General features: G+C 57.9%; 114 protein-coding genes and 3 tRNA genes (2 of these 117 running past the window's edge). 51 read left to right on the top strand and 66 right to left on the bottom strand.

The features are described 5' to 3' along the window. Positions 1–555: the 5' portion of a tRNA 2-thiouridine(34) synthase MnmA gene (gene mnmA / locus ACR0C5_RS00590; protein ID WP_170769709.1), read on the bottom strand. 591 nt of this gene lie to the left of the window's left edge; only the first 555 of its 1146 coding nucleotides appear in the window; it begins with the start codon at positions 553–555; the stop codon falls past the left edge of the window. A 128-nt stretch (positions 556–683) separates the two neighbouring features. Between mnmA and sciP the strand changes: the two genes are divergently transcribed. From sciP to ACR0C5_RS00615, 5 genes are all read left to right on the top strand, one after another. Continuing rightward, a complete protein-coding gene (gene sciP / locus ACR0C5_RS00595; RefSeq protein WP_480873770.1) occupies positions 684–977 on the top strand; it encodes a CtrA inhibitor SciP in 294 nt (97 codons plus the stop codon). Positions 978–1059: 82 nt separating this feature from the next. After that, on the top strand, positions 1060–1776 hold the full coding sequence (gene ctrA / locus ACR0C5_RS00600; protein ID WP_170769711.1) for a response regulator transcription factor CtrA: 717 nt from the start codon (positions 1060–1062) through the stop codon (positions 1774–1776). Positions 1777–1892: 116 nt separating this feature from the next. Then, on the top strand, positions 1893–4019 hold the full coding sequence (gene ligA, locus ACR0C5_RS00605; RefSeq protein WP_480873773.1) for an NAD-dependent DNA ligase LigA: 2127 nt from the start codon (positions 1893–1895) through the stop codon (positions 4017–4019). Continuing rightward, entirely contained in the window at positions 4016–6106 is a 2091-nt protein-coding gene (gene recG, locus ACR0C5_RS00610) for an ATP-dependent DNA helicase RecG (RefSeq protein WP_480873776.1), read from the top strand. The genes ligA and recG overlap by 4 nt, the downstream gene beginning before the upstream one ends. A gap of 112 nt (positions 6107–6218) precedes the next feature. Further along, on the top strand, positions 6219–6341 hold the full coding sequence (locus tag ACR0C5_RS00615; RefSeq protein ID WP_269150150.1) for a hypothetical protein: 123 nt from the start codon (positions 6219–6221) through the stop codon (positions 6339–6341). A 188-nt stretch (positions 6342–6529) separates the two neighbouring features. Here the strand turns inward: ACR0C5_RS00615 and ACR0C5_RS00620 are convergent, their stop codons facing one another. Together ACR0C5_RS00620 and ACR0C5_RS00625 are read right to left on the bottom strand one after the other, a co-directional pair. Beyond that, positions 6530–7168 (bottom strand): MarC family protein, encoded by a 639-nt coding sequence (locus ACR0C5_RS00620; protein WP_170769714.1) that lies wholly within the window; start codon positions 7166–7168, stop codon positions 6530–6532. 53 nt (positions 7169–7221) lie between these two features. Beyond that, entirely contained in the window at positions 7222–7674 is a 453-nt protein-coding gene (locus tag ACR0C5_RS00625; protein ID WP_170769715.1) for an iron-sulfur cluster assembly scaffold protein, read from the bottom strand. A 48-nt stretch (positions 7675–7722) separates the two neighbouring features. On the opposite strand from ACR0C5_RS00625, the gene hisI reads away from it, so the two are divergent. Then, positions 7723–8112 (top strand): phosphoribosyl-AMP cyclohydrolase, encoded by a 390-nt coding sequence (gene hisI, locus ACR0C5_RS00630; protein WP_170769716.1) that lies wholly within the window; start codon positions 7723–7725, stop codon positions 8110–8112. On the opposite strand, the gene gluQRS is transcribed toward hisI, so the two are convergent. The 4 genes from gluQRS to ACR0C5_RS00650 all read right to left on the bottom strand — a co-directional run bounded on the left by gluQRS (position 8098) and on the right by ACR0C5_RS00650 (position 12005). Continuing rightward, positions 8098–8976, bottom strand: a complete 879-nt coding sequence (gene gluQRS / locus ACR0C5_RS00635; protein ID WP_170769717.1) for a tRNA glutamyl-Q(34) synthetase GluQRS — start codon at positions 8974–8976, stop codon at positions 8098–8100. The two genes, hisI and gluQRS, sit on opposite strands and share 15 nt — an antisense overlap. After that, positions 8973–9587: a class I SAM-dependent DNA methyltransferase gene (locus ACR0C5_RS00640; RefSeq protein WP_480873781.1), complete on the bottom strand. Its 615-nt coding sequence runs from the start codon at positions 9585–9587 to the stop codon at positions 8973–8975. The genes gluQRS and ACR0C5_RS00640 overlap by 4 nt, the downstream gene beginning before the upstream one ends. A 37-nt stretch (positions 9588–9624) precedes the next feature. Then, complete coding sequence (gene trmFO / locus ACR0C5_RS00645) at positions 9625–10965, bottom strand: methylenetetrahydrofolate--tRNA-(uracil(54)-C(5))-methyltransferase (FADH(2)-oxidizing) TrmFO (RefSeq protein WP_170769719.1); 1341 nt, start codon at positions 10963–10965, stop codon at positions 9625–9627. A gap of 254 nt (positions 10966–11219) precedes the next feature. After that, positions 11220–12005 carry an enoyl-CoA hydratase gene (locus ACR0C5_RS00650; RefSeq protein WP_480504337.1) on the bottom strand — a complete coding sequence of 262 codons (786 nt, stop codon included), beginning with the start codon at positions 12003–12005 and terminating at the stop codon, positions 11220–11222. Between the two features lie 58 nt (positions 12006–12063). On the opposite strand from ACR0C5_RS00650, the gene ACR0C5_RS00655 reads away from it, so the two are divergent. Then, positions 12064–12507: a PaaI family thioesterase gene (locus ACR0C5_RS00655; RefSeq protein ID WP_480504336.1), complete on the top strand. Its 444-nt coding sequence runs from the start codon at positions 12064–12066 to the stop codon at positions 12505–12507. 59 nt (positions 12508–12566) lie between these two features. Here ACR0C5_RS00655 and ACR0C5_RS00660 read toward each other — a convergent pair whose 3' ends face one another. Then, positions 12567–12794: a DUF1127 domain-containing protein gene (locus tag ACR0C5_RS00660; RefSeq protein WP_170769722.1), complete on the bottom strand. Its 228-nt coding sequence runs from the start codon at positions 12792–12794 to the stop codon at positions 12567–12569. Between the two features lie 99 nt (positions 12795–12893). Here ACR0C5_RS00660 and ACR0C5_RS00665 point away from each other — a divergent pair, with 99 nt between their 5' ends. From ACR0C5_RS00665 to rpsI, 3 genes are all read left to right on the top strand, one after another. Further along, positions 12894–14297 carry an aminotransferase-like domain-containing protein gene (locus tag ACR0C5_RS00665; protein ID WP_480873784.1) on the top strand — a complete coding sequence of 468 codons (1404 nt, stop codon included), beginning with the start codon at positions 12894–12896 and terminating at the stop codon, positions 14295–14297. A gap of 162 nt (positions 14298–14459) precedes the next feature. Beyond that, complete coding sequence (rplM, locus tag ACR0C5_RS00670; protein ID WP_170711488.1) at positions 14460–14918, top strand: 50S ribosomal protein L13; 459 nt, start codon at positions 14460–14462, stop codon at positions 14916–14918. Positions 14919–14924: 6 nt separating this feature from the next. Further along, a complete protein-coding gene (rpsI, locus tag ACR0C5_RS00675) occupies positions 14925–15410 on the top strand; it encodes a 30S ribosomal protein S9 (RefSeq protein ID WP_039535473.1) in 486 nt (161 codons plus the stop codon). A 56-nt stretch (positions 15411–15466) separates the two neighbouring features. Here rpsI and ACR0C5_RS00680 read toward each other — a convergent pair whose 3' ends face one another. The 9 genes from ACR0C5_RS00680 to ACR0C5_RS00720 form a co-directional block, all read right to left on the bottom strand. Beyond that, entirely contained in the window at positions 15467–16627 is a 1161-nt protein-coding gene (locus ACR0C5_RS00680) for an ABC transporter substrate-binding protein (protein WP_480873787.1), read from the bottom strand. Between the two features lie 29 nt (positions 16628–16656). Then, complete coding sequence (locus ACR0C5_RS00685; RefSeq protein WP_480873789.1) at positions 16657–18543, bottom strand: AMP-dependent synthetase/ligase; 1887 nt, start codon at positions 18541–18543, stop codon at positions 16657–16659. Between the two features lie 5 nt (positions 18544–18548). Continuing rightward, a complete protein-coding gene (locus tag ACR0C5_RS00690) occupies positions 18549–19322 on the bottom strand; it encodes an ABC transporter ATP-binding protein (protein ID WP_480873792.1) in 774 nt (257 codons plus the stop codon). Continuing rightward, positions 19319–20083 (bottom strand): ABC transporter ATP-binding protein, encoded by a 765-nt coding sequence (locus ACR0C5_RS00695; RefSeq protein ID WP_480873795.1) that lies wholly within the window; start codon positions 20081–20083, stop codon positions 19319–19321. The genes ACR0C5_RS00690 and ACR0C5_RS00695 overlap by 4 nt, the downstream gene beginning before the upstream one ends. Then, a complete protein-coding gene (locus ACR0C5_RS00700; RefSeq protein ID WP_170769728.1) occupies positions 20080–21177 on the bottom strand; it encodes a branched-chain amino acid ABC transporter permease in 1098 nt (365 codons plus the stop codon). The genes ACR0C5_RS00695 and ACR0C5_RS00700 overlap by 4 nt, the downstream gene beginning before the upstream one ends. A gap of 4 nt (positions 21178–21181) precedes the next feature. Next, the gene (locus ACR0C5_RS00705) at positions 21182–22057 is read right to left on the bottom strand and encodes a branched-chain amino acid ABC transporter permease (RefSeq protein WP_170786729.1); all 876 of its coding nucleotides are present in this window, start codon (positions 22055–22057) and stop codon (positions 21182–21184) included. Positions 22058–22131: 74 nt separating this feature from the next. Continuing rightward, positions 22132–23160 carry an alcohol dehydrogenase catalytic domain-containing protein gene (locus ACR0C5_RS00710; RefSeq protein WP_170769730.1) on the bottom strand — a complete coding sequence of 343 codons (1029 nt, stop codon included), beginning with the start codon at positions 23158–23160 and terminating at the stop codon, positions 22132–22134. 160 nt (positions 23161–23320) lie between these two features. After that, positions 23321–23722 carry a hypothetical protein gene (locus tag ACR0C5_RS00715; protein WP_170769731.1) on the bottom strand — a complete coding sequence of 134 codons (402 nt, stop codon included), beginning with the start codon at positions 23720–23722 and terminating at the stop codon, positions 23321–23323. Positions 23723–23905: 183 nt separating this feature from the next. Then, positions 23906–23995, bottom strand: a tRNA-Ser gene (locus ACR0C5_RS00720). Between the two features lie 124 nt (positions 23996–24119). Here ACR0C5_RS00720 and ACR0C5_RS00725 point away from each other — a divergent pair. The 8 genes from ACR0C5_RS00725 (at position 24120) to ACR0C5_RS00760 (ending at position 31103) form a co-directional block, all read left to right on the top strand. Further along, entirely contained in the window at positions 24120–24962 is an 843-nt protein-coding gene (locus ACR0C5_RS00725; RefSeq protein ID WP_170769732.1) for a DUF2059 domain-containing protein, read from the top strand. Further along, positions 24962–25759 (top strand): DUF2059 domain-containing protein, encoded by a 798-nt coding sequence (locus ACR0C5_RS00730; RefSeq protein WP_480873799.1) that lies wholly within the window; start codon positions 24962–24964, stop codon positions 25757–25759. The genes ACR0C5_RS00725 and ACR0C5_RS00730 overlap by 1 nt, the downstream gene beginning before the upstream one ends. Before the next feature lie 208 nt (positions 25760–25967). Next, positions 25968–26585 (top strand): 50S ribosomal protein L21, encoded by a 618-nt coding sequence (locus ACR0C5_RS00735; RefSeq protein WP_480873802.1) that lies wholly within the window; start codon positions 25968–25970, stop codon positions 26583–26585. A gap of 11 nt (positions 26586–26596) precedes the next feature. Beyond that, on the top strand, positions 26597–26866 hold the full coding sequence (gene rpmA, locus ACR0C5_RS00740) for a 50S ribosomal protein L27 (protein WP_010440093.1): 270 nt from the start codon (positions 26597–26599) through the stop codon (positions 26864–26866). 249 nt (positions 26867–27115) lie between these two features. Beyond that, complete coding sequence (locus ACR0C5_RS00745) at positions 27116–27652, top strand: GNAT family N-acetyltransferase (RefSeq protein WP_480873805.1); 537 nt, start codon at positions 27116–27118, stop codon at positions 27650–27652. A 37-nt stretch (positions 27653–27689) separates the two neighbouring features. Continuing rightward, on the top strand, positions 27690–28724 hold the full coding sequence (obgE, locus tag ACR0C5_RS00750; RefSeq protein ID WP_480504327.1) for a GTPase ObgE: 1035 nt from the start codon (positions 27690–27692) through the stop codon (positions 28722–28724). Next, a complete protein-coding gene (proB, locus tag ACR0C5_RS00755; protein ID WP_170786742.1) occupies positions 28712–29818 on the top strand; it encodes a glutamate 5-kinase in 1107 nt (368 codons plus the stop codon). Before obgE ends, proB begins: the two co-directional genes overlap by 13 nt. Before the next feature lie 22 nt (positions 29819–29840). Beyond that, positions 29841–31103: a glutamate-5-semialdehyde dehydrogenase gene (locus ACR0C5_RS00760; RefSeq protein ID WP_480873808.1), complete on the top strand. Its 1263-nt coding sequence runs from the start codon at positions 29841–29843 to the stop codon at positions 31101–31103. On the opposite strand, the gene ACR0C5_RS00765 is transcribed toward ACR0C5_RS00760, so the two are convergent. Next, positions 31100–31696 carry a histidine phosphotransferase family protein gene (locus tag ACR0C5_RS00765; protein ID WP_480873811.1) on the bottom strand — a complete coding sequence of 199 codons (597 nt, stop codon included), beginning with the start codon at positions 31694–31696 and terminating at the stop codon, positions 31100–31102. The genes ACR0C5_RS00760 and ACR0C5_RS00765 overlap by 4 nt on opposite strands. Positions 31697–31739: 43 nt before the next feature. Between ACR0C5_RS00765 and ACR0C5_RS00770 the strand changes: the two genes are divergently transcribed. The 5 genes from ACR0C5_RS00770 (at position 31740) to tsf (ending at position 35518) form a co-directional block, all read left to right on the top strand. Next, entirely contained in the window at positions 31740–31922 is a 183-nt protein-coding gene (locus tag ACR0C5_RS00770; protein ID WP_170769740.1) for a DUF3553 domain-containing protein, read from the top strand. Positions 31923–32019: 97 nt separating this feature from the next. Next, positions 32020–32775 carry an L-ornithine N(alpha)-acyltransferase gene (olsB, locus tag ACR0C5_RS00775; RefSeq protein WP_480873814.1) on the top strand — a complete coding sequence of 252 codons (756 nt, stop codon included), beginning with the start codon at positions 32020–32022 and terminating at the stop codon, positions 32773–32775. Between the two features lie 3 nt (positions 32776–32778). Then, positions 32779–33615 carry a lyso-ornithine lipid O-acyltransferase gene (olsA, locus tag ACR0C5_RS00780; protein WP_480873816.1) on the top strand — a complete coding sequence of 279 codons (837 nt, stop codon included), beginning with the start codon at positions 32779–32781 and terminating at the stop codon, positions 33613–33615. 167 nt (positions 33616–33782) lie between these two features. Then, positions 33783–34565 (top strand): 30S ribosomal protein S2, encoded by a 783-nt coding sequence (gene rpsB, locus ACR0C5_RS00785; RefSeq protein ID WP_170769743.1) that lies wholly within the window; start codon positions 33783–33785, stop codon positions 34563–34565. 77 nt (positions 34566–34642) lie between these two features. Continuing rightward, entirely contained in the window at positions 34643–35518 is an 876-nt protein-coding gene (tsf, locus tag ACR0C5_RS00790; protein ID WP_170354186.1) for a translation elongation factor Ts, read from the top strand. A 369-nt stretch (positions 35519–35887) separates the two neighbouring features. On the opposite strand, the gene ACR0C5_RS00795 is transcribed toward tsf, so the two are convergent. The 3 genes from ACR0C5_RS00795 to ACR0C5_RS00805 form a co-directional block, all read right to left on the bottom strand. Beyond that, positions 35888–36643: a helix-turn-helix transcriptional regulator gene (locus ACR0C5_RS00795; protein WP_170769744.1), complete on the bottom strand. Its 756-nt coding sequence runs from the start codon at positions 36641–36643 to the stop codon at positions 35888–35890. Beyond that, positions 36643–37089: a type II 3-dehydroquinate dehydratase gene (aroQ, locus tag ACR0C5_RS00800; protein ID WP_480860375.1), complete on the bottom strand. Its 447-nt coding sequence runs from the start codon at positions 37087–37089 to the stop codon at positions 36643–36645. The genes ACR0C5_RS00795 and aroQ overlap by 1 nt, the downstream gene beginning before the upstream one ends. A gap of 136 nt (positions 37090–37225) precedes the next feature. Beyond that, positions 37226–38221, bottom strand: a complete 996-nt coding sequence (locus ACR0C5_RS00805; protein ID WP_480873821.1) for an NADPH:quinone oxidoreductase family protein — start codon at positions 38219–38221, stop codon at positions 37226–37228. Between the two features lie 138 nt (positions 38222–38359). On the opposite strand from ACR0C5_RS00805, the gene ACR0C5_RS00810 reads away from it, so the two are divergent. Together ACR0C5_RS00810 and ACR0C5_RS00815 are read left to right on the top strand one after the other, a co-directional pair. Then, on the top strand, positions 38360–39178 hold the full coding sequence (locus ACR0C5_RS00810; protein ID WP_480873824.1) for an SDR family oxidoreductase: 819 nt from the start codon (positions 38360–38362) through the stop codon (positions 39176–39178). A 17-nt stretch (positions 39179–39195) separates the two neighbouring features. Beyond that, a complete protein-coding gene (locus tag ACR0C5_RS00815; RefSeq protein ID WP_480873827.1) occupies positions 39196–40239 on the top strand; it encodes a phosphotransferase in 1044 nt (347 codons plus the stop codon). On the opposite strand, the gene ACR0C5_RS00820 is transcribed toward ACR0C5_RS00815, so the two are convergent. Further along, positions 40225–40830 (bottom strand): DsbA family protein, encoded by a 606-nt coding sequence (locus ACR0C5_RS00820; RefSeq protein ID WP_480552130.1) that lies wholly within the window; start codon positions 40828–40830, stop codon positions 40225–40227. The two genes, ACR0C5_RS00815 and ACR0C5_RS00820, sit on opposite strands and share 15 nt — an antisense overlap. A 143-nt stretch (positions 40831–40973) precedes the next feature. Here ACR0C5_RS00820 and ACR0C5_RS00825 point away from each other — a divergent pair, with 143 nt between their 5' ends. Then, positions 40974–42203 (top strand): serine hydrolase domain-containing protein, encoded by a 1230-nt coding sequence (locus ACR0C5_RS00825; protein ID WP_480873832.1) that lies wholly within the window; start codon positions 40974–40976, stop codon positions 42201–42203. A 49-nt stretch (positions 42204–42252) separates the two neighbouring features. After that, positions 42253–43113, top strand: coding sequence for an acyl-CoA thioesterase (locus ACR0C5_RS00830; RefSeq protein ID WP_480504314.1), 861 nt, complete (start codon positions 42253–42255; stop codon positions 43111–43113). A gap of 5 nt (positions 43114–43118) precedes the next feature. Here the strand turns inward: ACR0C5_RS00830 and ACR0C5_RS00835 are convergent, their stop codons facing one another. The 12 genes from ACR0C5_RS00835 to ACR0C5_RS00890 all read right to left on the bottom strand — a co-directional run bounded on the left by ACR0C5_RS00835 (position 43119) and on the right by ACR0C5_RS00890 (position 54854). Then, complete coding sequence (locus ACR0C5_RS00835; protein WP_480873835.1) at positions 43119–43886, bottom strand: SDR family oxidoreductase; 768 nt, start codon at positions 43884–43886, stop codon at positions 43119–43121. Positions 43887–43996: 110 nt separating this feature from the next. Continuing rightward, entirely contained in the window at positions 43997–45226 is a 1230-nt protein-coding gene (locus ACR0C5_RS00840) for an acyl-CoA dehydrogenase (RefSeq protein ID WP_480873838.1), read from the bottom strand. Between the two features lie 110 nt (positions 45227–45336). Continuing rightward, positions 45337–46026: a phosphate regulon transcriptional regulator PhoB gene (gene phoB, locus ACR0C5_RS00845; protein ID WP_170769754.1), complete on the bottom strand. Its 690-nt coding sequence runs from the start codon at positions 46024–46026 to the stop codon at positions 45337–45339. A gap of 13 nt (positions 46027–46039) precedes the next feature. After that, positions 46040–46741 carry a phosphate signaling complex protein PhoU gene (phoU, locus tag ACR0C5_RS00850; RefSeq protein ID WP_170769755.1) on the bottom strand — a complete coding sequence of 234 codons (702 nt, stop codon included), beginning with the start codon at positions 46739–46741 and terminating at the stop codon, positions 46040–46042. A gap of 16 nt (positions 46742–46757) precedes the next feature. Next, on the bottom strand, positions 46758–47555 hold the full coding sequence (gene pstB / locus ACR0C5_RS00855; RefSeq protein WP_170769756.1) for a phosphate ABC transporter ATP-binding protein PstB: 798 nt from the start codon (positions 47553–47555) through the stop codon (positions 46758–46760). 10 nt (positions 47556–47565) lie between these two features. After that, the gene (gene pstA / locus ACR0C5_RS00860; RefSeq protein ID WP_170790907.1) at positions 47566–48927 is read right to left on the bottom strand and encodes a phosphate ABC transporter permease PstA; all 1362 of its coding nucleotides are present in this window, start codon (positions 48925–48927) and stop codon (positions 47566–47568) included. Further along, complete coding sequence (gene pstC, locus ACR0C5_RS00865; protein ID WP_480873844.1) at positions 48924–50396, bottom strand: phosphate ABC transporter permease subunit PstC; 1473 nt, start codon at positions 50394–50396, stop codon at positions 48924–48926. The genes pstA and pstC overlap by 4 nt, the downstream gene beginning before the upstream one ends. An 83-nt stretch (positions 50397–50479) precedes the next feature. Then, positions 50480–51520: a substrate-binding domain-containing protein gene (locus ACR0C5_RS00870; protein ID WP_480873847.1), complete on the bottom strand. Its 1041-nt coding sequence runs from the start codon at positions 51518–51520 to the stop codon at positions 50480–50482. Between the two features lie 160 nt (positions 51521–51680). Continuing rightward, positions 51681–52754, bottom strand: coding sequence for a sensor histidine kinase (locus tag ACR0C5_RS00875; RefSeq protein WP_480873849.1), 1074 nt, complete (start codon positions 52752–52754; stop codon positions 51681–51683). A gap of 30 nt (positions 52755–52784) precedes the next feature. Further along, positions 52785–53309, bottom strand: a complete 525-nt coding sequence (locus ACR0C5_RS00880) for a gamma carbonic anhydrase family protein (RefSeq protein WP_480873851.1) — start codon at positions 53307–53309, stop codon at positions 52785–52787. Further along, entirely contained in the window at positions 53306–53947 is a 642-nt protein-coding gene (gene gmk / locus ACR0C5_RS00885; protein ID WP_170769762.1) for a guanylate kinase, read from the bottom strand. The genes ACR0C5_RS00880 and gmk overlap by 4 nt, the downstream gene beginning before the upstream one ends. A gap of 16 nt (positions 53948–53963) precedes the next feature. Further along, complete coding sequence (locus ACR0C5_RS00890) at positions 53964–54854, bottom strand: YicC/YloC family endoribonuclease (protein WP_170769763.1); 891 nt, start codon at positions 54852–54854, stop codon at positions 53964–53966. A 243-nt stretch (positions 54855–55097) separates the two neighbouring features. Between ACR0C5_RS00890 and ACR0C5_RS00895 the strand changes: the two genes are divergently transcribed. After that, positions 55098–55772: a PAS domain-containing protein gene (locus ACR0C5_RS00895; protein ID WP_480873855.1), complete on the top strand. Its 675-nt coding sequence runs from the start codon at positions 55098–55100 to the stop codon at positions 55770–55772. Positions 55773–56036: 264 nt separating this feature from the next. On the opposite strand, the gene ACR0C5_RS00900 is transcribed toward ACR0C5_RS00895, so the two are convergent. Then, positions 56037–57407: a class II 3-deoxy-7-phosphoheptulonate synthase gene (locus tag ACR0C5_RS00900; protein ID WP_480873858.1), complete on the bottom strand. Its 1371-nt coding sequence runs from the start codon at positions 57405–57407 to the stop codon at positions 56037–56039. A 170-nt stretch (positions 57408–57577) separates the two neighbouring features. Between ACR0C5_RS00900 and ACR0C5_RS00905 the strand changes: the two genes are divergently transcribed. After that, positions 57578–58582: a GlxA family transcriptional regulator gene (locus ACR0C5_RS00905; protein ID WP_170786786.1), complete on the top strand. Its 1005-nt coding sequence runs from the start codon at positions 57578–57580 to the stop codon at positions 58580–58582. Here ACR0C5_RS00905 and ACR0C5_RS00910 read toward each other — a convergent pair. Then, the gene (locus ACR0C5_RS00910; protein ID WP_480873861.1) at positions 58579–59673 is read right to left on the bottom strand and encodes a PQQ-dependent sugar dehydrogenase; all 1095 of its coding nucleotides are present in this window, start codon (positions 59671–59673) and stop codon (positions 58579–58581) included. The genes ACR0C5_RS00905 and ACR0C5_RS00910 overlap by 4 nt on opposite strands. 151 nt (positions 59674–59824) lie before the next feature. Here ACR0C5_RS00910 and ACR0C5_RS00915 point away from each other — a divergent pair, with 151 nt between their 5' ends. The 7 genes from ACR0C5_RS00915 (at position 59825) to ACR0C5_RS00945 (ending at position 65956) form a co-directional block, all read left to right on the top strand. Beyond that, positions 59825–61006, top strand: a complete 1182-nt coding sequence (locus ACR0C5_RS00915; protein WP_170769768.1) for an ABC transporter substrate-binding protein — start codon at positions 59825–59827, stop codon at positions 61004–61006. 127 nt (positions 61007–61133) lie between these two features. Continuing rightward, complete coding sequence (locus tag ACR0C5_RS00920; protein WP_170769769.1) at positions 61134–61922, top strand: ABC transporter ATP-binding protein; 789 nt, start codon at positions 61134–61136, stop codon at positions 61920–61922. A gap of 8 nt (positions 61923–61930) precedes the next feature. Next, positions 61931–62761: an ABC transporter ATP-binding protein gene (locus tag ACR0C5_RS00925; RefSeq protein ID WP_170769848.1), complete on the top strand. Its 831-nt coding sequence runs from the start codon at positions 61931–61933 to the stop codon at positions 62759–62761. 2 nt (positions 62762–62763) lie between these two features. Then, positions 62764–63198 (top strand): hypothetical protein, encoded by a 435-nt coding sequence (locus tag ACR0C5_RS00930; protein WP_170769770.1) that lies wholly within the window; start codon positions 62764–62766, stop codon positions 63196–63198. Continuing rightward, complete coding sequence (locus tag ACR0C5_RS00935; protein ID WP_170769771.1) at positions 63198–64208, top strand: branched-chain amino acid ABC transporter permease; 1011 nt, start codon at positions 63198–63200, stop codon at positions 64206–64208. The genes ACR0C5_RS00930 and ACR0C5_RS00935 overlap by 1 nt, the downstream gene beginning before the upstream one ends. After that, complete coding sequence (locus ACR0C5_RS00940; protein WP_480873865.1) at positions 64205–65518, top strand: branched-chain amino acid ABC transporter permease; 1314 nt, start codon at positions 64205–64207, stop codon at positions 65516–65518. The genes ACR0C5_RS00935 and ACR0C5_RS00940 overlap by 4 nt, the downstream gene beginning before the upstream one ends. Positions 65519–65698: 180 nt before the next feature. Then, a complete protein-coding gene (locus tag ACR0C5_RS00945; RefSeq protein ID WP_480873867.1) occupies positions 65699–65956 on the top strand; it encodes a hypothetical protein in 258 nt (85 codons plus the stop codon). Between the two features lie 36 nt (positions 65957–65992). Here the strand turns inward: ACR0C5_RS00945 and ACR0C5_RS00950 are convergent, their stop codons facing one another. Continuing rightward, complete coding sequence (locus tag ACR0C5_RS00950) at positions 65993–67534, bottom strand: helicase HerA-like domain-containing protein (protein WP_480873870.1); 1542 nt, start codon at positions 67532–67534, stop codon at positions 65993–65995. A gap of 437 nt (positions 67535–67971) precedes the next feature. On the opposite strand from ACR0C5_RS00950, the gene ACR0C5_RS00955 reads away from it, so the two are divergent. Further along, positions 67972–68571 (top strand): invasion associated locus B family protein, encoded by a 600-nt coding sequence (locus ACR0C5_RS00955; RefSeq protein ID WP_480873873.1) that lies wholly within the window; start codon positions 67972–67974, stop codon positions 68569–68571. A gap of 42 nt (positions 68572–68613) precedes the next feature. Here ACR0C5_RS00955 and ACR0C5_RS00960 read toward each other — a convergent pair whose 3' ends face one another. The 4 genes from ACR0C5_RS00960 to ACR0C5_RS00975 are packed head-to-tail and all read right to left on the bottom strand — an operon-like array spanning position 68614 to position 72846. Continuing rightward, positions 68614–69822 carry a beta-ketoacyl-[acyl-carrier-protein] synthase family protein gene (locus tag ACR0C5_RS00960; protein WP_480873876.1) on the bottom strand — a complete coding sequence of 403 codons (1209 nt, stop codon included), beginning with the start codon at positions 69820–69822 and terminating at the stop codon, positions 68614–68616. 9 nt (positions 69823–69831) lie between these two features. Beyond that, positions 69832–70089 carry an acyl carrier protein gene (locus ACR0C5_RS00965; protein WP_170786803.1) on the bottom strand — a complete coding sequence of 86 codons (258 nt, stop codon included), beginning with the start codon at positions 70087–70089 and terminating at the stop codon, positions 69832–69834. 32 nt (positions 70090–70121) lie between these two features. Continuing rightward, complete coding sequence (gene lpxD, locus ACR0C5_RS00970) at positions 70122–71213, bottom strand: UDP-3-O-(3-hydroxymyristoyl)glucosamine N-acyltransferase (protein ID WP_480873879.1); 1092 nt, start codon at positions 71211–71213, stop codon at positions 70122–70124. 34 nt (positions 71214–71247) lie between these two features. Continuing rightward, on the bottom strand, positions 71248–72846 hold the full coding sequence (locus tag ACR0C5_RS00975) for a L,D-transpeptidase family protein (RefSeq protein ID WP_170769779.1): 1599 nt from the start codon (positions 72844–72846) through the stop codon (positions 71248–71250). A 355-nt stretch (positions 72847–73201) separates the two neighbouring features. Between ACR0C5_RS00975 and mepK the strand changes: the two genes are divergently transcribed. Beyond that, a complete protein-coding gene (mepK, locus tag ACR0C5_RS00980) occupies positions 73202–73771 on the top strand; it encodes a peptidoglycan L,D-endopeptidase MepK (protein WP_170786808.1) in 570 nt (189 codons plus the stop codon). Positions 73772–73899: 128 nt separating this feature from the next. Here mepK and ACR0C5_RS00985 read toward each other — a convergent pair. From ACR0C5_RS00985 to iscR, 10 genes are all read right to left on the bottom strand, one after another. Next, positions 73900–73976 (bottom strand) — tRNA-Arg (locus tag ACR0C5_RS00985). 66 nt (positions 73977–74042) lie between these two features. Then, complete coding sequence (locus ACR0C5_RS00990; RefSeq protein ID WP_480873883.1) at positions 74043–75263, bottom strand: cysteine desulfurase; 1221 nt, start codon at positions 75261–75263, stop codon at positions 74043–74045. Between the two features lie 13 nt (positions 75264–75276). Then, entirely contained in the window at positions 75277–75843 is a 567-nt protein-coding gene (locus ACR0C5_RS00995; RefSeq protein WP_480873886.1) for a YIP1 family protein, read from the bottom strand. After that, positions 75840–76325, bottom strand: a complete 486-nt coding sequence (locus ACR0C5_RS01000; RefSeq protein WP_480873889.1) for a YIP1 family protein — start codon at positions 76323–76325, stop codon at positions 75840–75842. The genes ACR0C5_RS00995 and ACR0C5_RS01000 overlap by 4 nt, the downstream gene beginning before the upstream one ends. Then, entirely contained in the window at positions 76325–77605 is a 1281-nt protein-coding gene (locus ACR0C5_RS01005; RefSeq protein WP_170769784.1) for a SufB/SufD family protein, read from the bottom strand. Before ACR0C5_RS01005 ends, ACR0C5_RS01000 begins: the two co-directional genes overlap by 1 nt. Further along, positions 77605–78360, bottom strand: coding sequence for a Fe-S cluster assembly ATPase SufC (gene sufC / locus ACR0C5_RS01010; RefSeq protein ID WP_170782409.1), 756 nt, complete (start codon positions 78358–78360; stop codon positions 77605–77607). The genes ACR0C5_RS01005 and sufC overlap by 1 nt, the downstream gene beginning before the upstream one ends. After that, positions 78353–79186: a glycosyltransferase family protein gene (locus ACR0C5_RS01015; protein WP_480873892.1), complete on the bottom strand. Its 834-nt coding sequence runs from the start codon at positions 79184–79186 to the stop codon at positions 78353–78355. The genes sufC and ACR0C5_RS01015 overlap by 8 nt, the downstream gene beginning before the upstream one ends. 140 nt (positions 79187–79326) lie before the next feature. Continuing rightward, positions 79327–80847 carry a Fe-S cluster assembly protein SufB gene (gene sufB / locus ACR0C5_RS01020; RefSeq protein WP_480873894.1) on the bottom strand — a complete coding sequence of 507 codons (1521 nt, stop codon included), beginning with the start codon at positions 80845–80847 and terminating at the stop codon, positions 79327–79329. 18 nt (positions 80848–80865) lie between these two features. Then, the gene (locus ACR0C5_RS01025) at positions 80866–81909 is read right to left on the bottom strand and encodes a cysteine desulfurase family protein (protein ID WP_480873897.1); all 1044 of its coding nucleotides are present in this window, start codon (positions 81907–81909) and stop codon (positions 80866–80868) included. 48 nt (positions 81910–81957) lie between these two features. Beyond that, positions 81958–82416, bottom strand: a complete 459-nt coding sequence (iscR, locus tag ACR0C5_RS01030; protein ID WP_170769789.1) for a Fe-S cluster assembly transcriptional regulator IscR — start codon at positions 82414–82416, stop codon at positions 81958–81960. 178 nt (positions 82417–82594) lie between these two features. On the opposite strand from iscR, the gene ACR0C5_RS01035 reads away from it, so the two are divergent. The 5 genes from ACR0C5_RS01035 (at position 82595) to typA (ending at position 87219) form a co-directional block, all read left to right on the top strand. After that, on the top strand, positions 82595–83248 hold the full coding sequence (locus ACR0C5_RS01035) for an alpha/beta hydrolase (protein WP_170324952.1): 654 nt from the start codon (positions 82595–82597) through the stop codon (positions 83246–83248). Beyond that, positions 83248–83493 carry a hypothetical protein gene (locus ACR0C5_RS01040; protein ID WP_170769790.1) on the top strand — a complete coding sequence of 82 codons (246 nt, stop codon included), beginning with the start codon at positions 83248–83250 and terminating at the stop codon, positions 83491–83493. The genes ACR0C5_RS01035 and ACR0C5_RS01040 overlap by 1 nt, the downstream gene beginning before the upstream one ends. Next, entirely contained in the window at positions 83490–84647 is a 1158-nt protein-coding gene (locus tag ACR0C5_RS01045; protein ID WP_480873902.1) for an HD domain-containing protein, read from the top strand. Before ACR0C5_RS01040 ends, ACR0C5_RS01045 begins: the two co-directional genes overlap by 4 nt. A gap of 344 nt (positions 84648–84991) precedes the next feature. Next, the gene (locus tag ACR0C5_RS01050; protein ID WP_170769849.1) at positions 84992–85327 is read left to right on the top strand and encodes a DMT family transporter; all 336 of its coding nucleotides are present in this window, start codon (positions 84992–84994) and stop codon (positions 85325–85327) included. 74 nt (positions 85328–85401) lie between these two features. After that, the gene (typA, locus tag ACR0C5_RS01055; protein WP_170769792.1) at positions 85402–87219 is read left to right on the top strand and encodes a translational GTPase TypA; all 1818 of its coding nucleotides are present in this window, start codon (positions 85402–85404) and stop codon (positions 87217–87219) included. A 549-nt stretch (positions 87220–87768) separates the two neighbouring features. Here the strand turns inward: typA and ACR0C5_RS01060 are convergent. The 5 genes from ACR0C5_RS01060 to recA all read right to left on the bottom strand — a co-directional run bounded on the left by ACR0C5_RS01060 (position 87769) and on the right by recA (position 93627). Further along, positions 87769–88365 (bottom strand): hypothetical protein, encoded by a 597-nt coding sequence (locus ACR0C5_RS01060; protein WP_480873905.1) that lies wholly within the window; start codon positions 88363–88365, stop codon positions 87769–87771. A gap of 109 nt (positions 88366–88474) precedes the next feature. Continuing rightward, positions 88475–89098, bottom strand: coding sequence for a transglutaminase-like cysteine peptidase (locus ACR0C5_RS01065; RefSeq protein WP_480873908.1), 624 nt, complete (start codon positions 89096–89098; stop codon positions 88475–88477). A gap of 364 nt (positions 89099–89462) precedes the next feature. Beyond that, positions 89463–89750 (bottom strand): DUF1330 domain-containing protein, encoded by a 288-nt coding sequence (locus ACR0C5_RS01070; protein ID WP_480873910.1) that lies wholly within the window; start codon positions 89748–89750, stop codon positions 89463–89465. Between the two features lies 1 nt (position 89751). After that, positions 89752–92421, bottom strand: coding sequence for an alanine--tRNA ligase (gene alaS / locus ACR0C5_RS01075; protein ID WP_480873912.1), 2670 nt, complete (start codon positions 92419–92421; stop codon positions 89752–89754). A 138-nt stretch (positions 92422–92559) separates the two neighbouring features. Continuing rightward, the gene (gene recA, locus ACR0C5_RS01080; RefSeq protein WP_170354230.1) at positions 92560–93627 is read right to left on the bottom strand and encodes a recombinase RecA; all 1068 of its coding nucleotides are present in this window, start codon (positions 93625–93627) and stop codon (positions 92560–92562) included. Between the two features lie 192 nt (positions 93628–93819). Between recA and ACR0C5_RS01085 the strand changes: the two genes are divergently transcribed. Next, positions 93820–94413 (top strand): sulfotransferase family 2 domain-containing protein, encoded by a 594-nt coding sequence (locus tag ACR0C5_RS01085; RefSeq protein ID WP_170769797.1) that lies wholly within the window; start codon positions 93820–93822, stop codon positions 94411–94413. A 5-nt stretch (positions 94414–94418) separates the two neighbouring features. Here the strand turns inward: ACR0C5_RS01085 and ACR0C5_RS01090 are convergent, their stop codons facing one another. The 3 genes from ACR0C5_RS01090 to guaB all read right to left on the bottom strand — a co-directional run bounded on the left by ACR0C5_RS01090 (position 94419) and on the right by guaB (position 99495). Next, on the bottom strand, positions 94419–96710 hold the full coding sequence (locus tag ACR0C5_RS01090; protein WP_480873915.1) for an ATP-binding protein: 2292 nt from the start codon (positions 96708–96710) through the stop codon (positions 94419–94421). A gap of 105 nt (positions 96711–96815) precedes the next feature. Beyond that, positions 96816–97973 (bottom strand): RsmB/NOP family class I SAM-dependent RNA methyltransferase, encoded by a 1158-nt coding sequence (locus tag ACR0C5_RS01095; protein WP_170790860.1) that lies wholly within the window; start codon positions 97971–97973, stop codon positions 96816–96818. A 73-nt stretch (positions 97974–98046) separates the two neighbouring features. Then, on the bottom strand, positions 98047–99495 hold the full coding sequence (gene guaB, locus ACR0C5_RS01100) for an IMP dehydrogenase (RefSeq protein WP_170790858.1): 1449 nt from the start codon (positions 99493–99495) through the stop codon (positions 98047–98049). A 217-nt stretch (positions 99496–99712) separates the two neighbouring features. Between guaB and ACR0C5_RS01105 the strand changes: the two genes are divergently transcribed. Then, positions 99713–101758, top strand: a complete 2046-nt coding sequence (locus ACR0C5_RS01105; RefSeq protein WP_480873919.1) for an ASKHA domain-containing protein — start codon at positions 99713–99715, stop codon at positions 101756–101758. Positions 101759–101782: 24 nt separating this feature from the next. Next, a complete protein-coding gene (locus ACR0C5_RS01110) occupies positions 101783–102640 on the top strand; it encodes a class I SAM-dependent methyltransferase (protein ID WP_170790855.1) in 858 nt (285 codons plus the stop codon). A gap of 16 nt (positions 102641–102656) precedes the next feature. Here the strand turns inward: ACR0C5_RS01110 and ACR0C5_RS01115 are convergent. The 4 genes from ACR0C5_RS01115 to ACR0C5_RS01130 form a co-directional block, all read right to left on the bottom strand. After that, positions 102657–102730: transfer RNA gene (locus ACR0C5_RS01115), tRNA-Gly, on the bottom strand. Positions 102731–102857: 127 nt separating this feature from the next. Then, positions 102858–103919: a methyltetrahydrofolate cobalamin methyltransferase gene (locus tag ACR0C5_RS01120; protein WP_170769803.1), complete on the bottom strand. Its 1062-nt coding sequence runs from the start codon at positions 103917–103919 to the stop codon at positions 102858–102860. A 9-nt stretch (positions 103920–103928) separates the two neighbouring features. Further along, positions 103929–104855, bottom strand: coding sequence for a methylenetetrahydrofolate reductase (locus ACR0C5_RS01125; protein ID WP_480873922.1), 927 nt, complete (start codon positions 104853–104855; stop codon positions 103929–103931). A gap of 26 nt (positions 104856–104881) precedes the next feature. After that, a complete protein-coding gene (locus ACR0C5_RS01130; protein WP_480873925.1) occupies positions 104882–105178 on the bottom strand; it encodes a virulence factor in 297 nt (98 codons plus the stop codon). Between the two features lie 240 nt (positions 105179–105418). Between ACR0C5_RS01130 and ACR0C5_RS01135 the strand changes: the two genes are divergently transcribed. Both ACR0C5_RS01135 and ACR0C5_RS01140 read left to right on the top strand, forming a co-directional pair. Next, positions 105419–106531 (top strand): Ppx/GppA phosphatase family protein, encoded by a 1113-nt coding sequence (locus tag ACR0C5_RS01135; RefSeq protein WP_170769806.1) that lies wholly within the window; start codon positions 105419–105421, stop codon positions 106529–106531. Then, positions 106531–107253 carry an RlmE family RNA methyltransferase gene (locus tag ACR0C5_RS01140; RefSeq protein WP_170769807.1) on the top strand — a complete coding sequence of 241 codons (723 nt, stop codon included), beginning with the start codon at positions 106531–106533 and terminating at the stop codon, positions 107251–107253. The genes ACR0C5_RS01135 and ACR0C5_RS01140 overlap by 1 nt, the downstream gene beginning before the upstream one ends. Here ACR0C5_RS01140 and ACR0C5_RS01145 read toward each other — a convergent pair. Then, on the bottom strand, positions 107250–107438 hold the full coding sequence (locus tag ACR0C5_RS01145) for a hypothetical protein (protein ID WP_170769808.1): 189 nt from the start codon (positions 107436–107438) through the stop codon (positions 107250–107252). The genes ACR0C5_RS01140 and ACR0C5_RS01145 overlap by 4 nt on opposite strands. Positions 107439–107547: 109 nt before the next feature. After that, positions 107548–108390: a YihY/virulence factor BrkB family protein gene (locus tag ACR0C5_RS01150; RefSeq protein WP_480873929.1), complete on the bottom strand. Its 843-nt coding sequence runs from the start codon at positions 108388–108390 to the stop codon at positions 107548–107550. Between the two features lie 161 nt (positions 108391–108551). On the opposite strand from ACR0C5_RS01150, the gene ACR0C5_RS01155 reads away from it, so the two are divergent. From ACR0C5_RS01155 to cls, 3 genes are all read left to right on the top strand, one after another. Further along, on the top strand, positions 108552–109646 hold the full coding sequence (locus tag ACR0C5_RS01155; protein ID WP_480504277.1) for an AI-2E family transporter: 1095 nt from the start codon (positions 108552–108554) through the stop codon (positions 109644–109646). Between the two features lie 3 nt (positions 109647–109649). After that, positions 109650–110756, top strand: a complete 1107-nt coding sequence (locus tag ACR0C5_RS01160) for an acetoin utilization protein AcuC (protein ID WP_480873933.1) — start codon at positions 109650–109652, stop codon at positions 110754–110756. 77 nt (positions 110757–110833) lie between these two features. After that, positions 110834–112246 carry a cardiolipin synthase gene (gene cls / locus ACR0C5_RS01165; RefSeq protein ID WP_480873936.1) on the top strand — a complete coding sequence of 471 codons (1413 nt, stop codon included), beginning with the start codon at positions 110834–110836 and terminating at the stop codon, positions 112244–112246. On the opposite strand, the gene ACR0C5_RS01170 is transcribed toward cls, so the two are convergent. After that, on the bottom strand, positions 112243–112461 hold the 3' portion of the coding sequence (locus ACR0C5_RS01170; RefSeq protein ID WP_170769812.1) for an ion channel. It continues 216 nt past the right edge of the window; the window shows 219 of its 435 coding nt (coding positions 217–435); its start codon lies off the right edge, out of view; the stop codon is at positions 112243–112245. The genes cls and ACR0C5_RS01170 overlap by 4 nt on opposite strands.

The following is a 112461-nucleotide window of genomic DNA, read 5'->3' on the forward strand; positions in this document are numbered from 1 at the left end:
AAAGCGCAGGTAGTTCAACTGTTCAGGCGTGGTGGAGAACAGGAAATAGGACTGATCGCGGTTCGCATCCTCGGCGCTGTGCAACTCGGGACCGTTGGGGCCCATCTTGCGCTGAATATAGTGACCGGTGGCCATGCAGTCGGCTTCAAGGTCCTTGGCGGTTTCCAGCAGGTCCTTGAACTTCACCCGCTCATTGCAACGGATGCAGGGCACCGGGGTGGCACCGGCCAAATAACTGTCGGCGAATTCGTCAATCACCGCGTCCTTGAAGATGTTCTCATAGTCCAGGACATAGTGGGGAAAGCCACGTTCTTCCGCCACACGCCGCGCATCGTGGATGTCGATACCCGCACAGCAGGCGCCTTTCTTGGCCAAGGCCGCGCCATGGTCATAGAGCTGCAAGGTCACGCCGACCACGTCATAGCCCTGATCGGCCAGATGCGCTGCCACAACGGAACTGTCCACGCCACCGGACATAGCGACAACCACCCGCGTTTCCGAGGGCGGTTTGGCAAAGCCAAGCGAGTTCAGCGGGGTCTCGGTATCGAGGGCCATGACGATTCCAGTGCGGGTTAAGAAAGACCGGCAGAATATAGGAAAATTCTACACACTCTCAAGAGGCGGTTTCACCGCACATTAAGTAGGCTGGTGTCAGCTTTGTCGCAGCAGAAAAGGTTCGAAAGATGTATTTGCACAAAGTTGAAGGGCCACGGTCCGTAACCCTGCCGGATGGAACGGTTTTATCGCGTGCAGACCTGCCACCGGACGACACGACACGGTGGGTGGCGTCCCGCAAGGCAATTGTGGTGCGCGGGGTAATATATGGTTTGATCACCCTGTCGGATGCCAAGAAACGCTATGGGCTAAGCGATGAGGAGTTCAACTCGTGGGTTTCAGCCGTGGCAGAGCATGGAACGGACGCTCTGAAGGCAACTTCATTAAAAAAATATCGACAACCTAAAGTAGAACGTGAATAAATGATTCAACGGTAACGTCAGATTAACCATTTTTGATCAGGCTCAGTTTGAATTGGTAAATTGAACCGAATTGGAGCAGTAAATGCGTATACTTCTTGTCGAGGATGACCCCACCACGTCGAAAAGCATCGAGCTGATGCTGACGCACGCCAACCTGAACGTCTATGCGACGGATCTGGGTGAGGAAGGGATCGATCTGGCAAAACTCTATGACTACGACCTGATTTTGCTGGACCTGAACCTGCCGGACATGAACGGCCATGAGGTTTTGCGCCAACTGCGCGTTGCGCGCGTTGAAACACCGATTCTGATATTGTCGGGCGCAGATGATACCGAAAGCAAGATCAAGGGCTTCGGCTTTGGCGCAGATGACTATATGACCAAGCCTTTCCACCGCGAAGAGCTGGTGGCCCGCATTCACGCAATCATACGACGCTCCAAGGGGCATTCGCAATCGGTCATTCACACCGGTCAGGTCGCTGTGAACCTTGATGCCAAGACCGTCGAGGTCGAAGGAAAGACCGTGCATTTGACCGGCAAGGAATACCAGATGCTCGAACTTCTGAGCCTGCGAAAAGGCACAACGCTGACCAAAGAGATGTTCCTGAACCATCTCTATGGTGGAATGGATGAGCCCGAGCTGAAGATTATCGACGTATTCATCTGCAAACTGCGTAAGAAACTCAGCAATGCAACGGGTGGTGACAACTACATCGAAACCGTCTGGGGCCGGGGCTATGTGCTGCGCGACCCGCAAAGCAACAGCGTCGATGAACGTCGCATGGCCGTCGGGGCCTAAAACAGATCTGCCGCTTTGGTCCGGGGCGGCTCCCTCACTCACTGAACAGCACATCTGGACCTGACCATGGCCTCGCCCTATCACTGAGGTCCAAGAAGACGTGACAGGGCGGGGCTATGGGCGATTCACTTCCGGTTTCAGAGCTGACAGAAGACAGCGCGCGCGCAGAACTTGCGCGGTTGGCCGAACTGCTGGCGCGGGCCAATACGCAGTATCACACGCAGGACGCGCCCGAGATTTCGGACGCGGAGTATGATGATCTCAAACGTCGCAATACCGAGATCGAGAAGCGCTTTCCCCATCTGAAACGCGCAGACAGCCCATCCGACCAGGTCGGCGCCAAGCCGGGTGATGGGTTTTCAAAAGTGTCCCACGCCGTACGCATGATGTCGCTGGGCAATGCGTTCGATGATGAAGATGTCGGCGACTTCACCCGTTCAATCCGAAAATATTTGGGCCTTGGCGACGATGCTCCGCTAGCGTTTACGGCTGAACCCAAGATTGACGGCCTGTCCCTGTCCTTGCGGTATAAAGACGGCCACTTGGTGCAAGCCGCAACGCGTGGAGATGGCGAGGTTGGCGAAAACGTCACCGCCAATGCACGCACCATCTCGGACATTCCGCACCGATTGGAGAATGCTCCAGCGGTGCTCGAAGTGCGGGGCGAGGTTTACATGTCGCACGCGGATTTCGATCAGTTGAACGCGCGGCAAGCGGAGGCAGGCGAGAAGACATTCGCCAACCCACGAAACGCGGCTGCAGGATCGCTACGGCAACTGGATTCGGCGATTACTCGGGCGCGACCATTGCGCTTTTTCGCTTATGCTTGGGGAGAGCTGTCCGCGCCCTTGGCTGAGACGCAAATGGGCGCCATTGAACGGCTTAAGCAGTACGGCTTTTCGACCAACCCCCTGACGGCCCTGTGTGAGACGACGCATCATATGCTGGACCACTATCGTGGGATCGAAGCCCAGAGGGCAACACTTGGCTATGACATTGATGGTGTCGTCTACAAGGTCAATGATCTTGCGTTGCAAGCGCGATTGGGGTTCCGGTCGACCACGCCACGTTGGGCGATCGCTCATAAATTCCCCGCTGAACTGGCCTGGACCCGGTTGGAGGCCATCGACATCCAGGTCGGTCGTACCGGAGCGCTCAGTCCTGTGGCTCGGCTACACCCAGTGACGGTCGGCGGTGTGGTCGTCTCGAACGCGACCCTGCACAATGAAGACTACATTGCCGGGCGCGACGCCAAAGGCGGGACCATCCGGGACGGCAAAGATATTCGCGTCGGCGACTGGGTGCAGGTCTATCGCGCAGGGGATGTGATCCCAAAAATTGCAGATGTTGATATCTCAAAACGCCCTGATGATGCAGTCGAATTCACCTTTCCGAAAACCTGTCCGGAATGCCAAAGCCAGGCAATCCGCGAGGAAGGTGATGCCGTTCGGCGGTGCACGGGCGGCATCATTTGCCCCGCACAGGCCATTGAAAAACTGAAACATTTCGTCTCACGTAAGGCCTTCGACATTGAAGGCTTGGGGGCTAAGCAGATCGAAATGTTCTATGACGATCCTGATCTGTCCGTCAAAACGCCCGTCGATATCTTCACGCTGCAAACGCGTGACGCGGCAAATCTGAATAAGCTGGCCAATCGCAAGGGATGGGGTGCGCAAAGCGCGGGCAACCTTTGGGCTGCGATTGACGAAAAACGCCTTATCCCGTTTGGGCGGCTGCTGTTTGCCCTTGGGATTCGCCACATGGGCGAGGCGGCCTCGAACCTGGTGGCGACCCATTACGGAGAATGGTCTGAATTTGAGCGGGCGGTGACGGCCGCCTCCGGGTTCGAAGGGCCGGAATGGGATGAATTGCTGAGCATTGACGGCGTCGGCGAGGTGATGGCGCGCGCGCTTGTGTCCGCCTTCGCACAAGAGGCCGAGCGGGCGAGCATCGACGCTCTGGTCGCGCAGCTTGAGGTTCAACCAGCCAAACGGCCCGACACCGATGGCAGTCCGGTGGCCGGAAAAACCGTGGTTTTCACCGGCACACTGGAAAAAATGACGCGGGCGGAGGCGAAAGCACGGGCCGAGGCGCTAGGGGCGAAGGTGTCCGGTTCGGTCAGCAAAAAGACCGACCTTCTGGTGGCGGGTCCCGGTGCAGGGTCTAAGGCCAAGAAGGCCGCTGAATTGGGGATCGAGACACTGGACGAGGATGGCTGGCTACACCTGATAGGCGCGGCATGACCGGACGACCAGAAATCCTGTTTCCCCTGTTTGCCGGGTTGGAAACGCTTGATGGGGTTGGTCCCAAGACGGCGCAGCTTTTGACCCAAAGCGGAACCGAAGCGCCGCGTGATGTCTTGTTCGGTCTGCCTTACGCTGTGATCGACCGGCGACGGCGGGACACGATCCAAGGGGCAGATTTACCCTCGACCCTGACGGTAGAGGTTACGGTCGGCGCGCATCGGCCCGCACGAAACAAGGGCGGAGCCTATCGCGTTCATGTCGAAGATGCGCAGACAGAATTTCAACTGGTGTTTTTCCATGCCCGCGGGGACTACCTGAAAAAGGTATTGCCGCAGGGCGCTCGTCGCGTGGTTTCGGGAAAGTTGGAGCTGTTCGACGGAATGGCGCAGATGGTACACCCCGACCACATGCTGCCGGTCGAAAGCGCGGGGGATATCCCGGAATTCGAACCTGTCTATCATCTGACGCAGGGCGTGACCCAGAAAACGGCCTATAAGGCCGCGCGCAGTGCGCTTGCGCGGGCACCGAAACTGGCAGAGTGGATAGATCCGTCACAGATCGGCAGAGAGCAGTGGCCTAACTGGTTCGATGCGGTTACTGCGGCGCACAACCCTTTGGGGGCGGATGACGTGTCACCTCATGCCCCGGCGCGGGCGCGATTGGCTTATGATGAGTTCTTTGCGCATCAGGTGACTTTGGCCCTCGCGCGTCAACGGGAACGCAAGGCGCGGGGGATTGTCAGTGTGGCGACCGGGCGGTTGCAATCCAGGGTTCTGGCAGATTTGCCCTACAAACCCACCGGCGCGCAGATGCGGGCGATTGATCAGATCACCGAGGATATGGCCTCGGACGCGCGGATGAACCGCTTGCTTCAGGGCGATGTCGGCGCTGGTAAAACGCTGGTGGCTTTCATGGCACTGTTGGTCTCGGTCGAGGCGGGCGGGCAGGGTGTCATGATGGCCCCAACCGAGATTCTGGCGCGCCAGCATCTGGAAGGGTTGCGCCCCTTGGCGGAAAGCGCGGGGATCGTGCTGGAGATCCTGACCGGGCGCGATAAAGGCGCGGAGCGGCGCGCTAAGCTTGAAGCGTTACAACAGGGTAATATCCACATCCTCGTCGGCACTCATGCGGTGTTCCAATCTGATGTCGCCTTCCGGGATTTGCGCCTTGCCATCGTGGATGAACAACACCGGTTCGGTGTGCGGCAACGGATGGAGTTATCGGAAAAGGGGCAGGGCGCGGATGTGCTGGTGATGACGGCGACACCGATCCCACGCAGTCTTGCGCTGGCGCAATATGGGGACATGGACGTTTCGGTTCTTGACGAAAAACCACCGGGGCGAAAGCCTGTGAAAACAGCGGTGATCAGCACGGAACGGATGGACGAAATCGTCGCCCATCTGCGGCGGGCCATCGACGAGGGACGGCAGTGTTATTGGGTTTGCCCGCTGGTCGACGAATCCGAAGTGTCGGATCTGACCGCCGCAGAAGAACGGTTCAAAAGGTTGCGCGCGGTTCTGGGGGAAGGGGTCGTGGGGCTGGTTCACGGTCAGATGCCGCCAGCCGACAAGGACGCCGCGATGAAAGCCTTTCAAGAAGGACAGACAAAGGTTCTGGTCGCGACCACCGTGATTGAGGTTGGTGTAAACGTACCCAACGCGTCGATCATGGTGATCGAACGCGCCGAGATTTTTGGACTGGCGCAGTTGCATCAGCTGCGCGGTCGGGTCGGGCGGGGTGAAGCGGATTCGACTTGTCTACTGATGTATCAACCTCCGCTAACGGACGGCGGTCGGAAACGGCTGGAGATTCTACGCGAAACCGAAGACGGATTTCGCATCTCGGAAACCGATCTTGAGATGCGCGGTGCGGGCGATTTGATCGGGACCGCCCAATCAGGCCTGCCAAAATTCAGAATTGCGGATATCGAGCGACAAGCCGGGTTGATGGCAACGGCCCAGACGGATGCGCGCGCGCTGCTGGCCAAAGACCCCAAGCTGACCTCGGATCGGGGCCGGGCAGTTCGTGTTCTTTTGTGGATGATGCGGCAGGATCAGGCGATCCGTTTAATTTCAGTGGGTTAGTCGAAAAGTTCGCGCAAGTTCACAAATGTTCTTAAAAAGTTCTTTACCGACTCGGTAAAATATGAGAACAAAAGGTCAACAAAGGATTAAAGCTCTGACCGGAGGTGACCTCATGCTGACCCAGATCAAAACCGCTATCAGCCGCTCGCACGCCACTTTGCTGCAAGATGCTGCCGGTGCTGTGTCTTTGGTCGTTATCCTGATGGTTGCCCTGCACCTGCCCGGAGCGTTCTGACCCTTTCTGCCTGCGATCTCATGCCGACAACGCCGCGCTGTCATCCCCATCTCAGTCAAGGGTGACCTGCCTGTCCCAATTCCCTTGAAGGGGCCATGCCTCGGCCCCGTGCGGTATACCGGACCCCACATGAGACACGCACAACCTGCCGCCGCCCTTTCCGCCCGGAAGGTGCGGCGGTTTTTTTCTTAGAGCTGTCCGGTGCGAATAATCTCGAGCACTGCCGACAAAACTGAGTTCACAGCGACCGAAGCCAAGATCATCCCCATGACCCGGCTGATAATCGCAGCGCCCGAGTGGCCAATTAGGCGAATGATCGGCTCAGCCAGCAGCATCAATACAAACGCAATGGCGATGACCGAGATCATAACCAGGGCCGTAATCCCCTGATCCGCAATGCTATATCGGTTGTTGTCGGTCAGAATCACGATGGCCAGCATGGCGCCGGGCGAGGCCAGAGACGGCACCGCCAGTGGGAAGATCGCCGGATTGTGCTGGTGCGACGTATCTTTCTCGTCATCTTCAGCGGCGCGTTGTTCCACATCCTGTTTGCTTTCGCCAAAGATCATAGTCAGCGCAAAAAGAAACAGGATGATCCCACCTGCGACCTGAAAGGAATTGAGACCGATATCCAACGCCTCGATCAACAATTGACCGAAGACGAGGAAGAACAACAAAACTCCGGCACTGATCACCGAGGCTAACAGCGCCATTTTTCGTCGTGCTGCAGCGCCCAGTCCAGCTGTCACCGCTATGAAGACCGGAATGGTGCCAATGGGATCAATGACGACCCACAGCGTTACAAAATGTTCAAGCAGATTGTTCACCGCGCCCCCTGCATTTCCAAAAGGTTAGACCGGATGCGCGAAAAACGCCATGTTCAGGCGCAGTTGGCTTGCTCGGCCTGTTCCATTGCTTCGGCGGTCGCATCCAAAGCCAACAGGATCGACGCGTGCCGGTTTTTGTAGTCACGCGCAGGCATCAGCACCTCAAGCCCGTCAAACGGTGCATCGGGGGCAGGGCCGTCCTTCTTAAGCATGGCCGCCAGTTGATCCCGCGCGGCTTCGACCTGAGCACGGGTGGCACCGATCACCGCTCCGCCAACAACAGCGGCCGAGGCCTGACCCAAAGCACAGGCTTTCACATCCTGCCCAAACTCTGAAATCCGACCGTCCGTCAGCTTGACATCCACAGTCACCGTCGACCCACACAAGGGCGAGCGTTTCTTCACCGTCGCGTCGGGATCGCTCAGGCGGTCCAGATGCGGAATATCCGCCGCCAGCGCCAGAATACGGCCGGAATACAGCTTGATCAGATCATTGTCGCCGGACATGGCTTTCCCTCGGTTCGTGTTCCCCATACATAGTAAGCATCCACCCGGATGCAAAAGGTTTTTAAGATGACGACCCCTGCGACTTTTGACCCATTGACCCTGACGTTCAACGAGGCTGGGCTGATCCCGGCCATCGCGCAGGACGCAGACAGCAACGAAGTGCTGATGATGGCGTGGATGAACGCAGATGCCATCCGCAAAACGTTGCAGACCGGGCGGGTGACGTATTGGTCCCGGTCCCGGCAATCCTTTTGGATCAAGGGCGAAAGCTCGGGCCATGTACAGGAATTGGTCGATTTCCGCGTGGATTGCGATCGAGATTGTCTGTTGGTGATTGTTCGTCAAACAGGACCGGCCTGCCACACGAACCGGCGTAGCTGTTTCTACACCGCTGTGCGCGACGGTGACGAAACCGAGCTGATGTCACCGATGATCTAAGCCGACCATCGCGCGGATATCGGCGGGCGAAACACCCTCGTCGCGGTATTTCGAGATGGCGCGCGCGTCGTCGCGTTTGGCCAATCGCTTGCCAGCATCATCGCGGATCAGCTTGTGGTGGTGGTAGATGGGCTGGGGAAGATCCAGAAGCACCTGCAGAACCACATGAATGCGGGTGGCGTCGAACAAATCCTGCCCACGGACCACATGCGTCACATTCTGCGCGGCATCGTCCAGCACTACCGACAGGTGGTACGACGTGCCCATATCTCGCCGGGACAGCACGACATCTCCGATTGTGTCGGTCAGTTCCCGATCCGAGAAGGAGACACGGCCGGTGCTTCCGCATGGTCCGCAACCGGTTTCAAAGAAGTGAAATTCACTCTTAACCTTAACAGTTTGCGCGGCTTTCTGCATGTCCAGGCGCAGCGGAATATCGCGTGGCATCGGACCTGAGCGAACTGCTTTCTCGCGGCACGTACCGGGATAAACGATACCGTCTGGTCCCAGCAAAGGCGCGCCTTCTTGTGGTGCGCTGGTCGCCGCGGCAATATCGCGCCGGTTGCAGGTGCAGGGATACAGAAGGCCGCGTGACCACAATTGCTGCAACGCGATCTCATATACCTCCATCCGCGTCGACTGCCGAAGGACGGGTTCGGGCCATGTCAAACCCAACCATGAGAGGTCGTCGTAAATCTGCTCTTCCCAATGTGAACGAGCGCGGGTGCGGTCGATGTCTTCGATCCTCAGCAAGAACTGACCTTCGTGCTGCCGCGCCAAGTCGCTGGCCAGCAAAGCCGAAAAAGCGTGACCAAGATGAAGAGGGCCGGTTGGGGATGGCGCAAACCGAGTGGTGAAAATCACGCTTTTTCAACAATGTAGACGTCAGATTTCAGGTCCATACCCGGCAGGTGCGGACCGTATTCCCGAAAAAGCAGCCGGGCGGCCCCGATATCAAGCCAATCGTTCAATCGACAGGTGTAGCTGTAATCCTTAAGCGTGTGATCATTAAATGAAAACGCCAACAATCCACCCTTGGGCAGCGCCTTCAGCAGCATGTCGAAGGTCTCAGGAGGTGCCGCCCCGACGCTGATAACACCGATGGCTGCAATCGCCTTATAGGCCCCTGCGTTAACCGGATTGGGATTGGAAATCTCGAATGAGGACAACTGCCGGTAAACGCCTTTGGATTCGGCCTCTTCCAGCATTCTGGGTGTGGGATCTATGCCGTCGATAACTTCGAACCCGGCGGTCCGCAGCGCCTGACCAGACAGCCCGGTGCCGCAGCCATAGTCAAGGATCGGCGTCTGAGGTTCGGGGAGTTTCGACCACAGCGCCTCGGCCACACGGGTTGGGGTAATATAGCCGTGCGATGCGACCTCGCTGTCGTATGAGGATGCCCATTTCTGATAGTGGTCGCGGGTTGCCTCGGGAGTGTCCAGCCCGTAGACGTCTTTCATGTATTCGTCGCTCATGCCCCCATGTTAGGCCGGTACGGCGCGTTGCGTCCAGTCAGCAATGCGCCAGCCAGTCTGACCACGCCGCCTTGGCCCGATCTGTATAGGCCTTGTAGCGGTCCTTGCGGCCACGTCTGCCACCTTTCAGCCCATCGACCGGGCGGAACAGGCCGAAATTCACATTCATCGGCTGAAAGGTCTTGGCCTCAGCACCGCCTGTGATGTGATGGATCAGTGCGCCCATGGCGCTGTCTTGCGGCACATTTGGCAACTCTTTCCCCAGAATCTGCGCCGCAGCCAGCCGCCCGGCCAGCAGGCCCATAGCGGCGCTTTCGACATAGCCCTCGACCCCGGTGATTTGCCCGGCAAAACGAATGTTGGGTCTGGACTTCAACCGCATCTGTGCGTCCAGAAGGGTTGGAGAGTTAATGAACGTATTGCGGTGAATCCCGCCCAGCCGCGCGAAACTTGCATTCTCCAGCCCCGGAATCATACGGAAAACATCCGTTTGCGCGCCGTATTTCATCTTTGTCTGAAAGCCCACGATATTGAATAGCGTGCCCAATGCATTGTCGCGGCGCAATTGCACAACGGCATGAGGCTTCACATCGGGCTGGTGCGGATTGGTGAGGCCAACGGGTTTCATCGGACCATGGCGCAGGGTTTCACGACCGCGTTCCGACATCACCTCGATCGGGAGGCAGCCATCGAAATACCCGGCGGTTTCGCCTTCGTGGAACTCGGTCTTGTCAGCAGCCAACAAGGCATCAATGAATGCCTCGTACTGGTCGCGGTCCATCGGGCAGTTCAAATAAGCGGTGCGCTCTTCCTCGGTCTCGCCCTTGTCATAGCGCGACTGCATCCAGGCCTGGCTCATGTCGATGCTGTCGGCATAGACGATGGGTGCAATTGCATCGAAAAAGGCGAGCGAGTCGGTGCCGGTTTCCGCCCGGATCGCCTCACCCAGCGCAGCCGAAGTCAGTGGCCCGGTTGCAAAAATCCATTGGCCGTCATCGGGCAGGGTGGTTACTTCCTCCTCGGACACCTCGACTCGTGGATGGGCCCGTAGCTTGGCTGTCACGGATTCGGCAAAGGGATCACGATCCACCGCCAGGGCGCCGCCTGCCGGCAGCCGATGGGCATCAGCGGTTGTCATAATCAACCCGTTCGCGGCGCGCATCTCCCAATGCAGCAAGCCAACGGCGTTCTGTTCATCATCATCCGAACGGAAGGAGTTCGAGCAAACCATCTCGGCCAGGTTACCGGTCTGGTGCGCAAAGGTGCCCACCTTGGGCCGCATTTCGTGGATCATAACATCCACGCCCATTTCCGCCGCCTGCCAGGCAGCCTCGGACCCGGCCATGCCGCCGCCCACGATATGCAGTTTCTGTGTCATGCGCAGCCACATAGGGCAGAGCACGCGTCAACGCAAACACCTGTTGGGTCAGATTGTCTGAAGAAGGGAAATTTTGGGGTCGCCGCTGCGGGAATGTCAACGCCGGTGAGAGAGACCAGCTGGAGGGACCTTCCGCCTACGGCGACCCAAAATCGGTTTTCAGGCCATAGCCTTGTCTCAGCATTGCCACAGTGTCGCCGTTTTGAAAAGTCCCAAAATGCGGAATCGGGCAGAATTCCCAAGAAACAATTGCGTTATTGTTCCCAATTTGGCGTTCTTTTTTCGATAAATGCAGAGATTCCTTCCTCGGTATCCCGGTGCATCATGTTCTGCGCCATCACTTCGCCGGTATGTGCGTAGGCTTGTTCAATGGGCATATCGAGCTGCTGATAGAACGCTTCCTTACCGATTTTCACTGCCGATCCCAACTTTTCCGCCAGTTGTTCCGCAAGGGATTGTGCCTCATGCTCCAGCAGCATTTCCGGCACGGCCCGGTTGATCAGCCCCAGTTCTGCCGCACGTTCAGCCGTTATGAAATCGCCTGTGGTCAGCATTTCAAACGCTTGTTTTCGGGGAATATTGCGGCTGAGCGCAACCATGGGTGTCGAACAAAACAGGCCGATATTCACGCCATTGACGCCGAACCGCGTCGTCTCTGCCGCCACGGCCAGATCGCAAGTGGCAACCAGCTGGCATCCAGCGGCCGTCGCGATGCCATGAACCTGAGCGATGACAGGTTGAGGCAAAGACTGAATTGTCAGCATCATCTGTGCGCATCTGCTGAACAAGTCCTGGAAATAGGCCTTGCCCCCATCTTCGCTTTGACGCCCCGCTGTCATCTGCTTCAGATCGTGGCCCGCGCAAAAAGCTTTGCCCGCGCCCGACAGGACCACCGCGCGGATAGACCGGTCGTCGCGCAGGGCATCAAACTCGGTTTGCAGTGCCGCCAGCATTTCGTCGCTGAGGGCATTCAGACGTTCCGGCGCGTTCATCGTCAGCCTTGCGACCGCTCCGGTGTCGCTGCGTTCCAGAATTCCCATCTTGCCCTCCGATCTGATGTGAGGCCAACTCTAGGTCGGCAAATCGAGGAGGGGAAGCATGTCATTGGCCTTAGACCGGGAAGAATTGACTGCCTATATGAAACAGGTCTTTCCGCAGGTGCATCGGGACTTTGTGGTCGAGGACCTGACCGAGGACACAATCACCATGCGGTTGGTGGTCGAAGACCGGCACTTGCGGCCGGGTGGTACGGTTTCAGGGCCGTCCATGTTCGGTCTGGCCGATGTCTGTGTCTACGCGATCATTCTTGCGCGCAAGGGCCGTCAATCTCTGGCCGTCACAACTGGCTGCTCGATGGACTTCATGCGCAAACCCGATGGAGACCAAGACATGATCGCACGCTGCACCCTGTTGAAGCTGGGAAAGGCTTTGGCCGTAGGCGATGTGCTGATGTATTCGAAAGGCTCTGACAAACCCGTTGCACGTGCCACGATGACCTATTCGCTGCCGCCCGAGGGGTCTGCCGCCGCGGCATTCGGATAAAAAATGGCCGGGACGAGCCCGGCCAAGGAAGAGGTCCCAATAAAGGGACTGGGGATATCTTACCCGTGCCAGAACGGGCGTTCGATTTCGCGGTTGGCCTGATCTCGGGTCAACCCGACATCACGCAGCAACCGATCATCCAGCTTCGACAAATTGACTCTGCTGCGGCGCTGTCGCTCCCACTTTGTGACAGTCGCCGCAAACCGCACGGCCAGCGATGCGATCAGCGGCAGCCGAGGGCTGTCGTTCAGCAGCAAAAGGGCGGGGGTGTGCATTGCGCGTGTCATCTTGGGTATCCTTTCAAATTGTATTGACACAAACGTAATATGTTCGGTATATGTTATTGATACATTCGACATTGTGTCAAAATCAAAGGAAGAATTGTAATGGATACAATTTGGCCGGAGTCTCTACTGAAATCCAAGGGACCTAAGTATACACTTGTGGCCGATACAATTCGAAAAGCTATTGATAACAAATTATTGGAGGTCGGAACTAAGCTGCCTCCGGTACGAGAACTGGCGTATCGGTTGCAAATTACGCCGGGCACCGTTGCGCGTGCGTATACGATTCTGACGGATGAGGGATTGTTACAAGCCGAGGTGGGGCGCGGTACATTCGTGGCCCCGCCGAAATCGCCGATTCTGGATGATGTCTGGGCGCGGCAGTTGCATCTGCGCGACGACAAGTACAATGCCAGCGTCAGCCTGTTTAGCCCGCGACTGGCGGATGTAGGGCAGGTGGCTCTGATCCGGGAGTGCTTGCAAAAGGTGTCGCAATCCGATCCGGGGTTGTTTCTGAATTACCCTACCCGCGACGCGTATATACCGATGCGCCAGGCCGTAGTTGACTGGCTATCCGATCTGCCATTGGGGCCGTTGTCGCATAACGATATTGTACTGACACATGGCGGGCAGAACGGATTGTGCCTTGTGTTTCAAACCATTCTGCGTGGTCCCAAACCTTTGGTCCTGGTCGAGGACCTGTCTTATGCCGGGTTCCGCCGCGCCGGAGAGCTGATGCGGGCCGAGGTGGTCGGTGTGAAGATGGACAAATGGGGCATTGACCCCGACGCGATGGAGCACGTCCTACGTCAAAACCCAGCGCAGGCTGTCTGCGTTTCTCCGGAAGTTCAGAACCCGACTGGCGCGCATACCCCCCTGGAGCGACGCAAAGAAGTTGTCGAGGTCGCCCGTCGCTTTGACCTGCAAATCATCGAGGATGATTGCTACCGAATGGGCGACGCACGCGAGCCCAGCTACCGCGCCCTGGCCCCCGAGCGTGGATGGCACGTGTCGTCCATTTCCAAAACTTTGACGCCTGCGCTGCGGGTGGGCTTTGCGATTGCCCCGCGTGAGCGCAGTGTCGATCTGCGGAGGTCGGCGGAATACGGGTATTTCGGATTGGCGCAACCGCTGGCGGAACTGACCCGGCTCATGCTGTCCGACCCGCGCACCCGGCGAATTGCCCGCGATGTACGCGAGAAGATGGGGGAATATGTGCGCGTGGCTGTAAATTCTTTGGGTGGGTTTGACCTGAACTGGGCGCCTGATGTGCCGTTTGTCTGGCTTAACTTGCCCTCGGGCTGGCGTGCTGCTGCATTTAGCCGGGCGGCTGAGCGGGAAGGGATCCAACTGCGATCCGCCGATGAGTTCGCCTTGCGCGATGGACGCGCGCCGAATGCAGTGCGCATTGCGATGAACGGGCATGTCTCGCTGGAACGGTTCGAAGATGCAATGCAGCGCCTGCGCAATCTGTTGGACAACCCGCCCGAGCAAATCAGCGTTTAAATTGGGGTAAAATAATACCTATTTTATAAGTCACTGTTTTTACGACATTTAAAAGAGATTACTGCAGTTGACCTGCGCAACGCTCCCCTCTAAATACGCTCCATCGAATTCGGGCCGCTCCACACGGGGGCGGTCTTTCACATCAAACAGGACTATCCTGCCATGAAAACCTTTTCTGCAACACCTGCAGACATCGACAAGAAATGGATCCTGATCGACGCCGAGGGCGTTGTTCTGGGTCGTCTTGCTTCGATCGTCGCCATGCGCCTGCGTGGCAAGCACAAAGCGTCGTTCACCCCGAACATGGACATGGGCGACAATGTTATCGTGATCAACGCTGACAAAATCCAGATGACCGGCAAGAAGCGCGAAGAGAACTTCTACTGGCACACTGGCCACCCGGGCGGCATCAAGTCGCGCACCAAACAGCAGATCCTGGAAGGTGCACATCCTGAGCGCGTTGTCGTTCAGGCCGTCAAGCGCATGCTGCCGGGCAACCGTCTGGCGCGCAAGCAGATGACCAACCTGCGCGTTTACGCCGGTGGCGATCATCCCCATGAGGCGCAAGCGCCCGAAGTTCTGGACGTTAAGTCCATGAACAAGAAAAACACCCGGAGCTAATGACCGATGGCTGATCAGATCAATACTCTCGAAGAGCTGAGCGCCGTCGCAGGCGTTGAAACCGTGGCCGAAGAAGTCATCGTGCGTGAACCCGTGCGCGACGAGCTGGGCCGTTCCTACGCCACCGGCAAGCGTAAAGACGCTGTTGCACGCGTTTGGATCAAGCCGGGTTCCGGCAAAGTCACCGTGAACGGCAAGGACCAGGACAAGTACTTTGCTCGTCCCGTTCTGCAGCTGATCCTGCGCCAGCCGTTCCAGGTTGCCGGTGTAGAAGGTGAGTTCGACGTTGTTGCGACCGTAAAAGGCGGTGGCCTGACCGGTCAGGCCGGTGCGGTCAAGCACGGCATCTCGAAAGCGCTGCAGCTCTATGATCCCTCGCTGCGTGGCGCGCTGAAAGCCGCTGGCTTCCTGACCCGCGACAGCCGCGTTGTGGAACGTAAGAAATACGGTAAGCGCAAAGCGCGTCGTTCGTTCCAGTTCTCGAAGCGTTAATCGCCACGGACACCGAATTGGAAAGGGCTCGCCTCGGCGAGCCCTTTTTCTTTGGTTTATTCTTCGTAGACCAGTTTCCAGGCCCCATCTTCGACAACGCTGACAAAGACAGTATCCGCGCCCTGATGGTCGTCTGGACCATAGGTGATCTGGTTTCCGACCAGATCATCCTTGTAGTTCAGGGACTCCATGGCCGCGATAAAGCTGTCATGGGTCAGGTCAGGGCCTGCGGCCTCTAGCGCTTTGACCATCATCTCGGCGGCCGAATAACCTAGCATCGAGAAACCGACAGGGTCTTCGCCCGTAGCCTCCTTGTATTCGGCGATGAATGCGGCCGGGGCAGGCTCTTCCGCGCGAGCCCAGAGGTCCAGCCAGGAGGCCGCTGCATAGAACCCATCGGTTACGCCACCGGGTACTTGCGCAACCACGGTCAGGAAACTGGCCGAAGTACCAAGGAACTTCATATCCGCTAGCCCCATCTTTTTGGCCGTGCCAACCACGGTGATAGCCTGCCGCACTCCCAAAGCCATTGTGACGATATCGCAGCCTTCCTCCTTGAGCTTGCTAAGAGAGCCGACGAAATCCGTCTCATCCGGTTTGTGCGTTGTTTCAGCTACAAATGCGATACCGGCCTCTTCCGCCCCTGCTTTGCTGCCTTCCAGAATTTCTTCGCCGAAATCGGTGGGCAGGTACATGGTGCACACGGATTGTGATCCGAATTCGCCGTTCAGATATTTCACCCCTATCCGGGCCTGATCAAAATAAGTGGAGAACGAGGTAAACTTATTCTTCATCGGCTCTTGCAGCATTTGCCGTGCGGCTGTCAGAGGCGCAACGTTGGGAATACCTTTCGGGTCCAGCAGTTTGAATCCGGCCACGTTCATCGGCGTGCCCAGTGACTGCAGCATGGCAAACACCTTGTCGCGGTTCAGCAGCTTGTTATAGCCCTGCATCGCGCGCGGCATCTGATAGCCGTTATCCTCAACCACGAAACGGATTCTGCGCCCGTGCACGCCGCCTTCGGCATTCACGCGGTCAAACACTACATTTGCGCCCTTGGTGGCCGGAACTCCGACGGCAGCGAAAATACCGCTCAGATCGTTGACCGAGCCGATGACGATCTCATCGTCGCTAACACCTTGTGTCTCAGCACCTGCAACAGTTGCCGCAGCCGCCAAAGCGGTGGCGGTGGCCAGCCGTTTGATCACGTTCCTCATGTTTCTCCTCCCTTTGGGTAAACCCTTATCTAATTGTACATATCTTCAATGAGATCTGCGTGTTTCTTTTCCACAAAGCTGCGTTTCAGCTTCATAGTGGCCGTCAGCTCTTCGTCATCGGCGGTCAGCAACACGTTGATCAGGCGGAAATCCTTGATCTGTTCGACCCGCGCAAATTCCTTGTTTACCGCGTCGACTTCTGCCCCGATCTGATCGCGTACCTCAGGCGCAGCACAGAGTGAGGCGAAGTTCGAAAACGGAACTTTGCGGTCCTGCGCAAACTTCTCGACGTTCTCCTGGTCGATCATTATCAGCGCCGTCAGAAACTTGCGTTGGTCGCCGATTATAACAGCGTCCGAGATATAGGGGCTAAATTTCAAGCGGCTTTCGATCTCGGCCGGGGTGATGTTCTTGCCGCCCGCCGTGATGATGATGTCTTTCAGTCGCCCGGTGATTGTCACATAGCCGTCACCGTCGATCTGCCCCATATCGCCTGTGCGCAGCCAGCCATCGGCGGTGAAGGTCTCGGCGGTTTTGGCATTGTTGCGCCAATAGCCCTGAAAAACATTCAAACCTTTGATCTGAATTTCACCGTCATCTGCAATACGCACATCATTGCCCGGCACCGCGCGGCCAATGGTGCCGATTTTGTTGTGCTCGGTCGTGTTCAGCGTCGCCAGACCCGAGGTTTCGGTCATCCCGAACCCTTCGACAATGGGCACCCCGATGGACCAGAACCATTTCAGAAGGTTAGCCGAGATGGGCGCCGCTCCGGTGCCGCCACGCCGCATCCGGTCTAGCCCCAGCATCCGCCGCAGATTGCGCATAACCAAACGGTCCCACAGCCAGAACTGCGCGCTCACAGCGGCGGGCACCGGCTTTCCGGCCAGGATATACTCGGCCCGCGCCATACCCGCTTTCACGGCCATCCCAAAGGCGGCGCGCCCTGCGGGGGTGGCGTCCTGCGCCAGAATCTGAACCTGAGAATAGATCTTCTCCCACACCCGCGGGACGGCGGTAAAGGTGCTGGGCGAGACCTCTTGCAGGTTCGCAAACACGGTTTCGGGGCTTTCGGCGAAATTCACCACGCATTTCGACGCAAGCGGCAGGTAAACCGATACATCACGTTCCAGGATATGGCACAGCGGCAGAAAGCAAAGCTGCTCATCCGTTTCCAGCGAGGGCAGGGCGTGCGCACCGCATTCAATCGCGGCCAGGATGTTCTCGTGACTCAGCATCGCGCCCTTAGGCGCCCCAGTGGTGCCCGAGGTGTAGACCAACAGAGCCGTGTCCTGCGGCGAGGCCAGGGCGATCTCGGCTTCGAACCGGTCAGGCTCTTCGGCTTCAGCCCGTCGTCCGATGTCATACAGATCGCCAATCATCAAGCAGCGGTCGTGGCTTAGATCATGCAGGCCCTCATCCTCGAGGATGATGACGTTCAGCAGACCGGGAAGCTCGGTTTCGACCTCGAAGAACTTGTCCAACTGTTCTTCGTTCTCGACCACAAGAAAGCGGCTGTCGCTGTCATTCACAAGGTATTTCAATTGTTTGGCAGAATCGGTGGTGTAGATGCCCGAAGCAATGCCGCCCACACATTGGATGCCCATATCGAACCACGCCCATTCCTTGCGGTCCTCGGACAGGATTGAGACAACCTCGCCCCGTTGCAGCCCCAGCTTCCGTAAGGCCAGCCCGATCCACTTGGCATGTTGCCAGTAATCGGCCCAGGAATAGGACTTCCATATGCCGAAATCCTTTTCCCGATGTGCAGTGCGGTCGCCCAAATCGGCGCAGCGTTTCTGAAACAACGCGCAGATCGTCATGCATTCATCCACCAGCACGGGGCGTTGGCCGGGGGTAGCGTTGAACTGGATGCCGTTGATCTTGGTCTGAGGGGGCAGGGTGCTGATATTCATGCCGCTTACCTCCAGGTTTTCTTGCGTTTCCAGCGGCGGTTTTCCCGCGCGCCGTCTTCCTGCACGCCCAGATAAAAATTCTGGATGTCCTCGGATTGCATCAACACATCCGCCGCCCCGTCCATGACGATACGGCCGACCTCCATCACATAGCCATGATGGGCCAGTTCCAGCGCCGCATTGGCGTTCTGTTCGACCAGCATCATCGTCATGTTCTGTTCGTCATTCAGGCGTTTGAGGATGCCGAAAATCTCCTGCACCAGCAGCGGCGACAGACCTAGCGAGGGCTCGTCCAGCAGCATGATCTTGGGGTTCGCCATCAGCCCGCGCCCGATGGCCAGCATCTGCTGCTGTCCGCCCGACAGGGTTCCGGCCTCTTGATTGCGGCGCTCTTTCAGGATCGGAAAGTAAGAGAACACCAGCTCGCGGTCATGGTCGATCTGCCCCTTATCGGTCGCCGTATAGGCCCCGAGGCTGAGGTTTTCGTCCACGGTCATCAGAGGGAACACCTCGCGCCCTTCGGGGACATGGACGATGCCTTTTTGCACGACCTTATGCGGCTCGGACCCTTGGATTTCTTCACCGTCAAAGGTGATCTTGCCTTTTTCGGGGTCCATCACCCCGGACACAGTCTTCATCAGCGTAGTCTTGCCTGCGCCGTTTGCGCCCAGGATCGATACGATCTGCCCCGGATGCACATCCAGCGACACGCCGCGAATGGCCATGATCGGGCCGTAGAAGCTTTCGACATTGCGGATGGTCAGGATCGGCGCGCTCATGAGGCTTTTCCCAGATAGGCCTCGACCACAGCCGGGTGTGATTGCACCTGGGCCGGTGTTCCCAGCGCCAGCATCGCACCATCAGCCATCGCCAACACGCGGTCAGACACGCCCGAAACAAGCCCCATGTCATGTTCCACCATCAGCACCGTAATCCCCATCTGCCTGCGGATATCGTCGATCCACCAGCGCAGATCCGACGTCTCCTCGACTGACAGGCCGGATGCAGGTTCGTCCAGCAACAACAGTTTCGGTTCCGTGGCCAGTGCACGGGCAACCTCGACCACTTTGCGGACGCCGTAAGGCAGGCCAGAGATCATCTTGTCGCGGTAGGCCTGCAGGTCGAGGAAATCTATGATCTCTTCGACCTTTTCGCGGTTTTCCAGCTCTTGCCGCCGGGCCGAGGGCAGGAACAGAACCTCTGATATCAGGTTTGTTTTTCGATGGCGGTGCCGTCCGACCAGCAGGTTCTGCAACACGGTGGCATGTTCAAACAGTTCGATATTCTGGAACGTCCGCGCCACGCCATAGGCTGCCACGCCAGAGGGTTTGACCTGTAGCAAATCATGTCCGTCAAAACGGATCGACCCGGCGAACGGATCGTAGAAGCGTGAGATCAGGTTGAATACCGTCGACTTACCTGCGCCGTTGGGGCCGACAATGGCAAAGACCTCGCCTTCTTCGACCGAAAAGGACAAGTCATTCACCGCCGTGAGGCCACCGAATTTCAGGGTTACGTTCTGGAACGCGAGCAGGCTCATCTCAGGCGCTCCGTCTTGAGGTAGGATTTCTGACGCTTGAACATGTCCTTGCGGTAGAACGGGAAAAGCTCGAACCACGTGCGTATTTTCAGCCATCGGCCATACATGCCCATCGGTTCAAACAGGATGAAGGCAATTAGGATCATGCCGAAGATGCCGAATTCCAGCCCCGGAATGGCGACGGTATTGCCGCCGAACAGGGCACCCACATATTCCTTTGAAATCGACAAGAATTGCGGCAGGAACCCCACGATGATCGCGCCCAGAAACGCGCCGTGGATCGACCCGAGCCCGCCGATCACGATCATCATCAGCAACTGGATCGAGATCACGACACTGAACGTCTCGTTGTTGAACGCGCCCGAGAACATCCCCATCAGCGCACCCGCCCATCCGGTGACGGCACAAGACAAAGCGAAAGATATCATCTTGGTGCGCGCGATATCGACACCCATCGCCTGCGCCGAAACCTCGGAATCGCGCACGGCGATGAAACTGCGTCCCAAAGGCGCGCGCAGCAAGTTAATAAAACCCAGCGTCACCAGAACGGCGACCACCAGCACCAGCCAGAAGAAATGTACCGGAGTGCCCCAGCGGTCGATCGTCAGGCCAAAGATGTCGACGCCTCCGATGAACTTGCCACCAACGCCGCCGGTGATCGGCTCGGCCAAGACGATGACATCATCCATCAGGATGGACAGGGCCATGGTAAAGATTGCCAGATAAATGCCATGCAACCGCAGGGCAGGGATCGCGACAGTCACGCCCGCAATACCGGTCAGGATACCAGCCAGCGGAAAGGCGATCAGGAAGGGCACGCCCGCCTCAAGCAGGATGACGTTAGCATAGCACCCAAAGGCCAGGAAAGCCGCGTGACCCAGACTGACTTGCCCCGTGTGGCCTGTCAGAACCATCAGGCCCAGACCTGCGATGGCCCAGATCAGGACGTTTGTCAGTTCACCCAGATAGAAATCGTCCAACCACCACGGGGCCGCAGCCACCACCGCCAGTAGGATCAGATAAAGGACCAATTGATGGCCATCTTTCCATGGCCGGATATCCTGCATGTAGTCGGTTTTGAATACAATCCGCATCTGCCTAAACCTTCTTGACCCGAACCTGACTAAACAGCCCGTTGGGGCGGAAGATCAGCACAGCCAGCAACAGCGCATACGGCGCAATCTGGCTGTAGCCTGCTGCGATATAGCGACTGGCAAAGGGTTCGATGACACCGACGATCAACCCTCCGGCCAGTGCGCCGGGGAGGCTGCCGAACCCGCCGATCACGGCGGCGGCAAACGCCTTGATCCCCAGCAGACCCGTGGTCGGATCGACCGACCCCTTGGCGGCAAACAGGATACCCGCGATCCCAGCGACCACGCCCGCAAGACCCCAGATAAACCCTTGCACCCGCTTGACCGGAACGCCCATGTAGTAAGCGGCCAACTGGTTTTGAGAGGCGCCTTGCATTGCCAGCCCTAACTTGGTCCGGCTGAAGAAAACATACAGCGCCCATGTCAGCAGGATGGTGACGATGATGACGGCCACATCCTCCATCCCCAGCACCAGCCCGCCGAACCGCACCTCTTTCCCGGCCAGCGGGTTCTGAAGCGTCTGCGGCTCGTGCCCCCAGATCAACCCGGCCACAAACCGGATCACAAAGCCCAAGGCGATGGTCAGGATTACCACAGCCGTCTGACTTTCTCCGAACAGCCGTCGGATGATCAACCGATCAAGCAGATATCCCAACGCTCCCATAATCCCCAATGAGATTGGTAGCGCCAACCAGAATGGCAGCCCCATATATTCGGTATTGGTCAGGCCGATGGTGACGAACGCGCCCAGCATCATGAAATCGCCCTGCGCGAAATTCACCGCCTCGGTCGCTTTGTAGATCAGAACAAAACCGAGTGCGATCAGGCCGTAGACACAGCCATTCGCCAGCCCGCTAATCAGCAGCTGCGCGTTATCCAACTTCACCTCCCAATACCGGTTTGTCCGGCATTCTTCGTCCCCCTCGGCCACGATGACCAAAGGGCTTTGTTCTACTATGGGGTGACAATCACCTTTCCGTCACTCTTTTTTAGCGCATGGGCCAGATCTGACACCACGTTTCTGAGCGGCAGGCGGTCTGCAACATCTGTTTTCCACCGACCATCGGCGAAACGTGCCTGAACCTCGGCCACAACCCGCATCTGATCGGCGGGCGGGGTGGTGGTCATCCACTTGGTTAGCCAGAAGCCTTCGATCTGCTTACCCATGAAAATCATCTGGCCCATCTGGGTCAGTTTGGGCAGATCGGGGCTGAGCTTGCCATAGCACACCCAGCGCGCGCCATTTGGCATTGCACAAAACACCTGCTCGGATATCTGGTCGGCCACCGCATCCAGGAAAACGCGCGGTTTCAGAGCGTGACTCAAGTCGGTTAGTTTTTTCGGCATGTCCGGGTCAGACGTCACCAGAACCTCATGCGCGCCAAGATACTTCAGACTGTCTACCGCATCCGCCCGGCGCACGATGGCAATGGGTTTCAGGCCCAGATCGCGACCCAAACTGCACATCAGCTTGCCCAACTGGCTTGTCGCGGCAGAGACTATGAAAGCCTCGCCGGCATTTCGCGCGATATCCACCATCGCCATGGCCGTCATCGGGTTCACGATCTGGGCCGAGCCGTCCTCATCCGAAATCTCGGGCCTCAGGGGGATGCACATCATCGCCTGTGTCACCACATATTCAGCCCACGCCCCGGCGCCCGCCGCAACGAAGGCCACACGCTGACCGTTCAGGACTTCGGCCCCGGCACCTGTCGCAACCACATCGCCGCATCCCTCAAACCCTGCGGCGGCTCCCTTAACGCGGGGCTGGCCGTATTCTCCTTTGATAAAGTGAATATCCGACGGATTTACCGAGGCCGCGCGCAGCCTGATCAACACCTGACCGGGGCCCGGAGCGGGCACCGGCAACTCCGCTTCACTCAACCATTCTGCGGCGTCTTCCAATACTGGGCCGGTGGCCGTTCCTGAATACCCGTCCTGTGTCTGAACAACGGCAAACATGGTTGATGGCGGTGTGTTCATTTCAATCCTCTGAAAACAACAGCTTGAAGCATCCCGTGTATGGTTTGATACAAAAACGTCTTTCGGCATTGTAACCCTCAGGCCAGCCAATCACGTGATCCGGCAAGGGTCAACGCAGGGCAAAGCTTACGTCGCGCAACGGCGCAGGCAATTGCAGAACTCAATTTGCGTTCAACAACTCTCGCAGTTCCTGAATTTTCGCGGCAAGCGTTTCGGGCGAGGCCTTGATCTCCTCCAAGATAGCTGTGGCCTGTGTTTTGATGTCCTGCGCCAGATCGCTGTCCTGAACCGAGGCCATAAGGGTATCGTAGTCGAAATTCTGAACGGTCAGCATTCCTTCTTCGATCCATTGGTTCATCAAGTCCTGCCCCTGATTGGCCAGAGCGGCGACTTCCTGACCAGCCTGATCAACAAGCTGGCTGGCTGTTTCCCCAATGGTCTCAGAGGGTGTCTCATCCGGGGCCGTCGCCGTTGCCGGTTCGGGCGCCTCTGACGTATTGAGGTAATAATAACCGCCCGCCACGATCGCTGCCACAAGGATGGCTGGAATTAGTTTCTGCATCTTACGAATCTCCTTTAGTTTTATAAACTTAAGATGATTTGAATATATGCATTGCCCAAGGGGAATTACGTGCGCCAAGCGTCACCCAAGCGAATTGGGCTACCTTGTGCCGATACGGCCCAACCAGCAGGCAAGAACACGCCGTCCGGCGGGTGTTTCGGAATTGGGCGTCACTAGGGAAAGTGGCGGAGAGACAGGGATTCGAACCCTGGGTGGGCTTGCACCCACAACGGTTTTCGAGACCGCCCCGTTCGACCACTCCGGCACCTCTCCGCGGGGGTCTGTGAGGGGGGGATTTAGTGAGGAACGCGCAGGGGTGCAAGCAGAAAATTCCCCAAATTCACTCTTCTGGGATTTTCCATTGCCTGATGGCGTAAATCACCTAGGGTCTATGTCCATGACACATATCGCTCGCTTCTTCGCATTGCCCGTTTCACTGCTTCTTTTCGCGCTGGCCGCGTTGCCGTCCCATGCGGCCACAGCGGATCGCGACCGGATTGAAGCGTTTCTGACCACCACAGGCTTTGACGTCGCGCTGCAAAGTATCGCGCTGGCCTCGGCCTCGGCTCCGCAGATGTTGGGGATTGATCCCGAAGGGTTCGGGTCGGACTGGGCGCGTCTGACCGAAGAGGTGTTCGACACTGATGATATGCATGAAACCGCAGTGGCTATTCTGGAACAAACGCTCAGCAATGAGGCGCTGACACACGCGGTCGAATTCTATGCCTCGGATCTGGGGCAGCGGCTGGTCGTGGCGGAAAACGCCGCTCATATCCACGAAGACGAAGATGCCAAGCAGTTGGAGGGCCAGAAGATCGTCGCCGACCTGATTCAGCAAGGGTCACAGCGGGTCGAAGAGTTGAAGCGCATGAACAATGCGATCGATTCCAGCGGCACCGCGCTGCGGGCGCTGCAGGAAATCCAGATCCGGTTTCTGCTGGCCGCAAGCGCGTCCGGTGTGATCGACCTGCAAATGGATGCGGGCGATCTGCGTGAGTTGATGAAACAGAACGAAGGCGCCATGCGGCAAGCCATTCAGCTTTCGGCACTGGCTGGCGCGGCCTACACGTATCAGGATTTCTCGGATGCCGACGTGACCGCCTATGCTGACGCATTAGAACAACCCTTGATGCAAGAGGTCTATGAGCTGCTCAATGCCATCCAATATGAAATCATGGCGATGAAATTCGAAGTTCTGGCCGCGCGGATGGCCGATCTTCACCCAGCACAGGACATCTGATGCGACTGCTGGCGGCCGTCCTTTCACTTGCCCTGAGTGTGACCCCAGCGGTCGCCGAGCAGATTGACCGTTTGATGACGGCCCTGCACATGGACGAGGTGATCGAACTGCTGCGCCACGAAGGGCAGATGCAGGCGCAAGAGATCAACACAACGATGCTGGACGGGGCAGGCGGGGCCTATTTCGCAACACAGGTCGATATGATCTATGATCCCGACTGGATGCGCGACCAGTTTTCCACCGCCTTTGTGGAAACGCTGTCAGACAGCCAAATGGAACGCGCCGTGCTGTTTTTCGAAAGCGATCTGGGACAGACCGTTGTGCGGCTTGAAAACTCTGCCCGTCAGGCTTTTCAGGACGACACCATAGAAGAGATGGCGCAAGACGCGTATTCCGCACAGGATCAGGACAGCACATTCTTCCAACTGGTGGATGAGTATATCGAGGTCAACGAGTTGATCGAGAAGAATGTTAAAAGCGCCGTGAGCGCAGATTATAACTTTTTCCGAGGCTTGAATTCCAAAATTGGCGGCGATGATGGCGAGGTTCTGGCCCAGCTTCTCGCTGAAAAAGACGCCATCACGCAAGAAACGCGTACGTGGCTGTATTCTTTCCTTCTGATGGCCTATCAACCCCTGGACGAGGCGCAACTGCGCGAGAACATCGCCTTTTCGCGGACCCAGACCGGCCGCGCCGTGAACGAGGCCTTTTTCGACAGTTTCGACCGCACCTATGACAAGATCTATTACCGGTTGGGTCTTGCAGTTTCACAGGTACTGCGCGGCTCTGATCTTTGAGTTGTTTTTGATGTTGACTTTGTCCTGCATTCTATGGATAAGCGCGCATCCCGGCCGGTTCCTCCGCGCCGGGTCTCGTTATTATTGACCCATCGGGACTATCCCAAGGGTCGTCACACGGCCCGAAAAGGGCGCGCTGTTCGAGGTGGCGAAAGCCGGCAACACCCGCAAGGGGACCACAGAACGCGGTTAGACAAAGGAAAGACGCATGTTTGCGGTCCTCAAGACTGGCGGCAAGCAGTACAAGGTTCAGGCGGGTGATATCCTCCGCGTTGAAAAGCTGGCTGCCGACGCAGGTGAAAAAGTTCAATTCAACGATGTTCTGATGCTGGGCGGTGACGCTCCGGTTGTTGGCGCACCTTTCGTTGAAGGCGCAGGCGTACAGGCCGAAGTGATCGAACAGATCAAAGGTGACAAGGTCATCAAGTTCGTCAAACGCCGTCGTAAGCACAGCTCGAAGCGTACCGTTGGCCACCGTCAGAAACTGACACTGGTCAAAATCACCGACATCCTGTCGTCGGGCGCTGACAAGTCGGGCATCAAAGCAGCTACCGGTTCTGCACCGGCTGGCGAAGCGGCACCTGCTGCAAAGCCTGCCAAGAAAGCTGAAGCCAAGGCAGAAGCACCCGCCGCCGCTGCGGCTGCTGCTGACGATCTGACCAAGCTGAACGGTGTCGGCCCCGCCGCTGCCAAAAAGCTGAACGACGCAGGTATCGAGAGCTTTAGCGCTCTAGCCGCCTTGTCGGACGAGCAGATTGCTGCTATCGACACCATCAAAGTGAAGCCCGAATGGGTTGAGCAAGCCAAAGAGCTGGCTCAAGGCTAAGGAGAGAGAGAATGGCACATAAAAAAGCTGGCGGTTCCTCCCGTAACGGTCGCGACTCAGCGGGTCGCCGCCTTGGCGTGAAACTCTATGGTGGCCAGGCGGCCATCGCAGGCAACATCATCGTACGTCAGCGCGGCACCAAGTTCTGGCCGGGCGAAGGCGTGGGCATGGGCAAAGATCACACCATTTTTGCAACTGTTGATGGCGCCGTGAAGTTCCACAAGGGACTCAAGAACCGCACCTTTATTTCGGTCCTGCCAGTGGCGGAGGCCGCAGAGTAAGCCGAAACCCTAAAGGTTTAGAAATAAATGGGGGACCGGCAGAAAATGCCGGTCCCTTTTCTCGTTTTTAACACTGTTTTGACCTATGAGCCCGATGACACACGCAGCAAGCACAATACCGCCCCTGTTTCAGGGACGGATTGCCCACGCGGTTGAAGATCGTCTGGGCCGCAAATATCTGATGTGGACTGTAATTGGTTTTACTATTGCGTCCGCAATTTACGTGTTGTTCGGAGGAGGACCGCACTCATGAAGCTTGAGACGATAATAAACCAGCCGGTGATTGAAGCCGAGCGGTTCGACCTACGCCCGTTGCGCCGGTCGGATATGGGTCTCATTGAACATTATGCAGGTGATGAGCGCGTGGCGCGGATGACCACACGGATTCCGCATCCGTTGCCGCCCGGTTCGATCGAAGCCTTTATTTCCCGCGCCATGTCCGAGGACCGGGACGAAGACGTCTGGGCGATGGATGCCACCAAGGATGGCGGGCCGGAACTGATCGGTCTGATCTCATTGACGCGGCTGGATCGCAACCAGTCCGAGGTGGGCTATTGGGTCGCGCCGGTCTATTGGAACACCGGGATAGCCTCGATGGCGGTGGAAACACTGGTTGCTGCGAACCCGCTGGAAAACGCCACGATGTTCGCCAGCGTGTTTCAGGACAACCCGGCCTCGGCGCGGGTCTTGACCCATTGCGGGTTCGAATATCTGGGCGACGCCGAAACATATTCGGTGGCGCGTGACGCGAACGTGTCCACCTGGACATATACAAAGAAACTCTGAATTGTGGCCGATGGGGCCTTTGCAGTAGGGGACAGCTATGAAATTTCTCGATCTTGCAAAGGTCTACATCCGGTCCGGGGCCGGTGGAGGCGGCTGCGTCAGCTTTCGGCGCGAAAAATACATCGAATATGGCGGCCCTGATGGCGGCGATGGCGGCAAGGGCGGTTCCGTCTGGGTTGAGGTTGTGGACAGCCTGAACACCCTAATCGACTTCCGCTATCAGCAGCATTTCTTTGCCAAAAACGGTCAGCCTGGTCGTGGGCAGCAGCGTACCGGCAAGGATGGCGATGACATTGTCCTCCGCGTACCTGTTGGGACCGAGATTCTGGACGAGGACGAAGAGACCGTCATCTGCGATCTGACCGAGGTCGGGCAGCGCGTGCTGCTGGCCAAGGGTGGCAATGGCGGTTTCGGCAACCTGCACTTTAAATCGGCCACCAATCAGGCCCCGCGCCGGGCCAATCCGGGTCAGGCGGGGATCGACCGCACCATCTGGCTGCGGCTGAAACTGATCGCCGATGTGGGGCTGCTGGGGATGCCCAATGCGGGCAAGTCAACCTTTCTGGCAGCCACCTCGAACGCAAGGCCCAAGATTGCCGATTATCCGTTTACCACGCTGCACCCCAATCTGGGTGTTGTGGGCGTGGATAGCGTCGAATTCGTTGTGGCCGACATCCCCGGCCTGATCGAAGGCGCCCATGAAGGGCGCGGTATCGGCGACCGTTTTCTGGGCCACGTGGAACGCTGCGCGGTTTTGCTGCATCTGGTCGATGGCACCTCGGAAACCGTGGCCGAGGATTACCGCACCATCATTCACGAGCTTGAGGCTTACGGCGGTGAGCTGGCCGAGAAGCCCCGGATCACCGTGCTGAACAAGGTCGACGCACTGGATGATGAGGAACGCGAATTGGCTAAGGCCGAGTTGGAAGAGGCCGTAGGCGGACCCGTCATGACTATGTCTGGCGTCGCACATTTGGGCGTGACCGAGGTTCTGCGCGCCCTGCGCGCGGAAATTGACGACAATCGCCTCCGCCACAAACCCACCGAGGAGGCCGCGCCTTGGCAACCCTGACCTCGGCCAAACGTCTGGTGGTGAAGATCGGATCTGCCTTGCTAGTGGATCGGGATACTGGGTTGTTGCGGTCCGACTGGCTGCATTCGCTGGCGCAGGACGTGGCATGGCTAAAGGGGCAGGGGACGGATGTTATTCTGGTGTCCTCTGGGTCGATTGCTCTGGGGCGTGGGGTTCTAGGCCTGCCGATGGCTACCTTACCGCTGGAACAATCTCAGGCCGCTGCCGCTGTCGGTCAAATCCGGCTGGCCCGCGCTTATGAGGAGGCTCTTGCGCCGCACAATATCACCACGGCGCAAGTTCTTGTCACGCTAGAGGACAGTTCTGATCGCCGCCGCTATCTGAACTCGCGCGCGACGCTTGAGACCCTGTTGGGACTGGGTGTTGTCCCGATTGTCAACGAAAACGATACAGTCGCCACAGATGAGATCCGATATGGCGACAATGACCGCCTCGCGGCCCAAATCGCTGTTACAGTCGGCGCCGATCAACTGATCCTGCTGTCGGATGTGGACGGGTTCTATACCGGGAACCCGACCGAGGACGCCTCGGCCACGCGCTATGATGTGATTAAGGACATCACGCCCGAGATCGAGGCGATGGCCGGTGACGCTGGTTCGGGCCTTTCCAAGGGTGGGATGAAGACTAAATTGCTGGCGGCCAAGATGGCGACGGCAGCGGGTTGCGATATGGCGATTACCGAAGGATCGCCCTTGAACCCGTTGAATACGCTTGAGAATGGTGCGAACTGCACGTGGTTCACGGCCACTGTCGATCCGCACGCGGCGCGCAAACGCTGGATCTCGGCGATGAAGCCACGTGGCGAGATTGTGGTGGATGCCGGCGCGGCGCGTGCGCTTGGAAATGGCAAAAGCTTGCTGCCTGCAGGTATTGTCGAAGTGACCGGCGATTTTCAGCGCGGCGATCCTGTGGCCATCATCGACCCGCAGGCGCGGCGTTTGGCGCAGGGTCTCAGCCGATATACCGCGCAAGAGGCGGACGCGATAAAAGGGCGTAAATCATCCGAGATCGAGGCAACGCTGGGCTATCCTGGTCGCGCCGTGTTGATCCACCGGGACGATCTGGCGCTATAGGACAACAGGAAAGGCACCCAAGATGAAGGATTTCGACAGCATTCCCGCCCTGATGGCCGATTTGGGCGCGCGCGCCAAGGCTGCTGCTGCTGAGTTGGCCTTTGCCAGTGCAGAACGCAAACACGCCGCTCTGATCGCCGCGGCCGAGGCCGTCTGGGCTCGCCGCGCTGAGATTATCGAAGCCAACAAGAAGGACCTGGAATTTGGGCGCGACAAGGGCCTTAGCCCGGCGATGATGGACCGCCTGATGCTGGACGAATCCCGAATTCAGGGGATGGTCGATGGGCTGCGCACGGTGGCGGATCAGACCGACCCGGTGGGCGAGGTTCTGACCGAATGGGACATGCCCTCGGGGCTGCATATCCAGCGCGTGCGCACGCCTTTGGGTGTGATCGGAGTGATCTATGAAAGCCGCCCAAATGTGACAGCGGATGCAGGTGCGCTATGCCTGAAATCGGGCAACGCGGTGATCCTGCGAGGGGGCTCGGAAAGCTTCCATTCGTCTGGCGCGATCCATGCTTGTTTGGTCGAGGGTCTGAAGGCCGCAAACCTGCCTGAAGACGCGATTCAACTGGTGCCGACGCGCGACCGAGCAGCCGTTCAGGAATTGCTCACCATGACGGACTTTGTAGACGTGATCGTGCCGCGTGGTGGCAAGGGGCTGGTCGGATTGGTGCAGCGCGAAGCCCGCGTGCCTGTCTTTGCCCATCTCGAAGGCATCGTTCATATCTATATCGACAAAGCCGCCGATCCGGCCAAAACGCTTGAGGTCGTTCTAAACGCCAAAACCCGTCGGACGGGGATATGCGGTGCCGCCGAGTGCCTTTTGATCCATCAGGACGTAGCCGAGACGCTGGGACGCGATGTGATCGCCGCCCTGCTGGCCGCCGGGGTCGAGGTTCATGCCGAGGGGACCTTGGCTCTTGACGGTGCGTTGAAAGCGACGGATGAGGATTGGGGCAAAGAATTTCTCGACAGTATCATCGCCGCCAAGCCCGTCGCGGATATCGACGCGGCTATTGCACATATCCGCCAATATGGCTCGAACCACACCGACTGTATCATGACCGAAGACACGCAAACTGCGGCCCGGTTCTTTGAAAGGCTGGACAGCGCGATCCTGATGCACAACGCCTCAACCCAGTTCGCCGATGGCGGCGAGTTTGGAATGGGTGCCGAGATCGGGATTGCCACCGGCAAAATGCATGCCCGTGGGCCGGTTGGGGCCGCCCAACTGACCAGTTTTCAATACCTTGTGCGGGGCAACGGGACGGTCCGCGCCTAAAACCTGATCTCGACGCGGGTTGCGGTGGTTTCCGCCGTAATCCGCCGCCGCATCGCATGCGCCGTTTCCGGCAGAAGGGCGAATTGCACCTTGGCGGGGGTGACCTTATCAGCAAACCGACCGTTGGGCAGGTTATTCCACAGATCGCTGTCGATGTTCAGTTTGTCTGCCACGCCCGTCACGGTCCATTGATCGACATCGTTGCGGATCGTCACCTCACCCCCGAAGGGCATCGCGCTTTCGCAGCACATCAACGCCAGAAACGCCAGTTTGACCTGATTGCGCGGCACCGCCTCGGTCAGGTTCCATCTCACGCGCACACGGCCTGCAGCTTCAACATCTTTCAGCAGGGCGCTGACCTCGGCCCGGCCCAGGGGTTGATCGCTGGCCGATCCAAACGCCACACGGAAAAAGCGGATACGCGCGCCAGCGCTGCCGACACTGCCCGAAATCAGCTCCATCTCGGGGCCATGGGTGCCGCCAACCATTTCCAGCAGCTCCAACCCGTTGGTAATCGCCCCGATCGGGCTGATCAGATCATGACAGATCCGCGAGCCGATCAGCTCGGCCAGGTTGACGTCTGTTGCGCTCATGCGTACCTCCTGCTGTATCTGCCGCCGGACCCGGAGCCCAGTCATGTCAGACCTCAATGCCATTCTTGCACCGGGCATGTTTGTCCGCCACCCCGATTTCCCCGATTGGGGCATTGGACAGGTGCAGTCCAATATCGGCGGCAAGATCACCGTGAACTTCCGCGAGCAGGGAAAGGTGGTGATTGACGGATCGCGCATCGCCCTGATGCCCGTCTTTGATCCGTGAAACTGGTTTAGGAAAGGTTAACATCCAACCGGTTCAGGCGATGTTGCCATTCCCCCGACACCTGCGGTATCAGCCCTGAAACCACAGGGACTTTCTGATGTCGGGTACAGGCCCATCTTTCACCGTCAAACTCGCCGAAACCGAGGCCGAACTGCGTGCCGCGCAGCGGCTTCGCTATGACGTCTTCGTGCGCGAACTGGGCGGTGGCGGAGAGATGGTGGACCACGACACAGGGCTAGAGCAGGACCGGTTCGACCCGTATTTTGACCATATGCTGGTCATCGACGACCAGACGGGCGAAACTGTGGGCGTTTACAGGCTGTTACCGGGTGAACGTGCAGCAGATCTGGGGCAGTTTTATTCCGAAGACGAATATGATGTGAGCGTCCTGAAAGACAGCGGTCGCAAGCTGTTGGAATTGGGGCGATCCTGCCTGCACCCGGATTATCGCGGCGGCACGGCAATGTATCATCTGTGGAACGGTCTGGCCGCCTATGTAAACGCGCGTCAGATCGAAGTTCTGTTCGGCGTTGCCAGCTTTCACGGCACCGATATTCAGGCGCTAGCGCAGCCTTTATCTATGCTGCATCACAACCACCTCGCGCCGCCAGACCTGAGGGTGCGGGCACAGCCTGATGTGTTTCAGTCGATGGATTTGGTGGGCGTGGATGCGCTGGATCGCCGTGCTGCCATGGTACAGGTTCCAGCGCTGATCAAAGCCTATCTTCGGCTGGGCGGGTTCGTGGGCGAGGGCGCTTTCATCGACCATGCCTTCAACACAACGGACGTGTGCCTGATCCTAGACACAGCGCGCATGAACGAGCGCCAACGGCGCATCTATAGCGGAGCGTAACCCTTGAGCGACGCATCCTGGCACAGCGAAGACGCGCCTGATCCCATTGAACTGGGCCTGATCGGCTGGATTCTGGTCATTCTGCGAGGTCTGCCTTTGGCGGCATTGGTCTTTGGCGGGCTGATTATTCTGCTGACCCTCCGCCTGATCGAACGACCGATTTACGGTGTCCGCCGCCCCATCACGCCCTTCATCACACAGTTTGTATGTCGCAACGCTTTTCGCATTCTAGGAATGGGGTTCCGCAGCTCGGGTGAGTTGATGACGCAACGTGGGGCAGTGGTGGCCAATCACTCCTCGTGGTTGGATATTTTCGCACTTAATGCTCGCAAAAGGGTCTATTTCGTCTCGAAAGCCGAAGTGGCGAAATGGCCCGGTATCGGCTGGCTCGCCCGGGCCACGGGTACGGTTTTCATCGAACGCAACCGTAAAAAGGCGCGCGAACAGACCTTGTTGTTCCAGGAACGCCTGTCCGCCGGTCATAAACTGGTGTTTTTCCCGGAAGGCACCTCGACCGATGGAATCAGGGTTTTGCCCTTTAAAACAACACTCTTCGCAGCGTTCTTTACAGATGAATTGCGCGAATTCATGTATGTGCAGCCGGTATCCGTGATCTATCATGCGCCTGTCGGCCAACCAGACCGGTTCTATGGCTGGTGGGGAGATATGGATTTTGGCCCACATCTGCTGAAAACGCTGGGCGCCCGTCGGCAAGGCTGGGTCGAGTTGATCTATCACACACCCGCCAAGGTCAGCGATTTTGAAAACCGCAAAGCGCTGGCTGCTCATTGCGAGGAAGCCGTGCGTCATGCCCATAGCTTGGCCCGGCTTGAAAAATAGGGGCGAAAGCCTCTTGCACTGTGCCAAAACCTGCCGTATACGCGCGCCATTCAAACCCGCAGGCGGGGTTTGGGCTTTTTGCAGGGAGACATCCTCATCAGGCCCGCCGGTTGGAGCATCCGCTTCTTTCACCCCCGCCAAGGCGTAAACCGGAAAAGGAAAATAGCATGGCTCTTCCCGAGTTCACCATGCGTCAGCTGCTGGAAGCTGGCGTTCACTTTGGTCACCAGACACAGCGTTGGAATCCCCGCATGGGCCCGTTCATCTACGGCTCGCGCAATGGCATCCACATCATGGACCTGACCCAGACCGTTCCGATGCTGGATCAGGCTCTGCAGGCTGTTCGTGACACCGTTGCAAAAGGTGGCCGCGTTCTGTTCGTTGGCACCAAGCGTCAGGCCGCTGGCCCGATCGCCGAAGCGGCTGAAAAGTCGGCTCAGTACTACATGAACCACCGCTGGCTGGGCGGTACGCTGACCAACTGGAAAACCGTTTCCCAGTCGATCAACCGTCTGAACCAGATCGACGAAGCAATGGAAGCCGGCGCAGAAGGCCTGACCAAGAAAGAGCGTCTGGGCATGGAGCGTGACCAACAGAAGCTGCAGGCTTCGCTGGGCGGTATCCGCGAGATGGGCGGCGTTCCTGATCTACTGTTCGTCATCGACGTCAAAAAAGAAGCACTGGCCATCGCCGAAGCCAACAAGCTGGGTATCCCGGTTGTGGCTGTTGTCGACACCAACTGCTCGCCCGACGGTGTTGACTACATCATCCCCGGCAACGACGACGCAGCCCGCGCCATCGGTCTGTATTGTGACCTAGCCGCTCGCGCCGCTCTGGACGGCATGACCGCTCAGATGGGTGCTGCTGGCGTAGACCTGGGTGCATTCGAAGAAGCACCGGTTGAAGAAGTCGTTGCAGAAGAAGCCGCTGAAGCTCCGGCTGAAGCGTAAGCTGCCCGTCACGTAATTGACACATGGGGCAGGGTATGACCTGCCCCAATTCCGTTTGAATTGAGGAGAGCCAAAAGATGGCAATCACAGCAGCAATGGTTAAAGAACTGCGCGACAGCACAGGCGCAGGCATGATGGACGCGAAAAAAGCCCTGACCGAAACCGGCGGCAACATGGACGAGGCCGTTGACTGGCTGCGCACCAAAGGCCTGGCGAAAGCGGCCAAGAAATCGGGCCGTACCGCAGCAGAAGGTCTGGTTGCTGTTCACGTCAACGGTGGCAACGGTGTTGCTGTCGAAGTGAACTCGGAAACCGACTTCGTTGCGAAGAACGCTGAATTCCAGGAAATGGTCGGCAAGATCGCATTTGCAGCCGAAGGCGTTGCAGATGTTGACGCTCTGCTGGCGGCTGACTTGGGTGGCAAATCCGTTGCCGACACTCTGACCGACAAGATCGCCACTATTGGTGAGAACATGTCGGTGCGCCGCATGGCGAAGCTGTCGGGCGACACAGTTGTGTCTTATGTCCACAACGCAGCCACCAACGGCATGGGCAAAATCGGCGTTCTGGTTGCTCTGACCGGTGGTGACGAAGCGATCGGCAAGCAGGTTGCGATGCACATCGCAGCTGTGAACCCGGCAGCTCTGTCCGAGGCCGACATGGACCCGGCGGTCGTCGAGAAGGAAAAGCAGGTTCAGATGGACATCGCCCGCGAATCCGGCAAACCGGAGCAGGTGATCGAGAAGATGATCGAAGGCCGTATGAAGAAATTCGTGGCTGAATCGACTCTGCTGAACCAGTCGTTCGTTGTGAACCCTGACCTGACCGTTGAAGCAGCCGCCAAAGAAGCAGGCGCAACCATCACCGGCTTTATCCGTCTGGAAGTTGGCGAAGGCATCGTGGTGGAAAAAGAAGACTTCGCCGCCGAAGTTGCAAAAGCAGCCCAGGGTTAAGCGATTTTCCGGACCTCTTGGGGTCCGGGACACTTTAAGAACCGGTCGCGCAAGGCGTGGCCGGTTTTTTCCTGCGCGCACAAAAAAAGACGCCGAAGCGCCTGGCATTGAAGGATAGGGTTGGGGGGCCCCGCATGATGGGGATGGTCGAGGCCCCCCGGATTTCCGACATAGGTACGTGGACGAATAGACGCCCCTGTGTCAGAGCGGCCGGAGAGCCCTGAAATCACAAAGATCCGACCAAATGTTCCCAGGCTAAAGCCACCACTCACGGAACGCTCTCATTTTGCAACTACGGGTCATAGTCGAAAAGTAATGTTTTCCTTACCCTAGGTAAATTGACGCAGGTAAGCGTCAAAAAATTGGGGTTTAGGCCTCCATCACGAACATCTGATTTTGAAAAGATGCCTTCAGAACCGCCTGGGCTGTGGTTTCGACCGCCAGCGACTCACGCGCCAGACGCAAATGTTTCTCAACAGTGGCTGCTGTCAGGCCCATCAGCAGCGCGATATCCTGCGTGGTTTTTCCATCTCCGACCCACTCCAGCGCCTCTCTTTGGCGCTTTGTCAGAGCTCTGTTTGGAGCGTTGTAAGGCAGGGTCAGGATCTTGAGATGCGCCATATTGTTCATCAGCAAAATATCTTCGCCGTGCTCTGCCCAGATTGCATCCACATCTTCCTGAGACCGTGCGCCACAGGCAGATAGAGAAATCGCACCTTTCGACCGCGCCGACACTGACGTAAAGCTAACCGTATACCCGGCAACAACACCCTTCGAGCGGTTGAACTCAAGCACTTCCAACTCCTGCGCAGTCAAAGCGCCGGACATCATCATATCCTGCGTCATCTGCCAACTGGCCGCACCTTCATTTTCCAGCGCCCATTTCAGCATCGGCGCATGAAAATACAGCCCACTGCGCAGGAACCCATCCAGATAGGGTTTGGTATGGTTGGTGAGAATGACAAAATCTTCCGGGTCGCCCAACGAGGTCGGGGTCTTGTAGCGCGTATACCCGTACAACAGCCGGTCGAAGCCGTATTCAGCCATTTGGCGGCAGTGGGCATCCCACAATTCCTCAAGCGTTTTGGTGTAGCTCAGGAAATAAAGATACTCACTCAGCCTCATTAAGCGCCCTCACGGTCAAGGAACCCAGCCAGCGCGTCCAACGCCAGGATGTAGCTTTGCGCACCAAAGCCACAAATCTGGCCGACGACGACTTTCGAGATATACGAGGTATGGCGAAAGCTCTCGCGTGCATGGATGTTTGACAGATGCACCTCGATGGTGGGAAGCTCGACCGAGGCGATAGCGTCCATCAGCGCAATAGACGTATGGGTATAGGCACCGGCGTTCAGGATGATGCCGTCCTGCGTCCCTTTGGCTGCGTGGATCGCGTCCAGCAAGGCACCTTCATGGTTCGACTGCATGTGCGCGACTTCGAAACCGATTGTTTCTCCGTGCGTTACGCATATTTCCTCAACCATTTTCAGGGTTGTTTTACCATATACCTCTGGCTGACGCGTGCCCAGCAGATTCAGGTTCGGGCCGTTTAAAATCAGAGCTTTACGCATTTTTTTCACTGTTCCCGTTTTTTTGGTTCTTAAACGCCAATGGGTCCCCTTGTCCACCGCCAGCGCTGCGTCACTTTCCTGGTTGCCCGAACGCAGTGCTGCAACGCAACACCGGCCCGCTCTTATTGTAGGGTTGTCAGAGCATCGTCACGACAATTTTGCCCAAGGCACCGCGCCCGGATAGTAAGGACAAAGCCTCAGCGGCTCTTTCCAGTGGAAACGTCGTGCTGATTTGCGGCTTGATCCTGGCAGCGTCGTAGAACTGGAACAGTTCCTGCACATTCTCCGCGTGTCCTGCAGGGTCTCTAAAGACCGAAGCGCCCCAAAACACTCCGACAATCTGACAGCCTTTCAACAGTGGCAGGTTCAGCGGAATTTTGGGAATCCCAGCCGGGAATCCCACCACCAGAAAACGACCACCCCACGCCATCGCACGCAATGCGGGTTCCGCATAGTCTCCGCCGACCGCGTCATAGACAACATCGACACCAACTGGCCCAGCCAACGCCTTGATATCGGATGAAAAAGCCTTTTGCGCGTCCCGATCCATTTCGGTCGCGTAAACGATTGTATCATCCGCCCCAACTTGTCGACAGAACGCGGCTTTTTCTTCCGATGACACGGCGGCGATGACACGCGCGCCCATTGCCTTGCCCAATTCGATGGCAGCGGTTCCTACTCCACCCGCAGCCCCCAGAATCAACAGGGTTTCGCCAGCCTTCAGCGCCGCGCGATCCTTCAGAGCGTGATAAGAGGTGCCGTAAGTAAAGATGAAACACGCGGCATCCTCAAAGGGCATGGAATCCGGGAACTTCACCGCAGTCGAAGCCTGAATCGTCAGATGTGTTGCGAAGCCGCCATGGCCGGTCAGCGCCAACACACGGTCGCCGACTTCGAACCCAGCGGCACCTTCACCTACCGCCAGCACCTGACCCGCAATCTCGCCACCCGGAGCATAAGGGCGCGGCGGTTTGATCTGGTAGAGGTCCCGGATCATCAGCGTATCAGGAAAATTCACCCCGGCGGCTTTGACGCCCACCAACAACTCGCCCTTGCCCGGCTGCGGATCGGGCAGGGTGGTCAGTTCCAAAGTTTCTGGTCCACCCGGAGCGACGCTGAGTAAAGCTTGCATGTTGACCCCGTTATCCCTGTTATTCCTACAGGAGGAAGTTTGGCGCAGCCCGATACGTTGTCAAGGATATGACGTTGCAGCGGTACGCGTATGCAGACACCATGCGAGCGCCAAATGAACAAACACGAGGAGCACCCGATGACACCCGAATCCCTATTCTCGGTAGAGGGAAAGACAGCCCTGGTAACTGGCGGTGCCACGGGAATTGGCCGCATGGCCGCCGAAGCCCTGGTACGGGCCGGTGCAAGGGTTCTCATCGCCTCGCGCAAGCAGGACGCGTGCGAGACCGTAGCAGCCGAACTCAATACGCTGGACGCGCCCGGCAGCGCAGAGGGGTTTGCCGGTGACGTTGGTAGCAAAGAGGGTGTGGATGCGCTGGTGGACGAGGTTCACAACCGCACGGACAAGCTTGATATCCTTATGAATAACGCAGGCGTGTCTTGGGGTGCGCCAATGGGGCAGTTCCCTTATGAGGCCTGGGATAAGGTCATGTCGGTGAATGTAACAGGTATATTCGAATTGACCCAGAAACTGTTGCCAACGCTTATGAAATCAGGTTCGGCCGATGATCCGGCCCGTGTTGTCAATGTGGGATCGGTCATGGGTGAGGTACCGATGGGCGACGGCGCCTACAGCTATTCAGCCTCTAAAGCAGCGGTTTTGCACCTGACCAAGATCATGGCCAAGGAATTCTCGCCCTACCACATCACAGTCAACGCCTTGGCACCGGGGCCGTTTGTGTCGCGTATGACCGCCTTTGCCACTGCCGATGAAACCACCCGCGACAAAGTCGGAAAGTCAGTTCCGCTGGGTCGGGTCGGCGCGGATGAAGATATTGCGGGCTGCATGCTGTTTCTGTGTGGTCGCGGCGGCAGCTATGTCACCGGAGCCGTCATCCCGGTTTCGGGTGGGATTAATGTGGTGACCGCGGGAAATATCTTCGCAGAGGCCCTGTGAGCGGTAAGGAGACTGATATGTCCACGGACACGCAATTGGACCTGAAGGCCGTTGATGCCTATCTCAGCGCGCATCTCGACGGCTATCGAGGCCCGTTGGAGGCCACTAAATTCGCCGTCGGTCAGTCCAACCCAACATATGAATTGAAGACACCGACGCAAGTCTATGTTTTGCGGCGTAAACCTCCTGGCATACTCCTAAAATCCGCTCATGCCGTGGACCGAGAATTTCGGGTTCAAAAAGCCCTGTCGAACAGTCGAGTGCCGGTGCCCGAAATGTTCCTTTTGTGCGAGGACGACACCGTCATTGGATCGGCCTTTTACGTAATGGAGCGCCTGGACGGTCGTAACTTCCTTGAGCCGACTATGACAGGCGAAACCAAGGAAACGCGCGCCGGTGTTTTTGAAGAGATGAACCGCGTATTGGCCGAGCTCCACATGGTCGATATCCAGGCCGTGGGCCTCTCCGACTTTGGACCGCCGGGAAATTATTTCGAACGGCAGATCTCACGCTGGACCAAGCAATACCGCGCGTCCGAGACCAAAACCATTGCTCAGATGGACCAACTGATTTCTTTACTCGACGCGTCAATGCCTGCTGATGACGGCCAGAGAACGCTGGTTCATGGGGACTATCGCATTGACAACATGCTATTCGAAAAGAACGGCACCCGTTGTATTGGCGTTCTGGACTGGGAACTTTCTACGATCGGCCACCCCTATGCCGATCTGGCGGCTGTGATCATGCAGTGGCAAATGCCACCGGGAAAAGAGGGGCGGGGCCTGGCAGGCATCGACCGATCCAGCCTCGGCCTACCGTCGGACAACGAGTTCATTGCAGCCTATTGCAAGCGCCGTGGACTGCCCGGCATCGACAACTTCGGATTCTACCTTGCTTTCAATTTTTTCCGCATGGCCGGTATCCTGCAAGGTGTCTACAAACGCGCCTTGGACGGTAATGCCTCGGACCCGGAAAGAGCTAGAAAATTAGGTGGTTATGTTCCGATGTTTGCCCAGTATGGCTTGAAAGCGCTTGAGGGCGCAAACTCACACAGTACGTGACAATTCTAGTTCCAGATTGGGCAAGCTGTTTTTGCCAAAAAACATCTCGGAGCTTGCAAAAAATGTGGGAACACCAAAAACACCGCGCTTGGCCGCATTTTTGGACTGATCCTTTAGTTGCTGCTTAATGTCCGGCTCCGTCATCGCTTCGCGCAGTTTTCGGACAGGCAGTTCGTTGTCTTGCAGAATATCCATCAGCACCGTAATCTCATCTGCTTTTTGACCATGCACCCAGATAGCATCAAAGATCGCGTCTATGTATTTGGCTTCCCATTGTTTTCCCGAGGCAAAGACCGCTCCGCGCATGGCGAATTTGGTATTGATCGGAAAATGGGGGCTCATATGAAAACTTACGCCGCGCCGACGGGCATAGCGATGGAGATCATGGGTCAGGTAAGCAGTTTTCTGACGGTTTTCCGAGAATGCCTGAAACGGGCTTTGGTTGTTTGTCGCTTTGAAAATTGTCGACAGAAGAACTGGCACATAGTTGATCTGCACCCCATGATCCGCCACCAGCTTTGGCATCACCTTATGAGCCAGAAATGCGTTCGGGCTGCAAAAATCATATATAAAATCCAGAGTTTGTGACATGATTTTGATCCTTCCATCCCGACTCGTCGATTCTTTAACCCGTTGAGTGTAACAGCCATATGGAAATAGCTGCATCCCCATTGCGTTAGGTGACCACGCCCGGCAAAATCCGGGGAATTGATAGGCAATGTCAGGACGTCCACATGTGCAGTCAGACCACGCTCGACCCTTCCCGCCTCGGGCGCATTCCGACGTGGATGCAACGCTATGTGGATGAGCGGAAGTATGCAGGAAGCTCCGTCCTGATCCACCATCAGGGTCAAGAGGCGTTCTTCCACGCCTGCGGGCTTCGGAATGTGGAGCAGAGCTTGCCTTTCCAGCGCGACACGATTGCCCGAATTTATTCAATGACCAAGCCAGTGACGTCTGTGGCATTGATGATGCTTGCCGAACGCGGAAACTTTCACCTCGACGCGCAGGTATCTGACTTTCTTCCAGAGTTTTCGAATATGCATGCCCTTGTGCCGGGCGCAAGCCGGATGGACCAAACAGAACCCTCGACAACCCCGACCTTGCATCAATTGCTGACCCATACAAGTGGTTTGAGCTATCCGTTTAACCCCGGGCTGCTGCCGAGTGCGATGGAAAATCAATCCATCGTCTTTGGCCCGCGTGAGGGTCTTTTGGCGAACCGGGTGACTGCGCTCGCTGACCTGCCGCTGGCATTCCATCCCGGCAGGCGTTGGGAATATTCGGTGGGCATCGACGTGATCGGCCGGGTCGTGGAAATCGTGTCTGGCAAAACGCTGGATCAGTTCTTTCAGGAAGAGATTTTTGACCCGCTGGGTATGTCTGAGACCGGATTTACTGTTCCCAAAGATGCCGGGGACCGTTTTGCATCACTCTACACGCCCTTAGCTGGCAATGCGATGGATCTGAATTCGGCTGAGACCGGTGGTGACAGCCTGCGTTTGACAGATAGCTACGAAGATTCTGCCTTTCTCGACACCACCATGTGCTCTGGGGGCGGCGGTTTGGTCGGCACAATCGACGACTATGCTAAATTCGTCCAGATATTGCGAAATAAGGGGCAGGGGAATGGACACCGCCTGCTCAGCAGCAGAACGGTAGAATTCATGATGCGCAATCACTTAGCGGGCGACATTGCCTCGATGGGTCCAAGTAGTTTTGCGGAACAACCGATGGAAGGTACCGGCTTTGGCCTTGGCGGTTCGGTGGTGATTGATCCGGGCCGAACAGCCACACCGGGCTCTTTGGGAGATTTCAGTTGGGGCGGCATGGCCTCGACCTTTTTCTGGATCGACCGCAGCAATGACGTGACTGTCGTCTTCTTTACGCAGCTATCGCCGTCTAGTTCCTATCCGTCACGGTCGGAACTCAAGGGGCTTGTCCTTGGGGCAATGATTGAATGACCTTCAGCAGCCTGTTACGCCATGTCATAGACAGATCGGAGAGCCCCACATGACCGAAGCCGAACATATTCTTCTGGATCTGTTGTCTTTGGAACGGCTTGAGGTTGATCTGTTTCGTGGCACAGGGTCGGGCGGTGAAACGCCGACGCGGATATTTGGTGGACAAGTCGTCGCCCAGGCCCTGTCTGCTGCATACCGTACCGTGGAAGACCGTCTGTGCCATTCTTTGCACGCCTATTTCATTCGCCCCGGCGATCCGTCAATTCCCGTTATTTATCAAGTAGATCGAGCCCGAGATGGAGGTTCTTTCACCACCCGCCGAGTCATTGCGATCCAACACGGGAAACAAATCCTTAACATGTCGGCCTCCTTCCATATTGCAGATGACGGCTGGGACCACCAGCATCCAATGCCCGACATCTCTGGCCCCGAGGGATTGCCCGCGCGGTCCGAGGTCAGACGACAATATCTGGATCGCGTTCCCGAACGTCTGCGATCCGAGCTGATGCGCGACCGTCCGATCGATGTACGCGAAGTCCACCATCTGGACCTGTTCGCGCCTGACAAGTCCGACGATCGAAACGCCATTTGGTTTCGAATGAACGCCGCACAGGGCAGGGACCAAATCACCCAGCAATTGCTGTTGACCTATGCTTCGGACATGTACCTACTCAGCTCGGGGCTAAGACCCCACGGCCTGAGTTGGTTTACCGGTGAGGTCAACGGAGCCAGCCTGGATCACGCCTTGTGGTTCCACGCACCGGTGCATTTCGACAAGTGGCATCTGTATTCTATGGATTCGCCCTGGGGCGGTCGAGGTCGCAGCTTCAATCGTGGTTCAATCTACACACAGGACGGCATATTGGTTGCATCTATCGCACAGGAAGGGTTGATGCGACGAGCGCGGTAGTTTGATCAATTATCCTCGATAAAAATTTGATTTAGCTTCTGCATTCCGCCCAGCCACCGATCATAATCGGTAGCTTTGTGGCGCATATAGTCCAGAACCTGCGGATGCGGCAGGATCAGAAACTGCTCTGCTTCAATGGCTTGAACACAGGCTTCCGCGACCTCGGACGGTTCGAGCATACCGTCGATCGACGCGACAGACACTTCGTATCCCTTGGTCATGTCTGAACGCACCGCCTGTGGGCACAGAACCGAAACTTTCAAACCCTTGCGCCCATATGTCAGCGCCAGCCACTCGGCAAATCCAACGGCTGCGTGTTTTGTGACGCCATACGGCGCAGCACCAGGTTGATTCAACAGCCCGGCAGCCGATGCGGTCATCAAAAAATAGCCGCCGCCGCGTGCCAGCATCTTTGGAACCAAATGTCGCGCGGCCCAGACATGGGACATGACATTGATCTTCCACGTTCGATCCCAATCCGCATCGGGTGTATCAAAACCGCCGAGCGTCAAAATCCCAGCATTCGCGCAAAACAGATCAATTGGCGCGATCTGATCTTCGACGGCATCGATCAAGGCCTTCACATGATCTTCGCTGGACACATCGCAGTGCAGAGCGTGACCACCGATGGAGCGCGCAACGCGTTCCGCTGCGTCCAGGTCAACATCCGAGCAGACGACCGTTGCACCAAGCTGCGCAAACCGCTCGGCGAGACCTTTACCAATACCACCAGCGGCGCCGGTTATGACGATGGTTTTTCCGTTCAATTGCATATTGCGCTCCTGAAGTGGTTATCAGGAGAGCATCGTAAGGCTTTGAGGAACTGTGCAAAGTTCAAATCACGCGCAGGCATTATTTTACCATAATACCAATTACGCGAAACTCAATAGAAGGCTTGCAGGCCCGTTTGCGCACGCCCCAGGATCAACGCATGCACGTCATGCGTCCCCTCGTAGGTGTTCACGGTTTCCAGATTGACCATATGGCGGATCACCTGGAATTCCAGCGAGATACCGTTGCCACCATGCATGTCCCGTGCCATCCGCGCGATGTCCAACGCTTTTCCGCAATTGTTGCGTTTTACGATCGAGATCATCTCGGGCGCAGCAGCAGCGTCATCCATCAAACGACCAACACGCAGGCTGGCTTGCAAACCAAGCGCGATTTCGGTCTGCATGTCCGCCAGTTTGCGTTGGAACAATTGTGTCTGCGCCAAGGGTTTGTCGAATTGCTTGCGATCCAGCCCGTATTGACGCGCCGCGTGCCAGCAGCATTCCGCGGCCCCCATGGCACCCCAACTGATACCATACCGGGCGCGATTGAGGCAGCCAAACGGTCCTTTCAACCCCTGTACGTGGGGCAGCAAAGCGCCCTCGTCAACCTCAACTCCGTCCAGCACGATTTCGCCGGTAATCGAGGCGCGCAGGCTCATCTTGTTCTGGATCTTCGGCGCGCTCAGGCCCTTCAGGCCTTTTTCAAGCACAAAGCCCCGGATCTTCCCGTCATGTGCGTCGGACTTGGCCCAAACGACAAAAACATCAGCGATTGGAGAGTTTGAAATCCACATCTTGCTACCGGTCAAACGGTAGCCGCCGCCGATCTTTTCCGCTCGAGTTTTCATTCCCGCCGGGTCAGAGCCCGCATCGGGCTCTGTCAGGCCAAAGCAACCGATCCATTCACCACTGGCCAGTTTCGGCAGGTATTTGCGGCGCTGTTCTTCACTGCCATAGGCATAGATCGGGTACATCACCAATGAACTTTGCACCGACATCATCGAGCGATAGCCGGAATCCACACGCTCAACCTCGCGCGCGACAAGACCGTAGGCGACATACCCTGCCCCGATACCCCCATATTCTTCGGGAATTGTGGTGCCCAGCAGGCCCATTTCGCCCATCTCGCGGAAAATCTCGGGATCGGTTTCCTCGTTCTGAAACGCTTCCAGAACCCGCGTTTGCAGTTTCTCCTGCGCATAGGCCCGCGCGCTGTCGGCGATCATCCGTTCGTCTTCAGTCAACTGATCAGACAGGCGAAATGGGTCCTCCCACGCAAATCGCCCAAGGTCCGGCGCATCTTTGGCACGCAAGGTCGGTTTGGTATCTGGGGCGTTCATGGGGCTTCTCCGCTCTGTCAGCTTCGGCGCAACCTAACCCGGTGATGCGCCAAAGGACAGAAAGAGTTTTGCATTTCCTCATGAGTAAAACTCATAGGGTAGCGCGCACCCTACCCCAACGCGTATCCCGCGCCGCGAACGGTTCGAACTGGGTCGTCGCCGCCATGTTGCGTCAAAGCTTTACGCAAGCGACCGATATGGACGTCCACCGTTCGGGTGTCGACATAGATATCGCGACCCCAAACCCGATCGAGCAATTGCTCACGGCTCCAGACACGGCCCGGTTTCTCCATAAACGTGCTCAGCAGCCGAAATTCAGTCGGGCCCAGTTTCAAAGGCTTGCTGCCGCGGCTGACCTTGTGAGTTTCAGAGTCCAGAATGATATCGTCGAATTCCAATCGGATACCAACCGTCGCCGGGCGCACGCGGCGCAGTTGCGTCCGCACCCGTGCCATTAGTTCAACCACCGAATAGGGTTTGACTACATAGTCATCAGCACCGGTTTCCAGACCGCGCACCTTATCGACCTCTTCAGTGCGGGCCGATAGCATGATGATCGGAATCGAGCGTGTGTCAGGGCGTGATTTGAGGCGGCGGCAGACTTCGATCCCGCTCAGGTTGGGCATCATCCAATCCAAGACAATGATGTCCGGGCTGTCTTCGTCCACCAGTAACATGGCTTCGTCGCCATTAGCCGCCTTGGATACGCGGAACCCTTCCGCTTCAAGATTGTAAGCCAGCACTTCACGCTGGGCCAGTTCATCCTCGACCACCAGCACTGTGGGTTGATCGGCAGACATCTCAGAAATCTCCTCAGACGGATTGCGAGGTTACATCGGCCTTTGGCCGCGCTTCGGCGGGGCGTTCGCCGGTCACCAGATACACGACCTGCTCGGCGATTGCGGTGACGTGATCGCCCATACGCTCGATATTCTTGGCGATGAAATGCAGATGCATACAGGACGAGATGTTGCGCGGATCTTCTGCCATGAAGGTCAGAAATTCGCGGAACAGACCATTATACATCTGGTCCACTTCTTCATCGCGGTTGATCACGTCGGTCGCCAATTCTGCGTCACGCTGGATGTACGCGTCCAGCGCGTCGCGCAGCATATGCTCGACTTCACGCGCCATGCGACGCAAGGCTGCGGCGCTACCGTTGATCTCACCCGCATTAACCAGAACCGTGGTACGTTTGGCGATGTTCTTGGAATAATCGCCAATGCGTTCAAGGTTGCCAGAGACTTTAAGAACCGACAGAACCAGACGCAGATCGCTGGCTGTTGGCGCACGCAGCGCGATCAGGCGGGCGGTTTCCTCGTCGATCAGTTCCTCAAGCGCGTCGATGGCCTTGTCGCCTGCGCGGACCTGTTGCGCCAGTTCCTCGTCGCGCGTTTCCAGCGACCGGGCCGCACCCATGATGGCGGCTTCGACCAGCCCGCCCATCTTCATGATGTGGGCCTGAATGGCTTCTAGATCGCGGTCGAAGGCGGATGCAATATGTTGTTCGGTCATGATCAGATACCTGTCCTCAGCCGATCCGGCCGGTGATATAGCTTTCGGTGCGGGGATCTTCGGGGTTGGTGAAGATCTGACCCGTCTCGCCGAACTCGACGAGGTTGCCCAGATGGAAGAATGCGGTTTTCTGGCTGACTCGCGCGGCCTGCTGCATCGAGTGGGTCACAATCACCACCGAATAACGCGAGCGCAACTCGTCAATCAGTTCTTCGACCTGCGCAGTTGCAATCGGGTCCAGGGCCGAGCAAGGCTCGTCCATCAGCAGAACCTCGGGCTCGGTCGCGACGGCGCGGGCGATGCACAGGCGCTGCTGCTGACCACCCGACAGGCCGGTGCCGGGGGCGTCAAGACGATCCTTGACCTCATCCCAGATCGCACCGCGACGCAGGGATTTCTCAACGATCTCATCCAGTTCCGCCTTGTTCTTGGCAAGGCCGTGGATGCGCGGGCCGTAGGCTACGTTGTCATAGATCGACTTAGGGAAAGGGTTCGGCTTCTGGAACACCATGCCCACTTTGGCGCGCAGCTGTACCGGATCGACGCGCTTGTCATAGATATCCTCGCCATCCAGCAGGATATCGCCCTGAACCCGGCAGATGTCGATCGTGTCATTCATCCGGTTCAAGCAGCGCAGGAAGGTAGACTTGCCGCAGCCCGACGGGCCGATAAAGGCGGTCACGGTCTTGTCTTCAATCTCGACGTTGACGTCTTTGATAGCGTGCGTCTCACCGTAGTAGACCTGCACATTATTCGCGGCGATCTTGATGGCTTTGGAGTCCACGGCTCTCTCCACTCGTGTCATGTCGTTCATAATAAGCCCCTTACCAGCGGCGTTCAAAGCGGCGGCGCAGGATGACCGCGATGGTGTTCATTGTCACAAGGAAGATCAACAGGATGATGATCCCTCCCCATGCGCGTTCGTAAAAGGCCGGGTCAGCGCGTTTGGACCATTCGTAGATCTGCGCCGGCATGGCCGAGTTCGGTGACAGGAAGCCCGCCACCAGCCCGTCGGGCGGGTTCGAGGCGATAAAGCCCACCATCCCGATCAGCAGCAGCGGCGCGGTTTCCCCCAGCGCCTGCGCCAGACCGATGATGGTGCCGGTCAGAATACCGGGCGCGGCCAGCGGCAAGACATGGTGGAACACCGCCTGCATTTTCGAGGCCCCTACCCCAAGTGCGGCATCGCGGATCGACGGCGGAACCGCCTTCAACGACGCACGCGTCGAGATGATGATCGTCGGCAGAGTCATCAGCGTCAGAACCAGACCACCCACCAGCGGTGCCGAGGTCGGCAGATGCATGTAGTTGATGAACACGGCCAAACCCAGAATACCGAACACGATCGAAGGCACAGCGGCCAAGTTCGAAATGTTGACCTCAATGATATCTGTCAGCCGGTTCTGCGGCGCAAACTCCTCAAGATAGATCGAGGCGGCCACCCCAATCGGCAGCGCCAAAGCCAGCACCACGAACATCATGAACAGCGATCCCAGCATCGAAACACCGATCCCCGCAGCCTCGGGCCGTTGGTCGGACGCGTCCGAGCCGAAGATGAAATCGGGGTTGAACGCCTTATACAGCACACCCGCATCCCGCAGTTGATCTACGAAATCCAGCTGGGCAACCGTGATGCTTTTGTCATTAGCGATGGACTCGCGGGTCACGCGGCCCTTCATGTACCCATCGACGCGGCTGTTGACCAAAAATCGGAAGCTGACAGTTTTGCCAATCTCATCAGGGTTGGCGATCACATAGTTCCTCAGCTCGGCCTGTGCGGCTTTGGACAGGATTTTACCCATGTCCTTGGGCGAAAGATCGGTCTGGATACCCAGCTCTTGCACTTCCGTCTCAATCGCCGAGGCGATCAGCGGCGCGTAACCAAAGGTCGAGACCTTCTTGATATCCTCGATATTGCGGTTGCCCTTCTTGTCCAGCTTGTCTTCTTTCAGCTCAACATTCAGTTCAAGAAACGTCTGCTGGAACGCGCCGGTGCCTGCGGTCACAATGTTTGTAACCAGCACGATCAGCATCAGCAGGCCGATACCGATGGCAGCAATCCCATACATCTTAAACCGGGATTCGGCTGCATTGCGCTTTTTGGTCCGTGCGTCTTGCTCGAACAACGACCCCTTTTTGGGTTTCGCAGCCGGAGCAGCAGCGGGCGTTTGGGAAATATCGGTCATTCGTACTGCTCCCGGTATTTGCGTACGATGTAGAGGGCGAAGATGTTCAGCCCCAGCGTAATGATGAACAGGGTCAGACCCAGCGCGAACGCAACCAACGTTTCAGGGCTGGCAAAGTCGGTATCGCCGGTCAACTGGCTGACGATCCGAGTGGTGATCGTTGTCATTGCCTCGAACGGGTTGCCCGAGAATTTGGCGATTGCACCGGCAGCCATCACCACGATCATCGTCTCACCGATGGCGCGGCTGGCGGCCAGCAAGATCGCTCCGACGATCCCAGGCAACGCGGCCGGCAGCACCACCTGACGGACAGTCTCGGAATGCGTCGCGCCCAGCCCCAGAGAGCCATCGCGCATAGACTGCGGCACCGCATTGATGATGTCATCGGACAGCGACGACACGAACGGGATCAGCATGATGCCCATAACCAAACCCGCAGTTAGCACCGCGTTCGAGCTGGCCATCCAGCCCACTCCCAGCGCCCCGCCTTCGCCGAACATCGACACCAGCGCAGGACCAACCGTCAGCAAGGCAAAAAGACCATAAACGATGGTCGGGATACCGGCGAGGATCTCTAGCAATGGCTTGGCAATGGAGCGGGTCGCGCCTGAGGCATATTCCGACAGGTAAATCGCGGCGAACAGGCCAATCGGCACCGCCACCAACAACGCGATCACCGAGATATAGAGCGTGCCCCACAGAAGCGGCAGGATCGACAGTTCCGAGCCGCCACGGAAGTTCGGGGCCCATGTGCTACCCAAGAAGAAGTCTTTCCACGAGTGCAGTTGGAAGAAGTTCAGCGTCTCGAAGAACATGGACAAAACGATGCCCACCGTTGTCAGGATCGCAATCGAAGCCGCCAGCAGCAACAGCGCCAGAACGCCTTGTTCCACTACGTTGCGGGCGCGGAATTCCTTGTGCGTTCGGATATAGGCAAAGGCTGCACCAAACAGCGCGACGATCACAACGATCACCTGCATGGCTATCGTTCCGGTCGACGTCATGCTGCGGTATTTCTGGGCCGCGACCAGAATAGGTTTGGTAATCTCCTGTGTCAGGACCTGACCTGAGTCTTTCAACGTCTGGGTCAGCTCCGCAATATCGGCATCGGCATTCCCAGCCTGCGCTTCGCTCAGCGCGCCGGTCGCAACGGCCCCGGCCAACCCGTTCGAAACGCGCCGAACCTCGCTCATGATCAGGCCGCGGTCAGCGCCTTCAGGGATCGCGTGGTCGGGGATCATGCCGGTGACTGTGCTGTTTACGATCATCGGCTGCGCCAGCAACCAGACGACCAAAATGCCAAGCGCCGGCACCAGCGCCGTCAGCGCAACATTATAGCCATAGTACGACGGCAGAGAGTGCAGATCGCGCGCGTCTCCTCCTGCGCTTGCAAGGGCGCGGGACCGCCCTGCGAAATATCCGATCACTGCGAATGCAAGCAGGATGAGCAACAGCCAGGATAGTGCCATGGGAACTCCGTCGGAATGGCTGGAGAAGAGTCAAAAAGAACCGGGGCGCGCATAAACCGCCCCGGTTCCATAAGCAAGGGTGATTAGGAGCCGCCGCCCAGAACGGTTTCGTTCGCAACAGCTTCCTGAACTTTGACCAGCTCGGGATCCGAAACCAGGCCGTATTCAGCCAACGGACCATCGGGGCCTGCGATCTCGTCGGCGACGAAGAACTCAGCATATTCTTTCAGGCCGGGGATCACGCCAATATGCGCTTTCTTCACGTAGAAGAACAGCGGACGCGAGACCGGGTATTCGCCGGTTGCGATCGACTCGGTGGTCGGAACAATGCCGGACATGGTTGCAACTTGCAGCTTGTCGGTGTTGTTTTCGTAGAAGGCCAGACCAAAGACGCCGATGCCGTCTTTGTTGCTGTCGATACGCGCCAGAGTTTCGGTATAGTCGCCGTCGATGTCGACCGAAACGCCGTCCGTACGCAGGGCGATACAGGCTTTCTCGGCGGCTTTCTTGTCGTCGCCGTTGGCTGCTTTGTAAACGTCAAAGTCGCCCAGGTGCTCACAACCGGCCAGGATCACCTTGTCTTCAAACACTTCACGGGTGCCGTGCTTGGTGCCCGGGATGAAAGCTGCGATCGGCTGCGCCGGGAAAGCAGGGTTTACGTCGGCCCAGGTTTTGTTCGGGTTGTCGACCAGCTGACCGTCAACAACGATCTGTGCGGACAGGGCTTTGTACCAGTCTTCCGGCGTGAACTCGAACGAGTTGCCATTGATGTCTGAGGCGAAAACGATGCCGTCATAACCGATCTGAACTTCGATGATGTCGGTCACGCCGTTTTCGGCACAGGCTTTTACTTCTTTTTCACGGATGGCGCGCGAAGCATTGGCAACGTCGATGGTGTTTTCGCCAACACCTTCGCAGAAACGCTTCAGGCCAGCCGAGGAACCGCCCGATTCAACAACAGGGGTCGGGAAGTCGAAGTTTTCACCGAAGGCTTCGGCAACGATCGAAGCGTAAGGCAGAACGGTCGAGGAACCGGCAACCTGAACCTGATCACGTGCAGCAGCGGAAGTGGCCGAAACGGCAGCAATCGCCAGAGCAGAAGCCGACAGTTTTACAAAGGACATCTCAGTCTCCTTGAGAATGGTTGTTTTTGATCACCCCCATGATGATCTTGCCGGCACCCCTAAGAGCCGTGCGTAAGCCTTTTGTGACAGGTTTGTAACGGTTTCATGACAACCCGGCAGATTCAGGTATGACTTTGTGACAATCCCGGTATGCCGGACGTCAAGCCTGAGCCTCTTCAGGTTTTTGCTGCGGCAAAATCACTGTGAAAACAGACCCTTTGCCCAACTCGCTTTCCACCCGCAAGCGCCCGCGATGCCGATTGACAATATGTTTTACAATCGCCAGCCCCAAACCGGTTCCACCCAATTGCCGGGACCTGTGATTGTCCGCCCGGTAGAATCGCTCGGTCAAACGCGGCAGATGAGTCGGGTCGATACCCGGCCCCTTATCCGAAATCTGAACCCGCACAGCCGGGCCGCGCATGGCGGTGTCCCGTTCGAAAGACTGAATTCGTACTTCAACCAAGCCGCCGCTACCGCCGTATTTGATTCCGTTCTCGATCAGGTTGGTAAAAACCTGCCGCAACTGATCGCTGTCACCGATCAAGGACACCGGTCCCTGGGGATCATTTGTAAGGCGAAGTTCAACTTCCGCATCCTCGGCCAGTGGCCGCAGTGAATTTATCGTGGATTGGAGCAAGCCCGACAGGTCCAGCTCCTCTCGTGGTCGCACCCGTTCTTCGCTTTCGACCCGGTTCAGCGACAGCAAGTCCCCTACCAGCCGGTTCATGCGGTTGGCCTCATCCGTCATGATCTGAAGAAAGCGCTCGCGCGCGGCGGCATCTTCGCGGGCGGGGCCGCGCAGGGTTTCTATAAAGCCCATCAACGCGGTCAGCGGCGTGCGCAGTTCGTGACTGACATTGGCGACAAAATCGCGCCGCATCTGACTGGCCTGTTCAAGATGGGTCACATCCTGAAAAACGGCCAGAACAGCCCCGCCTGAGACAGCGCCAACACCGTTCATATAGCGGCACTCTACCTCGAACGTGGTGTCCTGAGCGCCGTCATTTGCAAGGTGGCGCGTCTTCGCCCGCCCCTTGTCACGCAGGCTTTGCTCCATCGCCTCAATCACCTGCGGCTGACGCAGGATGGTGGCAAAATGACGGGTGACGATGTTTTGCCCAAGCAACGTCCGTGCATCTGTATTGGCCGCTATGATCCGCTCGGTCTGGTCGACCATCAGGGCAGGTAGGGGAATGGCCGACACAATTTCGGCAAGCAGATCGTCTGACATCGTTGGTACTCGGTGATATTCGAGAGCGTTCTAGGACACGGGTGTCAAAGTTTCACGAAACTTGCGCATGTTTTCCTGATAATGCAGCGCGCTGAACGTGATCTTTTGCGCCGCAGCCGCATCCAATTCTCGCACCACCTTGCCCGGCGATCCCATCACCAGCGAATTATCCGGGATTTCTTTTCCTTCTGTGATCAAGGCCCCTGCCCCGATCAGGCAATTCTTGCCGATCTTCGCACCGTTCAGGACAATTGCGCCCATCCCGATCAGAGTATTTTCCCCGATCGTGCATCCATGCAGCATGACCTTATGCCCAATGGTGCAGTTCTTGCCGATCGTCAGCGGATAGCCCGCATCAATATGCATCACGCAGTTTTCCTGCACGTTGCTGCCTTCGCCCACCCGGATCTCTTCATGATCGGCGCGTATGGTGCAGCCAAACCAGACCGAGGCCCCCTGCTCCAGCACCACCTTCCCAATCAGGTTCGCATCGGGCGCGACCCATGTGTCCGCGTGGATTTGCGGCGTGTGCGGGCCGAGGGCGTAGACGGTCATGACAATTCCTCAAATTCGTTTTGCAGCGTGCGAACGTGGTTTTGAAGCACCGGTTGCTGAATACGCCGCATCCGTTCGGCGCTGACGATGGTTTTCAGCTTTTCCTCGGTCGCGTCCAGATCGTCATTCACCAGAACATAGTCGTAATAGCCCCAGTGGCTGATTTCATCCCAACTTTTCAGCATCCGCTTGGCGATCACGTCGGCGGCGTCCTGGCCTCGGCTTTCCAGCCGACGACGCAGTTCGGGGATCGAGGGCGGCAGTATGAAAATCGACAAAGCGTGCTTGCCAAGGTCCGAGTTGCGAATCTGCACCTCGCCCTGCCAGTCAACATCAAACAACACGTCTTTGCCGCTGTTGATCGACTCGCGCACCGGCCCCGCGGGTGAGCCATAGAAATTCCCGAATACATGCGCGTGCTCCAGCATCTGACCATCGGCGACCTGCTGTTTGAACGCATCCTCGCTGAGGAAGTAGTATTCACGGCCATGTTCCTCACCCGGACGTGGGGCGCGCGTTGTGGCCGAGACCGAGAATTCAAGGTCGCTGTCCCACTGCATCAGCCGCCGGGCCAAGGTGGATTTACCCGCCCCCGAAGGAGAAGACAAAATGATAAGTAGGCCGCGTCGATCCGCCATAAGGGTGTTCCTGTCGTTATTCCACGTTCTGCACTTGCTCGCGCATCTGATCAATTACGGCTTTCAACTCAAGCCCTACCGAAGTCAGTTCGGCGCTTTGCGCCTTGGAGCATAAGGTATTTGTCTCGCGATTGAATTCCTGCATCAGAAAATCCAGCTTGCGCCCCACGGCCACATCCTGTGCCAGCAAGTCACGCGCGGCCGTGACATGGGTTCTGAGGCGGTCGATTTCCTCGGTCACATCCGCTTTGACCGCGATCAGCGCCAGTTCTTGCGCGACCCGGTCCGGATCTGCGCCTTGTGCGTTTTCCAACACGCGGGCCAGATTTTCGCGTAAGGCATCGGCCATCTTGTCCTTGCGCTGTTCGGCCAGCGCGGCGGCCTGATCGGTGAAAGCTGCAACCTGATCCAGTTGGCTGTCCAGAACCTTGGCCAGCGCCTGCCCCTCAGTCTCGCGCATGGCGATGAACTCGGCCAGAACGGTCGCAAATTCGGTGCTGAGCTGCTTTACCAGAGCGGTCGGATCATCCACATCGGCCCCTGCATCTAGCATGCCTTTCAGCGCCACCAAATCGGCAGCGCTTGGCGTTGCAAGTGCTACGCCAGCTTCCTCCGCCATCTGCTGGGTGCGCTTCACCGCCGCCAGGGCTGCGGCCATGGCCGTTTCGTTCAACACGATCTCAGGCGCGGATTCGTCCCGGTTCAAGCGCAGCGACAAGGTGACATTCCCCCGGCTCAGCGCCTTGGACATCTGCGCCCGCAGCGCCGCCTCCAGCCCGGTCAGCCAATCTGGAACGCGAATGCGCATGTCCAGCCCCTTGCCGTTGACGCTGCGCAGCTCCCACGTCCAGCTATGCGGCCCCAAAGCGCCTTTGCCCGAGGCGAAGCCCGTCATGGATCTGATCATAGCCGACCTTTCGTTATAGCCCATGGCCCTATTCCGGCAGCACCTAAAGCCAACCACCAGCGCAGGGCAAGAGTTTGCTGAGTTTGTCGCATCCAGTACGCAGTTAACCATTCATTAAAGAATTCCTCCAAAATTGTATTAACCCGTGTCAATCTGGTCGCTGTCGGGGGTGGTCAGTCGGTGATGTCCCCGATATGTGGCATTTTATGAAAATGACGGTCGATTGACGCTAGGGTGATGAAAATGAAGACGTTTTTCGGGAACGGTTCCGGGTCAAACTTTGGAAAGATCGTCGCAATGGATCGTTTTGACAGTGGGCGCAGCCTGTCCCCCATCCGGCAGGCTGAGGCATATTGGACAGCGTTGCTGACGGGCGACGGTGTGCCCATGCGGTCGCAGATTGATCCGCGCGGACTCGAGAATATTCTGGAATACACCTTCATCCTGGAACGCATCGCACCCGGTCTGGCAAGGTTTCGCCTTGCGGGCAGCCATCTGAACAACCTGGCAGGTATGGAGGTACGCGGAATGCCTCTGACAGCGTTTTTCGAACCCGGTGCGCGGACTCAAATCACCGACGTATTGGAAGAAGTCTTTGCCAAGCCCGCGATTGCCGAGCTTGGGTTGATCTCGCCCGGCGCACTGGGTCGCACCCGAATGCAGGCACGGATGATCCTTCTGCCCTTGAAAAGCGATCTGGGTGATGTCAGCCGCGTGTTGGGCGTGATGGTCAGCGACGGCGTGATCGGTGCAACCCCACGGCGCTTTGACGTCTCGGATCAGAAACTGCGCCCCGTCTCAGATGTTCAGGCCCCTCAAAAACCGGCACGGCCGTCTGTGGTTGGTTTTGCCGAAGATCAGACAGAATTCAAACGTCCGGGTTCGCACCTGCGGCTGGTCGTGTCGCGCGACGACTGAGTTCGGAACCCGATGTTATTTTAGAACCGGCAACCAGATCGTCTTGCCGGTTTTTTTGTCTCGCCCAACCTCGCCCTCGAACCGGCCATCGGCGCGCATACGGGTTCTTGGATTCTGGATCGGGTCGAGATTCTGCAAGTAAGGCGTCAGGCAGTAGAAACTCTGTGACGCCTTACGAGAATGCCGACGGCGCAAACGTGCCCAAAGGAAGCTCAGCCCAAACAACTTGGCCCCCTTTGGGTTCGCGTAAAGAAGCGCGCCGCCTTAGCCAACCGCACGTTTAGTGCGGTTACGGCGCAGGTTCGTCAGTTCTTCGGCCACAAGGAACGCCAGTTCCAGCGATTGCGACGCGTTCAAACGCGGGTCGCAAGCGGTGTGGTAGCGGTCCGAGAGGTCCTCTTCCGTCACTGCGCGCACGCCGCCAGTGCATTCGGTGACGTCCAGACCGGTCATCTCGAAATGCACGCCGCCGGGGACGGTGCCCTCGGCCTGATGGACGCCAAAGAAATCACGGACTTCGCGCAGGACCGAATCGAATGGGCGAGTCTTGTAACCCGTGGCCGACTTGATCGTGTTGCCATGCATCGGATCGCAGACCCAGGTCACATTGGCACCCTCTTCCTTGACGGCCTTCACCAAGCGCGGCAGATGCTCACCCGCTTTGCCTGCACCAAACCGCGCAATTAGGGTCAGGCGACCCTCTTCGTTTTCGGGGTTCAGCTTGGACATCAGAACCATGAGGTCTTCGGCAGTCGTGGTCGGACCGCATTTCAGACCGATCGGGTTCTGTACGCCCCGGCAGAATTCAACATGCGCGCCGTCGGGCTGACGGGTACGGTCGCCGATCCAGATCATGTGACCCGAGCCAGCCAGCCAGTTGCCAGAGGTCGAATCCAGACGGGTCAGCGCCTCTTCGTATTCCAGCAGCAGCCCTTCGTGGCTGGTGTAGAATTCGACGGTCGAGAACTCGTGCGTGGTGTCGGCGGTGATTCCGGCAGCATCCATAAAGTCGATCGTGTCCTGAATGCGGTCGGCGATCTCGGAATATTTTTGAACGTCCTGCTCATCCGTGAAGCCCAACGTCCAGGAATGCACGCGGCTCATATCCGCGAAACCACCAGTCGAAAACGCGCGCAGCAGGTTCAGCGTGGCCGCCGCCTGCGTGTAGGCTTGCAGCATCTTGGACGGATTCGGAATGCGGGCCTCGGGAGTGAAGGCCAACTCGTTGATGATATCACCACGGTAGCTGGGCAGTTCCACACCATCCACCACTTCGGTCGGGGCACTGCGCGGTTTGGCGAACTGACCAGCCATACGGCCAACTTTGACCACCGGCACCTTGGCACCATAAGTCAGAACCATCGCCATCTGCAGCATTACCTTGAACGTGTCACGGATCGCATCCGCGCTGAATTGTTCAAAGCTTTCAGCACAGTCGCCGCCTTGAAGCAGGAACGCCTCACCCCGTCCAGCCGCAGCCAGGTGCTGTTTCAACCGCCGTGCCTCGCCCGCAAAAACCAGCGGGGGATACTGGGCAAGCTGGGCCTCGACCTTGGCCAGCGCGGCCGCGTCGGTATAATCTGGCATCTGAACTCGGGGCTTGTTGCGCCAGTTCGTTTTTTGCCACTCGGTCATAGCTTTGATCTCCGCTGAAGTATTCAGGTCGTCTCTATACAAAATGCGTGACAGAGTGACCATATCCCAATTGCGCCCCCTTGACGTCGTAAACAAGCTTTGATCATGGTGGTTTTAATACGTGCCGCCGGACCTATCGTCCCCTGGCGGCGAATCAAGGACACCTCGCCATGCAAGAGCAACGCCAAGTTGTCACGGTGCAAGACACTGCGGCCAACCCTAAGAATTTCGTGTTTGTCCTTTTGGACAAGTTCTCTTTGCTGTCTTTTGCGTCGGCACTGGACAGCCTGCGCATCGCCAATCGTATGGCCGATAAAGAGCTGTACACCTGGACCTTTGCCGGTGAAGGCGGTGACACCGTTACATGTTCGGCTGGGGCCAACTTCAAACTTGATTCCGATCTCGTTGAACTTCAGCGCGATGCCGTGATCCTGATTTGCGGCGGCGTAGATGTTCAGAACGCCACCACCAAGAAGGTGCTGAATTGGGTACGACGCGAGGCGCGGCGGGGATTGAAAATTGGCGGGTTGTGTACAGCAGCCTTCACTCTGGCCAAGGCTGGTTTGATGGATGGCAAACGCGCGACAATCCACTGGGAGAATTCGGACAGCTTCATCGAGGAATTCGATGAGGTCGAGCTGACGAAATCCGTGTTCCAGATCGACGGCAACCGGATGACGACGGCGGGCGGGACTTCGTCCATCGACCTGATGTTGAAGATCATCGCGGATGACTATGGTGAAGATCTGGCGAATGCGGTGGCGGATCAGATGATCTATTCGTCGATCCGCACGGATCAGGACACGCAGCGCCTGTCGACCCCCACCCGGATCGGGGTTCGGCATCCAAAGCTCAGCCAGGTCATCCTGATGATGGAAAAAAACATCGAAGAGCCGATCTCGCCCTCGATTCTGGCCAAAGACGTCGGAATGTCCACGCGTCAGCTGGAACGGCTGTTCCGGCGCTACCTGAGCCGCTCACCCAAGCGGTATTACATGGAGCTGCGGCTGCACAAGGCGCGAAACCTGCTGATGCAGACCGATATGAGCGTGATCAACGTGGCGCTGGCCTGTGGCTTTGCCAGCCCGTCGCATTTCTCGAAATGCTACCGCGCCCATTACAACACCACGCCATATCGCGAGCGAGGCGCTCAAGGCGGGAAACTGTCTGTTTAACCCGGTGTCATCCGGTAAACCGCGCCCTGCCCGACAGAGATAAACCAGATCGCCCCGTCCGGCGCTTCCACAATATCGCGGACTCGTTCAGTCGCTGAGCCCTCGATCTGTTCGACCTCGGTCAGGGGCGATCCTGCAAGACGGGCAATATAGTCAAACTTCAGGGAGCCAACGAATATATCGCCGGCCCATTGCGGCCACAGCTTGCCGGAATAAACCAACAGGCCCGAGGGTGCGATGGACGGGTCCCAATAGAATTTCGGCTGTTCAAGCCCATCTTTGAAAGTGCCCTCGCCAATCTTCTTACCCGAATAGTGACGCCCGTACGAAATGATCGGCCAGCCGTAATTCCGTCCGGGTTGGATCAGGTTCACCTCATCCCCGCCGCGCGCGCCGTGTTCTGCGGTCCACAAGCGGCCCTGGGCGTCTAAACCGGCCCCCTGTGGGTTGCGATGGCCATAGGACCAGATTTCGGGCCGAACATCCGGCTTCCCTACAAACGGGTTATTCGCAGGAACTGTTCCGTCACGGTTCACGCGGATCACTGAACCTATAGGGTTGGACGTTTCCTGCGCTTGGGGACGGTCGCCGCGATCCCCAATAGTGACAAATAAAGTGCCGTCGTTGGCCTCGACCACACGCGAACCGAAATGTCGACCACCGGACCCTCCGGGAACGGCTTCGAAGAGGACCCGCAGATTGGTCAGCCGATCCCCGCTTTCAGACAGCCGCGCCACGGCTAGGGCGGTACCGGCCCCACCCCGTTGAGGCTTTGAGAATGTCAGAAAAATCTCCCGGCTTTGCGTGAAATCACGGGCGATTGTCACATCCAGCAACCCACCCTGTCCGTTTGCCGCAACCTTTGGGGCACCGCGCACCTTCTTTGCCTTGCCATCCGAGACATACAGCAACTCTCCATCCCGTTCTGTCACCAGAAACGATCCGTCAGGCATAATTCCGACGGCCCACGGCGTATCCAGCCCCTGAACCATCGGCTCAACCTGCACTGAGCCCGAAGGGGTGCTTAAGACCTCAGCACGCAGCGGGACGCTTAGCAGCGTCAAAAGAAGAAGCGCAAATGCTCGGACCATCATTTTTCCCTTCAAAATCACTGCGGCAGCCCTATGAGACCAAATAGCTTTCCTTTGCGCAAAAACACGTTTGCGTTAGGACTTTTCTTTTCCGAGCAGCTTGCCTAGGGTCGTGACCAGAACGAATACGTTCACAATAGGGAGTAACCATATGAAAAAGCTGCTTACTGCAACTGCGGCATCCGCTCTGCTGGCTGGTCCGGCTCTGGCCGAAGATATCACGCTGGGCGTCCTGTTCGGCTTCACGGGCCCGATTGAATCACTGGCCCCGGCGATGGGTTCAGGTGCGGAACTGGCAATGGCCGAAGTCACCGAATCCGGCAAGCTGCTGGACGGCACCAAGGTCAGCGCGTCCCGCGCGGATACTGGTTGTATTGACAATGGCCTGGCGACCTCGAACGGAGAGCGTATGATCGCAGATGGCGTTGCTGGCATCATTGGCGGCGACTGCTCGGGTGTGACCGGCGCGATCCTGCAGAACGTCGCTATTCCAAACGGCATGGTGATGATTTCGCCATCGGCGACTTCGCCCGGCCTGTCGACCATGGAAGACAACGGCCTGTTCTTCCGCACCGCGCCGTCGGATGCGCGTGAAGGTCAGGTGATGGCGGACATCCTGAATGACCGTGGCATCAGCTCGATTGCACTGACCTACACCAACAACGATTACGGCAAGGGTTTGGCAGACGCGATCCAGTCCTCGTTTGAGGCGTCAGGTGGCGAAGTGACCATCGTTGCCGCACACGAAGACGGCAAGGCCGACTACTCGGCCGAAGTGGGCGCGCTGGCCTCGGCCGGTGGCGACATTCTGGTTGTCGCGGGTTATCTCGACCAAGGTGGTTTGGGTATCATCCAGTCGGCACTGGACAGCGGTGCGTTTGACACGTTCGGTCTGCCCGGCGGCATGATCGGTGACTCGCTTCCCAACAATGTTGGCCCCGACCTGAACGGCTCGTTCGGTCAGATCGCCGGTTCGGGTGGCGAGGGCGCCGAGAAGTACTTTGCAATGGCTGAAGCCGCCGGTTTCGACGGTTCGTCGCCTTATTCGCCGGAAGCCTATGACGCAGCTGCGCTGTTCATGCTGGCCATGCAGGCCGCAGGCTCGACCAGCCCCGCCGATTACGGCAGCAAGATCATGGACGTCGCCAACGCACCGGGTGAAAAGATCTACCCAGGTGAGCTGGCCAAGGGTCTGGAACTGCTGGCCGCAGGTCAGGACATCGACTATGTCGGCGCGTCCGGCGTTGAGCTGATCGGCCCCGGCGAAAGCGCGGGTTCGTACCGCGAGATCGAAGTGACCGACGGCGAGAACAAAACCGTCAACTTCCGTTGATCCAAGGTTAACAGTCATAAAAACAAGCAGCCCGGGCCTTGTGTCCGGGCTGTTTCAATGACAAAAGCCCGCACCATTCGTACAGGGATGTGGCAACAACGCCGGAAAACGGCGGCTAGGGGAAAAGATGATCGTCGTCGAAGACGTGCACAAGCATTTCGGCGGGTTTCATGCGGTGGACGGGGCATCGCTGGAAATCCAAAAGGGCTCGATCACCGGTCTGATCGGGCCGAACGGGGCCGGAAAAACCACTCTGTTCAATGTGATCGCGGGCGTTCTGCCGCCGACCAGCGGGAAGGTCCATATGGATGGTGAGGATATCACCGGCCTGCCCCCGCATGAGCTGTTTCACAAGGGCCTGCTGCGCACCTTCCAGATTGCGCATGAATTTTCTTCGATGTCCTGCCGCGAGAATCTGATGATGGTGCCGGGTGCGCAATCAGGTGAATCGCTTTGGAACACGTGGTTCGGGCGCAAACGCATTGCCGATGAAGAACGCGCATTGAAGGCCAAGGCCGATGAGGTACTGGAGTTCCTGACCATCGAACATCTGGCCGATCACAAGGCCGGTCAGGTCTCGGGCGGGCAGAAAAAACTGCTGGAACTGGGTCGCACCATGATGGTCGACGCCAAGATCGTGTTTCTGGACGAAGTTGGTGCAGGGGTGAACCGTACCCTACTGATGACCATCGCCGACACAATCCTGCGCCTAAACAAGGAACGCGGCTATACCTTTGTGGTCATCGAACATGACATGGATTTCATCGGCAAAATCTGCGACCCGGTCATCTGTATGGCCGAAGGCAAGGTGCTGGCCGAAGGTACTCTGGACGAGATCAAGGCCAATGAGCACGTGATCGAGGCCTATCTGGGCACGGGCCTGAAAAACAAAGACAAGCTGGAGGCCCAAACATGACCGCTGGCGTGAGCGACAATCCTTATCACGACGACAAGGGCAACAAGGACGCCTCAATCACCAACACACATGGCGTCGGCACCATGACCCCCGCCCATCGCAAAAGCGGTGAGACGCATAAGGTCGAGGGCGGCCCCTTCCTGATCGGCGACACTATGACCGGCGGTTACGGCAAAGGGCCCGACATTCTGCATGACTGCACCATCGCGGTCGATAAAGGCGAAATCGCCGTGATCGTCGGCCCCAACGGCGCAGGAAAATCGACCGCGATGAAGGCGGTCTTCGGAATGCTGGACGTCCGCGCCGGAGCTGTTCGACTGGACGGCGAAGACATCACCAAACTGTCGCCGCAAGATCGGGTGATTAAGGGCATGGGGTTTGTGCCACAGACGTCGAACATCTTCACCTCGATGACGGTGGAAGAGAACCTTGAGATGGGTGCCTTCATCCGCCGCGACGATATTTCGGGAACGATGGAGCAGGTCTATGACCTCTTCCCGATCCTGCGCGACAAACGCAATCAGGCGGCCGGAGAGCTATCGGGCGGTCAACGCCAACAGGTCGCCGTGGGCCGCGCGCTGATGACCCAACCTAAGGTGCTGATGCTGGACGAACCCACCGCTGGCGTCTCGCCCATCGTGATGGATGAATTGTTCGATCGGATCATCGAGGTGTCGCGCACCGGGCTGCCGATCCTGATGGTCGAACAGAACGCCCGCCAGGCGCTGGAAATCGCGGACAAGGGATATGTGCTGGTTCAGGGACGCAACGCCTATACCGGCACGGGCAAGGAACTGCTGGCCGATCCCGAAGTGCGCAAGAGTTTCTTGGGAGGGTGAGCGTGAAGATAACTGCAGCATTCATCATCGCCTCACTAACCAGCGCTGCTGACGCCGAAGCGTGCCTTCTAAATGAAGTCTGTGAACACGAAGAAGAGTGCGTCGGTTCAACATTCGATGTCGAGTTCGTTGGCAATCCGCGCAATCAAGTTCGAAGTAATTTCGGGGAATTCAGAATTGATGGCACGTCCGCGACCGATGAAACGACTTCCACGTTACGCCTTTCGACTGGAACAGAGTATGTGGTCACATCTCAAAACTCATTGATGATTGCTTCTCAAAAGAAAGAAAATAGCAACGCGGTCGTGTACTTTGTACGAACACCACCATCAACGTTGACGGCTACGCTCGATATCGTTGCGCAGAAATATGTCGATTACTCAAATACCTTTAATGCGCGTCGCGTATTTGAAGGCGATTGCGAGCAGGAGTTTTAATGGACTTCCTCAACGCCCTTGTGGCGCTCTCCAACTTCGTTCTTGTTCCCGCAATCGCCTATGGCAGCCAGTTGGCGCTGGGTGCATTGGGAGTGACGCTGATCTATGGCATCCTGCGGTTCTCGAACTTTGCCCATGGCGATACGATGGCCTTTGGCGCAATGATCGCGGTTCTGGTCACGTGGGGCCTGCAAGCCGCTGGGGTCAGTTTCGGGCCGCTTCCGACCGCTCTGCTCGCCCTGCCCTTTGCCATTCTGGGCTGTATCGTTCTGGTGCTGATCACCGACCGGCTGGTTTACAGGTTCTACCGCGAACAAAAGGCCAAGCCGGTTATTCTGGTGATCGTGTCGATGGGCGTGATGTTCATCATGAACGGGATCGTGCGGTTCATCATCGGCCCGGATGACCAGCGCTTTTCGGACGGAGAGCGTTTCATCGTCTCGGCGCGTGACTTCAAAGCGATGACCGGCCTGCGTGAGGGGCTGGCGATCAAGACCTCTCAGGGCATCACCGTAGTTGTGGCCGTTGTCGCCGTTGCGCTGCTGTTCTGGTTTCTAAACAAAACACGCACCGGCAAATCGATGCGGGCTTATTCGGATAATGAGGATCTGGCCCTACTCTCCGGCATCAACCCGGAACGCGTGGTGATGATCACATGGATCATCGTTGCCGCGCTGGCGACCACTGCAGGTGTGCTCTATGGCCTCGACAAAAGCTTTAAGCCCTTCGTCTATTTCCAGCTTCTGCTGCCGATCTTTGCCTCGGCCATCGTGGGTGGCTTGGGCAATCCATTGGGCGCCATCGCGGGTGGCTTCATCATCGCGTTTTCCGAGGTGACCATCACCTATGCGTGGAAAAAGGTACTGACCTATCTGGCCCCTGAAAGCCTTGAGCCCTCGGGCCTGGTCCAGTTTCTGTCCACCGACTACAAATTCGCCGTCAGCTTCGTGATCCTGCTGATTGTGCTGCTGTTTAAGCCCACGGGCCTGTTCAAGGGGAAAGCGGTATGACCGAGACTGTCAAGAATACGCTGCTTTTCGTCGTGGTGGGCAGCCTGATCCTGCTGACCGGGTTCACGCAAAGCTGGAACTCGGCCATCCTGATCCTGAACATGGGGCTGATTTCGGCCATCATGTCCATCGGGGTGAACCTGCAATGGGGCTTTGCGGGTCTGTTCAATGTCGGCGTCATGGGCTTTGTCGCGCTGGGCGGGCTAGCGGTTGTGCTGGTTTCCACCCCACCGACGCCGGGCGCATGGACCGGCGGGGGCTTTGGCGTCATCCTCGCGCTGCTGCTGGGGGCCGCGACGGTTGTGGCCGCTGTGATCACCGCGCAGAAGATGCCCAAAGGGCGGGTGCAAACCTTGGCGATCATCGGCATTCTGATCGTCGGATTCTTTGTCTACCGAGCCATTTTCGACCCCAACGTCGCCGCGATAGAGGCCATCGACCCTGCGGTCGCGGGTAATATCGGAGGCCTGAACCTGCCCGTTCTGCTTGCTTGGCCCGCCGGAGGTCTGCTGGCTGCTGGTGCGGCGTGGCTGATCGGGAAAACCGCGCTGGGTCTGCGTTCGGATTATCTGGCGATTGCGACGCTGGGTATTGCCGAAATCATCATCGCCATCATGAAAAACGAAGACTGGCTGGCCCGCGGCGTCAAGAATGTCTACGGCATCCCGCGCCCTGCGCCTGTGGTCGGCTATGAGGTCGAGTTGCAAGCAGATCCCGGATTCATCGCCCGCGCCGAATGGCTGGGTCTTGATCCCGTCACGGCCTCGACGCTTTCGGTCAAGCTGGGCTATTCGCTGCTGTTCACCATAGTGCTGCTGGTCCTGCTTTGGATGGCACAGATGGCATTGAAAAGCCCATGGGGACGGATGATGCGCGCCATTCGCGACAATGAAGTTGCGGCCGAGGCGATGGGCAAGGACGTCACCCGCCGCCATTTGCAGATCTTCGTTTTGGGTTCCGCGATCTGCGGTATTGCGGGCGCGATGATGACCACACTTGACGGGCAGCTGACGCCGGGCACATACAATCCGCTGCGCTTTACCTTCCTCGTCTGGGTGATGGTGATCGTCGGCGGCTCGGGCAACAATTTCGGCGCGGTTCTGGGCGCGTTCCTGATCTGGTTCCTGTGGGTCCAGGTCGAGCCGATGGGTCTTTGGCTGATGAACCTGATTACTTCAACCATGCCCGAAGGCAGCGCATTGAAGGCGCATCTGATCGACAGCGCTGCCCATATGCGCCTGTTCACGATGGGTTTGATACTGTTGATCGTCCTCAGGTTCAGCCCACGCGGATTGATACCAGAAAAGTAACAGTTATCTCAAAAGCGACGAAACCGTGCCTCTTTTCAGGCGCGGTTTCTTGATCTAAGCGCGCTGTCCGTCTAGACGGAGTACAACCAGTTTGGCATTGGCCGAAATCCCACGCGTTTACGGGAATTTAGAAAATCCGTAGAATGATGCGACCACCCTGTTGAGTATAAAAGAGTTCACATGTCTTCGACGCTGACCAAATCACTACTGCTGCTGCTTCCTCTGATCGCCGGATTGGCAGCTTGCGTTCCAAGCCCGGAAGATTTTGAAACCACACCGGTCAAAGTCCAAACTCCGAAGGGTGAAGTTACGTGCCAACTGTACCGCCCTGATCGCGTCATTTGGGACCGCGCGATTGATTTCCCGGCCACCAAAATGACGGTCCCTGAGGCGGATGCCTATTGCAAGCAGGAAGGCCAGCGCCGCCTTAAGGGCTAAGCCTGTCGCCGGGGCGGTCCGTGACAGTCCCCGGCCCTACCTACTTTTAAACAATCCACCCAGAATGCCGCGCACGATGCGGCGGCCGGTTGTTCCTTTCAGTTCTTTGATGACCACCTCGCTCATGGCGGAGGCAAAGCTGTCCTTCTTGCGCATCACGCGTGAGGATGACCGCCCAACCCGGCTGCCGGAGTATCTGCGCGCCGTTGCGAATTCCCGCTCGGCCACGGATTGGGTTTCGATTTCTTCCTCGGCCTTTTCTGCCGCCTGAGCGGCCGCATCTGCGCGGGTCTGAAGGATTTCAAAGGCCGATTTTCTGTCCTTCAGCTCTCGGTACTTCGCCTCCATCGACGAAGCGGCAACAATGGCTTGACGCTCAGCCTTCGTGATTGGCCCTAACTGAGACCCCGGCGGACGAATCAAGGTCCGCTCGACCACGCCAGGTACGCCCTTTTTCTCCAGCATCGAAGTGACCGCCTCGCCTACGCCGACCTCGCGGATCGCGGCTTCGGTATCGAAAGCGGGGTTCTCTCGGTAGGTCTCCGCCGCCAGACGCAAGTTCTTGCGGTCGCGCGCGGTGAAGGCCCGCAGCGCATGTTGAACCCGGTTGCCCAATTGGCCCAGAATATCTTCGGGTATGTCGGCGGGGTTCTGGGAAATGAAATACACCCCCACGCCCTTGGACCGGATCAGGCGTGCGACTTGTTCCACCTTGTCCACCAAAACCTTGGGTGCATCTTCGAACAGAAGATGCGCTTCGTCGAAAAAGAATACCAGTTTAGGCTTGTCGGGGTCGCCCACCTCGGGCAGTTCTTCGAACAATTCGCTGAGCAGCCACAGCAGGAACGTCGCATAAAGCCGGGGCGACCCCATCAGCTTGTCCGAGGCGAGGATGTTCACGACCCCCTGCCCTTGCGCGTCGGTGTGCATAAGATCAGCCAGTTCCAGTGCGGGTTCACCAAACAGGTTCGCGCCGCCCTGATTTTCTAGCACCAGCAGCCGCCGTTGGATCGCACCAATCGAAGATGTCGAGACATTGCCAAACCGTAATGAAAGCTGGCCTCGGTTCTCTCCCACCCAAACCAGCAGCGATTGCAGGTCCTTGAGGTCAAGCAGTGGCATCCCTTCGTCATCAGCCACACGGAAGGCAATGTTCAGGATACCTTCCTGCGCCTCGCTGAGGTCCATCAAGCGCGATAACAGCAGCGGACCCATCTCGGTTACAGTGGTGCGGACGGGATGACCCTGCTCTCCGAACAAATCCCAGAACGTGACCGGACAAGCGCCATAGCTATAGTCCGAAAACCCGATTGTCTGGGCGCGATCCTGAAACGCCTGATGAAGTTTATGCGCTGCGCTGCCCGCCTTGGCCAACCCCGAAAGATCGCCCTTAACATCCGACAAAAATACGGGCACCCCGGCCTGCGAGAAACCCTCTGCCAGAATTTGCAGAGTCACTGTTTTTCCGGTCCCGGTCGCACCCGCGATCAGCCCGTGGCGGTTGGCGTATTTCAGCGTCAGGTTTTCCGGTTCGCTGTAGCCATCCCCGGCTCCGCCCAAAAAGATATTGTTTTGCATATGAAATTTGCCCCAATTTCCACCGGTCTGAGGGCAGCATACAAATTTAACAAATAACTGCGATAGTCTATTCGCCGCCTGTAGCCAAACCGGAAGCAGGCGGCAGACTTCCTCCCTGTCGACTGGCCGCGCCTTTGGGCGCGGCTTTTTTCACGAAAACCGCCGAAGTGGTCAATTTTTCAGGTTAGCAGTTGACCGCCGCGATTCCCTCTCGTAACGTCTGCGCATAACTAAGTCGGCCAGTCCGACGGGGAGAAAAATTATAGAAAAGGGAGCCGCTCCACCGGCTCCCTTTTTTTGTTGCTCCAACGATAGTTTTCATCTGTGGACAGGCAAAAATCCGATCACATCAACGCATTTTCTTGGCATAGTGCCTGACACCCTGCCGGAACAATGTTAGACCGTGCAAAAAGCGTATCCACAGAACCGAGGCGTTCATGATCAAGAAACTTCTCACTCTCAATGTTGTTGCCGCCATGCTTTGGGCCGGGGCGGTCGCGGCGCAGGAAAATCAAGCCGACACTACAGCTGCTCCGCAGACTCAGGCTGGTGCGGATTTGGATCTTGGCGAGGAAGGACCACGCGTAGGTAGCCGCTACATCAAAGAAGAGCACGGTGATTGGATGATCTCGTGTGTGAAGACTGAAGCAGGTGAAGATCCCTGTTTCCTCCGCCAAATTCTGGCCGGTGACCAAGGGCAGCCCATTGCCGACATCACCATTCAGAATCTGCCCGAGGGCTCTCCCGCTGCCGCCCGAGCAACGGTCGTAGTTCCGCTTGAAATCCTGTTGCAGGCACAGCTTGCTCTGTCCATCGACGGCGCACCTGGCAAGCGGTACAACTATCACCATTGCAACCCGGTCGGATGCCTCGCACAGCTTGGGTTCACTCAAGGTGACATTGACGCAATGAAAGCAGGGACAACGGCAACGCTATCGTTGGTGTCTTTGTTGGCACCGACTCAGTTGTTGGAAATGGAAGTCTCGCTGGCCGGATTCACCGCTGGTTTTGATACGCTTGAGCCTGCGCAAAACTAACCGAACCGCCGGAGCGCGCTGTCAGAAGACAGCGCGTTCCTTTTAGACTTGCCTTAGAGCAAGAACAGCATTCAGGCCACCAAAGGCGAACGCATTGCTCAGCGCAACTTCTACCTTGGCTTTGCGGGCTTCGTTCGGAACCACATCCAAAGCGCATTCCGGGTCAGGTTCCTCATAGCCGATCGTAGGCGCAATCACACCATCGCGCAGGGCCATGATGCAAGCCAACAGCTCGACCGCGCCCGTGCCACCGATCAGGTGGCCATGCATGGATTTGGTGGACGAGATCATCAACTCATCCGCATGTGGACCAAAGACATCCGCGACAGCCGCGCATTCGGTCTTGTCATTGGCCGCCGTGCCGGTTCCGTGGGCGTTGATATAACCCACCTGATCGGCATTGATCCCGCCATCAGTCAAAGCGCCCGAAATCGCCCGCGCCGCACCCTGTTTGCTGGGCATCACGATATCTGCGGCGTCCGAAGTCATGGCAAACCCCACCACCTCACACAGGATCTCGGCCCCACGCGCGCGGGCGTGTTCGTATTCCTCAAAGACAAAGACACCCGCACCTTCGCCTTGAACCATACCGTTGCGGTTGGCGCTGAACGGACGGCAGGCGTCTTTGGACATGACCCGCAGCCCTTCCCACGCCTTAACGCCGCCAAAGCACAGCATGGATTCGGCGCCGCCCGTCAACATCGCCGGGGCCGCGCCGCTGCGCACCATCTGGAACGCCAGCGCCATCGCGTGGTTTGACGAGGCACAGGCGGTCGAGACGGTAAAGCTGGGCCCTTTGAGGTTATGCTCCATCGACACATGGCTGGCAGCCGCGTTGTTCATCAGCTTGGGCACGACAAAGGGGTGAACTCGGTTCTTACCGTCCTCATAGACCGAGCGGTAATTGTCATCCCAGGTCGACACACCGCCACCGGCTGTCCCTAGAACTACGCCCGAACGCGCCGCCAGATCGCCATGAAATTCGATTCCAGACTGTTCGATTGCTTCCTTTGCCGCCGTCAGGGTGAACTGCGTAAACCGGTCATACAGGGTCATCTGTTGACGGTTGAACCGGCCCTCGGCCTCGAACCCGCGCACCTGACCGCCGATCTTGATGGCAAGACGCTCGACATCGCGAAACTCAAGTTGGGAGATTCCGCAGCGCCCTTCGCGCATCGCCTCAAGCGTCGCCGGAACGGAGTGGCCCAACGAGTTGATCGTGCCCGCACCGGTAATAACAACGCGTTTCATGATCCTGCGTCAGACCTTTTCCGACACGAGCTTTTCGATACCGGCGATGATCGCAGCGACATTCGAGATGTCAAAATCGCTGGCTGTCGGCTCGTTGGCATTGAACGGGACTGAGATGTCGAACTCTTCCTCAATGGCGAAGATGCTTTCGACCAGCCCAAGGCTGTCGATCCCCAGATCTTCGAGCGTACTTTCGGGCGTCACATCCGAAGGGTCCAGCACGGCCTGTTCGGCGATGATGGCGATGACGCGATCGGTGATGCTCATGTCGATCCTCTGATTATCCCGTTGAGGGTGATTTAATCACTCGGCGACTGTTTGAAAACAGCCTTTTTCAACGCCTCTACGTCACGGGCCATGCGCGGCAGGCGGCGTTGCGCTTTGTAAATGTCCGTATGAGATTCCATTTTTATTCCCGGATAACCCATGATGACACGGCCCGCTGGTACGTTGGACAGGATCTTTGTGCCACCGCCTGAGATCACGCCATCGCCAATAAAAATATTGTCGACCACACCGGTCTGACCGCCCAAAACGACGTTGTTTCCAATCTCGACCGAGCCTGACACACCGGTTTGCCCGCACAGCAAGCAGTCGCGCCCCACGCGGGTATTGTGGCCCACATGGACCAGGTTATCCAGTTTCGAGCCGTCGCCGATCCGGGTATTGCGGATCGTACCATTGTCGACAGTGCAGTTGGCGCCAACTTCGACATCATCACCGATCTCGACCGCGCCAAGTGAGTGAATGCGCAACCAGCTTTGGGCCCGTGCGTCGCCCTTGTCGCCCATGGTCTTGCGCACGTTTTCAACGTCCGACACCTCGGGCGTGACAAAGCTGAATCCGTCGCCGCCGATACGCGCGCCGGGTTGCGCGGTAAAGCGGTCTCCGATCTGTGCGCGGGCACCGATGCTGACCATTTCGCGCAGCATGGCATTCTGACCCAGAACTGCATCCATCCCGACCACACAATGCGCCCCGATAACCGACCTCGCGCCGATTTTCGCCCGAGCGCCGATCACCGCCAATGGGCCAATCGAGACGTCTTCGCCGATCTCTGCCGTTGGGTCGACAACGGCAGACGGGTGAATGCCGGGCGCAATCCCCTGCCCCCGGTCCAGCATCGCGGTGATCCCCGCCATTGCCATCCGTGGACGCGGAACAAAGATGGCGGCCTGCAACCCCATGGCCTGCCAATCCGCACCTTCCCACAACACGGCCGCGCGGGCCGCGCCGTTGCCCAAAGCCTCGGCATATTTGGGGGACATTGCCATCGCCAGATCATCAGGACCTGCACCCGCCGGTTCCGCTGCGCGCGCGATGATCAGGCTGACATCGCCCTGACATTCCGCGCCAAGGGCATCGGCAATCTGCTGAATGGTATAGTGCATGTCGGGTTCCCCGGATTAAGGCCTAATCCGGTGATTACCCCTGAACGTCCGGCAGGGCCACCCCCGCTTTCTGCAAAGCGTCCCAGATTTTCTGATCTCGGCTGTAGACGTCACGGCGATACTGAACCTCGCCTTTGGGGCCGATATAGGCCGTGCGATAGATCAAATGCACCGGGACGTGCTGTTTCAGAGGCACCGTGGTTTCCTTGCCGGTTGCCAGAACCCGCTGGAAAAACGCCCTTGGGTTTTCCTCCTGCTTGGCCAGCAACGCGTAGGCAAACTCAAAGGGTTGCGCCAGCCGGATACAGCCATGCGAAAACGCCCGCGACTCGCGCGCGAACAGAGATTTCTGGGGCGTATCATGCAGATAGATATTGTACTGGTTGGGGAACATGAACTTCACCAACCCCAACGCATTGCTTTTGCTGGGCGGCTGACGCATCGCAAACGGGAAGTTGCGCGCGGTGAATTGGGTAAAGTCCACTGCGCCCCGGTCAATCTGCCGCCCACTGCGGTCAGTGATATGTATATGGTTCACCGCATTCGGGTTCGATTGCAGCTGCGGCAGGTATTCTTTTGTGATGATCGAGCGTGGTACATACCAACTAGGGTTGATGACCATATGCTCCATCTCATCCGAGAATTCCGGGCTGCGGCGATCGTGAACGTTCTTTCCAATGACCGCACGCGTTTCAAACGTCACCAAGCCATCATCAACGATCTTGGCCGAGAAATCCGCCTGATTGACCAGAATATGCCGCTCGCCCCGCTCGCGCGGCAACCAGCGTTCCCGCTCCAGCGCCACGTAAACCGCCCGCAGCCTGTCTGAGGCTGAGCGGTTCAGTTCAGTAATCGTCCCCTGCCCCGCGACCCCGTCCGAGGCTAATCCGTGCGCAGTTTGGAAGTCCTTCACAGCGGCAAGCATCGCGTCATCAAAGCGCGGGCTGGCGGTGGGTTTCAGATAACCCATGGCAACCAACCGGTTGCGCAGCTTGATCACATTGGGACCGGTATCACCAAGTTCCAGCTTGTCCTGAGGCACAGTCGCACCCCATCCGCCCTGATCGATCAAAGCTTTCAAGGCCACTTTCTGCTTCATCAATGCCCGATACTGGGCGGTCTGCGGCGCAAGTTGATCAAAATAGGCCGCGTTCTCGGACACGACCCCTTGCAAATGATCCACGGTCGAGCGGCGCTGTACCTTGCGCACCAACCCCTCATCGATATCCGCAGGCCGGAGCGCTCCGGAATAAAGGTCATTTGCATATGCGATAAAGGCCCGGCTCAGCGCCATTTCGACACCGCCCAGATCCCGGACCGAACGGGCCTCTTGCATCTTGGTCAACAGCGCCTCGACGTTATAGGCATCGGGCAGGCCGTGCATATGGGCAGTGGCCAACGCCTGAATCAGGCTCGCACGACGCGTCGCATGTTCTGGCGTCTCACCCACCCAAATCGGTGTAAACCCGTTCGCGCGGTAAAAATCAGCAATCTCCGACCCGGACGGAGCAGATTCGGCCACGGCCATCTGAAAGGCAGTGGCCGGTTTGTCGGGAGTGTTGGCCACGCCGGTCGTGGCCGCCAAGCAAGCAGCAAGAGCGAGAACACTGGATGCACGAAAAAATGCTCGCATGGGATAACCTTTATTCTTCAACACTCTACGCGCGCCTGTATCCACGCCGAACAAATATGCTGGCCGGTCGACGGGCTTGTCCATTCACAAATACATCACATCGATGCTTCTTTACCCGCCTGATGCGCGTTTGCATCGACCACAGTCCCGCTCACCCTTGGCGCCTGAAAATTATACGCATTTGTGTCATCTGCGCAAAAAACTGCCGAAAATTCCCCCTTGAAAAGATGAATATGAAAGACTTCTTGGCTGGATTTTGCGTCTGTGCCATAAAACCCGTACTTGGGATGGGAAAAAATTAAGAACGCGCACGTAACATCGTGTGCAGGCAGGAACAGTACGGGACGAACATAAAATGACGACGAGCAGTTCCTCGGGTATGACCCGGCGGGCCCTATTGGGCGCATTTGCGGCAACGGCAGTGGTTGCAGCACCAACATATTCCAACGCAGCAGGTTTCCTCCGCGGCGGCGGCGACATTCGCCGTATCCGGATGTATTCCGGGCGCACCGGCGAGCGTATCGATATGATATATTGGGTCGATGGAAAATACATCAAGGACGCTGTCAAAGAAGTGAACCACTTCATGCGTGACTGGCGGACGGACCAAGTCAAGGACATGGACCTGCGCACCATCGACATCATGGCTGCCTCACATAATCTGCTGGACGTTGACGAACCCTACACGCTGCTGTCTGGCTACCGCTCACCTCAGACCAACGCGATGCTTCGGTCCCGGTCGCGCCGCGTGGCCAAGAACTCACTTCATATGAAGGGTCAGGCCGCTGACCTGCGCTTGTCGTCCCGGTCAGTCTCGCAGATGGCCAAGGCCGCCATATCCTGCCGTGCGGGCGGGGTGGGCAAATACTATCGCTCGAATTTCGTGCACATGGATTGCGGCGATATCCGTAGTTGGGGCGGGTAAGCACCAACATACAAAACCAACCCGTATTCTCGACCGCCGGCCCCCAAGACCCGGCGGTTTTTTTGTGCGCGCGTCCCCTGTCCAGACTCAATCGACTCGGAGCGCGAACAGGACAATTCAAAGGAAAATGGCGCACCTGAGAGGATTCGAACCTCTGGCCTCTGCCTTCGGAGGGCAGCGCTCTATCCAGCTGAGCTACAGGTGCCTTGGCCGTTAGCTAACCTTGTTCCGATCCGGGTGCAACTGCAAATCCACCCGGAACAAACAGGTTTCAAGCAAAGAGATCATGCGCCAGTTCCAGCGCGTCGATCAGTGTGTCGACCTCATCCTTGGTGTTATAGAGCCCAAAGCTCGCCCGGCAGGTGGCAGTGACCCCGTAGAAATCCATCAACGGACCGGCGCAATGGTGGCCTGCGCGCACCGCAACGCCTTTCTTGTCCAGAATGGTCGATACATCATGCGCATGCCCTGCCCCGTCCAGCGTAAAGCTGAAAATGGCGGCCTTGTCAGCACGGGTGCCCTGAACCTGCAACCAGTTGAGGCCCGTCAACCGCTCCATCGCATAGTCGCGCAGACCAGCTTCGTGGGCGGCAATGTTCTCCATCCCCAAGTCCATCATATAATCCAGCGCCACGCCCAACCCGATGGTTTGCACGATACCCGGCGTTCCGGCTTCGAACTTCATCGGCGGATCATTGTAGATCACCTGATCCTTGCTGACCTCTTTGATCATGTCACCGCCCCCGATGAAGGGGCGCATTTCAGCCATGCGGTCGGATTTGATGTAAATCGCACCGGACCCGGAGGGACCGTAGAGCTTGTGGCCCGTAATCGCATAAAAGTCGCAACCGATGTCCAGAACATTGACCGGCATATGTACCGAACCCTGGCTGCCATCAACCAGAACCGGAACACCTTTGGCATGGGCCCCTTCTGTAATCGCCTTTACGTCCACAACGGTGCCTAAAACGTTGGAACATTGAGTGACGGCAACCAGTTTGGTCTTGGGGCCAATGGCGTCAATGACAGCCTGTGGGTCCAGCCCACCTTCGGCATCAACGTCAACCCATTTCAGGACAACACCCTGCCGTTCGCGCAGAAAATGCCAGGGGACGATGTTGGCGTGATGCTCCATCACGCTCAGCACGATCTCATCGCCTGCCTGTAGACGCGGCATGGCCCAGCCATAGGCGACAAGGTTGATCCCTTCGGTCGTACCAGAATTCAGGACAATATCGTCCTCATCTGAAGCGCCCAGAAACTTCGCAATCGTACCGCGCACGGACTCGTATTTCTCGGTCGCCAGATTGGACAGAAAGTGCAATCCACGGTGTACGTTTGAATATTCCTCAGCATAGGCGCGAGTCACCGCGTCGATCACCACCTGCGGCTTCTGCGCCGAAGCCCCGTTGTCCAGATAGGTCAGCGGTTTTCCGTTTACTTCACGCGAAAGAATAGGAAAGTCCGCGCGGATTTTCTGTACGTCATACATGGTATTTTCTTCCCTATACGGGGCCGCTGGGCATCAACATCAGGACAAATGGAACTGCAAGAACAGCAGATAACATTATGACCCAAAAGGATTTCAAGATCGAACCGAACTTATGCGCTTCATTGATGAAATGAAGTGTGATGTAGAGGCTGACGATGAAACTGGCCAGCACAAAAATCACCATCAGAAACGGCAACGCCATGGCGATCATCAGTGTCACCAGCAGTGCTGCAACTTGCAGAAACTGCAACCAAACCATCAGGGTCATGACATCTTCAAACGAGGCCACCCCGCCCAGGAACCGTCCGATCAGCAAGAACGCAACGATGCTGTACAATAGAATGCTGGCAGATTGCAGCAAGCCCAGAAAGACCGGCTGAGGTGGCGCGGCCAGATCCCCCTCGGGGACCATCACAAGCTGTTGCACAGCGACCTGAGACAACCCGTTCAGCACAACCGCTAGGAAGAACGCCAACCACAGCGCCTCTCGTCCCGGACGCAGAGCCAGCAACTGTCGTGCCGCGTCGGCCGGGCTTGTAACCGTCAAAACGGCCAAACTGATCAACGCTTGTGCGCTCATTGCGACCCCCTCTGCGCTTGTCGCAACCCTGCCAGCCAGAACCACAGGAAGACAACGAACCAGATCAGCCCGACCGCAGTCAGTGTCGGCCCTGGCCCGATGAACCCTGCCACCAGACCGTTCAACAGCACCAGCGGGGTAGAGGACAACAGCGCCCAGAACAAAGCAACCCGCGCGCCGTAAGCTGTCCCCTTCCCTCCAACCAACCGCGCGGCGCCGTGTGAGACGAACGCCAGCAGATAGAAGAACAGGGGCAGGATGATCACCGTGCCCAGCAACGCCCCGCCCATGAGCATATTCAGCTCCAGCCCTTCCAGATGGGCACGGCGAGACAGGCCGGGCAATTGCGCAACGAAAGCTACAATGCAAAACGCCATCACAAAGACCAGCGCGCGATCTTCGCGCTGGCCCAGATCGAGCAGCCGACGCACAACGCGCCCTGGCCCGCGATACGTGGCGGCGATATCCGACGTCACCGGCATCAGCTGTGCCGCGACAACCAGCCTTCAAGGCGATCGACAATGGCCTTCGACAGGGCGTCATCTTCGATCTCGTCCACGGCCTCGGCCAGAAACGCCAGCGTCAGCATGTTGGTCGCCTCTTTGGTCGGAACCCCGCGCGAGCGCAGATAGAACAGGGCCGTTTCATCAATCGCGCCCGAGGTCGAACCGTGCGAACACGCCACGTCATCAGCATAGATCTCAAGCTCGGGCTTGGCGAGGAACTGGCTGTCGTCGTCCAGAAGCAAAGACTGGCTGATCTGATAGCCATCGGTCTTCTGAGCGCCCTCCTTGACAAGGATCTTGCCCTGAAACACACCGGTCGCGCCGTTGCGCAGCACTTTCTTGAACACCTGACGGCTTTCACAATTCACAGCGTCATGAGTGATGAAGACGGTATCGTCGTGATGGAAGTCCCCGTCACCGACACAGGCGCCCGCAACGTGGGCCACCGCATCGTCTCCGGTCAGCTCGACCACCTGTTCGTTGCGCGTCAGCACGCCATTCACGGTCAGGGTGAAGGATTTGTAAACCGATTCCTGCCCAAGCCGCGTGAACATATGGGTCGCCGCGCGACGTTCATGATCGCGGCCTTGCGCCCGCACGTGATGCAACACACCGCCATCGGCGATGTCAATCTCCATGCATTTGTTGAACCGCGAGGCGGCAGGGCCATTTTCAAGGATCGTCACCTCGGCACCGCTTTCGACGCGGATGATATGGTGCAGCATCGCGTCAGAGGTTTCAGAGGCATGGCGATAAATAAAGCTGATCGGCTTGGACGGCTTGCCTGAGACATGAATCGCAATCCCATCCGCCGCAAAAGCCGTGTTCAGCGCCGCCAGAGGACGTTGCACAGGCGATTGACCCCGCGCTTCCAGCACGCCGTACAGCTCTTTCGCCCAGTGAATATCTTTAAAGCAAATGTCCTCGATCCGGTCGATGGTGACACCTTCCAGAGTCAGATCATCGGATTCCTCAGGGCTGAAAACACCATCAACGAAAACGATCTTCAAACGGTCCAGATCGGCGAACAGCATGGCCTCATCCGGGTCGAACAGCGCGGCCCGAGGGGCCTCGGGCGCTACCAGCGTATCCGGGCGGGTGTATTTCCAATACTCATCCCGGCGACCGGGCAGACCCATTTCCAGCACACGGGCCAGCGCGTCTTCGCGCGCGGCTCGAGTGCAACCGGCGTCGGGCATGACCAGATTGGCCAGCCGCGCCTCAGTAGCGGTTTGTTTCACTTCGGGCAGCGCCATCAGTTCACCTCGGCCAGAATGTCGGCGTAACCGTTGTTTTCAACTTCCAGTGCCAGATCGGGGCCACCGGTTTTGACGATCTTGCCGTCCGCCATGATGTGCACAACGTCAGGTTTGATGTGATCCAACAGGCGCTGATAGTGCGTGATCACCAAGAACCCACGTCCTTCGTCGCGCAGCGCGTTCACACCCTCTGCCACCAGCTTCATCGCGTCCACATCCAGACCCGAGTCGGTTTCGTCCAAGATGCACATCTTGGGTTCGAGCATCGCCATTTGCAGGATCTCGTTGCGCTTTTTCTCACCGCCCGAGAAGCCAACATTGACAGGGCGTTTCAGCATGTCTGCGTCGATTTTCAGCGACTTGGCCTTGGCGCGGACCTCTTTCAGGAAGTCAGCCGCCGACAGCTCATCCTCACCGCGCGCCTTGCGCTGGGCATTCACGGCGGTACGCAGGAAGGTCATGTTGCCCACGCCCGGAATTTCGACCGGGTATTGGAACGCCAGAAAGACACCAGCGGCGGCGCGCTCTTCCGGTTCCATCTCCAGCAGATCTTCACCGCCCAGAGTCGCCGACCCATCGGTTACTTCATACCCGTCGCGCCCCGAAAGCACATAGCTGAGCGTCGACTTACCCGAGCCATTCGGCCCCATGATCGCGTGCACCTTACCGGCCTCGACCGTCAGATCGACACCTTTAAGGATTTGCTTTTCTTCTTCCTCAAGTTTCACGTGAAGGTTCTTGATTTCAAGCATGATGGAGTTCCGTTTCCTGACTGTTCGTTGAAAAGCTCTCCAACAGGTTCGACTGACTGCGTTCGATACCATCCTGGTATGTCAGCGTTGCCGGAGGCTCTTGTTTCGCTTTTTGCGCAATGTCGTCCACCCCAAGAGGCATGGGCAAAGCACGTTCTATTCCGGTTGCATAATCGTAGAATTTCAAACCGGGCTTCGTATGTATTTCCTTGTGGGCAAACCAATGGTTGGCCACGCCGTAGCTGTCGGCCACGATCAGCCCGTGTAGGCTGGACGAAAACACCACGCAGCACGCCGCGATCTCATCGCACACGACCTTGGCCGGGCGCCGCGTGTCGATAAGGCGAAAACGCGGGTCTGAGCCGACCAGATTCTGAATTGCAGGATCGTCAACCTCAGTGTGATGCGGAACGATGCCGATGATATCCTGCTGTGGTTCGCTCCGGGCATGCACCTTGGCCGCGAGTATACCGGGATCACCGTAGGTTACGCCCCGCAGGTTCAGCAGGGACGCCGTGATCGGCCCGCGCACGGTTTTCAGCGGCTGCAACGTCTCGACAAAATCGGCCGCAAGCGGTTCAAGACATCCACTTCCCCAGATCATCGGCTTATGTGACGATCCACGCCCCAGCGCCCCTTTGCGGGCCAAGGACATGATCGAACCGATGGCAAACAAATCCGCCCGCACAGGTTTGGTCCAGACCACATCGCGGCCGGCCACGAAAGACACGACATCGCGTGACAGGTCATCGCCAAAATTGGGACGACTGGCCCACCAATACAGCTTGACCGGCTGCTTGTCGGGATGCGCTACAGACTGTTCCATCGCCTATCTCCGCCCCGCGCCAGCGCCGCGCAAAACCCCAGCGGTCCGCTGGGCGCAATACCCGGCAGGCGCAGTGGTTTTCAGCACATATTTCGAGTGCGCGGCCAATGTGAGACGTCCTTTTTGAAACAGGCAGGTGGTTAACCCACCGACCCCTCCAACGAGATGGCGACCAGTTGCTGCGCTTCCATGGCAAACTCCATCGGCAGCGCCTGCAACACGTCCTTGCAGAACCCGTTGACGACAAGCGCCACGGCCTCTTCCTCGTCCATGCCGCGCTGTCGGCAGTAAAACAGCTGATCGTCGTCCACTTTGGATGTGGTCGCCTCATGCTCAACGCGCGATGAGTTATTCTTGACCTCAATGTAAGGCACTGTGTGCGCCCCGCATTTGTCGCCGATCAGCAAGCTGTCACACTGGGTATAGTTGCGGCTGTTCTTAGCCTTGGGATGCATCGAGACCAGACCACGATAGGTGTTCTGCGCCTTACCCGCGCTGATGCCCTTGGACACGATGCGTGACTTGGTGTTTTTGCCCAGATGGACCATCTTGGTGCCGGTGTCAGCCTGCTGATAGTTGTTGGCGATGGCAATCGAATAGAACTCGCCTTGGCTTTCCTCGCCCCGCAGGATGCAGGACGGGTATTTCCATGTTACAGCGGAACCGGTCTCCACCTGCGTCCACATCACCTTAGACCGGTCGCCCCGGCAATCGGCGCGTTTGGTCACAAAGTTATAGATGCCGCCCTTGCCATTCTCATCACCGGGGAACCAGTTCTGGACGGTCGAGTATTTCACCTCGGCATCTTCTTCGATGATGATCTCGACCACAGCCGCGTGCAGCTGTGCGGTATCGCGCTGGGGTGCGGTGCAGCCTTCCAGATAGGACACATACGAGCCCTTATCGGCAATGATCAAGGTGCGTTCAAATTGACCTGTGTTCTCCGCGTTGATGCGGAAATACGTGCTCAGCTCCATCGGGCAGCGCACGCCCGGCGGGATGTAGACGAACGAGCCATCCGAGAACACGGCCGAATTCAGCGTGGCATAGAAATTGTCCGAGACCGGAACCACCGAACCCAGATATTTCTTGACCAGTTCGGGATGTTCTTTGATCGCCTCAGAGATCGAGCAGAAGATCACACCCGCTTTCTTCAGTTCCTCCTGAAACGTGGTTCCAACAGAAACCGAGTCGAACACCGCATCCACGGCAACCTTGCGACCCTCAGCCGGGGCATCCTCTGCACCCTCGATGCCCGCCAGAATCATCTGTTCTTTCAGAGGGATACCCAGCTTTTCGTAAGTCGCCAGCAGCTTGGGATCGACCTCATCCAAGGACTTGGGCTTTTCTTCCATCGACTTGGGACGGGCATAGTAATACTGGTCCTGAAAGTCGATCTTGGGATAGCTGACCATCGCCCAGTTCGGTTCATCCATCTGAGTCCAGCGCTCGAACGCGGCCAAACGCCATTCGGTCATCCACTCGGGCTCTTCGTTCTTTTCCGAGATCAGGCGGACGATATCAGGGTTCACGCCCTTGGGCGCGTATTCCATCTCGATATCGGTTTCCCAGCCGTATTTATAGGTTCCGACCTCGCGTACCGCATCCACGGTTTCCTGATCGACACCTTCTTTTACCTGGGTCTGGTCCAAAGCGGCCATAAGACACCCTCCGTCTGATCACGCGGCCCGCGCGCGATGCTTTTTCTCTTTTTCCAGCCACGTTTCCGCGAAACGCAGCACATCTTCTTCCGTTGTCTCAGGCCCCAGCGAAACGCGAATGGCGCTGGACGCTGTAGCCTCGTCAAATCCCATTGCGGTCAGAACCGCACTTGCACGCACCTTGCCGCTGGAACAGGCCGAACCCGCGCTAACCGCAAACCCTGCCAGATCCATCTGCATGACCTGCGTCTCACCCTTCCATCCGGGGGTGGCGAAACACAGGGTGTTCGGCAGGCGTTCGCAATCTTTCCCGACAAAAATAGTAGATTTAGAACCGGCCTCAAGGGCCTTTTCTAGAATATTTCTAAATTCTTTGACCCGCTCCCAAACTCCATCGGCCAGATCACGCGCCGCAGCTTCAGCAGCAGCCCCGAACCCCGCGATTCCAATGACATTTTCGGTACCCGAGCGCCGCCCCATCTCTTGCCCGCCGCCCTTGATCCGGGCGGGCAGATCGGTGCCGCGCTTCATCACAACCGCGCCAACGCCTTTTGGACCACCAAGCTTATGGGCCGAGATCAATGCCATCTGCGCATCCAGCCAGTTGAACGCCACCGGCAATTTCCCGAACGCCTGAGTCGCATCCGTAACCGCCAGACCTGCTGGCAACGCCTGCACGATCCCTGTCTCGGAATTGGCAAGTTGCAGCGTGGATTGCGCCGGATCGGCCACTGTAACTGCCCCCTCCGGTGAAACTAGCAAGTCTTCCATAGTCCACGCCCGAACCGCATCATGTTCAATGGCAGCCCCGTGCAGACCTCGACCTTCTAAAGCCAGCGCTGCCCCTTCGGTCGATCCTGATGTGAATACGATATCCGCACCATCCGCCCCGAATGCAGTCGCAATTTGTGCCCGCGCACGCTCAATCACTGCCTTGGCCGCGCGACCTTCGGCATGGACCGAGGAGGGGTTGCCGCACATCTCCATCGCGGCAATCATCGCCTCGCACGCCTCGGGGCGCAGTGGGGTTGTTGCGTTATGGTCCAGGTAAACACGTGTCACGGATTCACCTTTTCGCCGACCAGAACATTTTGTTTGTTCCTTGTCATCTTATTCGTCCACAACGGCAAACAGGCTGGGCACCGCCGGACAAGGCGCAAGATCGTTCTGAATTACATCCGATAGGCGCGTCTGATGCAGGAAAACGTAGACATGGGCGCTCAGCCCTTCCCACAGTCGATTGGTTAGAGATTGCGCCCGGCTGCCAGACAGCGCCCCGGTCGCACCTGCGCCTTTTTGCAACGCGTCGACGGTTTCATCGACTGCGGCCAGAATCTCAACCACGCGGATCTCGGATGCGGGGCGGGCCAGACGATAGCCGCCACCTGGTCCACGCACCGACGATACCAAATCGGCCCGGCGCAGTTTGACGAAGAGCTGCTCAAGATACGGAAGTGAAATATCCTGACGCGCCGAAATTTCGCCAAGCGTCACCAGCCCGTCCGAGGGCTGAAGGGCGATATCGGCCAGCGCCACCATCGCATAACGACCCTTGGTCGACAGCTTCATTTGCATTCCCTCATGGCAGTTTACGCGCGAAATCATTGACGTCGCCGCTGCCAGTGCGTATCTCCGACAGGCGGCGCTTCGGCGCCTAGTATCACAATTAGAACCGTTCTAAGGTGCCCGACGATAACCGTCAAGTATTTCTGGGCACCCAGAAGAAAAAGACAGGACCGACGCACACATGCCCGAGGTGATTTTTCCCGGACCAGAAGGCCGCTTGGAAGGCCGCTACCACCCGCAAAAGGAAAAAGACGCACCGATCGCCATCGTGCTGCACCCGCATCCTCAATTCGGCGGGACCATGAACAACAAGGTGGTCTATAACCTGCACTACGCGTTCTATAACATGGGGTTCACCGTTCTGCGGTTCAACTTCCGTGGCGTGGGCCGCAGCCAGGGCGAATACGATCAGGGCGTGGGCGAGCTAAGCGATGCGGCCTCGGCGCTGGACTATTTGCAGTCGATGAACAACAACTCGAAACATTGCTGGGTCGCAGGGTTTTCCTTTGGCGCATGGATCGGGATGCAGTTGCTGATGCGCCGCCCCGAAATCACCGGCTTTATCAGCGTCTCGCCGCCTGCCAATATGTACGACTTTTCGTTCCTGGCCCCTTGCCCGTCCTCGGGGCTGATCATCAACGGATCGGCAGACCGCGTGGCCCCTCCGGCGGATACCACATCGCTGGTCAATAAGCTGCACGAGCAAAAGGGCATCACCATCACTCATAACGAGGTGGAAGGCGCCGATCACTTCTTCCAGGACCGCCATATGGACACGCTGATCACCGATGTCAGCGACTATGTGAAACGCCGCCTGACCGAGAATACGCGCTGATGTCCGACACGATCACTTCACTGGCGTCCAAGCTGGCCGAAGACACAATGAAAGTGATGGACGAAACTGGCGACGACCGGTTCTTTGTCGAAGTTGGCGAGATGCTGGGCGCCTCGTCCCAGACATTGGAAGAGGCGTTTCTGACGGAAATTCGCGTTCGGTTGGCCGAACGCAAAGCGCGCAAATTTGTGGTGCAAAGACTGGCGGAACATCGCAGTCAGGTGAAAGCAATCGAAAAGCAATGACAGAACGGCTGTCCGCTCAGATCTCGTTTCTGAAACAGGCGGACAAGCTGAAATCCGTCAACCGCGCCAACACGCTACTGGACCAGTCCAGGGCCGAAAACGCCGCCGAACACAGCTGGCATCTGGCCTTGTGGGCGCTGGTCATGTCCCCACTGGCCGAGGCAGAGGTGCAGATCGACCGCGTGATCCAGATGTTGTTGCTGCATGATCTGGTCGAGATCGTGGTCGGCGATCATCCCATCCACCTGCAAACAGACTGGGACGCGGTGGAGAAAGCCGAACACGCAGCGGCGCTTGAGCTTTTTGGCCTGTTGCCGTCGGATCAGGCGCAAGCATTTCTGTCCCTCTGGCAAGAGTTCGAAGCAGACGCGACGCCTGACGCGCAATTCGCCAAGCGATTGGACCGGTGCCAGCCTTTGTTCCAGGTCCTGTGCGCGCCCAACCCCAACCCCGACCACATCGAGATTGCCAGAGATAACCTGAACGCAGGGCGCGCAGCCTATCTTGAGTCGGCGCTGCCAGCAGCATTCGCCCACGCCCATGCGATCTTGCGCAATGAAGCCCCAGTCGAAACCGCGTTTTCAACCCGCCTCCCCTTTTTGGTGGAAGCCGATCAGTTGAAAGCGGTTCTGCGGGCCTCGCGATTGTTGTCGAACGACCGTTTTGAAAACTCGGCTGAACATTCCTGGCATATCATGCTGTTTGCGTGGGTTTTGGCGGAATATGGCGGTTCTGAGGTTTCGATCTCACGCGTGCTTCGGATGTTGTTGCTGCATGACATTGTGGAAATTGACGCGGGCGACCACCCTATCCACGGCCAAGTAGACAAAGCCGCTCAGGATGCCGAAGAGCGTGCTGCCGCGGACCGCCTGTTTGGGCTTCTGCCCACCGACCAGCGCGACGCGTTTCATACAATCTGGTTGGAATTCGAAACGGCCGAAACCCCCGACGCCCAATTCGCCAAGGCAATTGACAGGTTCCAAACCCCAATAGGCAACCTCGTCACCGGTGGCGGTTCATGGGTGGAGTATAATGTGACCCTTGCACAGATCGACAGCCGCGTCGGCGTTCCGATCAACCGAGGCGCACCGCAGCTTTGGTCATGGCTGCGGCCGCAGCTTGAGGCCCATTTCGCCAGTCGCCACCCCGCGTGACCTCTTGCCCCAGTATGAAATCAGACCTGAACGCCCACTTCACGTATGGTTTCCTGATCTGCTTTGTCACGAGATTACCCCGCGCTGACCAACCAGCCGAAAAGAACAATCAAGGCGGAAAGAGCGACCACGGATTTCGCAAAAATCGTCATTTTTAAAAAACTCTAAACTCGAAAAACTATCGCTTTGATACCATTTTTCTTTTCCAAAAACAGTCCGGTAATCCTGACCAATTGAAGTAAATCCGCACGATCTTCAAACGCTCTACTTTGCGCAAGAAAGGCCTTGCCTGCGCCGATAGTTTCATGGTCAATCCAAGCCGCCACACTCAGATCGAGACCCCGATGCCCAAAGCCTATTTCATCCTGTTGTTCGCCGTGATCGCCGAGACCATCGGCACCACCGCTTTGCAAGCCAGTCAGCAGTTCACACGGTTCTGGCCCTCGGTTCTCGTGGTGGTCGGATACGGCATTGCGTTTTATCTGATGGCGCTGACTCTTCGCTACATGCCCGTCGGGATCGTCTATGCAATCTGGTCCGGTATGGGCATTGCTCTGATCGCGATCATCGGCTTCGTAGTATTTGGCCAGCGCCTGGATTGGCCCGCCGTGCTTGGACTGAGCATGATCCTGACCGGAATCCTCGTCATTCACCTGTTTTCCAAGACTGCAGGGCACTGACCGCCGGTTAGGGCTGGCCTATTTGCTCAAACCGCGCTATGCGCGCGGCAACTTCCCGTTTTAAGGCTGACCTCATGGACCTGCGCAATATCGCAATCATCGCTCACGTGGACCACGGCAAGACGACCCTGGTAGATGAGCTGCTCAAACAATCCGGCGCGTTCCGGGAAAATCAGGCCGTGGCGGAACGCGCCATGGACAGCAACGATCTGGAACGCGAGCGCGGTATCACCATCCTTGCCAAAGCGACTTCGGTCGAGTGGAAAGGCACCCGCATCAACATCGTAGACACCCCTGGCCACGCCGACTTCGGCGGCGAGGTAGAGCGCATCCTCTCGATGGTCGACGGCGTAGTTCTGCTGGTCGATGCCGCTGAAGGTCCGATGCCCCAAACCAAATTCGTGACCTCCAAAGCGCTGGCACTGGGCCTGCGTCCGATCGTTGTGCTGAATAAGGTCGACAAGCCCGACGCTGAACCCGACCGCGCGTTGGATGAATGTTTCGACCTGTTCGCCAATCTGGGCGCCGATGATGATCAACTGGACTTCCCGGCCATGTACGCCTCGGGCCGCTCGGGCTGGGCGGATATGGAGCTGGATGGCCCCCGCAAGGACCTGACCGCTCTGTTTGATCTGATCGTGGATCACGTGCCTGCGCCGAAACAGGCCGACAAAAAAAACGAACCCTTCCGCATGCTGGCCACCACGCTGGGCAGCGATCCGTTCATCGGCCGCATTCTGACCGGCCGTGTGGAAAGCGGGACTCTGAAAGCGGGTGACAGCCTCAAGGCCCTGTCGCGCGACGGGACCCTGATCGAAAACTTCCGCGCCTCGAAAATTCTTGCCTTCCGTGGCCTGGCGCAACAGCCCATCGACGTGGCCGAAGCCGGTGACATCGTCACCATCGCAGGCATGAGCAAGGCAACCGTGGCAGATTCGCTGGTTTCCCCGCAGGTGGACGAGGCCCTGCCCGCTCAGCCCATCGACCCGCCGACCATCACAGTGACCTTTGGCATCAACGACTCGCCTCTGGCCGGTCGTGACGGCAAAAAGGTCCAGTCCCGCGTGATCCGTGACCGCCTGATGAAAGAGGCCGAATCGAATGTCGCCATCCGCATCAGCGACACCCCCGGTGGCGAGGCGTTCGAGGTCGCAGGCCGTGGCGAATTGCAGATGGGCGTTCTGATCGAAAACATGCGCCGCGAAGGATTTGAACTCAGCATCTCACGTCCGCAGGTCCTGTTCCGCGAAGAAGACGGCCAGCGGCTGGAGCCCATCGAAGAAGTCACCATCGACGTGGATGACGAATTCTCGGGCGCTGTGATCGAAAAAATCACAGGTGCGCGCAAGGGCGAGCTGGTCGAGATGCGCCCAGCCGGTGCCGGCAAGACCCGCATCATCGCGCATGTCCCCTCGCGCGGTCTGATCGGCTATCACGGTGAATTCCTGACCGACACCCGCGGAACCGGTGTTTTGAACCGCGTGTTCCACGGCTGGGCCGCGCATAAGGGACCGATCCCCGGACGTCGCGCGGGCGTTTTGATCTCGATGGAGAAAGGTCAGGCGGTCGCCTACGCCCTGTGGAACCTTGAAGAGCGTGGCCGCATGTTCGTGGCGCCACAAACAGATGTCTATCAGGGTATGGTAATCGGCGAGCATTCGCGCGACAACGATCTGGAAGTGAACCCGCTGAAGGGCAAAAAGCTGACCAACGTTCGTGCCAGCGGCTCGGACGATGCGGTGCGCCTGACGCCTCATGTCCAGTTCTCGTTGGAGGAAGCTATCGCTTATATCGACGATGACGAATTGGTCGAGGTCACGCCCAACGCGGTCCGCTTGCGCAAACGATTCCTGGATCCGCACGAGCGCAAACGCATGGCAAAGTCTGCGTAAGGAAAAGACTGTAAAACAGTTCACAGTGTGGAAACAATTCCACAATCGTGACATATTTGCGTCCACCACGGAAAAACACACAACATATAGGCCCGCCTTACTGGCGGGCTTTATTGTTGTTTTTAATGCATTTTCCATTTTTGCCCCGAAATTGAGGGCTTTTCTTTTTCCCGCACTTCTTGAAAATGTGGCGAGGGATGGCTGTAATTATGTTTAAAGTATGGCACGAGTGTTCGTGCAAATACGGCTTAATGAGTACTAAGGAGTAACGCCATGCGCGTAAAATCTCGTTTACTGTCAATTGTTTTTGTTTCGGCCGCAATTCCGTTTGTAGCACCCGCTCCGGCATTAGCCGCCGACAAATGCACGGTCAAAACCGCACGTCAGTCGGTTTCAACTGAAACTCTGTGCGGTTGCTCTGTGGTTGACGCACGGATGCTGCGTTATATTCAGAGACGCGCAGATTTCGAGGACATCTTGGCGCGTACATCAGAGTTCTGCCCGGCTTTTGCGGCGGTTCTGACGGATATCCCTACGGCGACGATCGCTTCAAATACACAGCGCACCGGTGACGGTGACGCGAATGATGATGGCGACAACGGCAACGGCGGCGGCGGTGACAACGGCGGCGGCGGTGACAACGACGACGGCGGTGACAACAACGGTGGTGGTGACAACGACGACGGCGGCGACAACGGCGGCGGCGGTGACAACGGCGGCGGTGACAACGATGACGGCGGCGACAACGGCGGTGGCGGTGACAACGACGACGGCGGCGACAACGGTGATAATGGCGGCGACGGCGACGGAAATGGCGGCGACAACAGTGACAATGGCGGCGACGGGGACGGAAACGGCGGCGACAACGGTGACGATGGCGGCGACGGAGACGGAAACGGCGGCGACAACGGTGACGATGGCGGCGACGGCGACGGAAACGGCGGCGACAACGGTGACGATGGCGGCGACGGAGACGGAAACGGCGGCGACAACGGTGACGATGGCGATGACGGAAACGGGAACGGAAACGGGAACGGCGGCAGCAACGGAAACGGGAACGGAAACGGAAACGGGAACGGTGGCAGCAACGGAAACCAGGGCAACAACGGAGGCGGCAACGGCTCTGAAGGTGCGAGCCCCGGTCAAGGCGACAATGCCAACGACGACGAAAGCTGATCGCAGCCCATTCTAACAAAGACAGAGAGGCGACCAACCGGTCGCCTCTTTTTTTCCTGAGCTCTAATGTAGGGTCACGCTAAGAACGTCCGTAAACGCCCACCCAACTGCTGGGTTTCCGGGGGTCTTGCATCCGCAAGAAGAAATAGCGGGTATCCGACCAGCGTTTGATCCGGTTGGTTAGATTGTCCAAAACCAAATCTCCTGATGCGGACCGATAGACCAGAACGGCATGCGCGTTTCTCTGTCTATCGAGCACTGTGGCGATCAAAAGCTTGCTGGGATCAATACCTGCTCGGATCAGATCACGTTTCTTCAGCAGGGCAAAATCCTCACAATCACCGCCAAGCGAAGTCGGCAACGCCCAGCGTTCGCGCGTGCGGTACTGCGATTGGTCGGTCACTTCACGCGTCGTCGCATTTACGCGGCGGTTCACACGGTTCACAATCTGCATCTCTTGCTGACTGGTCAGCACGACCGAGCGCTTGCTGGAACAGGCCCAAGTATATTGTCGGCACAATTGTCGCGCACCTGAAGGTGGGGGAGACGAAACAGCGGTCTGGATAAAGCTGTTTTCTCGGGCTTCGGCCGGGGCGGTTGCAAAAAGTGCCCCGGATGCCAATGCAGCTAGGCCAACAGCCCGAGCCGTCGCAGGTACAAGGCGCCCAACAACGGTTCCGAGTTCACTGCCAAACGATTTCATGCCTGTCCCTCGATCCTGGTTCATCCAAGCGATTGCCGACAAACCGGACCGTATCCCCATTTCGGAAACTATCGGTAAACGGGCACGTCGACGCAATCTAAGGGAAAATTGACGGGGAAAAGAGGCGGAAATTCGTCACTCAATATGACCATTTCAGGCAAGAATTGCGGTGCTGCTGTCACAATTGTGGGGCGCGCGCTTTGTTCCGCCTCAACGGATAACAAATCAACTATTTGAAAATAAAAGATTCTCTGAAATCAAATTAATGACCCAATCGATACATAGCAAAACTTGTCCGACTGGGCCAAAATCCGCGCATCAAAGTGCTGTCACCCTTCACAGGTACACGACAGCAGGTGCGATTCTATTCGGTGATCTCAACAACCACCAATTCTCGCTCGCTTGCATCACGTGCGAAGTCCAGCGCAGCCTGATATTCATCCGAGTTGTAACACTCGACCGCGGCCTCAAGCGATGGAAAGCGCGCGACCACATTGCGCGGGCGTTCTTTGCCTTCAAGTTGTACAAAGCGTGCCGCGCGCGCGATGAATGTTCCACCATGCTTGGCAATCGCCGGTCCGGCCAATTCTGCATATTTCCCATATGCGTCTGTGTCCGTCACCGTCACATGTGCAATCCAAAGAGCCGCCATACTATCCTCCCAAAACGTTTTCGGCCGCTCTGATCGCAGCCTCGGAATTCGTAGCGTCCTTGCCGCCACCCTGGGCCATATCAGGGCGACCACCGCCACCTTTGCCGCCCAGCTCAACTACCGCAGCGCGCACCAAGTCGACAGCCGAGACCTTGTCGGTCAGGTCCGCGGTCACACCAGCGGCAACAGCCGCCTTGCCACCCGCATCTGCGATCAGCAGAACAGCGCCCGTGCCCAAACGGCTTTTGTGTTCGTCGATCAAAGCAGGAAGGTCTTTGCCAGACACGCCTGTCAGGGCCTGTGCCAGGAACGGCACACCGTTAACATCCTTGGCCTCGGCACCGCCTTGGCCTGAACCGCCTGCCATCGCCAGGTCACGGCGCAATTGCGCCACCTCGTTCTGCAATGCCTTGCGCTCGTCCAGCAGGGATTTCACGCGGCCAACCACATCATCGGGCTGCGCTTTCAACTCCAGTGCAACTTGAGCCAGACGGTGATCCTGCGCCGACAGATAGCGGAAGGCGGCATCCCCAGTCAGGGCCTCGATCCGACGCACACCGGCACTGCTGGCACTGTCGCCCAGCACAACGAAAGTGCCAATATCTCCGGTCTGACGCACATGCGTACCGCCGCACAGCTCGATGGACCAGGTTTCACCGTCCTGACCTTTGCCAGTTGCCGCTTTGCCCATCGACACGACGCGCACTTCGTCACCATATTTCTCGCCAAACAGCGCCTGTGCGCCCAATGCGCGCGCATCCTCCGGTGTCATGATCCGTGTTTCAACGGCCGAGTTCTGTCGGATGAAATCATTCACCTCCCGCTCGACTTTCTGGATTTCGTCAAGAGCAAGCGCCTTAGAATGACTGAAATCGAACCGCAAACGATCCGCTGCGTTCAAAGATCCCCGCTGGGCTACATGATCGCCCAGCGTTTCGCGCAACGCCTCGTGCAGCAGGTGCGTGGCCGAGTGGTTGGCCCGGATCGCGCTGCGGCGGGTGTGATCGACCTCAAGCTCGACCCCGTCGCCTTTGGATAGCGTGCCCTGGCTGACGGTCACCTTATGCGCATAGACCTTACCTTCGGCAAATTTGCGCGTGTCTTCGACCTTGGCCACGTCCTGCATATTCTCGAGCCGCCGGATTTCACCGGTATCCCCGACCTGACCACCGGCCTCACCATAGAACGGGGTCTGGTTCACGATAACCCAACCGGTGCCACCCTGCTCGATGGTGTCGACCAGCGCGCCATCCACGACCAGAGCAGCCACCTGCCCTTCGGCTTTTTCGGTATCATAGCCAAGGAAATCCGTGGCCCCGGCGCTATCCAGCACGTCAAACCAAACGGCCTGATCCGCCGCCTCGCCCGAGCCCGCCCAGGCAGCGCGCGCCTTGGCCTTTTGTTCGGCCATGGCTGCATCGAACCCGTCGGTATCCACGGTCCGGCCCTTTTCACGCAGCGCATCCTGCGTCAAGTCCAGCGGGAAGCCATATGTGTCGTACAGTTTGAACGCCGCATCACCGGGCAGAGCCTCACCTTCGGGCAGTCCCGCGACCTCATCATCCAGCAGTTTCAGACCGCGATCGAGGGTCTGCTTGAACCGGGTTTCCTCCAGCAGCAGCGTTTCTTCGATCAGCGCCTGCGCCTGCCCCAGTTCTGTATATTGCGCGCCCATCAACTGCACCAGCGAGGGCACAAGGCGATGCATCACCGGGTCCCTTGCACCCAGCAAATGCGCATGGCGCATTGCACGGCGCATGATCCGGCGTAGAACGTAACCGCGGCCGTCATTGCTGGGCATCACGCCATCGGCAATCAGGAACGAGGTCGACCGCAGGTGATCCGCAATCACGCGGTGATGCACGTTCTGATCGCCATAAGGATCCACACCGGTGGCATCGGCAGACGCTTCGATCAGCGTTTTGAACAGGTCCGTGTCATAGTTGTCATGACTGCCCTGTAGCAGAGCGCCGATCCGCTCCAGCCCCATGCCAGTGTCGATGGACTGCATGTCCAGTTCCACCATCGAGCCGTCCTCAAACTGCTCATTCTGCATGAACACGATGTTCCAGATTTCGATGAAGCGGTCGCCGTCTTCCTCGGCCGAACCCGGAGGGCCGCCCCAGATGTGGTCGCCATGGTCATAGAAAATCTCGGTGCATGGACCACAGGGACCGGTCGGGCCCATCTGCCAGAAATTGTCATTGGTGGCGATGCGGATGATCCGGTCTTCGGGCACGCCGACCTTTTTCCAGATCTCGAATGCCTCATCGTCGGTGTGATAGACCGTGGTCAGCAGGCGGTTCTTGTCGATGCCGAATTCCTTGGTGATCAGCTCCCACGCGAAGGGGATCGCATCATGCTTGAAATAGTCCCCGAACGAGAAATTCCCCAGCATCTCAAAGAATGTGTGGTGGCGCGCGGTGTAGCCCACATTGTCCAGATCGTTGTGTTTTCCACCTGCGCGCACACATTTCTGCGCAGTGGTCGCCCGGCTGTAGTCGCGCGTCTCAAGCCCGGTGAACAGGTTCTTGAACTGCACCATGCCCGAGTTCACGAACATCAGGGTCGGGTCATTGCGCGGCACGAGCGGGCTTGAAGCCACAACCTCATGCCCCTGTTTGGCGAAATAGTTCAGAAAGGTCGATCGGATATCGTTCAGCGTGGGCATAAGGCTCTCTCAGCGCGCAATCATCTTGTTCGAAAACGGGTTTATCGCTGTCCCTGCGGATAGTCCACAGGGGAGGCCACGCAAACGAAACAAGGCGGCCCCATTGGACCGCCCCGCGTTCACAATTCCGGGATGCCGTCAGGCTTCGAGAATATCGTCATCCTCAGTGGCACCGGGCGGCATGTCGAAGTCCAACCCATGCGCGGCGCGGATCTTGTCCTCAATCTCCAACGCCGAGCGACTGTTATCGCGCAGATATTGTTTGGCATTCTCTCGCCCCTGCCCGATCCGCTCGTCCCCGTAGCTGAACCAAGAGCCCGACTTCTCAACCACACCGGCCTTAACGCCCAGATCCAGCAGCTCGCCCATCTTGCTGATGCCTTCGCCATACATGATGTCGAATTCCACCTGCTTGAACGGCGGGGCCACCTTGTTTTTTACAACTTTGACGCGGGTCTGGTTGCCGACAACCTCATCGCGGTCCTTAATCGCGCCGATACGCCGAATGTCCAAACGCACCGAGCTGTAGAATTTCAGCGCGTTGCCCCCAGTGGTCGTCTCCGGGCTGCCAAACATGACGCCGATTTTCATCCGAATCTGGTTAATGAAGATCACCATACAATTCGAACGGCTGATCGAGCCGGTCAGCTTGCGCATCGCCTGGCTCATCAGACGGGCCTGCACGCCGACATTGCTGTCGCCCATGTCGCCCTCCAGCTCAGATTTCGGCGTCAGCGCCGCGACCGAGTCGACCACAACCATATTCACCGCACCCGAGCGCACCAGAGTATCAGTGATCTCAAGCGCCTGCTCGCCCGTGTCGGGCTGCGAGATCAGCAACTCATCCAGATCGACACCCAGCTTACGAGCATATTGCGGGTCCAACGCGTGTTCCGCGTCAACGAACGCACAGACACCGCCGCGCTTTTGCTGTTCTGCAATACAATGCAGCGTCAGCGTGGTCTTGCCCGAACTTTCTGGCCCGTAAATCTCAACAATTCGGCCCATCGGCAGCCCGCCAATCCCCAGCGCGATATCCAGACCCAGCGATCCGGTCGAGCTGGCCTCGATATCCTGTTTGGAATCCTCGCCCAGCTTCATGATCGAGCCCTTGCCGAACTGCCGTTCAATCTGGGCCAGCGCGCTGTCGAGCGCCTTTTGCTTGTCTGCGTTTTTCTTGTCGCTCATCGTCAGAAGATCCGCCATTGTCCTGTCGCCTTCTCTTGTGTCACACCCTTGAACGGGCGGCAATCACTGCTTTGTTCGCCTCTTGTTCCTTATGAGACCAAAAAGAGAACATTTCAACTAAAACTTACAGAACTTACCTTTCGGCAATTGTGTTAAAGAGTCGTTTACGCCAATCTGCAAAAAAGAATGAACTCTGACAGGGACGATTAAATGCTTGTTTTCTATGAGGAACGTCTTGCATTTCTGTCCGTCCCCAAAACCGGCAGCACCGCTTACCACAGCGCTTTGCGGGACCGGGCGGATATCGTTGTCACAGGACCGCCCGACCTGAAACATGCTCCGGTCCGGCGCTATGACCGTTTCTTTCAGAACATTTTCAGAAAAATGCACGACACAGAGATGGAGATCATGGCCGTGGTCCGCGAACCGATCGACTGGCTGGGCAGTTGGTATCGATTCCGCAGCCGTCCCGAGCGGCTGAATCACCCTCATTCAACCCATGATCTCAGCTTTGACGACTATGTTCAGGCCTATATGCAATCCCCGCGTCCGGAATATGCGGATGTCGGCAGCCAGAGCCAGTTCTTCCGCACCCGCAGCAACGGATTCGGGGCGACGCACGTCTTCAAATATGAACATCAGGACAAAATCCTGAGCTTCCTACAATCCCGTCTGAATATGGAGATCACACTACCGCGCGAGAATGTCTCTCCCCTCCGTGACTTGACGCTAAGCGGCGAAACCGAGCGCAAATTCCGGCGCAAACATGCGGCCGAGTTCGCGTGTCACGACGCGGCCCTCTGACTGTTTCAGTTCAATTGCTGGAACACCGCTTCGGTCAGTTCGTTCAAGGAAAACGGCTTCGGCAGGAAAGCCGAATGCGCAAGCTCGGGACCCGAGTCGCCAAATGCCCCTTCGGTATATCCCGACATGAAAATGACGCGGACATCTGGACGGTCTTTCATCGCCTGACGCACCCAGGTTGGGCCATCCATGCCCGGCATCACCACGTCGGTGACGAAGAGATCGACATTCAGGGCCCCGTCTTCCAGCAGATGCAGCGCCTCTTCCGCCGAAGCTGCTTCCAAAACGGTATAGCCCTTTAGGCGCAGCGCGCGGGTTGCAAAGGCGCGCACCGGTGCTTCATCCTCGACCAACAGAACTACGCCTTCACCCTGACGAGCAGCTTGTGTTTGCGGTGCCTGCACGGCGGGTTCTTCGACACGTTCGGATGCGGCTGAGACCGGCAGATAAACCGTAAACTCGGTTCCCCGGCCCAAAACGCTGTCAACAAAGATGAAACCGCCGGTCTGTTTCACAATACCGTAGACCGTTGACAGGCCTAGCCCCGTCCCCTCGCCCGTACGTTTAGTTGTGTAGAAAGGCTCGAACACTTTTTGCAACTTGTCCGCCGGAATACCCGTACCACTATCGATCACCTTGACGGTGACATACTCCCCCGGTTGCACTGTAGCGCGATCGCGGCGCAGAGGCTCAGTCAGCGACACCACTTCAGTCTCGATCCGCACCTCGCCACCTTCGGACATGGCGTCGCGGGCATTCACGACTAGGTTCATGAACACTTGTTCCAACTGCCGCTTGTCGGCGCGCACCGGTTTCAGCACTGGATCATGGCTGAGGATCAGGCGGATTTTCTCACCCACCAGCCGGTTCAATAGATGGATCAGGTCCGAGATCGTGTCCCGCAAGTCCAACACCTCGGGCTGCAAGGTCTGCTTGCGCGAAAAGGCCAGCAACTGACTGACCAGAGCTGCCGCCCTGTTGGCATTCTGGTTAATCTGCACCAGATCACCATAGTTAGGATCATTCTGATCATGCCTCAGCAGCAACAGGTCGCAATGCCCCGAAATCGCCGTCAGCAGGTTGTTGAAATCATGCGCCACGCCCCCAGCCAACTGACCGACGGCCTGCATCTTTTGGCCCTGTACGAATTGTGCCTCAAGCGTCTTGAGTTCGGTGGCATCGTTCAGAACCGCGATCAGGCAGACCTCGCCGTTATTTACCACGCGGCTCAGCGTCACCTGCACGAACATCTCTTTGTCCTGCCGTGGCAAGCGCAGAAACTCCGAACTTGGCGGGCTGTCTTCGGCCGCTGCGCGGGCCAGCCAATCTAAGATGGGATAGCCGAGCCCCTGCATAATCTGGACAACATTTGTCTGGCCTGGAACGATCTCGCCAACAAGTTTCACGGCCAGCCGGTTGGCGTCCAGAATTTCTCCGTTCGGCGACAGACACATGATGGCAACCGGAAGGTCAGCAAACGGAGCCTCAGTTCGAGGAGTGTTTGAAGTGTCCACTGGGACCAGAGCCAAGTCGACGACCGATCCCGATTTGGACAGTTCCTTAGTGACCACGGAAACCGAACCATCCTTGGTGTCAATCGAGACGATTTTACCATCCTCAGGCGGCTCACTGGAAAAGAGCTGTTTAGCTGTTTCCGGTGTTAGACCCAGAAGATGTTTCGCCATCCTGTTGGAACGTATCACTGCTCCGTTGCGTCCAAGCGTCACTACCGGGACCGAAACGTCTTCCCACTGACCCGGCGCTTCCAGATGAAACCGCCAGCAAAACAAGTCATTGTTCACCCCAAACACCGATATCGGAACGGTTGAACCGACGGAAACAACCTCTTCTCGCGCTTTGCCGTGGATTTCGGCCATTGCCTGAAGGCGCAGTAAAATCGCCGCCGGATTAGCAAAAATGGCCGTAAGGCACTTATCAATTCGCGTGCCTGGCGTTGCATGAAACCGTTCACGTGCGGCGGTGTTTGCGGTCAGAATGACGCCATCTGCGTTGGCGGTGATGCAGGGAAACAGGTCTTGTTCCGCAAATGCTGCCATCACCCCCGCGGATTTCCTCGTGGCCCAATCCATGATGCCACCGCGTGCCGCAACCAGCGCACCTGCCGCTAAAAGCGAGATTCCCGCAACGATAAACCCCCCACCCCAGCCGCCCGGCAACACGCCTGCCAAGGGGGCTATGGCGACCAGAATTCCAACAACAGCCAACAGCGTCAGCCGCGCCACTGCCGGAGTTTTGCGAAGGGCGAGGTCGGAAAAAACATCTGTGGTTTCTGACATAAACAACTCTGGTCTTGGGGCGTTCGCGCAAGTGAGCCCAAAATAGGTTAATGTCCGTTTAATGAAATTCAGACACTCTGCTCAAGGTTGTTATTTCGCGACCACCTATCGCGTCAAGTGTGCTGCAAAGAACCCATCCGTTCCGTGGGACGCCAGCCACAGTTTGCGAAAACTCTCTGACCAGTCAGGATGGGCGGACGTAAATTTATCTACTACGGCACCGTTTTCCTCGTTCAGCATCGAGCATGTTGCATAAGCCAGCACACCGCCCGCATCGACCAAGACAGACGTGTCTGACAGAATTCGGGATTGAAGCGCTGTCAATTCAGTCAGCCGTTGCGCATCCAACGCCCATTTCCCCGCCGGCGCCCGCCGCCATGATCCACTGCCGGAACAGGGCGCATCGACCAGTACAATGTCGAAAGGCGCTTGGGACGCCACCTCATCGGTTGCCAGCATCTTGATCCGCGCAGCGGCCCGTTCGGCGCGCGCGGGCAGATCGCGCATCCGTTCGGGGTTTACGTCATGGGCAAAAACCTCGACCCCGGAATAGGCCGCAAAAGCCAGAGATTTCCCCCCGCCGCCAGCGCAATAGTCCAGAACGCGCAAACCTGGTCGCAAATCCAGTGCTGCCACAACGGCCTGACTTGCCGCATCCTGCAATTCGACCACACCCTCGGAATAAGCGCGGCTTTGCGCAATCTTGCGCGCGCCCTCCCCAATCTCCAGCGCGGTGTTACATGCCGGGTGTTCTTGCGCCGCAATCCCGTCGGTCGCCAAAGCGGCAATGGCACCTGCCCGATCCGACTTGGACAGGTTGACCCGCACGTGAACCGGTGCCCGGTTTTGTAGTGCCTGGGCGACCGCCACTGCCTCATCGCCCAGAGACGTTTGAAACATGGGCCACAACCAGTCGGGGATGTCATAGCGCTCGGCATCCGACGCGAAATCGCGACCCGCTTCGTCATCGGTCAGCGCATCTGGCGCATGACCCTGACCCGTGAACGTTTCAGCCAAATCCGCCCCAACGGCACGCAACGCGCCGATCATCAGGCCACGCCCGGTTTCAGCCCCGCCCAACGCGGCATAAGATCGCTTGCACCGCAACGCCTGAAATACGTGATCCCGTATCGCTGCCCGATCCTTGGAGCCCGCAAACCGGCTGCGCCGCGCCCAGCCCGTCAACGCTTTTTCAACCGGAACGCCCGAGAGTATCTGATCAAGGATCTCGATCGAGGCCTGTACGCGGGCTGCTGGGATCATGGGTCTGTCCGATAATGTGGCTAGAATGCAAAACGGCGCCCAAACCGAGCGCCGTGCTGCAATGGTTTAGGTTTTACATCACCCGGTAGTTCGGGCTTTCGCGCGTGATCTGTACGTCATGCACGTGGCTTTCTTTCAGCCCTGCACCCGTGATCTTTACGAAATTGCAGTTCCTGCGCATCTCTTCCACGGTGGCACAGCCGGTATATCCCATGGCCGCGCGCAGACCCCCAACCAGTTGATGCACCACCGCGCTGGCAGATCCTTTATAGGGCACCTGCCCCTCGATCCCTTCGGGCACCAGCTTGTCGTTGGCGGCGTCCTTCTGGAAATAGCGATCCGCCGAGCCGCGCGCCATTGCGCCCAGGCTGCCCATGCCACGATAGGATTTGAACGAACGGCCCTGATACAGAATGACCTCACCCGGGCTTTCATCTGTGCCCGCAATCATCGAACCGACCATGGCGCAGGACGCCCCCGCGGCAATCGCCTTGGCGAAATCACCCGAGAACTTGATGCCGCCATCGGCGATCACCGGCACGTCCCCGGCAGCCCCTGCGCAATCCATGATCGCCGTCAGCTGAGGCACACCCACACCGGCCACCATCCGCGTGGTACAGATCGAGCCCGGCCCGATCCCAACCTTGATCGCATCCGCACCCGCATCAATCAGCGCCTTGGTCGCGTCGCCGGTCGCGACGTTTCCCGCGATGATCTGAACTTCGTTCGACAGGGTCTTCACCCGCTTCACCGCGTCCAACACACCTTGCGAATGGCCATGCGCGGTGTCCACAACGATGATGTCGACGCCGGAATCCACCAATTGCTCGGACCGCTCAAAACCTGCGTCCCCGACCGAAGTCGCCGCTGCAACACGCAGGCGGCCCAGACGGTCCTTGCAGGCTGTGGGGTTAAGCACTGCTTGTTCGGTGTCTTTCAGGGTTAGCAGGCCGGTCAGCTTGCCTGCGCCATCTACGACCAGCAACTTTTCGATCCGGCGCGCCTTCATCAGACTTTTGGCTTCTTCCAGATCAGCAGGCTCCTGAAGCATTGCCAGATTGTCGGTGGTCATCATCGCGTGGATCGGCGTGTCGTCCGAGGTCGCAAAGCGCATGTCACGGTTGGTCACAATACCCACGACGCGACCATCAGGATCGACCACAGGGAAGCCGGTGAAGTTGTACCGCTCGACTAGCGCCTGCGCGTCGGCCAGCGTCTGATCAGCGCGCAATGTCACGGGGTTATAAACGATACCGGATTCGAACCGCTTGACCCGGCGCACTTCGCGGGCCTGTTCCTCGGTCGTCAGGTTCTTGTGGATCACACCGATCCCACCGGCCTGCGCCATAGCAATCGCCATTCGCGCCTCGGTCACCGTGTCCATCGCCGAGCTGAGCAGCGGAATGTTCATGGTAATCTCACGCGTCACACGCGTGGTCGTATCCGCCGTCGCGGGCAGCACAGAAGATGCGCCCGGAACCAGAAGTACGTCGTCAAAGGTGAGTGCCTCACGAATCTGCATCTGCTAACCCCATGCAAAACCCCGTTTGACGGCGACCCTATGACATGGATTGAACCCAAGGGAAAGCCCCTGATCTGAACTAGTTTTCTCCTGCGGGACATTGCCGCGGCAAAAAACGACGCAACCGGCGACAAACGTGCCGCTGATTGGCCTTTCCCTTTGCGCACAAACCCATATCTTCCCCGGCATACGCGCGAATACAAAAGGCAGGCCAGATATGACCACCGACCCCCTTGTCGTCTTTACCCCCTCGGGCAAACGCGGGCATTTCCCCGTCGGCACCCCGGTTCTGACCGTCGCCCGGCAGTTGGGCGTCGATCTGGACTCGGTCTGCGGCGGGCGTGGGATTTGCTCGAAATGTCAGATCACACCCAGCTATGGCGAGTTTCCCAAGCACGGTGTCACCGTATCCGAGGACGCGCTGAGCGAATGGAATGCGGTTGAACAACGCTATGACGACAAACGCGGGCTCAAGCCTGGCCGCCGTCTGGGCTGTCAGGCGACGGTTCAGGGCGATATCGTGATCGACGTGCCGCCTGAGTCTCAGGTCCATCGTCAGGTCGTCCGCAAAGCGGCTGCCGCACGCGCCATCACCATGGACCCGGCGACGCGGCTGTATTTCGTGGTGGTCGAGGAACCCGACATGCACTCGCCCACCGGCGATCTGGAGCGGTTGGAACGCGCCCTGCGCCAGCAGTGGAACATTGAGGCCGTCACCGCCGATCTGTCGCTGATGGCCAAGTTGCAACCGGTGCTGCGCAAAGGCAAATGGGAGGTCACGGTAGCCGTCCACAAAGGCCACAAGGATGAGGTCGCCAAGGTGGTCGAAATTTGGCCCGGCCTGCATGAACAAGGGCTGTACGGTCTGGCCATCGACCTTGGCTCAACCACCGTCGCCGCCCACCTGACCGATCTGGAAACCGGTGAGGTCAAGGCCTCGTCTGGCCTGATGAACCCGCAGATCCGCTTTGGCGAAGACCTGATGAGTCGCGTCTCCTACGCCATGATGAACCCCGGCGGCGATCAGGAAATGACCCGCGCGGTGCGCGAGGCGATCAACGATCTGACCATCTCCATTGCCGAGGAGGCCGGGATCGACGCCGCGCTGATCGTGGAGACGGTCTTCGTCTGCAACCCGGTCATGCACCACCTGCTGCTGGGTCTGGACCCGGTCGAGCTGGGGCAGGCCCCCTTCGCGCTCGCCACATCCGAGAGCATGTCCTTGCCCGCACGTGAGATGGACCTGACCAAGATGAACCCGCGCGCGCAGGTTTATATCCTACCCTGTATTGCGGGACATGTGGGCGCCGACTGTGCTGCCGTTGCGCTCTCCGAGGAACCCGGCAAGTCCGAAGACCTTGTGCTGATCGTGGACGTGGGCACCAACGCTGAAATCCTGTTGGGCAACACCACACGCGTGCTGGCCTGTTCCTCGCCCACCGGCCCCGCGTTTGAGGGCGCGCAGATCAGTTCCGGCCAGCGCGCCGCCCCCGGCGCGATTGAGCGCATCGAAATTGACCCTGCAACCAAGGAACCCCGCTTCCGCATCATCGGATCGGACAAGTGGTCGGACGAAGACGGCTTTGATCAGGATATCGCCACCACCGGGATCACTGGCATCTGTGGCTCGGGCATTATCGAGGCTGTGGCCGAGATGCGCATCGCCGGGCTGCTGGATGAAAGCGGCTTGATCGGGTCCGCCGAGCAAACCGGCACCGCCCGCTGCGTACCCGAAGGCCGCACCCACGCCTATCTGATCCACGATGCCAGCGCCGAGGGCGGCCCGCGTATCACCGTGACCCAAGGTGACATCCGCGCCATCCAGCTGGCGAAATCGGCACTCTATGCCGGTGCGCGCCTGCTGATGGATGAGATGGAGGTCGACACCGTTGACCGCGTGGTTCTGGCCGGGGCGTTCGGTGCCCATATCTCGACCAAACACGCGATGGTTCTGGGCATGATCCCAGACGCGCCGCTGGACAAGGTTTCCAGCGCGGGCAACGCGGCTGGCACCGGTGCCCGGATCGCCTTGTGCAACATCGGATCGCGCAAGGAAATCGAGCGCGTTGTGCGTGAGATCACCAAGGTCGAAACCGCCATCGAGCCAAAGTTTCAGGAACATTTCGTTGCCGCCAACGCGATCCCGCACAAGACCGATCCGTTCCCGGAGCTGGCGCAGGTGGTCACGCTGCCCTCACCCTCGTTCAACACCGGCGGCGGGGATGAGGAAAAATCTGGCCGTCGCCGCCGCCGCAGGTCATAGTCGGATCAAACGACGGAGGCCCCAATGCACACACCGAACGAAGAACAGGCTGAGTATTGGGGCAAGTCGCCGTCGGGCGTGAAATGGCTGACATACGAGGATCAGTTGGATCACGTATTCACCCCAGTGCTGGACCTTGTTCTAAGCCGCGCCAATATTGTCGAAGGTATGCGGGTATTGGACATCGGATGTGGCACCGGCGTCAGTTCGCTTGCAGCGGCGAAGCGTGTCGGCGGTTCGGGTCATGTCCAAAGCGCAGACATCTCGCAAGCCTTTCTGGACCGCGCCCAGGAGCGCGCACGCGCTGAAAACCTGACAAATATGAGTTTTCTTTACGCTGACGCCCAGACACAGGCTTTTTTGGAAGGCGAGTTCGATGCTGCGATTTCGAGGTTCGGGGTCATGTTCTTTCAGGATTCGGTTGCAGCATTCCGCAATATCGCAAGCGCGCTGAAACCCGGTGGACAGATGACTTTTGCCGCATGGGGGCCACTTGCAGGCAATCCTTGGTTCAAGATTCCTCACGTCTCTGCCACGGCGCGGCTGGGCAATCCGCCCAAATATGGCCGATTTGCCCCCGGACCGCTTGCCTTTCACGATCTGGACTATGTCGCCGGGATGATGAACGACGCTGGACTGACCGACATCAAGGCAGACCCCGTGCCATTGTCCTTGCCTGGTTTCAACGGTGTGCCAGGCACCGCTGCGCTGTGTACGCGAGTTGGACCGGCGGCCCGTGTGATCGGCCATTTCAATGGAACCGACGAGGATGTAGCGGCCATTGAAGCCGACGTTGCCAAAAACCTTGAGCAATTCGACACCGAAAACGGCATCGAAATCCCGGCAATCATCAACCTGTTTCAGGCGCGCCGGGCCGCGTGATCTGATCTGGGAAAACTGGAGCGGGTAGCGGGAATCGAACCCGCGCGTTCAGCTTGGGAAGCTGACAGGCTACCATTACATCATACCCGCCGCGGGGTTGGGGATAGCATTGCCGCTTTCCCAAACACAAGTCGCAACCTTCACCAAAGGACAAGAAAATCCAGAACAAAAAAGGCCGGGCAGTTGGCCCGGCCTTCTGTTCTTTCTTGCCGACGGATCAGGCGCGACGACGACGGCCACCGCCGCGACGACCGCCTGCAGCACCGGCTGCTGCGGCTTCTTCAGGTGATTTGTTGAACTTGATCCATGCCCCGCCATGGGGGTCATTGTTGGTCAGCAGGTTAGCGGCGCGGATAGCCTCCATTTCCTTGCCGGCACGCGGCTGGGTCGAGCCCAGACCGAACAGTTGGCAGAAAGTCTCATCATCCATATCCGCAGGCAGAATGATACCTTTGGCTTCTACTTCGGCCTTCTTTTCAGCCAGCTTCTTGGGACCAACGGGCAGCGCGACCGGGTTCATGATCGCAGAGGTCATGCCTGCGCCCATCGCCATCGGCAGGAAGGCGTTGTTGATGCCGTGGCGGTTCGGCAGGCCGAACGAGATATTGGACGCGCCGCAAGTGGTATTCACGCCCAGCTCTTCACGCAAACGACGGACAAGCGCAAAAACCTGCTGGCCAGCGGTTGCCATCGCGCCGATGGGCATGACCAGCGGGTCAACCACGATGTCATGCGCCGGAATGCCGAAATCGGCTGCACGTTCCACGATCTTCTTGGCCACGTCGAACCGTACATCGGGGTCTTCGGAAATCCCGGTATCGTCATTCGAGATCGCCACAACCGGCACGTTGTATTTCTTGACCAGCGGCAGAACCAGCTCCAGGCGCTCTTCTTCACCGGTGACCGAGTTCAGCAGTGGACGACCTTCAGCCGCCTCAAGACCGGCTTCCAGAGCACCAGGAACCGAGCTGTCGATGCACAGCGGTACGTCGACCAGACCCTGCACCAACTCGACGATCTTGGTCATCAGCGGCGGCTCGGTCTCGTTCGGGTTGGGGTTCGAGTTGTAGACAACACCCGCGTTGATATCCAGAACGGTCGCGCCTGCCGCAACCTGTGCCAGCGCGTCTTTCTCAACAGTCGAGAAATCGCCCGCTTCCAGTTCCGCAGCCAGTTTCTTGCGGCCCGTGGGGTTGATCCGTTCACCGATCACGCAGAACGGTTCGTCAAAGCCCAGAACGGCGGTTTTTGTTTTTGATTCGACGACAGTACGGGTCATGTCCGTTCCTTAGGAGTTTGCAGGCTTTGCCGAAGCGCCGCCGTTGTTGATGGCCCAGGTGGCGTTGGTTTTGATACCGCCAAGTGGGAAGAAATGCACGTTGGTGATGTTGAAGTCCGGGTTGGCGGCCTTGTGGTTGGCCAACTCGGTGAGAACATCGTTGGGCTCGTAGGGCAGCAGCAGCTTGGACACGTCCATGGCGCGCTTTTGCAGAACCTTCAGCGAGGGGCCAACACCGCAGGCGATGGCGAATTTGATCAGGGTCTGCAGCTTGGCCGGACCCGCGATACCGATATGGATCGGCAAATCGATCCCTGCCTCTTTCAGGCTGTCGGCCCAAGCGATGATCGGTTTGGCGTCAAAGGCGAACTGAGTGGCCAACGCCATTTCAGCGTCGGTGGTTTCGCTGAATTTCTGTTTCCAGCGCAGCGCGTCTTCCACGTTCTTGGTCGAACCGTCCGGGTCAATATCCTTATTGCCCTCGGGGTGGCCTGCCACGTGCAGACGCTTGAAGCCTGCCTTGTCGAACAGACCGGTCTCCATCAGCTGCATCGAGCTGTGGAAATCGCCATGGGGTTTCTCGACACCACCGGCCAGCAGAAGCGCCTGCTCAACGCCCGCTTCGCCCTGATACATCGAAATCCAGTTTTCCAGCGTCCCGGCGTCCTTGATGATCCGCGCGGGGAAGTGCGGCATCACCGGATAGCCCTCGGCAGCGATGCGCTTGGCGGTCTTGACCATGTCCTCGATGGGCGTGCCCTCGATATGGGCGATGTAGACGCGAGTGCCTTCAGGCAGCAGCGCGCGGAAATCTTCGACCTTTTCGGCGGTGCGCGGCATCACCTCGATCGAATAGCCCTGCAAAAAGGCTTCGACGGTCGGGTTCACAGGGCCGTTTTCGGCGGCATCACGTTTTTTGAAGTTCAGCAAAGCCATAGCGGCCTCCCATATAGATTTCGGGCTCATGCCCAACCGTCATTTGCGATCAGAGCTTTGATACGGTCCTGATCATATTCCGCTTCCAGACGCGCTGCTTCGGCTTCGGCGATCTCCGAGGGCTCGCCCTCGACCGCGAAAGGAACTGCTTTGCGCCATTCGGCCAGATAGGCATCGCTGTCCTTGGCATTCACCTTCATCGCCGCTCGGTCGATGGCTTGTTCGAACCGCTCCTCCAACTGCCGCTTGGCACCTCGACGGCCTTTGCCGACGATGACTTGAGCAGGGATGTCGCGCCAGTAAACGATGGTGACGTCAGGCATCGCGTATGATTCCTCCTAACCAGATGGACCGGTTCTAAACATCTATATGGTCGCAGGTCGGTCGGTTTTCGACACAAGGCGCATTTCAAACGACGTTTTGCCTACGACGGGATACCGGGGTTGTAACGAATTCGGCATCAAACGCGCATATCAAAATCCTCATCACAATAATGAGCGTCTTGCGCGACAAGAACGCGCGACCTATGGTCGGGGTAACTCGAAAATCGGAGGGCGTTGAAGATGGCGCCCAAGCGTCCCAAAGGTGCGGGCGCGTTCCCGAAGGCGGTCGAAAGCCCCGCGCCGGCAAGGCCCGATCCCGATGCGCTGTATGCGGCGCTGGATCTGGGTACAAATAGTTGTCGCATGTTGATTGCCCAGCCCAAGGGCAGCGGCTTTCATGTGGTCGACAGTTTCTCGAAATCCGTGCAGTTGGGTGCGGGGCTCGAACGGACCGGACGGCTGTCTCGGTCCTCGATGGCGCGCACCATTCAGGCTTTGCGCATCTGCCAGCAGAAGCTGAAACGCAATAAAGTCAAACGGATGCGCCTTGTCGCGACCGAGGCCTGCCGCCGCGCCAAGAACGCGCGTGATTTCATCCGTCAGGTAAAGCGCGAAACCGGCCTGACGCTTGAGATCATCCAGCCCGAGGAAGAGGCACGCCTGGCCGTGATCTCATGCGCGCCGCTCGTGTCGACCAAGACTGAACAGTTGCTGGTGGTCGATATCGGCGGCGGCTCGACCGAATTGGTGTGGATCGATATCTCATCCATTGCGCGCCGTGACCGGCCAGCCGCGATCATGCGGTTGCATCATGGGTTTCACCCGGTCGAAAGCCCGTTCCCTGCGGCCAAGGTGGTGGATTGGATCAGCGTTCCGCTGGGTGTGGCAACGCTGCGTGATCAGTTCAACGATGTTGAGGACGATTCAGCCCGCTTTGCTCTGATGAGCTGGTTTTTTGAAGAGAACCTCGCCGATTTTGCGCCTTACAAGGACGAACAGGCCCGCGAAGGGTTCCAGATCGTTGGCACCAGCGGGACGGTTACGACCGTGGCTGCCTCACATCTGGGGTTGAAGCGCTATGACCGGACCAAGGTGGACGGTTTGCGCATGACCAGCGATCAGATTGACAAAGTGATACGAGGGTATCTAGAACTCGGCCCTCAGGGTCGACGCCGGGACCCGCGCATTGGCGACGACCGGCAGGCCCTGATCATGTCCGGCTCGGCCATTTTGCAGGCCCTCTTGCGCTGCTGGCCCACCGACCGCCTTTCCGTGGCGGACCGGGGGCTGCGCGAAGGACTGCTTTATGCGCAGATGAGCGCGGACGGCGTATTGGAAGACGGACCGTTCTGATGGCGAAGACACCGACTGGAAAAAGCAACTCGGGTCGCGGGCAACGCGACCTGAAGGTTAAGGTCAAGACAGCGCGTGGGCGTAAACTCAGCTCGACCCGCTGGCTGGAACGGCAATTGAACGACCCCTATGTTAAACGCGCACAGGCCGAGGGGTACCGAGGGCGTGCAGCATTCAAAATATTGGAACTGGACGATAAATTCCGCTTTCTGGTTCCCGGTGCACGCGTCGTTGATCTGGGCTGCGCGCCCGGAGGTTGGTTGCAGGTGGCTGTCAAAAGAGTGAACGCGCTTGGCGAGAAAAGCGGCAAGCGGATCGGCACCGTACTGGGCGTTGATCTGCAGGAGGTCGAACCCGTCGCGGGCGCAACCGCGCATGTGCTGGACTTCATGGAAGACGATGCCGACGAGAAGGTCAAAGAGTGGTTGGGCGGCAAGGCTGATGTGGTGATGTCGGACATGGCCGCTGCCTCATCCGGGCACAAGCAAACCGACCATTTGCGCATCATGGCACTGTGTGAAACCGCCGCTTACTTCGCCTTTGATGTGCTGGAAGAAGGCGGCACATTTGTCGCGAAGGTTCTGGCCGGAGGGGCCGAGGGCGATTTGCAAAAGCTGCTTAAGCAGAAATTCACCAAGGTCGCCAACGTGAAACCGCCTGCCTCGCGGTCCGACAGTTCGGAAAAATTCGTTGTGGCGACAGGGTTTCGCGGCGAGACTTAATCTTCCATCGACAGGAAGTCACCCGCCAGAACCTGCTGGCGCAACGATGCGGTAGCAATCCCTTGCATCAAAAGCGCGTCCCCATGGTTGAGGTATTCCGGCTTGCGGGTCCGTAAATCTTCGATCCGCTGTGCCAGCGACAGCGGGCGTTGCAGTTGCGACGTGTGAACCGGTTTATCTGACATTGGGCACCTTTTAACACAGACGGGTTTTGACCTTGTCTGTACCGATACACGCAGAACTTGCCGGGAAAATGACCCAAACAAGGCAGCACAGCGCCGGGATGTGGTGAAGCTAGTCCGCCGCCTCGCCCAGATCCATCAACGCCCCGTTGAACTCGGCCCCCAAAATCAGCATAGCCGCGCAGAGATACAGGAAAATCAGTGCCGCCATCACTCCGGCCAGCCCCGCATAGGTCGCGTTGTACGAGGCGAACTGCCCGATATAGATCGAGAAGCCCCACCCGCCCGCCGCCCAGAGCGCAAGCGTCAACGCCACGCCGGGCAGGATTTGCGTCAGCTTGTGGCGCCGCGTCGGCAGCAGAAGATGGGCCAGCATCACAAGCCCCGCTGGGACCGCCACTGTAAAGGTCCAGCGCAGCCGATCCACGGACAGCCAATTGGACACGTTCACATCCGTTTTTTCGGATACAAGCCTTGTATATACTGGCAAGACAACCTCGACCGCGGCAATTGCAAGAACGGTCGCTCCTCCGGCAATCACCAGCCCAAGACAGTAAAGGCGGGTTTTCCAAAACGGCCAACTGTCTTGATCATGATAAGCCTGATTCATCGCCGCCCGCACTGCCATCACCCCGTTCGAGGCGAAAAACACTGCCAACAGCCCCCCCAGCGTGATTACGCTGGAGTTCGAAGCCTGCAAAACTGCTCTCAGCTCGGCCACGATCGGATCGGCGACATCTTTGGGCCAGGCGCCGAAAATCAGCTCGATCAACTCATTGGTGACATAGTCTTGCGACAGTGTCCCCGCCAAGGCGACTGTGAACAGGACGAAGGGAAACAGGGCCAGCATCAGGGACATGGCAACATGGCTGCTCATGACCATTCCGTTTTTGGCACTGAACCGGCCAAAGGCCAGCCATAGCGCCTGAAGGGGTCGGTTTGCGGAAGGAATCATATTGGCGCTCATGTCCAAATCTTAACGCGGCGCGCCGGATCACAGAACCGTCAAAACCCGATTCAACGCAAATTAATACTCCCAAACGCTTGCGTGCATTGCATAATCCTGCTCGGCTGTGCAGGATCAGAGCAGTAAATCGGCTTCTCAAGACAGCTAGAATGGCAACAGACAAAACGATGCCTTTGGATCAGGAACCACATGTGACACGACCGCGACTGCGCCTGTCGGTCGTGCGTGACACCGCGATAGTCGCCACGCTGGTGGTGCTGGGCCTTTATGCTGGGTCCGCCTTTCTGATCCCGCTGACCATGGCCTTGCTGATCAACGTTCTAATCATCGCGGTCAGCGATCGTGTCATCTCCATCACACGCGTGCCGGTCTGGGTTGCCAACATCGCCGGTGTTATCGTTGTTTTGGCCGGTTTGTTCATGATCATGTATATTCTGGGCAGTCAGGCGACACAGTTTGCCCGCTCGATCAACACCTACGAAGATCAATTCGACAGCGCCGTGAACCGGATCGCGGGGCTGGTGGGCAATGACGTTACAAGCTTTATCCGTGACAATCTGATCAGCATCGACATGTCCTATGTCGCGCGCGTAATGCTGGGCAGCGCTACCTCGTTGCTGAATCAGTTCTTTCTGATCAGCCTTTATGTTGCGTTCCTGATGGCCGAGCGGTTGGCGTTTCGCAAGAAAATACAACTGGTTGCGGGGAACCCTCAAACCGGAGCAGACTTCGCGGCGGTGCTGGATGCCATTTCGTTTAGTCTGCAACGGTATGTGGGGGTAAAGACCTTTATCAGCCTGGTCACGGCCGGGATCAGCTATTCGATCTTCCGTGTTCTCGGGCTGGAATATGCCGAGACCTGGGCCGTCCTGACCTTCGCGCTGAATTTCATCCCCTCGATCGGCTCGATCATTGCGGTCATTTTCCCGGCCATGATCGCGCTGGTTCAATTTGAAAGCATCGGTCCGTTCCTGATCATCGTGCTGGGGTGCGGCACCATCCAATTCCTCATCGGCAATTTTGTGGACCCCGCCATGCTGGGGCGATCGCTGAACATGTCGACCTTCCTTGTCATTCTGGCGCTGACCTTCTGGACCACGGTCTGGGGCATGATTGGCGCGTTCCTCAGCGTGCCGCTGACCGTCTGCATTCTCATCGTGTTCAGCCATATCCCAGCACTCAGGCCGATTGCGATCATGATGTCGCTGGATGGAAGCTTGGGCGAAGACCCGCGCGCAGGGTGAACCATGCAGCCTGTGTTCATCGGGTCCGAGATCTATCGGCACTCTACCTACGGCACACAGCATCCGCTGGCGATTCCGCGTGTGTCGACGGTCATCGACCTGTGTCGCGCGCAAGGCTGGCTGAACCAGCAGAACTACCGTGTCAGTCCTTGCGCAAAACCCTCTGCCCTGCACGCATTTCATACGCCGGACTACGTCACCGCGCTGCAACAGGCCGAGGCCGAGCAGGCCGTCTCGAATGACACCCGCAGCCGATACGGGCTGGGAACTTTGTCCAACCCTGTTTTTGCCGAGATGTACCGCCGTCCCGCCACCGCCGCCGGAGGGTCGATGCTGGGTGCCGAACTTCTGCGCGAGGGCGGCATCGTTTTCAGCCCCGCAGGCGGCACGCATCATGGGCTTGCGGACCGCGCCAACGGGTTTTGCTATCTGAACGATCCGGTTCTGGCGATACTGACCTTGTTGAAATCCGGGCTGGATCGAATCGTCTACGTGGATATTGACGCCCATCACTGCGACGGGGTTGAAAGCGCATTTGCAGGGTCGGCCAAAATCCGCATGATCTCGGTCCACGAAACGCGCCGCTGGCCCTTTACCGGCGCTTTGACGGACACGGCTGGCGGTGCCGCCTTCAATCTGCCCGTCGAACGCGGGCTGAATGATGATGAGTTCTATACGATCCTCGACCAGTTGATCCTGCCCGCCACAACGTCGTTCCGACCTCAGGCCATTGTGCTGCAATGCGGGGCCGATGCAGTGGCCGAGGACCCTCTGTCGCGCCTAACCCTGTCCAACAACGCCCATTGGCGCACCGTAGCGGCCCTGCGCGGCTTGGCGCCACGCCTGCTGGTGTTGGGTGGCGGCGGATACAACCCGTGGTCAGTCGCCCGACTTTGGACAGGTGTTTGGGCGGTGCTGAACGGGACCGAGATCCCGGACCGGCTGAACAACACCTCGCAAAGCACTTTGCGCGGCCTGCGCTGGAACAGGGCTGCGGGCAAGCGGCCACCTCTGCATTGGTTTGAAACGCTGCGCGACCGCCCGAATTCAGGCGAGGTTCGGGACACCTTGCGGGCCGACCTCGCGCAATTGGCGGCTCGGTTGCCTTAATCTCAGCACGCGTATAGCCCCGGATCGCAAACGGGGATACACTGGGGCAAATAACTGGAACGAGGGCCTATAACCCCGTGTGGACATTGCTTGTTTCTGCGCTTGTCTTTGCGCTTTATGTGCTGGCGGCAGTCTTTGCGATCCGCGCCGCGCAGACCGCGCGCACGCCGCAAGGGGCCGTAGGCTGGGTGGTATTCCTGATCTCGGCCCCGGTGTTTGGCGTCCCGCTCTATCTGTTTCTGGGCCACCACAGGTTTCGCGGTTATCGCATCGCGCGCAAGCACAGCGAAAGTGTGGTCGAAGGGATCAAGACATTCGCCGATTTCTCGCGACCCGATCCGGCCACGATGCGGATCAACCCGCGCCCGTTCGAGGCACTTGCCCACCTGCCCGTCTCGCGCGGGAACGGGGCCGCGTTGCTGGTCGACGGGCAAGCCACGTTCGACGCCATATTCGAGGCGATTGATGCGGCGCGGAACTACATCCTGATACAGTTCTACATCGTGCGCGATGACGCGCTGGGCCAAAGGTTGCAGTCCAAACTGATCGACGCTGCCCAGCGTGGCGTGAGCGTGCGCTTCATGACTGACGCTGTCGGCAGCTATGGCCTGCCCACGGCCTATCTGGACACGCTGCGCGAAGCCGGAGTCGAGATTGCCAACCCGCGTGATCGGCGCGGACCACAACACCGCTTTCAGCTCAATTACCGCAACCACCGCAAGACGGTGATCATCGATGGTGAAACCGGGTTTATCGGCGGGCACAATGTAGGCGTCGAATATCTGGGGCAAGACAACTATTTCGGGCACTGGCGCGATACGCATATCAAGATGAGCGGTCATATCGTCCGGCAGCTGCAATTGATCTTTACCGAAGATTGGCACTGGGCCCATGAAGAAGACCTGATCGACGATCTGGACTGGGCAGGCTCGGAGTCTGATCAGGACATGAACGCGCTTTTGGTTGCAACTGGTCCCGGTGACGAAACAGAAACCGGTTCAATGATGTTCTTTGCCGCCATTACCGAGGCGAAAGCGCGTTTGTGGATCGCATCGCCCTATTTCGTGCCCGATATCGACATAATGACCGCCCTTCAGCACGCTGCCCTGCGCGGGGTAGACGTGCGCATTCTGGTACCCGAAGTGATGGATCACCGCCTGCCCTGGCTGGCAGCCTTTGCCTATTTCGACGAGGTGCGCGACTGTGGCGCGCGGGTCTTCCGCTATACCAACGGTTTCATGCACCAAAAAGCTTTTGTCGTGGATGACACGTTGGCCGCCGTCGGTACCACGAATCTAGACAACCGATCCTTCCGCCTGAATTTCGAGGCCATGGCGCTCTTTTTTGACAGCCGCGCCGCCAATGCGGTGGCCCAAATGCTGGAGGCGGATTTCGAACAAAGCTACGAGCTGGACCGCGACCTGTCCGAACAACGCCTTTATATCCGCTTCGGCTCCCCTCTGGCGCGGCTCTTTGCGCCGATCCTTTAAGAGATCAACTCTTCCTGAAAAACACGGGTCATCAAGGCGACCATGAAGGCCGTCGACAACCCGAACGCCAACAGACCTGTCACCGAGGCGAAGGCGCCGAAAATCCTCAGCCCCTCACCCAAGACAATATCGCCATAGCCAAGTGTCGTGAATGTCACCAATGAGAAATAGAGCGCCTCATTCCATTCCGGCAGTGTTTCCCCCAGCACCCACAC

Source organism: Ruegeria sp. N8, from assembly GCF_056531325.1.

Coding starts and splice junctions, on each gene's coding strand:
- sciP (WP_480873770.1), top strand. CDS start 684: ATGTATTTGCACAAAGTTGAAGGGCCACGGTCCGTAACCCTGCCGGAT.
- ctrA (WP_170769711.1), top strand. CDS start 1,060: ATGCGTATACTTCTTGTCGAGGATGACCCCACCACGTCGAAAAGCATC.
- ligA (WP_480873773.1), top strand. CDS start 1,893: ATGGGCGATTCACTTCCGGTTTCAGAGCTGACAGAAGACAGCGCGCGC.
- recG (WP_480873776.1), top strand. CDS start 4,016: ATGACCGGACGACCAGAAATCCTGTTTCCCCTGTTTGCCGGGTTGGAA.
- ACR0C5_RS00615 (WP_269150150.1), top strand. CDS start 6,219: ATGCTGACCCAGATCAAAACCGCTATCAGCCGCTCGCACGCCACTTTG.
- ACR0C5_RS00625 (WP_170769715.1), bottom strand. CDS start 7,674: ATGTCCGGCGACAATGATCTGATCAAGCTGTATTCCGGCCGTATTCTG.
- hisI (WP_170769716.1), top strand. CDS start 7,723: ATGCAAAAGGTTTTTAAGATGACGACCCCTGCGACTTTTGACCCATTG.
- ACR0C5_RS00640 (WP_480873781.1), bottom strand. CDS start 9,587: ATGAGCGACGAATACATGAAAGACGTCTACGGGCTGGACACTCCCGAG.
- trmFO (WP_170769719.1), bottom strand. CDS start 10,965: ATGACACAGAAACTGCATATCGTGGGCGGCGGCATGGCCGGGTCCGAG.
- ACR0C5_RS00650 (WP_480504337.1), bottom strand. CDS start 12,005: ATGGGAATTCTGGAACGCAGCGACACCGGAGCGGTCGCAAGGCTGACG.
- ACR0C5_RS00655 (WP_480504336.1), top strand. CDS start 12,064: ATGTCATTGGCCTTAGACCGGGAAGAATTGACTGCCTATATGAAACAG.
- ACR0C5_RS00660 (WP_170769722.1), bottom strand. CDS start 12,794: ATGACACGCGCAATGCACACCCCCGCCCTTTTGCTGCTGAACGACAGC.
- ACR0C5_RS00665 (WP_480873784.1), top strand. CDS start 12,894: ATGGATACAATTTGGCCGGAGTCTCTACTGAAATCCAAGGGACCTAAG.
- rplM (WP_170711488.1), top strand. CDS start 14,460: ATGAAAACCTTTTCTGCAACACCTGCAGACATCGACAAGAAATGGATC.
- rpsI (WP_039535473.1), top strand. CDS start 14,925: ATGGCTGATCAGATCAATACTCTCGAAGAGCTGAGCGCCGTCGCAGGC.
- ACR0C5_RS00680 (WP_480873787.1), bottom strand. CDS start 16,627: ATGAGGAACGTGATCAAACGGCTGGCCACCGCCACCGCTTTGGCGGCT.
- ACR0C5_RS00685 (WP_480873789.1), bottom strand. CDS start 18,543: ATGAATATCAGCACCCTGCCCCCTCAGACCAAGATCAACGGCATCCAG.
- ACR0C5_RS00690 (WP_480873792.1), bottom strand. CDS start 19,322: ATGAGCGCGCCGATCCTGACCATCCGCAATGTCGAAAGCTTCTACGGC.
- ACR0C5_RS00695 (WP_480873795.1), bottom strand. CDS start 20,083: ATGAGCCTGCTCGCGTTCCAGAACGTAACCCTGAAATTCGGTGGCCTC.
- ACR0C5_RS00700 (WP_170769728.1), bottom strand. CDS start 21,177: ATGCGGATTGTATTCAAAACCGACTACATGCAGGATATCCGGCCATGG.
- ACR0C5_RS00710 (WP_170769730.1), bottom strand. CDS start 23,160: ATGAACACACCGCCATCAACCATGTTTGCCGTTGTTCAGACACAGGAC.
- ACR0C5_RS00715 (WP_170769731.1), bottom strand. CDS start 23,722: ATGCAGAAACTAATTCCAGCCATCCTTGTGGCAGCGATCGTGGCGGGC.
- ACR0C5_RS00725 (WP_170769732.1), top strand. CDS start 24,120: ATGACACATATCGCTCGCTTCTTCGCATTGCCCGTTTCACTGCTTCTT.
- ACR0C5_RS00730 (WP_480873799.1), top strand. CDS start 24,962: ATGCGACTGCTGGCGGCCGTCCTTTCACTTGCCCTGAGTGTGACCCCA.
- ACR0C5_RS00735 (WP_480873802.1), top strand. CDS start 25,968: ATGTTTGCGGTCCTCAAGACTGGCGGCAAGCAGTACAAGGTTCAGGCG.
- rpmA (WP_010440093.1), top strand. CDS start 26,597: ATGGCACATAAAAAAGCTGGCGGTTCCTCCCGTAACGGTCGCGACTCA.
- ACR0C5_RS00745 (WP_480873805.1), top strand. CDS start 27,116: ATGAAGCTTGAGACGATAATAAACCAGCCGGTGATTGAAGCCGAGCGG.
- obgE (WP_480504327.1), top strand. CDS start 27,690: ATGAAATTTCTCGATCTTGCAAAGGTCTACATCCGGTCCGGGGCCGGT.
- ACR0C5_RS00760 (WP_480873808.1), top strand. CDS start 29,841: ATGAAGGATTTCGACAGCATTCCCGCCCTGATGGCCGATTTGGGCGCG.
- ACR0C5_RS00765 (WP_480873811.1), bottom strand. CDS start 31,696: ATGAGCGCAACAGACGTCAACCTGGCCGAGCTGATCGGCTCGCGGATC.
- ACR0C5_RS00770 (WP_170769740.1), top strand. CDS start 31,740: ATGTCAGACCTCAATGCCATTCTTGCACCGGGCATGTTTGTCCGCCAC.
- olsB (WP_480873814.1), top strand. CDS start 32,020: ATGTCGGGTACAGGCCCATCTTTCACCGTCAAACTCGCCGAAACCGAG.
- rpsB (WP_170769743.1), top strand. CDS start 33,783: ATGGCTCTTCCCGAGTTCACCATGCGTCAGCTGCTGGAAGCTGGCGTT.
- tsf (WP_170354186.1), top strand. CDS start 34,643: ATGGCAATCACAGCAGCAATGGTTAAAGAACTGCGCGACAGCACAGGC.
- ACR0C5_RS00795 (WP_170769744.1), bottom strand. CDS start 36,643: ATGAGGCTGAGTGAGTATCTTTATTTCCTGAGCTACACCAAAACGCTT.
- aroQ (WP_480860375.1), bottom strand. CDS start 37,089: ATGCGTAAAGCTCTGATTTTAAACGGCCCGAACCTGAATCTGCTGGGC.
- ACR0C5_RS00805 (WP_480873821.1), bottom strand. CDS start 38,221: ATGCAAGCTTTACTCAGCGTCGCTCCGGGTGGACCAGAAACTTTGGAA.
- ACR0C5_RS00810 (WP_480873824.1), top strand. CDS start 38,360: ATGACACCCGAATCCCTATTCTCGGTAGAGGGAAAGACAGCCCTGGTA.
- ACR0C5_RS00815 (WP_480873827.1), top strand. CDS start 39,196: ATGTCCACGGACACGCAATTGGACCTGAAGGCCGTTGATGCCTATCTC.
- ACR0C5_RS00820 (WP_480552130.1), bottom strand. CDS start 40,830: ATGTCACAAACTCTGGATTTTATATATGATTTTTGCAGCCCGAACGCA.
- ACR0C5_RS00825 (WP_480873832.1), top strand. CDS start 40,974: ATGTGCAGTCAGACCACGCTCGACCCTTCCCGCCTCGGGCGCATTCCG.
- ACR0C5_RS00830 (WP_480504314.1), top strand. CDS start 42,253: ATGACCGAAGCCGAACATATTCTTCTGGATCTGTTGTCTTTGGAACGG.
- ACR0C5_RS00835 (WP_480873835.1), bottom strand. CDS start 43,886: ATGCAATTGAACGGAAAAACCATCGTCATAACCGGCGCCGCTGGTGGT.
- ACR0C5_RS00840 (WP_480873838.1), bottom strand. CDS start 45,226: ATGAACGCCCCAGATACCAAACCGACCTTGCGTGCCAAAGATGCGCCG.
- phoB (WP_170769754.1), bottom strand. CDS start 46,026: ATGTCTGCCGATCAACCCACAGTGCTGGTGGTCGAGGATGAACTGGCC.
- phoU (WP_170769755.1), bottom strand. CDS start 46,741: ATGACCGAACAACATATTGCATCCGCCTTCGACCGCGATCTAGAAGCC.
- pstB (WP_170769756.1), bottom strand. CDS start 47,555: ATGAACGACATGACACGAGTGGAGAGAGCCGTGGACTCCAAAGCCATC.
- pstA (WP_170790907.1), bottom strand. CDS start 48,927: ATGACCGATATTTCCCAAACGCCCGCTGCTGCTCCGGCTGCGAAACCC.
- pstC (WP_480873844.1), bottom strand. CDS start 50,396: ATGGCACTATCCTGGCTGTTGCTCATCCTGCTTGCATTCGCAGTGATC.
- ACR0C5_RS00870 (WP_480873847.1), bottom strand. CDS start 51,520: ATGTCCTTTGTAAAACTGTCGGCTTCTGCTCTGGCGATTGCTGCCGTT.
- ACR0C5_RS00875 (WP_480873849.1), bottom strand. CDS start 52,754: ATGTCAGACGATCTGCTTGCCGAAATTGTGTCGGCCATTCCCCTACCT.
- ACR0C5_RS00880 (WP_480873851.1), bottom strand. CDS start 53,309: ATGACCGTCTACGCCCTCGGCCCGCACACGCCGCAAATCCACGCGGAC.
- gmk (WP_170769762.1), bottom strand. CDS start 53,947: ATGGCGGATCGACGCGGCCTACTTATCATTTTGTCTTCTCCTTCGGGG.
- ACR0C5_RS00890 (WP_170769763.1), bottom strand. CDS start 54,854: ATGATCAGATCCATGACGGGCTTCGCCTCGGGCAAAGGCGCTTTGGGG.
- ACR0C5_RS00895 (WP_480873855.1), top strand. CDS start 55,098: ATGAAGACGTTTTTCGGGAACGGTTCCGGGTCAAACTTTGGAAAGATC.
- ACR0C5_RS00900 (WP_480873858.1), bottom strand. CDS start 57,407: ATGACCGAGTGGCAAAAAACGAACTGGCGCAACAAGCCCCGAGTTCAG.
- ACR0C5_RS00905 (WP_170786786.1), top strand. CDS start 57,578: ATGCAAGAGCAACGCCAAGTTGTCACGGTGCAAGACACTGCGGCCAAC.
- ACR0C5_RS00910 (WP_480873861.1), bottom strand. CDS start 59,673: ATGGTCCGAGCATTTGCGCTTCTTCTTTTGACGCTGCTAAGCGTCCCG.
- ACR0C5_RS00915 (WP_170769768.1), top strand. CDS start 59,825: ATGAAAAAGCTGCTTACTGCAACTGCGGCATCCGCTCTGCTGGCTGGT.
- ACR0C5_RS00920 (WP_170769769.1), top strand. CDS start 61,134: ATGATCGTCGTCGAAGACGTGCACAAGCATTTCGGCGGGTTTCATGCG.
- ACR0C5_RS00935 (WP_170769771.1), top strand. CDS start 63,198: ATGGACTTCCTCAACGCCCTTGTGGCGCTCTCCAACTTCGTTCTTGTT.
- ACR0C5_RS00940 (WP_480873865.1), top strand. CDS start 64,205: ATGACCGAGACTGTCAAGAATACGCTGCTTTTCGTCGTGGTGGGCAGC.
- ACR0C5_RS00945 (WP_480873867.1), top strand. CDS start 65,699: ATGTCTTCGACGCTGACCAAATCACTACTGCTGCTGCTTCCTCTGATC.
- ACR0C5_RS00950 (WP_480873870.1), bottom strand. CDS start 67,534: ATGCAAAACAATATCTTTTTGGGCGGAGCCGGGGATGGCTACAGCGAA.
- ACR0C5_RS00955 (WP_480873873.1), top strand. CDS start 67,972: ATGATCAAGAAACTTCTCACTCTCAATGTTGTTGCCGCCATGCTTTGG.
- ACR0C5_RS00960 (WP_480873876.1), bottom strand. CDS start 69,822: ATGAAACGCGTTGTTATTACCGGTGCGGGCACGATCAACTCGTTGGGC.
- ACR0C5_RS00965 (WP_170786803.1), bottom strand. CDS start 70,089: ATGAGCATCACCGATCGCGTCATCGCCATCATCGCCGAACAGGCCGTG.
- lpxD (WP_480873879.1), bottom strand. CDS start 71,213: ATGCACTATACCATTCAGCAGATTGCCGATGCCCTTGGCGCGGAATGT.
- ACR0C5_RS00975 (WP_170769779.1), bottom strand. CDS start 72,846: ATGCGAGCATTTTTTCGTGCATCCAGTGTTCTCGCTCTTGCTGCTTGC.
- mepK (WP_170786808.1), top strand. CDS start 73,202: ATGACGACGAGCAGTTCCTCGGGTATGACCCGGCGGGCCCTATTGGGC.
- ACR0C5_RS00990 (WP_480873883.1), bottom strand. CDS start 75,263: ATGTATGACGTACAGAAAATCCGCGCGGACTTTCCTATTCTTTCGCGT.
- ACR0C5_RS00995 (WP_480873886.1), bottom strand. CDS start 75,843: ATGAGCGCACAAGCGTTGATCAGTTTGGCCGTTTTGACGGTTACAAGC.
- ACR0C5_RS01000 (WP_480873889.1), bottom strand. CDS start 76,325: ATGCCGGTGACGTCGGATATCGCCGCCACGTATCGCGGGCCAGGGCGC.
- ACR0C5_RS01005 (WP_170769784.1), bottom strand. CDS start 77,605: ATGGCGCTGCCCGAAGTGAAACAAACCGCTACTGAGGCGCGGCTGGCC.
- sufC (WP_170782409.1), bottom strand. CDS start 78,360: ATGCTTGAAATCAAGAACCTTCACGTGAAACTTGAGGAAGAAGAAAAG.
- ACR0C5_RS01015 (WP_480873892.1), bottom strand. CDS start 79,186: ATGGAACAGTCTGTAGCGCATCCCGACAAGCAGCCGGTCAAGCTGTAT.
- sufB (WP_480873894.1), bottom strand. CDS start 80,847: ATGGCCGCTTTGGACCAGACCCAGGTAAAAGAAGGTGTCGATCAGGAA.
- iscR (WP_170769789.1), bottom strand. CDS start 82,416: ATGAAGCTGTCGACCAAGGGTCGTTATGCGATGGTGGCGCTGGCCGAT.
- ACR0C5_RS01035 (WP_170324952.1), top strand. CDS start 82,595: ATGCCCGAGGTGATTTTTCCCGGACCAGAAGGCCGCTTGGAAGGCCGC.
- ACR0C5_RS01040 (WP_170769790.1), top strand. CDS start 83,248: ATGTCCGACACGATCACTTCACTGGCGTCCAAGCTGGCCGAAGACACA.
- ACR0C5_RS01045 (WP_480873902.1), top strand. CDS start 83,490: ATGACAGAACGGCTGTCCGCTCAGATCTCGTTTCTGAAACAGGCGGAC.
- ACR0C5_RS01050 (WP_170769849.1), top strand. CDS start 84,992: ATGCCCAAAGCCTATTTCATCCTGTTGTTCGCCGTGATCGCCGAGACC.
- typA (WP_170769792.1), top strand. CDS start 85,402: ATGGACCTGCGCAATATCGCAATCATCGCTCACGTGGACCACGGCAAG.
- ACR0C5_RS01065 (WP_480873908.1), bottom strand. CDS start 89,098: ATGAAATCGTTTGGCAGTGAACTCGGAACCGTTGTTGGGCGCCTTGTA.
- ACR0C5_RS01070 (WP_480873910.1), bottom strand. CDS start 89,750: ATGGCGGCTCTTTGGATTGCACATGTGACGGTGACGGACACAGACGCA.
- alaS (WP_480873912.1), bottom strand. CDS start 92,421: ATGCCCACGCTGAACGATATCCGATCGACCTTTCTGAACTATTTCGCC.
- recA (WP_170354230.1), bottom strand. CDS start 93,627: ATGGCGGATCTTCTGACGATGAGCGACAAGAAAAACGCAGACAAGCAA.
- ACR0C5_RS01085 (WP_170769797.1), top strand. CDS start 93,820: ATGCTTGTTTTCTATGAGGAACGTCTTGCATTTCTGTCCGTCCCCAAA.
- ACR0C5_RS01090 (WP_480873915.1), bottom strand. CDS start 96,710: ATGTCAGAAACCACAGATGTTTTTTCCGACCTCGCCCTTCGCAAAACT.
- ACR0C5_RS01095 (WP_170790860.1), bottom strand. CDS start 97,973: ATGATCCCAGCAGCCCGCGTACAGGCCTCGATCGAGATCCTTGATCAG.
- guaB (WP_170790858.1), bottom strand. CDS start 99,495: ATGCAGATTCGTGAGGCACTCACCTTTGACGACGTACTTCTGGTTCCG.
- ACR0C5_RS01105 (WP_480873919.1), top strand. CDS start 99,713: ATGACCACCGACCCCCTTGTCGTCTTTACCCCCTCGGGCAAACGCGGG.
- ACR0C5_RS01110 (WP_170790855.1), top strand. CDS start 101,783: ATGCACACACCGAACGAAGAACAGGCTGAGTATTGGGGCAAGTCGCCG.
- ACR0C5_RS01120 (WP_170769803.1), bottom strand. CDS start 103,919: ATGACCCGTACTGTCGTCGAATCAAAAACAAAAACCGCCGTTCTGGGC.
- ACR0C5_RS01125 (WP_480873922.1), bottom strand. CDS start 104,855: ATGGCTTTGCTGAACTTCAAAAAACGTGATGCCGCCGAAAACGGCCCT.
- ACR0C5_RS01130 (WP_480873925.1), bottom strand. CDS start 105,178: ATGCCTGACGTCACCATCGTTTACTGGCGCGACATCCCTGCTCAAGTC.
- ACR0C5_RS01135 (WP_170769806.1), top strand. CDS start 105,419: ATGGCGCCCAAGCGTCCCAAAGGTGCGGGCGCGTTCCCGAAGGCGGTC.
- ACR0C5_RS01140 (WP_170769807.1), top strand. CDS start 106,531: ATGGCGAAGACACCGACTGGAAAAAGCAACTCGGGTCGCGGGCAACGC.
- ACR0C5_RS01145 (WP_170769808.1), bottom strand. CDS start 107,438: ATGTCAGATAAACCGGTTCACACGTCGCAACTGCAACGCCCGCTGTCG.
- ACR0C5_RS01150 (WP_480873929.1), bottom strand. CDS start 108,390: ATGATTCCTTCCGCAAACCGACCCCTTCAGGCGCTATGGCTGGCCTTT.
- ACR0C5_RS01155 (WP_480504277.1), top strand. CDS start 108,552: ATGGCAACAGACAAAACGATGCCTTTGGATCAGGAACCACATGTGACA.
- ACR0C5_RS01160 (WP_480873933.1), top strand. CDS start 109,650: ATGCAGCCTGTGTTCATCGGGTCCGAGATCTATCGGCACTCTACCTAC.